General features: G+C 41.9%; 105 protein-coding genes, 17 tRNA genes, 1 pseudogene and 1 other annotated feature (1 of these 124 running past the window's edge). Of the genes and pseudogenes, 102 read left to right on the forward strand and 21 right to left on the reverse strand.

Annotated features, from left to right (window positions below; all coding sequences use genetic code 11):
* The first annotated feature begins 52 nt into the window (after positions 1-52).
* The 21 genes from NGI26_RS06405 to NGI26_RS06505 all read left to right on the forward strand — a co-directional run bounded on the left by NGI26_RS06405 (position 53) and on the right by NGI26_RS06505 (position 6,072).
* Positions 53-125 (forward strand) — tRNA-Val (locus NGI26_RS06405).
* Between the two features lie 2 nt (positions 126-127).
* Positions 128-200 (forward strand) — tRNA-Asp (locus NGI26_RS06410).
* A gap of 18 nt (positions 201-218) precedes the next feature.
* Positions 219-291, forward strand: a tRNA-Lys gene (locus NGI26_RS06415).
* Between the two features lie 5 nt (positions 292-296).
* Positions 297-378: transfer RNA gene (locus NGI26_RS06420), tRNA-Leu, on the forward strand.
* A gap of 12 nt (positions 379-390) precedes the next feature.
* Positions 391-463: transfer RNA gene (locus tag NGI26_RS06425), tRNA-Thr, on the forward strand.
* 26 nt (positions 464-489) lie between these two features.
* Positions 490-561, forward strand: a tRNA-Gly gene (locus NGI26_RS06430).
* A 7-nt stretch (positions 562-568) separates the two neighbouring features.
* Positions 569-654: transfer RNA gene (locus NGI26_RS06435), tRNA-Leu, on the forward strand.
* A 7-nt stretch (positions 655-661) separates the two neighbouring features.
* Positions 662-735, forward strand: a tRNA-Arg gene (locus tag NGI26_RS06440).
* Positions 736-749: 14 nt separating this feature from the next.
* Positions 750-823, forward strand: a tRNA-Pro gene (locus NGI26_RS06445).
* Between the two features lie 5 nt (positions 824-828).
* A tRNA-Met gene (locus NGI26_RS06450) sits at positions 829-902 on the forward strand.
* A gap of 13 nt (positions 903-915) precedes the next feature.
* Positions 916-989: transfer RNA gene (locus NGI26_RS06455), tRNA-Ile, on the forward strand.
* A 10-nt stretch (positions 990-999) separates the two neighbouring features.
* Positions 1,000-1,089, forward strand: a tRNA-Ser gene (locus tag NGI26_RS06460).
* Positions 1,090-1,103: 14 nt separating this feature from the next.
* Positions 1,104-1,177, forward strand: a tRNA-Met gene (locus NGI26_RS06465).
* Between the two features lie 4 nt (positions 1,178-1,181).
* Positions 1,182-1,254 (forward strand) — tRNA-Phe (locus NGI26_RS06470).
* A 19-nt stretch (positions 1,255-1,273) separates the two neighbouring features.
* Positions 1,274-1,344: transfer RNA gene (locus tag NGI26_RS06475), tRNA-Gly, on the forward strand.
* A gap of 32 nt (positions 1,345-1,376) precedes the next feature.
* Positions 1,377-1,450: transfer RNA gene (locus NGI26_RS06480), tRNA-Ile, on the forward strand.
* A 6-nt stretch (positions 1,451-1,456) separates the two neighbouring features.
* A tRNA-Ser gene (locus tag NGI26_RS06485) sits at positions 1,457-1,544 on the forward strand.
* Between the two features lie 972 nt (positions 1,545-2,516).
* On the forward strand, positions 2,517-2,966 hold the full coding sequence (locus NGI26_RS06490; protein WP_251937833.1) for a MarR family winged helix-turn-helix transcriptional regulator: 450 nt from the start codon (positions 2,517-2,519) through the stop codon (positions 2,964-2,966).
* Positions 2,967-2,983: 17 nt separating this feature from the next.
* Positions 2,984-3,838, forward strand: a complete 855-nt coding sequence (locus NGI26_RS06495) for an SDR family oxidoreductase (protein ID WP_251938338.1) — start codon at positions 2,984-2,986, stop codon at positions 3,836-3,838.
* Positions 3,831-4,559: an ATP-binding cassette domain-containing protein gene (locus NGI26_RS06500; RefSeq protein WP_251937836.1), complete on the forward strand. Its 729-nt coding sequence runs from the start codon at positions 3,831-3,833 to the stop codon at positions 4,557-4,559. The genes NGI26_RS06495 and NGI26_RS06500 overlap by 8 nt, the downstream gene beginning before the upstream one ends.
* Complete coding sequence (locus NGI26_RS06505; protein ID WP_251937839.1) at positions 4,552-6,072, forward strand: ABC transporter permease/substrate-binding protein; 1,521 nt, start codon at positions 4,552-4,554, stop codon at positions 6,070-6,072. The genes NGI26_RS06500 and NGI26_RS06505 overlap by 8 nt, the downstream gene beginning before the upstream one ends.
* A gap of 64 nt (positions 6,073-6,136) precedes the next feature.
* Here the strand turns inward: NGI26_RS06505 and NGI26_RS06510 are convergent, their stop codons facing one another.
* Together NGI26_RS06510 and NGI26_RS06515 are read right to left on the reverse strand one after the other, a co-directional pair.
* Positions 6,137-6,469: a glucuronide permease gene (locus NGI26_RS06510; protein ID WP_251937843.1), complete on the reverse strand. Its 333-nt coding sequence runs from the start codon at positions 6,467-6,469 to the stop codon at positions 6,137-6,139.
* A 32-nt stretch (positions 6,470-6,501) separates the two neighbouring features.
* A complete protein-coding gene (locus NGI26_RS06515; RefSeq protein WP_251937846.1) occupies positions 6,502-7,047 on the reverse strand; it encodes a TetR/AcrR family transcriptional regulator in 546 nt (181 codons plus the stop codon).
* A gap of 55 nt (positions 7,048-7,102) precedes the next feature.
* Here NGI26_RS06515 and NGI26_RS06520 point away from each other — a divergent pair, with 55 nt between their 5' ends.
* Positions 7,103-8,005, forward strand: a complete 903-nt coding sequence (locus tag NGI26_RS06520; protein WP_251937849.1) for a cation diffusion facilitator family transporter — start codon at positions 7,103-7,105, stop codon at positions 8,003-8,005.
* Positions 8,006-8,081: 76 nt separating this feature from the next.
* Complete coding sequence (locus NGI26_RS06525; RefSeq protein WP_251937851.1) at positions 8,082-9,119, forward strand: zinc-binding dehydrogenase; 1,038 nt, start codon at positions 8,082-8,084, stop codon at positions 9,117-9,119.
* A gap of 216 nt (positions 9,120-9,335) precedes the next feature.
* Here the strand turns inward: NGI26_RS06525 and NGI26_RS06530 are convergent, their stop codons facing one another.
* Complete coding sequence (locus tag NGI26_RS06530; protein ID WP_251937855.1) at positions 9,336-10,337, reverse strand: LacI family DNA-binding transcriptional regulator; 1,002 nt, start codon at positions 10,335-10,337, stop codon at positions 9,336-9,338.
* 168 nt (positions 10,338-10,505) lie between these two features.
* Between NGI26_RS06530 and NGI26_RS06535 the strand changes: the two genes are divergently transcribed.
* The 3 genes from NGI26_RS06535 to NGI26_RS06545 all read left to right on the forward strand — a co-directional run bounded on the left by NGI26_RS06535 (position 10,506) and on the right by NGI26_RS06545 (position 13,658).
* Positions 10,506-11,684 (forward strand): galactokinase, encoded by a 1,179-nt coding sequence (locus tag NGI26_RS06535; RefSeq protein ID WP_251937857.1) that lies wholly within the window; start codon positions 10,506-10,508, stop codon positions 11,682-11,684.
* Positions 11,685-11,702: 18 nt separating this feature from the next.
* Positions 11,703-13,184 carry a UDP-glucose--hexose-1-phosphate uridylyltransferase gene (locus NGI26_RS06540; protein ID WP_251937860.1) on the forward strand — a complete coding sequence of 494 codons (1,482 nt, stop codon included), beginning with the start codon at positions 11,703-11,705 and terminating at the stop codon, positions 13,182-13,184.
* Between the two features lie 69 nt (positions 13,185-13,253).
* Complete coding sequence (locus NGI26_RS06545; protein WP_251937863.1) at positions 13,254-13,658, forward strand: PaaI family thioesterase; 405 nt, start codon at positions 13,254-13,256, stop codon at positions 13,656-13,658.
* Between the two features lie 63 nt (positions 13,659-13,721).
* Here the strand turns inward: NGI26_RS06545 and NGI26_RS06550 are convergent, their stop codons facing one another.
* Both NGI26_RS06550 and NGI26_RS06555 read right to left on the reverse strand, forming a co-directional pair.
* On the reverse strand, positions 13,722-14,108 hold the full coding sequence (locus NGI26_RS06550) for a bleomycin resistance protein (protein ID WP_251937866.1): 387 nt from the start codon (positions 14,106-14,108) through the stop codon (positions 13,722-13,724).
* Positions 14,109-14,119: 11 nt separating this feature from the next.
* Positions 14,120-14,947, reverse strand: a complete 828-nt coding sequence (locus tag NGI26_RS06555; protein WP_251937869.1) for an exodeoxyribonuclease III — start codon at positions 14,945-14,947, stop codon at positions 14,120-14,122.
* Between the two features lie 262 nt (positions 14,948-15,209).
* On the opposite strand from NGI26_RS06555, the gene NGI26_RS06560 reads away from it, so the two are divergent.
* The 6 genes from NGI26_RS06560 to NGI26_RS06585 all read left to right on the forward strand — a co-directional run bounded on the left by NGI26_RS06560 (position 15,210) and on the right by NGI26_RS06585 (position 22,976).
* Positions 15,210-16,955, forward strand: a complete 1,746-nt coding sequence (locus NGI26_RS06560; protein ID WP_251937872.1) for an ABC transporter ATP-binding protein — start codon at positions 15,210-15,212, stop codon at positions 16,953-16,955.
* On the forward strand, positions 16,945-18,687 hold the full coding sequence (locus NGI26_RS06565; RefSeq protein WP_251937876.1) for an ABC transporter ATP-binding protein: 1,743 nt from the start codon (positions 16,945-16,947) through the stop codon (positions 18,685-18,687). The genes NGI26_RS06560 and NGI26_RS06565 overlap by 11 nt, the downstream gene beginning before the upstream one ends.
* Positions 18,688-18,792: 105 nt before the next feature.
* Complete coding sequence (locus NGI26_RS06570; RefSeq protein WP_251937879.1) at positions 18,793-19,485, forward strand: sugar transferase; 693 nt, start codon at positions 18,793-18,795, stop codon at positions 19,483-19,485.
* 39 nt (positions 19,486-19,524) lie between these two features.
* Entirely contained in the window at positions 19,525-20,751 is a 1,227-nt protein-coding gene (locus NGI26_RS06575; RefSeq protein ID WP_251937882.1) for a DegT/DnrJ/EryC1/StrS family aminotransferase, read from the forward strand.
* A 59-nt stretch (positions 20,752-20,810) separates the two neighbouring features.
* Positions 20,811-21,042 (forward strand) — a binding site (T-box leader).
* A gap of 161 nt (positions 21,043-21,203) precedes the next feature.
* Complete coding sequence (gene trpB, locus NGI26_RS06580) at positions 21,204-22,385, forward strand: tryptophan synthase subunit beta (protein ID WP_251937885.1); 1,182 nt, start codon at positions 21,204-21,206, stop codon at positions 22,383-22,385.
* Positions 22,386-22,412: 27 nt separating this feature from the next.
* A complete protein-coding gene (locus NGI26_RS06585; RefSeq protein WP_251937888.1) occupies positions 22,413-22,976 on the forward strand; it encodes an aminodeoxychorismate/anthranilate synthase component II in 564 nt (187 codons plus the stop codon).
* A 41-nt stretch (positions 22,977-23,017) separates the two neighbouring features.
* Here NGI26_RS06585 and NGI26_RS06590 read toward each other — a convergent pair whose 3' ends face one another.
* The gene (locus tag NGI26_RS06590; RefSeq protein ID WP_251937892.1) at positions 23,018-23,680 is read right to left on the reverse strand and encodes a prepilin peptidase; all 663 of its coding nucleotides are present in this window, start codon (positions 23,678-23,680) and stop codon (positions 23,018-23,020) included.
* A 69-nt stretch (positions 23,681-23,749) separates the two neighbouring features.
* On the opposite strand from NGI26_RS06590, the gene NGI26_RS06595 reads away from it, so the two are divergent.
* The 7 genes from NGI26_RS06595 to NGI26_RS06625 all read left to right on the forward strand — a co-directional run bounded on the left by NGI26_RS06595 (position 23,750) and on the right by NGI26_RS06625 (position 27,229).
* On the forward strand, positions 23,750-24,205 hold the full coding sequence (locus NGI26_RS06595) for a GNAT family N-acetyltransferase (protein WP_251937912.1): 456 nt from the start codon (positions 23,750-23,752) through the stop codon (positions 24,203-24,205).
* An 85-nt stretch (positions 24,206-24,290) separates the two neighbouring features.
* The gene (gene truA / locus NGI26_RS06600; protein ID WP_251937915.1) at positions 24,291-25,040 is read left to right on the forward strand and encodes a tRNA pseudouridine(38-40) synthase TruA; all 750 of its coding nucleotides are present in this window, start codon (positions 24,291-24,293) and stop codon (positions 25,038-25,040) included.
* A complete protein-coding gene (locus NGI26_RS06605; RefSeq protein ID WP_251937918.1) occupies positions 25,030-25,803 on the forward strand; it encodes a bifunctional hydroxymethylpyrimidine kinase/phosphomethylpyrimidine kinase in 774 nt (257 codons plus the stop codon). Before truA ends, NGI26_RS06605 begins: the two co-directional genes overlap by 11 nt.
* Positions 25,781-26,248: an ECF transporter S component gene (locus NGI26_RS06610; protein WP_251937921.1), complete on the forward strand. Its 468-nt coding sequence runs from the start codon at positions 25,781-25,783 to the stop codon at positions 26,246-26,248. Before NGI26_RS06605 ends, NGI26_RS06610 begins: the two co-directional genes overlap by 23 nt.
* Positions 26,249-26,298: 50 nt before the next feature.
* Complete coding sequence (locus NGI26_RS06615; protein ID WP_251937926.1) at positions 26,299-26,523, forward strand: YqgQ family protein; 225 nt, start codon at positions 26,299-26,301, stop codon at positions 26,521-26,523.
* Positions 26,524-26,528: 5 nt separating this feature from the next.
* Positions 26,529-26,909 (forward strand): rhodanese-like domain-containing protein, encoded by a 381-nt coding sequence (locus tag NGI26_RS06620; RefSeq protein WP_251937930.1) that lies wholly within the window; start codon positions 26,529-26,531, stop codon positions 26,907-26,909.
* Between the two features lie 92 nt (positions 26,910-27,001).
* Positions 27,002-27,229: a DUF4190 domain-containing protein gene (locus tag NGI26_RS06625; RefSeq protein WP_251937933.1), complete on the forward strand. Its 228-nt coding sequence runs from the start codon at positions 27,002-27,004 to the stop codon at positions 27,227-27,229.
* A gap of 40 nt (positions 27,230-27,269) precedes the next feature.
* On the opposite strand, the gene NGI26_RS06630 is transcribed toward NGI26_RS06625, so the two are convergent.
* Complete coding sequence (locus NGI26_RS06630; RefSeq protein WP_251937936.1) at positions 27,270-27,995, reverse strand: pseudouridine synthase; 726 nt, start codon at positions 27,993-27,995, stop codon at positions 27,270-27,272.
* 161 nt (positions 27,996-28,156) lie between these two features.
* Here NGI26_RS06630 and typA point away from each other — a divergent pair, with 161 nt between their 5' ends.
* Together typA and NGI26_RS06640 are read left to right on the forward strand one after the other, a co-directional pair.
* Positions 28,157-29,998, forward strand: a complete 1,842-nt coding sequence (gene typA / locus NGI26_RS06635; RefSeq protein WP_251937939.1) for a translational GTPase TypA — start codon at positions 28,157-28,159, stop codon at positions 29,996-29,998.
* 19 nt (positions 29,999-30,017) lie between these two features.
* Entirely contained in the window at positions 30,018-30,272 is a 255-nt protein-coding gene (locus NGI26_RS06640) for a DUF3165 family protein (RefSeq protein WP_251937943.1), read from the forward strand.
* 65 nt (positions 30,273-30,337) lie between these two features.
* Here the strand turns inward: NGI26_RS06640 and NGI26_RS06645 are convergent, their stop codons facing one another.
* On the reverse strand, positions 30,338-31,309 hold the full coding sequence (locus tag NGI26_RS06645; RefSeq protein ID WP_251937947.1) for an aromatic acid exporter family protein: 972 nt from the start codon (positions 31,307-31,309) through the stop codon (positions 30,338-30,340).
* A 228-nt stretch (positions 31,310-31,537) separates the two neighbouring features.
* Here NGI26_RS06645 and NGI26_RS06650 point away from each other — a divergent pair, with 228 nt between their 5' ends.
* The 22 genes from NGI26_RS06650 to NGI26_RS06755 all read left to right on the forward strand — a co-directional run bounded on the left by NGI26_RS06650 (position 31,538) and on the right by NGI26_RS06755 (position 53,094).
* Entirely contained in the window at positions 31,538-32,104 is a 567-nt protein-coding gene (locus tag NGI26_RS06650; protein ID WP_251937950.1) for a mechanosensitive ion channel family protein, read from the forward strand.
* 51 nt (positions 32,105-32,155) lie between these two features.
* Positions 32,156-33,064 (forward strand): magnesium transporter CorA family protein, encoded by a 909-nt coding sequence (locus NGI26_RS06655; RefSeq protein WP_251937954.1) that lies wholly within the window; start codon positions 32,156-32,158, stop codon positions 33,062-33,064.
* 14 nt (positions 33,065-33,078) lie between these two features.
* Positions 33,079-33,606: a YqeG family HAD IIIA-type phosphatase gene (locus NGI26_RS06660; protein WP_251937958.1), complete on the forward strand. Its 528-nt coding sequence runs from the start codon at positions 33,079-33,081 to the stop codon at positions 33,604-33,606.
* A 2-nt stretch (positions 33,607-33,608) separates the two neighbouring features.
* Positions 33,609-34,715, forward strand: a complete 1,107-nt coding sequence (gene yqeH / locus NGI26_RS06665; RefSeq protein WP_251937962.1) for a ribosome biogenesis GTPase YqeH — start codon at positions 33,609-33,611, stop codon at positions 34,713-34,715.
* Between the two features lie 216 nt (positions 34,716-34,931).
* Entirely contained in the window at positions 34,932-35,243 is a 312-nt protein-coding gene (yhbY, locus tag NGI26_RS06670; protein WP_251937965.1) for a ribosome assembly RNA-binding protein YhbY, read from the forward strand.
* A 48-nt stretch (positions 35,244-35,291) separates the two neighbouring features.
* Positions 35,292-35,921 carry a nicotinate-nucleotide adenylyltransferase gene (locus NGI26_RS06675; protein WP_251937968.1) on the forward strand — a complete coding sequence of 210 codons (630 nt, stop codon included), beginning with the start codon at positions 35,292-35,294 and terminating at the stop codon, positions 35,919-35,921.
* Positions 35,921-36,514 carry a bis(5'-nucleosyl)-tetraphosphatase (symmetrical) YqeK gene (gene yqeK / locus NGI26_RS06680; RefSeq protein ID WP_251937971.1) on the forward strand — a complete coding sequence of 198 codons (594 nt, stop codon included), beginning with the start codon at positions 35,921-35,923 and terminating at the stop codon, positions 36,512-36,514. Before NGI26_RS06675 ends, yqeK begins: the two co-directional genes overlap by 1 nt.
* Positions 36,515-36,868 carry a ribosome silencing factor gene (rsfS, locus tag NGI26_RS06685; RefSeq protein WP_251937976.1) on the forward strand — a complete coding sequence of 118 codons (354 nt, stop codon included), beginning with the start codon at positions 36,515-36,517 and terminating at the stop codon, positions 36,866-36,868.
* A 206-nt stretch (positions 36,869-37,074) separates the two neighbouring features.
* Positions 37,075-37,815 carry a class I SAM-dependent DNA methyltransferase gene (locus NGI26_RS06690; RefSeq protein WP_251937979.1) on the forward strand — a complete coding sequence of 247 codons (741 nt, stop codon included), beginning with the start codon at positions 37,075-37,077 and terminating at the stop codon, positions 37,813-37,815.
* 9 nt (positions 37,816-37,824) lie between these two features.
* A complete protein-coding gene (locus NGI26_RS06695) occupies positions 37,825-38,922 on the forward strand; it encodes a nucleotidyltransferase (RefSeq protein ID WP_251937981.1) in 1,098 nt (365 codons plus the stop codon).
* Between the two features lie 203 nt (positions 38,923-39,125).
* Positions 39,126-40,739: a ribonuclease Y gene (locus NGI26_RS06700; protein WP_251937984.1), complete on the forward strand. Its 1,614-nt coding sequence runs from the start codon at positions 39,126-39,128 to the stop codon at positions 40,737-40,739.
* Positions 40,740-40,874: 135 nt separating this feature from the next.
* Positions 40,875-41,501: a guanylate kinase gene (gmk, locus tag NGI26_RS06705; RefSeq protein WP_251937987.1), complete on the forward strand. Its 627-nt coding sequence runs from the start codon at positions 40,875-40,877 to the stop codon at positions 41,499-41,501.
* 24 nt (positions 41,502-41,525) lie between these two features.
* Positions 41,526-41,840 (forward strand): DNA-directed RNA polymerase subunit omega, encoded by a 315-nt coding sequence (gene rpoZ / locus NGI26_RS06710; protein ID WP_006152731.1) that lies wholly within the window; start codon positions 41,526-41,528, stop codon positions 41,838-41,840.
* A gap of 84 nt (positions 41,841-41,924) precedes the next feature.
* Entirely contained in the window at positions 41,925-44,321 is a 2,397-nt protein-coding gene (locus tag NGI26_RS06715) for a primosomal protein N' (protein ID WP_251937990.1), read from the forward strand.
* Between the two features lie 11 nt (positions 44,322-44,332).
* Positions 44,333-45,268, forward strand: a complete 936-nt coding sequence (gene fmt, locus NGI26_RS06720) for a methionyl-tRNA formyltransferase (protein ID WP_251937992.1) — start codon at positions 44,333-44,335, stop codon at positions 45,266-45,268.
* Positions 45,261-46,574 carry a 16S rRNA (cytosine(967)-C(5))-methyltransferase RsmB gene (gene rsmB / locus NGI26_RS06725; RefSeq protein ID WP_251937995.1) on the forward strand — a complete coding sequence of 438 codons (1,314 nt, stop codon included), beginning with the start codon at positions 45,261-45,263 and terminating at the stop codon, positions 46,572-46,574. Before fmt ends, rsmB begins: the two co-directional genes overlap by 8 nt.
* Before the next feature lie 15 nt (positions 46,575-46,589).
* Positions 46,590-47,327 (forward strand): Stp1/IreP family PP2C-type Ser/Thr phosphatase, encoded by a 738-nt coding sequence (locus tag NGI26_RS06730; RefSeq protein WP_251937998.1) that lies wholly within the window; start codon positions 46,590-46,592, stop codon positions 47,325-47,327.
* Positions 47,324-49,189, forward strand: coding sequence for a Stk1 family PASTA domain-containing Ser/Thr kinase (pknB, locus tag NGI26_RS06735; RefSeq protein WP_251938002.1), 1,866 nt, complete (start codon positions 47,324-47,326; stop codon positions 49,187-49,189). Before NGI26_RS06730 ends, pknB begins: the two co-directional genes overlap by 4 nt.
* Before the next feature lie 86 nt (positions 49,190-49,275).
* Positions 49,276-50,034 carry a threonine/serine exporter family protein gene (locus NGI26_RS06740; RefSeq protein ID WP_251938005.1) on the forward strand — a complete coding sequence of 253 codons (759 nt, stop codon included), beginning with the start codon at positions 49,276-49,278 and terminating at the stop codon, positions 50,032-50,034.
* Position 50,035: 1 nt separating this feature from the next.
* Positions 50,036-50,485, forward strand: coding sequence for a threonine/serine exporter family protein (locus tag NGI26_RS06745; protein WP_006152777.1), 450 nt, complete (start codon positions 50,036-50,038; stop codon positions 50,483-50,485).
* Between the two features lie 162 nt (positions 50,486-50,647).
* Positions 50,648-51,820, forward strand: coding sequence for a hydroxymethylglutaryl-CoA synthase (locus NGI26_RS06750; protein WP_251938008.1), 1,173 nt, complete (start codon positions 50,648-50,650; stop codon positions 51,818-51,820).
* On the forward strand, positions 51,820-53,094 hold the full coding sequence (locus NGI26_RS06755) for a hydroxymethylglutaryl-CoA reductase, degradative (RefSeq protein ID WP_251938011.1): 1,275 nt from the start codon (positions 51,820-51,822) through the stop codon (positions 53,092-53,094). The genes NGI26_RS06750 and NGI26_RS06755 overlap by 1 nt, the downstream gene beginning before the upstream one ends.
* 62 nt (positions 53,095-53,156) lie before the next feature.
* Here the strand turns inward: NGI26_RS06755 and NGI26_RS06760 are convergent, their stop codons facing one another.
* Both NGI26_RS06760 and NGI26_RS06765 read right to left on the reverse strand, forming a co-directional pair.
* On the reverse strand, positions 53,157-54,122 hold the full coding sequence (locus NGI26_RS06760) for a LacI family DNA-binding transcriptional regulator (RefSeq protein WP_251938015.1): 966 nt from the start codon (positions 54,120-54,122) through the stop codon (positions 53,157-53,159).
* On the reverse strand, positions 54,103-55,557 hold the full coding sequence (locus tag NGI26_RS06765) for a sucrose-6-phosphate hydrolase (protein WP_251938018.1): 1,455 nt from the start codon (positions 55,555-55,557) through the stop codon (positions 54,103-54,105). Before NGI26_RS06765 ends, NGI26_RS06760 begins: the two co-directional genes overlap by 20 nt.
* A 363-nt stretch (positions 55,558-55,920) precedes the next feature.
* Here NGI26_RS06765 and NGI26_RS06770 point away from each other — a divergent pair, with 363 nt between their 5' ends.
* Positions 55,921-57,810: a sucrose-specific PTS transporter subunit IIBC gene (locus tag NGI26_RS06770; RefSeq protein ID WP_251938023.1), complete on the forward strand. Its 1,890-nt coding sequence runs from the start codon at positions 55,921-55,923 to the stop codon at positions 57,808-57,810.
* A gap of 259 nt (positions 57,811-58,069) precedes the next feature.
* Positions 58,070-58,957, forward strand: a complete 888-nt coding sequence (gene scrK, locus NGI26_RS06775; RefSeq protein WP_251938026.1) for a fructokinase ScrK — start codon at positions 58,070-58,072, stop codon at positions 58,955-58,957.
* A 121-nt stretch (positions 58,958-59,078) separates the two neighbouring features.
* On the opposite strand, the gene NGI26_RS06780 is transcribed toward scrK, so the two are convergent.
* The gene (locus tag NGI26_RS06780) at positions 59,079-60,329 is read right to left on the reverse strand and encodes a cation diffusion facilitator family transporter (protein WP_251938029.1); all 1,251 of its coding nucleotides are present in this window, start codon (positions 60,327-60,329) and stop codon (positions 59,079-59,081) included.
* A gap of 270 nt (positions 60,330-60,599) precedes the next feature.
* On the opposite strand from NGI26_RS06780, the gene NGI26_RS06785 reads away from it, so the two are divergent.
* The 14 genes from NGI26_RS06785 (at position 60,600) to NGI26_RS06850 (ending at position 79,152) form a co-directional block, all read left to right on the forward strand.
* Entirely contained in the window at positions 60,600-63,284 is a 2,685-nt protein-coding gene (locus NGI26_RS06785) for a cation-translocating P-type ATPase (RefSeq protein WP_251938032.1), read from the forward strand.
* Between the two features lie 259 nt (positions 63,285-63,543).
* Positions 63,544-63,954, forward strand: coding sequence for a peptide deformylase (locus NGI26_RS06790; protein WP_251938035.1), 411 nt, complete (start codon positions 63,544-63,546; stop codon positions 63,952-63,954).
* An 11-nt stretch (positions 63,955-63,965) separates the two neighbouring features.
* Positions 63,966-65,561 carry a hypothetical protein gene (locus tag NGI26_RS06795; protein WP_251938038.1) on the forward strand — a complete coding sequence of 532 codons (1,596 nt, stop codon included), beginning with the start codon at positions 63,966-63,968 and terminating at the stop codon, positions 65,559-65,561.
* Between the two features lie 75 nt (positions 65,562-65,636).
* Positions 65,637-66,359, forward strand: a complete 723-nt coding sequence (gene yaaA, locus NGI26_RS06800; RefSeq protein WP_251938041.1) for a peroxide stress protein YaaA — start codon at positions 65,637-65,639, stop codon at positions 66,357-66,359.
* A gap of 286 nt (positions 66,360-66,645) precedes the next feature.
* A complete protein-coding gene (locus NGI26_RS06805; protein ID WP_251938044.1) occupies positions 66,646-67,932 on the forward strand; it encodes a homoserine dehydrogenase in 1,287 nt (428 codons plus the stop codon).
* Position 67,933: 1 nt separating this feature from the next.
* The gene (thrB, locus tag NGI26_RS06810; protein ID WP_251938047.1) at positions 67,934-68,803 is read left to right on the forward strand and encodes a homoserine kinase; all 870 of its coding nucleotides are present in this window, start codon (positions 67,934-67,936) and stop codon (positions 68,801-68,803) included.
* A gap of 123 nt (positions 68,804-68,926) precedes the next feature.
* Positions 68,927-69,865, forward strand: a complete 939-nt coding sequence (msrB, locus tag NGI26_RS06815) for a peptide-methionine (R)-S-oxide reductase MsrB (RefSeq protein ID WP_251938049.1) — start codon at positions 68,927-68,929, stop codon at positions 69,863-69,865.
* A 202-nt stretch (positions 69,866-70,067) separates the two neighbouring features.
* On the forward strand, positions 70,068-71,792 hold the full coding sequence (locus NGI26_RS06820; protein WP_251938053.1) for an ABC transporter ATP-binding protein: 1,725 nt from the start codon (positions 70,068-70,070) through the stop codon (positions 71,790-71,792).
* Between the two features lies 1 nt (position 71,793).
* Positions 71,794-73,542: an ABC transporter ATP-binding protein gene (locus tag NGI26_RS06825; protein ID WP_251938057.1), complete on the forward strand. Its 1,749-nt coding sequence runs from the start codon at positions 71,794-71,796 to the stop codon at positions 73,540-73,542.
* A 119-nt stretch (positions 73,543-73,661) separates the two neighbouring features.
* Positions 73,662-74,921 carry a TRZ/ATZ family protein gene (locus tag NGI26_RS06830; protein ID WP_251938061.1) on the forward strand — a complete coding sequence of 420 codons (1,260 nt, stop codon included), beginning with the start codon at positions 73,662-73,664 and terminating at the stop codon, positions 74,919-74,921.
* Positions 74,922-75,101: 180 nt separating this feature from the next.
* A protein-coding gene (gene prfB, locus NGI26_RS06835; protein ID WP_251938064.1) for a peptide chain release factor 2 occupies positions 75,102-76,197 on the forward strand; the annotation gives its coding sequence in 2 pieces (ribosomal slippage) (positions 75,102-75,173 and positions 75,175-76,197; 1,095 coding nt in all).
* 15 nt (positions 76,198-76,212) lie between these two features.
* On the forward strand, positions 76,213-76,905 hold the full coding sequence (gene ftsE / locus NGI26_RS06840) for a cell division ATP-binding protein FtsE (RefSeq protein WP_251938067.1): 693 nt from the start codon (positions 76,213-76,215) through the stop codon (positions 76,903-76,905).
* Complete coding sequence (ftsX, locus tag NGI26_RS06845; RefSeq protein WP_251938070.1) at positions 76,898-77,824, forward strand: permease-like cell division protein FtsX; 927 nt, start codon at positions 76,898-76,900, stop codon at positions 77,822-77,824. The genes ftsE and ftsX overlap by 8 nt, the downstream gene beginning before the upstream one ends.
* A 173-nt stretch (positions 77,825-77,997) precedes the next feature.
* Positions 77,998-79,152: an MFS transporter gene (locus NGI26_RS06850; RefSeq protein WP_251938073.1), complete on the forward strand. Its 1,155-nt coding sequence runs from the start codon at positions 77,998-78,000 to the stop codon at positions 79,150-79,152.
* A gap of 35 nt (positions 79,153-79,187) precedes the next feature.
* Here the strand turns inward: NGI26_RS06850 and NGI26_RS06855 are convergent, their stop codons facing one another.
* Positions 79,188-79,814: a TVP38/TMEM64 family protein gene (locus NGI26_RS06855; protein ID WP_251938076.1), complete on the reverse strand. Its 627-nt coding sequence runs from the start codon at positions 79,812-79,814 to the stop codon at positions 79,188-79,190.
* A gap of 211 nt (positions 79,815-80,025) precedes the next feature.
* Here NGI26_RS06855 and NGI26_RS06860 point away from each other — a divergent pair, with 211 nt between their 5' ends.
* The 18 genes and pseudogenes from NGI26_RS06860 to dtd all read left to right on the forward strand — a co-directional run bounded on the left by NGI26_RS06860 (position 80,026) and on the right by dtd (position 101,760).
* Positions 80,026-83,088 (forward strand): type I restriction endonuclease, encoded by a 3,063-nt coding sequence (locus NGI26_RS06860; RefSeq protein ID WP_251938081.1) that lies wholly within the window; start codon positions 80,026-80,028, stop codon positions 83,086-83,088.
* Positions 83,088-84,692, forward strand: coding sequence for an HsdM family class I SAM-dependent methyltransferase (locus NGI26_RS06865; protein ID WP_251938084.1), 1,605 nt, complete (start codon positions 83,088-83,090; stop codon positions 84,690-84,692). The genes NGI26_RS06860 and NGI26_RS06865 overlap by 1 nt, the downstream gene beginning before the upstream one ends.
* Positions 84,685-85,929, forward strand: coding sequence for a restriction endonuclease subunit S (locus NGI26_RS06870; protein WP_251938086.1), 1,245 nt, complete (start codon positions 84,685-84,687; stop codon positions 85,927-85,929). Before NGI26_RS06865 ends, NGI26_RS06870 begins: the two co-directional genes overlap by 8 nt.
* A 49-nt stretch (positions 85,930-85,978) precedes the next feature.
* Positions 85,979-86,593, forward strand: coding sequence for an Ntn hydrolase family protein (locus NGI26_RS06875; protein WP_251938089.1), 615 nt, complete (start codon positions 85,979-85,981; stop codon positions 86,591-86,593).
* A gap of 2 nt (positions 86,594-86,595) precedes the next feature.
* Positions 86,596-86,865: pseudogene (locus NGI26_RS06880) on the forward strand (HigA family addiction module antitoxin); the annotation flags it as partial.
* A gap of 22 nt (positions 86,866-86,887) precedes the next feature.
* Positions 86,888-87,292, forward strand: coding sequence for a YbgA family protein (locus NGI26_RS06885; protein ID WP_251938097.1), 405 nt, complete (start codon positions 86,888-86,890; stop codon positions 87,290-87,292).
* Positions 87,276-87,638: a TIGR02328 family protein gene (locus NGI26_RS06890; protein WP_251938101.1), complete on the forward strand. Its 363-nt coding sequence runs from the start codon at positions 87,276-87,278 to the stop codon at positions 87,636-87,638. Before NGI26_RS06885 ends, NGI26_RS06890 begins: the two co-directional genes overlap by 17 nt.
* Before the next feature lie 243 nt (positions 87,639-87,881).
* A complete protein-coding gene (gene metE, locus NGI26_RS06895; protein WP_251938104.1) occupies positions 87,882-90,131 on the forward strand; it encodes a 5-methyltetrahydropteroyltriglutamate--homocysteine S-methyltransferase in 2,250 nt (749 codons plus the stop codon).
* Between the two features lie 61 nt (positions 90,132-90,192).
* Entirely contained in the window at positions 90,193-91,053 is an 861-nt protein-coding gene (gene metF / locus NGI26_RS06900) for a methylenetetrahydrofolate reductase [NAD(P)H] (RefSeq protein ID WP_251938107.1), read from the forward strand.
* Positions 91,054-91,392: 339 nt separating this feature from the next.
* On the forward strand, positions 91,393-93,615 hold the full coding sequence (gene pnp, locus NGI26_RS06905; protein WP_251938110.1) for a polyribonucleotide nucleotidyltransferase: 2,223 nt from the start codon (positions 91,393-91,395) through the stop codon (positions 93,613-93,615).
* Between the two features lie 14 nt (positions 93,616-93,629).
* A complete protein-coding gene (gene cysE, locus NGI26_RS06910; RefSeq protein ID WP_251938112.1) occupies positions 93,630-94,247 on the forward strand; it encodes a serine O-acetyltransferase in 618 nt (205 codons plus the stop codon).
* 34 nt (positions 94,248-94,281) lie between these two features.
* Positions 94,282-95,043, forward strand: a complete 762-nt coding sequence (locus NGI26_RS06915) for a nucleoside phosphorylase (protein WP_251938114.1) — start codon at positions 94,282-94,284, stop codon at positions 95,041-95,043.
* A gap of 43 nt (positions 95,044-95,086) precedes the next feature.
* Complete coding sequence (cysS, locus tag NGI26_RS06920; RefSeq protein WP_251938116.1) at positions 95,087-96,430, forward strand: cysteine--tRNA ligase; 1,344 nt, start codon at positions 95,087-95,089, stop codon at positions 96,428-96,430.
* A complete protein-coding gene (locus NGI26_RS06925) occupies positions 96,423-96,809 on the forward strand; it encodes a Mini-ribonuclease 3 (protein ID WP_251938118.1) in 387 nt (128 codons plus the stop codon). The genes cysS and NGI26_RS06925 overlap by 8 nt, the downstream gene beginning before the upstream one ends.
* A gap of 2 nt (positions 96,810-96,811) precedes the next feature.
* On the forward strand, positions 96,812-97,681 hold the full coding sequence (locus NGI26_RS06930; protein WP_251938120.1) for a PucR family transcriptional regulator: 870 nt from the start codon (positions 96,812-96,814) through the stop codon (positions 97,679-97,681).
* Between the two features lie 114 nt (positions 97,682-97,795).
* The gene (locus NGI26_RS06935) at positions 97,796-98,926 is read left to right on the forward strand and encodes an ABC transporter ATP-binding protein (protein WP_004263420.1); all 1,131 of its coding nucleotides are present in this window, start codon (positions 97,796-97,798) and stop codon (positions 98,924-98,926) included.
* Between the two features lie 143 nt (positions 98,927-99,069).
* Complete coding sequence (locus NGI26_RS06940) at positions 99,070-101,286, forward strand: RelA/SpoT family protein (protein ID WP_251938122.1); 2,217 nt, start codon at positions 99,070-99,072, stop codon at positions 101,284-101,286.
* Positions 101,287-101,316: 30 nt separating this feature from the next.
* A complete protein-coding gene (dtd, locus tag NGI26_RS06945; RefSeq protein ID WP_251938124.1) occupies positions 101,317-101,760 on the forward strand; it encodes a D-aminoacyl-tRNA deacylase in 444 nt (147 codons plus the stop codon).
* 77 nt (positions 101,761-101,837) lie between these two features.
* On the opposite strand, the gene NGI26_RS06950 is transcribed toward dtd, so the two are convergent.
* The 5 genes from NGI26_RS06950 to NGI26_RS06970 form a co-directional block, all read right to left on the reverse strand.
* Complete coding sequence (locus NGI26_RS06950) at positions 101,838-102,488, reverse strand: metal-dependent transcriptional regulator (RefSeq protein WP_251938126.1); 651 nt, start codon at positions 102,486-102,488, stop codon at positions 101,838-101,840.
* A gap of 81 nt (positions 102,489-102,569) precedes the next feature.
* A complete protein-coding gene (gene tpx, locus NGI26_RS06955) occupies positions 102,570-103,064 on the reverse strand; it encodes a thiol peroxidase (protein WP_251938128.1) in 495 nt (164 codons plus the stop codon).
* Between the two features lie 114 nt (positions 103,065-103,178).
* Positions 103,179-104,111: a metal ABC transporter substrate-binding protein gene (locus NGI26_RS06960; RefSeq protein ID WP_251938130.1), complete on the reverse strand. Its 933-nt coding sequence runs from the start codon at positions 104,109-104,111 to the stop codon at positions 103,179-103,181.
* Positions 104,112-104,136: 25 nt separating this feature from the next.
* Positions 104,137-104,985 carry a metal ABC transporter permease gene (locus NGI26_RS06965; RefSeq protein WP_000559795.1) on the reverse strand — a complete coding sequence of 283 codons (849 nt, stop codon included), beginning with the start codon at positions 104,983-104,985 and terminating at the stop codon, positions 104,137-104,139.
* Complete coding sequence (locus tag NGI26_RS06970; protein WP_251938132.1) at positions 104,982-105,704, reverse strand: metal ABC transporter ATP-binding protein; 723 nt, start codon at positions 105,702-105,704, stop codon at positions 104,982-104,984. Before NGI26_RS06970 ends, NGI26_RS06965 begins: the two co-directional genes overlap by 4 nt.
* Positions 105,705-105,882: 178 nt before the next feature.
* Here NGI26_RS06970 and NGI26_RS06975 point away from each other — a divergent pair, with 178 nt between their 5' ends.
* Positions 105,883-107,775 (forward strand): M13 family metallopeptidase, encoded by a 1,893-nt coding sequence (locus tag NGI26_RS06975; RefSeq protein ID WP_251938133.1) that lies wholly within the window; start codon positions 105,883-105,885, stop codon positions 107,773-107,775.
* 192 nt (positions 107,776-107,967) lie between these two features.
* Here the strand turns inward: NGI26_RS06975 and NGI26_RS06980 are convergent, their stop codons facing one another.
* From NGI26_RS06980 to NGI26_RS06995, 4 genes are all read right to left on the reverse strand, one after another.
* Positions 107,968-108,597 (reverse strand): MBL fold metallo-hydrolase, encoded by a 630-nt coding sequence (locus NGI26_RS06980; RefSeq protein WP_251938136.1) that lies wholly within the window; start codon positions 108,595-108,597, stop codon positions 107,968-107,970.
* A gap of 106 nt (positions 108,598-108,703) precedes the next feature.
* Positions 108,704-109,780, reverse strand: a complete 1,077-nt coding sequence (locus tag NGI26_RS06985) for a DUF2974 domain-containing protein (protein ID WP_251938138.1) — start codon at positions 109,778-109,780, stop codon at positions 108,704-108,706.
* Positions 109,781-109,891: 111 nt separating this feature from the next.
* On the reverse strand, positions 109,892-110,668 hold the full coding sequence (locus NGI26_RS06990; protein ID WP_251938141.1) for a ferredoxin reductase domain-containing protein: 777 nt from the start codon (positions 110,666-110,668) through the stop codon (positions 109,892-109,894).
* Between the two features lie 86 nt (positions 110,669-110,754).
* On the reverse strand, positions 110,755-111,324 hold the full coding sequence (locus tag NGI26_RS06995; RefSeq protein WP_251938340.1) for a TetR/AcrR family transcriptional regulator: 570 nt from the start codon (positions 111,322-111,324) through the stop codon (positions 110,755-110,757).
* A gap of 320 nt (positions 111,325-111,644) precedes the next feature.
* On the opposite strand from NGI26_RS06995, the gene NGI26_RS07000 reads away from it, so the two are divergent.
* The 4 genes from NGI26_RS07000 to NGI26_RS07015 all read left to right on the forward strand — a co-directional run.
* A complete protein-coding gene (locus tag NGI26_RS07000) occupies positions 111,645-112,322 on the forward strand; it encodes a response regulator transcription factor (protein ID WP_251938143.1) in 678 nt (225 codons plus the stop codon).
* A complete protein-coding gene (locus NGI26_RS07005; RefSeq protein ID WP_251938145.1) occupies positions 112,315-113,289 on the forward strand; it encodes a sensor histidine kinase in 975 nt (324 codons plus the stop codon). Before NGI26_RS07000 ends, NGI26_RS07005 begins: the two co-directional genes overlap by 8 nt.
* Before the next feature lie 583 nt (positions 113,290-113,872).
* A complete protein-coding gene (locus tag NGI26_RS07010) occupies positions 113,873-114,631 on the forward strand; it encodes an ABC transporter ATP-binding protein (protein ID WP_006152604.1) in 759 nt (252 codons plus the stop codon).
* 1 nt (position 114,632) lies between these two features.
* Positions 114,633-115,343, forward strand: the start of a protein-coding gene (locus NGI26_RS07015) for an ABC transporter permease (RefSeq protein WP_251938148.1). 1,278 nt of this gene lie beyond the right edge of the window; the window shows 711 of its 1,989 coding nt (coding positions 1-711); the start codon lies at positions 114,633-114,635; its stop codon lies beyond the right edge, outside the window.

The raw sequence follows: 115,343 nt of genomic DNA on the forward strand, positions 1-115,343 counted from the left end.
CGGAAGTAGTTGGGGGTTGCCCCCTGTGAGATATGGAAGTCGCTTAGCTCTAGGGAGTTTAGCTCAGCTGGGAGAGCATCTGCCTTACAAGCAGAGGGTCAGCGGTTCGATCCCGTTAACTCCCATAGGTCCCGTAGTGTAGCGGTTATCACGTCGCCCTGTCACGGCGAAGATCGCGGGTTCGATTCCCGTCGGGACCGTAATAACGAAAGTTATTTGACTCGTTAGCTCAGTTGGTAGAGCAATTGACTTTTAATCAATGGGTCACTGGTTCGAGCCCAGTACGGGTCATATTTGCGGGTTTGGCGGAATTGGCAGACGCACCAGATTTAGGATCTGGCGCTTAACGGCGTGGGGGTTCAAGTCCCTTAACCCGCATAATAGAAATTAGCCGGCTTAGCTCAGTTGGTAGAGCATCTGATTTGTAATCAGAGGGTCGCGTGTTCAAGTCATGTAGCCGGCATTTTTTTAATATAAACCAGAGTCGATGCGAACGTAGTTCAGTGGTAGAACACCACCTTGCCAAGGTGGGGGTCGCGGGTTCGAATCCCGTCGTTCGCTTAGAGAGGCCGGGGTGGCGGAACTGGCAGACGCACAGGACTTAAAATCCTGCGATTGGTAACGATCGTACCGGTTCGATTCCGGTCCTCGGCATAAATGAGCACCCTTAGCTCAACTGGATAGAGTACCTGACTACGAATCAGGCGGTTAGAGGTTCGACTCCTCTAGGGTGCATTAACAATTTAATTCGGGAAGTAGCTCAGCTTGGTAGAGTACTTGGTTTGGGACCAAGGTGTCGCAGGTTCGAATCCTGTCTTCCCGATTGATGGCGGTGTAGCTCAGCTGGCTAGAGCGTCCGGTTCATACCCGGGAGGTCGGGGGTTCGATCCCCTTCGCCGCTATAATGATCTTGTTGGACCTTTAGCTCAGCTGGTTAGAGCTCTCGGCTCATAACCGAGTGGTCGTAGGTTCAAGTCCTACAAGGTCCATTGGAATGATGGAGGATTACCCAAGTCCGGCTGAAGGGAACGGTCTTGAAAACCGTCAGGCGTGTAAAAGCGTGCGTGGGTTCGAATCCCACATCCTCCTTTATTTATTATTAACGCGGGATGGAGCAGCTCGGTAGCTCGTCGGGCTCATAACCCGAAGGTCGTAGGTTCAAATCCTGCTCCCGCAATATTGGCTCGGTAGCTCAGTTGGTAGAGCAATGGATTGAAGCTCCATGTGTCGGCGGTTCGATTCCGTCTCGCGCCATATTTTTATTTAGTTTCATGCGGGTGTAGTTTAGTGGTAAAACTACAGCCTTCCAAGCTGTTGTCGCGAGTTCGATTCTCGTCACCCGCTTTGAACTTTGTTCAAGTACCAAGTTTTTACTTGGGCGCGTAGCTCAGGTGGTTAGAGCGCACGCCTGATAAGCGTGAGGTCGGTGGTTCGAGTCCACTCGTGCCCATTAATAGGAGAATTACTCAAGAGGCTGAAGAGGACGGTTTGCTAAATCGTTAGGTCGGGTAACCGGCGCAAGGGTTCGAATCCCTTATTCTCCGTAATTAAAGAGCTTTTTAGCTCTTTTTTTATTTTGCTTTTACAATTTTATATTCTTTGGAATTTTAATGTTATACTAGTTTTATATAAGATAGTAAAGTATTTTTGATGTTGGTTGTATAATTTACTAGAACATAATTTATGACAAAAGGTGTAAAGTCTCGTAGTATTTTTTATAGATTCATTTTATTTATAATAGTTTTGTTTTTTCTAGGTTTTAATCAAATTCTTGGCTGAGGATTTCAAACTATTACATTTTTTGATTACGCTTTTAGTTTTGATCAAACACGGTTGGTGTATTGCCTTCTTTTTTTAATTTTAGTTGGCATAAATTTTCTTTTTCCTTGGAAATTTTATATTTTACAGGATGGGATTTACCTTAGAAGATTAAATTTATTTGTTCCTTGGAGTGATATTAGTGGAGTCTCCAATGTTTGGATTAACAAAGCAAGTAATTTTAGCAGAGGACTTATTTTTTATAATCATAAATGTTTAGTTTTCTATCGTCATGACTACAAGCCGATTTGAATCTATAATACTTCCTTATTAGTTTTATTTCTTGTCAAATTCTTTAATCCTCAGATTAAAACGAATACCATGTCAGCTAGTTTTGCTACGGGTTTAAATATTCTATTAAATGCTACAATTTTCTTTTATTTTTAGTTTCTTGAGTTAAAGGATCTTAGTTTTAGTTCTTTTTTACTTTTTTTCTTCCTCTACCTTATAAAAGTATTTATCATTCCTTTATGGTTGGTTTATAGTCAAAATCGTAAGTACGGTCCTTATTTAGCTCATTGTACTATCTATAAGAAGAATGATTCTGATGTGATTCATTTTTAATTTAATAAAATGATGGCTTTCTACTTTTTAGTAGGAAGTTTTTTGTTATTTCTATATCGAAATAGTTGACAGATGTAATCGAAAATATTACAATTAGCGGTATAAAGTTCCATATAGAAGAAAAAGGAGGCGGAATGGATAAGATGATAGGGGGCTACCAAGCTCTACAGATACGTTTGTTAAATGGGCGTATCTTTCAAAAACTCTTGAGCAAGGAACCAGATGTTCAATACCGGAGTGAACAAGGAAAAATTTTAACAGTCCTTTGGCAAAAAGAAGATGGTCGGGCAACTGCTACGGATATCGCTCTTGCTTCAGGGTTAGCTAACAATACTCTAACCAGCATGATTAAGAAGTTAGAAGATCAGGGATTGGTTACTGTAAAACCTTGCACTCAAGATAAACGAAGAAAATTTGTTGGTTTGACCGAATTGGGTTGGGCGCAAAAAGAAAATGGAGACCGTGTTAGTAAAGAGTTAGGTGAAATTTTCTACCAAGGCTTTTCGGATCAAGAAATCCAAGAATTTGAGGCCTATCAAGAGCGTATTATCTCAAACCTAAAAGCTAAAGAAAATGAACTATAGTAGAAGGGAAAATGATGATGATTGGAATAACAGGTGTAACAGGGAAATTAGGTTCTTATGTAGCTGTTCTTGTCGATAAGAAAGGAATTGCTTCTATCCATCTGGCAAGAAGCCCAGAGCGTGCAAAAGTCTATGCGTCTGCGGAAATTCGTCAGATGGTGTATGCCAATACTCCAGATGTGGTTGAGGCCTTAAAGGGGATTGATGTCTTGTTGATGGTATCTGCACGCGAAAATCCAGAGCGTGTGAAGGAACATAAGAGTTTTTTAGATGCCGCAAAGCTAGCAGGGGTCCAGCATATCGTCTATACCTCCTTTTATGGGGCAGATGAGAAGGCAACGTTTACCTTGTCTCGCGATCATGCCCAGACGGAAGCCTATATCAAGGACTTAGGGTTCACCTACACGTTTCTAAGAGATAATTTTTACTTGGATTTCTTGATTGATATGGCGCTTGAGAATGGAGAAATTCGTGGTCCGGCTGGCAGTGGCCTTGTATCAGCTGTCGCCCGAAAGGATACTTCTAGGGTTGCAGCAGAAATTCTATTAAATCCTAAGGAATGGGAAAATCAAACCTTGAATCTAACAGGACCAGAGGATCTTTCCATGAAAGAGATTACGACACTCCTTTCAAAAGCAACCAAACAACTAATCACGTATGTAGATGAATCACTAGAAGAAGCCTATGAGTCACGGAAAAAATGGCCAGCACAAACTTGGGAGTACGATGCCTGGGTCACTACCTATACCGCTATCAAGCTTGGGGAACAAGCTGGGGTTTCAACAGATGTCGAAAAAGTCCTAGGGCATCCAGCAAGTAGCCTATTGGATATTCTTAGAGACAGAAAACTTATTGAGGAAGAACATGATTGAATACAAAAATGTGGTCCTGCGCTACACTGAAAAAGAGGTTCTTAGAGACGTCAATCTCCGAATTGAGCAGGGAGAATTTATGGTCTTGGTGGGACCTTCAGGATCTGGGAAAACCACCATGCTCAAGATGATCAATCGTCTTTTGGAGCCTATGGATGGTGATATTTATATGGATGGCAAGCGGATTAAAGACTATGATGAACGAGAGTTGCGTCTTTCTACTGGTTATGTTTTGCAGGCCATTGCCCTCTTTCCAAATCTAACAGTTGCTGAAAATATTGCTTTAATTCCTGAGATGAAGAGCTGGAGCAAGGAACAAATTGCCTCTAAAACAGAAGAGCTTCTGGATAAGGTGGGTCTTCCTGCTGTAGATTATGCTCATCGCTTACCAAGCGAGTTATCGGGTGGGGAGCAACAACGGATTGGCATTGTGCGAGCCATCATTGCAGAACCAAAGATTCTATTGATGGACGAGCCCTTCTCAGCTTTGGATGCTATTTCTCGCAAGCAATTACAGGCTCTTACCAAAGACTTGCACAAAGAATTTGGTATGACGACTATTTTCGTTACTCATGATACGGACGAGGCTTTGAAATTAGGCGATCGGATTGCGGTGCTACAAGAAGGAGAGATTGTACAGGTAGCGAATGCTGAGACCATTCTAGCCCAGCCAGCCAACTACTTTGTTGCGGATTTATTTGGAGGTGCTCACCATGTCTAAACTACTCGCAACTTTTCAAGAACGCTTTGGAGACTGGGTCACTGCACTGGGGCAACATTTGCAACTGTCATTACTGACCTTGCTCCTTGCTATTTTTCTGGCTGTTCCACTGGCTATTTATTTAAGTACTCGCATGAGAGCGAGCAACTGGGTCCTACAGTTAGCTGGGATCTTCCAGACCATACCTTCCATGGCCCTTTTGGGACTCTTCATTCCCATCATGGGGATTGGGACCCTTCCGGCCTTGACAGCTCTAGTGATTTATGCGATTTTCCCGATTTTACAAAATACTATCACTGGGCTGAAGGGAATTGATCCGAGTCTGCAGGAGGCTGGGATTGCCTTTGGGATGACCAGATGGGAGCGTCTTAAGAAATTTGAAATTCCACTTGCCATGCCTGTTATCATGTCTGGGATTCGGACGGCAGCGGTCTTGATTATCGGTACGGCAACCTTGGCAGCCTTGATTGGTGCTGGGGGACTGGGTTCCTTTATCCTTTTGGGAATTGACCGTAATAATGCCAGTCTGATTTTGATTGGAGCCCTTTCTTCTGCAGTGCTTGCCATTGCCTTTAACTTCCTACTAAAAGTGATGGAAAAAGCGAAATTGCGGACGATTTTTGCTGGTTTTGCCTTGGTGACGGTATTACTGGGTCTGTCTTATAGTCCAGCCCTCTTAGCTCAAAAAGAGAAGGAAAACTTGGTTATTGCTGGGAAATTGGGTCCAGAGCCAGAAATTTTGGCCAATATGTATAAGTTGCTGATTGAAGAAAATACCAGTATGACTGCGACTGTTAAACCGAATTTTGGGAAAACAAGTTTCCTCTATGAAGCTTTGAAAAAAGGCGATATTGACATCTATCCTGAATTTACCGGTACGGTGACTGAAAGTTTGCTTCAACCATCACCCAAGGTGAGTCATGAGCCAGAACAGGTTTATCAGGTGGCGCGTGATGGCATTGCCAAGCAGGATCATCTAGCCTATCTCAAACCTATGTCTTATCAAAATACCTACGCTGTGGCTGTTCCGAAAAAGATTGCTCAAGAATATGGCTTGAAAACTATTTCGGATTTGAAAAAAGTGGAAGGGCAACTGAAGGCAGGCTTTACACTCGAGTTTAACGACCGTGAAGATGGAAATAAGGGCTTGCAATCAATGTATGGTCTCAATCTCAATGTAGTAACCATGGAGCCAGCCCTTCGCTATCAGGCTATTCAGTCAGGGGATATTCAAATCACGGACGCCTATTCGACCGATGCAGAGTTGGCACGTTATGATTTACAGGTCTTGGAAGATGACAAGCAACTCTTCCCACCTTATCAAGGGGCTCCACTGATGAAAGAAGCTCTTCTTAAGAAACATCCAGAGTTGGAAACGGTGCTTAATAAACTAGCTGGCAAGATTACAGAAAGCCAGATGAGCCAGCTTAACTATCAAGTCGGTGTCGAAGGCAAGCCAGCAGAACAAGTAGCTCGTGAGTTTCTGGTTCAAGAAGGAATTCTTCAAAAATAAAAGCAGAATAGACTTTATACTAACATAAAACCCATCTTTCTTTTTAGATAAGATGGGTTTTGTATTAAATCAAAATGAGCATGAGTGTTAACAAGATGGCTAGTGAAATTCTGATGATATGGTGAAACTTTTTAAAGTTGCCTTTCTGTTTGTCATTCCAATAGGCTCCGTAACAAATCTGCCCACAGCCAATCAGCCAAAGAAATAACGCTACAATCGGCAAAAAGAAGTAGAGGATGAGAGATAAGGTCGCAAGGCTACTTCCGATAAGGAGAAGCCGATTTCCTAGAGTGTCCATGCCCTTTCTTAATTCTGAAAGACTAGCCAATAAATGAAGAAGAGGAAAAGCAAGAAGTAAGAAGGCTATCAAAATAGCAAGAATAATAACGAAGTTCATAAGATTTCCTTTCTAGCTAGAACAATGATGATTTATTTTTGTTTACTTGTCATCTCCATTACCTCAAGGTAAAATCTTACCACTTGGTCTTCTGTATAGGTTTGCCCTTTTTTAAGCCACCAGGTTAGAGTCTCGATAAAGTTCGTCACAACAAAATGCTGGAGGTAGGAGGCTGGAATAGTTGGATAGGCTTCTTGCAAGTCATCCGCTACCATGGGGTAAACCTGGCGTTCGAGCTCCTTGTGTAGTTGGCGGAGAAAGTAGTCGTTTTTGGAAAAAAGAAGACTGGTGACATGGTCCTGGTTTTTTTGAAAATGTAAAAAGATATGTGCGAGGTAGTCTTCTGTAGTCAAGTGTTCTTCCCTTTCAAAGAGATGGTGAAAGAGCTGTTGGCAGAGCTCATCCAGTAGTAACTCCTTGCTTTCATAATGACTGTAAAAGGTGGAACGCCCTACATCATCAAGGTCAATAATCTCCTGAACCGTGATAGACTCATAATCTTTTTGATTTAGTAATTGTAAAAAAGCGGCATAGATAGCTTTTCGAGTCTTGGTAATACGACGATCTTGAGTAGTCATATGGACAATTTGAACAAGATGTTCATGAATCTATTATATCAAAGGATTAAGTATTATGAAGACAAAACGTGCTGTTTGGTTAGCTTTTTTCTTAAACTTGTGTTATGCCATTGTCGAGTTTATCGCTGGTGGAGTATTTGGCTCTAGTGCGGTTCTTGCTGACTCAGTCCATGACTTAGGAGATGCGGTTGCAATTCGGGTATCAGCTGTTCTAGAAACAATCTCCAATCGTAAAGAGGATAGTCAGTACACCTTGGGATACAAACGATTTAGCCTTCTAGGAGCTTTGATTACGGCTGTGATTTTGATGACAGGATCTGTTTTTGTCATTTTGGAAAATCTAACGAAACTATTTCATCCCCAACCTGTCAATGATGAGGGAATTCTCTGGCTAGGAATCATTGCGGTTACGATCAATGTGCTAGCAAGTTTAGTGGTTCGTAATGGAAAAACAAAGAACGAGTCGATTCTTAGCCTACATTTTCTGGAAGATACCCTTGGTTGGATCGCCGTCATCCTGATGGCCATTATTCTCCGATTTACGGATTGGTATATCTTAGATCCTCTCTTGTCGCTTGTCATTTCCTTCTTTATCTTGTCAAAAGCCATTCCACGTTTTTGGTCTACGCTAAAGATTTTCTTGGATGCTGTACCAGAAGGAGTGGATATCAAGAAGATCAAGAGTGATTTGGAGCAATTGGAGTATGTAGCCAGTGTGAATCAGCTGAACCTTTGGACCATGGATGGTTTGGAGAAAAATGCCATTATTCACGTTTGTCTGGAGCATGTCAAGCATATGGAAGTTTGCAAAGAATCCATTCGAGACTTGCTCAAAGAGACGGGCTTTCAAAATGTTACCATTGAAGTAGATGAAGACTTAGCAACCCACCGAGCCCATAAGTGTAACATCGAAGAGCTGGAAGCTAGTCAAAGTCATGGACATGATCATCGTCATTGATGAGGCGTAGTATAAGTGAGCGAAAGCTTCATAAAAAGTGTATACTTGAAGTAGTTATATACAGAGAGGAAATTTTATGAAATCAGCAGTCTATAAAAAAGCAGGTCAGGTCGGTATCGAAGAGGTTAAGCGTCCAAGTATTCAAGAAGCAGATGATGTGATTATCCGTGTGGTTCGTGCTTGCGTTTGTGGTTCAGATCTTTGGAGTTACCGCAATCCAGATATTAAAGAGGGTCACAAAAATAGTGGACACGAAGCGATTGGAATCGTTGAAGAAATTGGAGAAGCCATTACAACGGTCAAGCCCGGTGATTTTGTCATTGCCCCTTTCACACATGGTTGTGGCCAGTGTGATGCCTGTCGTTCGGGCTTTGATGGTTCTTGTGACCGACACATTGATAACAACTTTTCTGGTGGTGTACAAGCTGAGTATATCCGTTTCCACTTTGCCAACTGGGCACTTGTCAAAATACCTGGACAACCGTCTGACTACACAGAAGGAATGCTTAAGTCTCTCTTGACTCTGGCTGATGTCATGCCGACAGGCTATCATGCAGCGCGTGTGGCTCATGTGAAACCAGGAGATAAAGTTGTCGTTATTGGCGATGGAGCTGTTGGCCAATGTGCTGTTATCGCAGCTAAGATGCGAGGAGCATCACAAATTGTCCTTATGAGTCGTCATGAAGACCGTCAACAAATGGCCTTGGAGTCAGGTGCGACAGCTGTGGTAGCTGAGCGAGGAGAAGAAGGGATTGCCAAGGTGCGTGAAATCCTCGGAGGAGGAGCAGATGCAGCACTTGAGTGTGTTGGTACTGAGGCGGCTGTTGAGCAGGCTCTGGGTGTCCTTCATAATGGCGGTCGTATGGGTATTGTTGGTGTGCCTCACTACAATAATCGTGCCCTTGGATCGACCTTTGCCCAAAACCTTTCCGTGGCAGGTGGAGCAGCCTCTGCGACAACATACGATAAGCAATTCTTGCTGAAAGTAGTTCTTGATGGTGATATCAATCCAGGCCGTGTCTTTACCACAAGTTATAAATTGAAAGATATCGACCAAGCTTATAAGGATATGGATGAACGTAAGACCATTAAATCTATGATTGTGATGGATTAATACTCTTCAAAAATCTCTTCAAACCACGTTAGCTTCGTCTTGGATTATATATGTGACTGACTTCGTCAGTCTTATCTACAACCTCAAAGCAGTGCTTTGAGCAGCCTGCAGCTCGCTTCCTTGTTTGCTCTTTGATTTTCATTGAGTATAAAAAAGAAAATCCTAATAGAGAACTGAGAAGCTCTTATTAGGATTTTTTGTATTCAACTCTTGTACTTAATGTAAGGTACTTTCTCTTAAAGTTAGTTTGGTTCCAAGCATAGTGAGGCTTGGAATTTTTCGTCCATGAAGGACTTCTCTATTCAGAATATCCATTCCTGTGCGTCCCATTTCTTCGGTGTAGACTGTGATACTGGAAAGTGGTGGGAAAACTTGCTTGGTTAGAATGGTATCATTAAAGGAAATAACGCTCACGCGCTCTGGTATGCTGATGCTGACTTCTTGAAGGGCGCGAAGAGCACCGATTGCCAAACTATCACTAGCTGCAAAAAAGGCTTGTGGAAGTTTATCTCCTAATTTTTCAATAGCCTCTTTCATCAAGTCGTATCCAGATTGGGCAGTAAATAGTCCTTGGAAAATGAATTTCTCGTTATAAATTCCTTTTTCTTGTGTATAGGATTTAAAGTACTCTAAGCGTTTATCTGCGATGACTTCTTCTTGGTCAGTAGTAGTTTCAAGACCGGATAAGATACCAATCTTCTTAATCCCGTGGTCGGTAAAGTAATCGACTACCTGTCTAACAGCATTATTAAAATCTGTAATGACACAGGTGTGTCCCAAGGCTATGGTGTCACTATCTAGAAAAACTAGAGGTTTTTGATATTCTTCAAATGATGCAATCTGTGCTTGGCTAAATTTTCCAATACAAAGAATTCCAATGACTTCTTCGCTAAGCGTAAAAGGTTGATCATTGAAATAGCGCAAGATTTCGTAATCTAATTCTTGTGCCCTATTTTCAATTCCTAGTCGAATCTGGTAGTAGTAGAGGTCTTCCAACTCACCTTGTTCGCTGACCCACTGGATAATGGCAATCTTTTGTTTGAGTTTGTGACTTTCGCCTGTTTTGAGATGTTTGGTATAACCAAGTTCTTCTGCGACGGTTAAAATACGATGTCGGGTTTCTTCTGTGACAGATAGACTCTGATCGCGATTGAGAACACGGGATACAGTTGCGATTGAGACAGAGGCTAACTGAGCAATATCTTTGAGTGTAGCCATAATTCCCCTCCTTTTTAGGTTATTATAGCATATTTTTCTATCTTTTTACTCATAGTTTAGTAAAATATCGGTAAAAATGTTGACCAAAGCAAAACCCTTGGGTACAATAGAAGAAAACGATTACAAGGTAAACTTTTTTACCTGACAAATTGTCAAAGGAGAATTCATATGACACAACATCTTACTGCTGATGCGCTTCGCAAGGACTTTCTTGCTGTTTTTGGTCAAGAAGCAGATCAAACCTTTTTCTCACCAGGCCGTATCAACCTGATTGGGGAACATACTGACTATAATGGAGGGCATGTTTTTCCGGCAGCTATTTCACTAGGAACTTACGGAGCTGCACGCAAGCGCGATGACCAAGTGTTGCGTTTCTACTCAGCAAACTTCGAGGACAAAGGCATTATCGAAGTTCCTCTGGCTGACCTTAAGTTTGAGAAAGAGCACAACTGGACCAACTATCCAAAAGGTGTCCTTCATTTCTTGCAAGAAGCTGGACATGTGATTGATAAAGGTTTTGATTTCTATGTCTATGGGAATATCCCAAATGGTGCTGGTTTGTCATCTTCAGCTTCTTTGGAGCTATTGACAGGTGTCGTGGCAGAATACCTCTTTGATCTAAAATTGGACCGTCTAGATTTGGTTAAAATCGGAAAATTGACAGAGAACAACTTTATTGGGGTTAATTCTGGTATCATGGACCAATTTGCTATCGGTATGGGGGCAGACCAACGTGCCATTTATCTAGATACAAATAGTTTAGAATATGAATTGGTTCCCCTTGATTTGAAGGACAATGTTGTTGTTATCATGAATACCAACAAACGCCGTGAACTTGCGGATTCTAAGTACAATGAACGTCGTGCTGAATGTGAAAAAGCAGTAGAAGAACTCCAAGTGGCCTTAAATATTCAAACCTTGGGTGAATTGGATGAATGGGTTTTTGATGAATATAGCTACCTGATCAAAGACGAAAATCGTTTGAAACGTGCGCGTCATGCAGTTCTTGAAAACCAACGTACCCTTAAAGCGCAAGCGGCTCTTCAAGCAGGAGATTTAGACAAGTTTGGTCGTTTGATGAATGCTTCTCATGTTTCACTTGAGCACGATTACGAAGTAACTGGCTTGGAATTAGATACTCTTGTGCATACGGCTTGGGCTCAAGATGGTGTTCTTGGTGCTCGTATGACAGGAGCAGGTTTTGGTGGTTGTGCGATCGCCTTAGTTCAAAAAGATGCTGTTGAGTCCTTTAAAGAAGCTGTAGGCAAGCACTACGAGGAAGTAGTTGGCTACGCTCCAAGCTTCTATATCGCTGAAGTTGCCGGTGGAACTCGCGTTCTTGATTAGTCAAAAGGAGGTTTTCTAGTGACCTTAGTAGAAACATTTGTTACCAAAGTCATTGCAGAAAGTACCTTTGAAGAGTTAGATCGGATTTATCTGACCAATCGTGTTTTGGCCTTGGTTGGTGAAGGAGTTTTTGACGTTGAGGCTGACCAAGACAGTTTGATTGATCTCAAAGACCAACTTGTCGAAGAAGCCGTTCGATTAGAAACGATTGAAGATAGTCAGGCTGCGCGTGAGATTCTCGGTGCTGACCTCATGGACTTGGTAACCCCTTGTCCAAGTCAGGTCAATCGTGACTTTTGGGATACCTATGCCCAGTCACCAGAACAGGCGATTGCGGACTTCTACCAACTCAGTCAGAAGAATGATTACATCAAACTAAAGGCTATCGCAAAAAATATTGCTTATCGTATACCGTCTGACTATGGTGAACTTGAAATTACCATCAATCTCTCCAAGCCTGAAAAGGATCCAAAGGAGATTGCGGCGGCCAAGTTGGTCAAGTCGAGCAACTATCCTCAATGTCAACTCTGTATGGAAAACGAAGGTTATCATGGTCGTGTCAATCATCCAGCTAGAAGCAACCATCGCATCATTCGTTTTGATATTTCTGGTCAGGAATGGGGCTTCCAGTATTCGCCTTATGCTTACTTTAATGAGCACTGTATTTTTCTAGATAGCCAACACCGTCCTATGGCCATCAGTCGCCAAAGTTTCGAACGTTTGTTAGTGATTGTGGAGCAATTTCCAGGCTACTTTGCTGGTTCGAATGCTGATCTGCCAATCGTGGGTGGTTCTATCCTGACCCATGATCATTATCAAGGAGGGCGGCATGTCTTTCCAATGGAAGTAGCGCCTTTACAGAAGAGCTTTACCTTTGAAGGTTTTGAATCTGTTAAAGCAGGGATTGTCCAGTGGCCTATGTCGGTCATTCGATTGACTTCAGATTCGAAAGAAGAGTTGACGGACCTTGCTGAGAAAATCTTACTGGCTTGGCATCAATACTCCGATCCAAGTGTTCAGGTTTTGGCAGAAAGCGATGGGACACCGCACCATACCATCACACCGATAGCCCGTAAACGAGATAGGCAGTTTGAGTTGGATTTGGTTTTGCGTGATAACCAAACTTCAGCAAAGCATCCAGATGGTATCTATCATCCCCATAAGGATGTCCAACATATCAAGAAGGAAAATATCGGCTTGATTGAGGTCATGGGCTTGGCAATCTTGCCACCACGCTTGAAGGAAGAAGCGGAGCAAGTAGCAGCTTACCTAGTTGGAGAGGATGTTTCAGTTGCAGATTATCACCAAGAATGGGCTGATGAGTTGAAGGAAAATCACCCAGACTTAAGAGATAAAGTCCAAGCTCTTGAAATCGTCCAAGAGTCTGTTGGTAACATCTTTGCTCGTGTTTTGGAAGATGCAGGTGTATACAAGCAAACGGAAGAAGGACAGGCGGCCTTCATGCGCTTTGTCGAGCAGGTTGGGATTTTACCCGAATAAGTGCTTCTCCCTTGCACAGAGTCTTGAAAAGTAGTATCATAGTGTCGTTTGAAACATCAGGAGGAAAGTATGAAAGATTTTCACTTTGACGCTATAGCTGCCTTTGAAAACTACGAAATTGAAAAAATGAGAGATGGTCACGTTGTGGTAACGACAAAAGTAGTGGACTCTTCACTCAACTACTATGGGAATGCCCATGGAGGCTATCTATTTACCCTTTGTGACCAAATCAGTGGACTTGTGGTGATTTCACTTGGATTGGATGGTGTGACGCTCCAGTCTTCTATCAACTATTTGAAAGCCGGAAGTCTAGGAGATGTTCTCACCATCAAGGGGGAATGTGTCCATCAAGGACGTACCACTTGTGTCGTTGATGTTGATATCACCAACCAAGATGGCCGCAATGTCTGCAAGGCAACCTTCACCATGTTTGTCACAGGACAACGGTCTGAAGATAGACAGGTGAGGATATAGGTAACATAAAAAAGAGGTACATGCCTCTTTTCTTATTTTTTTCCACTGTAGTGCTCGATTATCCTATTCACTAAATCTTAAAAAATAGCCATCTGGGTCTAGAACTGCAAATTCATGAGGGTAGATATATTGTTCACCAACTCGAAATTCTCTTTTAGTCAAAGGACGATAAATAGGATAGTTGGATTCTAACAATTTCTGATAGAGTCGAGGAACATCCTTTATGCCAAAGGAGATGTTGACTCCACGACCAAAGGGATAGTTTAGTTGGGCTAATTCTTCTGTGCTGCCTTCTTCTAGCATAAGTTGGCAGTCTTCAAGCGAGAGGAAGAGAAATTTATCCTCTGGACGCTCGTATTCGACAGAAAATCCCAGCAAGTCGCAGTAGAAGTGACGCGATTTCTCGATATCCGATACGACAAATTCAGGGATGACAGCTTGATAGTCCATTCGTTTTCTCCTTAGAGATCAATCTCCAAGACAATCGGTGTGTGGTCTTGGCGCGCACCAGAGTCAATCATGTCTGACTTGGTAACCTTGTCTGCTACACGGTTACTTGTGATCCAGTAGTCGATTCTCCAGCCTGTGTTGTTGATTTTTGAAGTCTTGCTACGTTGTGCCCACCAAGTATAGCGTTCTGGAACATCGCCATGGATATGGCGGAAGGTATCTGTAAATCCTTTGGCTAAAAGGTTTGTAAATCCTTCACGTTCTTCGTCTGTGAAACCTGGTGAACGGCGGTTGCTGGCTGGGTTTGCAAGGTCAATTTCCTTGTGGGCAACGTTGTAGTCTCCGGTTGCTAGGACAGGTTTTTGCTTGTCTAGTTGAGCTAAGTACTCTGCATATTTGATATCCCAGACTTGACGTTCTTCCAAGCGTTTGAGGCCATCACCAGCGTTTGGTGTGTAAACTTGAGTTACGAAAAATGTATCAAATTCTAGGGTAATGATGCGTCCTTCCGAGTCCATAGTAGAAGGGGCACCGATTTCTGGAAAGCTGATGCTTGGAGTTAGTTCTTTCTTGTAGAGGAACATGGTTCCAGCATAGCCTTTACGAGCAGGTTCTTGAGAGGAACGCCAAGTATTTTCATATCCAGGGAAGAGTTCTTCTAACACCTCGAGATGTTTTTTAGTAGGTCCTGTAGCTGAAAGCTTGGTTTCTTGGATGGCGATGAAATCAGCGTCTTCGGCTACCAAGGTTTGGAGGACGTCTTGTGATAATTTCGCACGCGCAGAATCACTCGTCAACGCTGCATTGAGGGAATCAATGTTCCATGAGATCAATTTCATAATGTTTACCTTTTCATTCAGATTATAGACAATATTATACCAGAAAAAGAAGTATTTCCCCAGCGTATAGTTTGAAAAAACCAGGTCATTCCTATATAATAAAGAATGATTTATGTAAAAGATTGAAAATAAATGAAATGTTACTCCTTTGAGTATCTTTATCGTTGAATATGACAAAGTTTAAGTTAGTGTCATCACCTATGAATAGGAAAAACCTGAGGCAGTCGCCTCAGGTTTCCATTTGTCATTAGAAAGGAATTTTATGTCCATCATCCAAAAACTCTGGTGGTTTTTTAAATTAGAAAAACGCCGTTACCTAGTTGGAATCGTAGCTTTGGTTTTAGTCTCTGTGCTAAACCTCATCCCACCTATGGTCATGGGGCGAGTGATTGATGCCATCACCTCGGGACGATTAACACAAGATGAGCTCCTGCTTCATCTCTTTTATCTCCTGCTTGCAGCTTTCGGGATGTACTACCTGCGTTATGTTTGGCGCATGTATATCCTAGGAACCTCCTACCGACTTGGACAAATCATGCGTTCAAGACTATTTGAACATTTTACAAGGATGTCTCCCGCTTTTTATCAGAGTTATCGGACTGGGGATTTGATGGCTCACGCAACCAATGATATCAATGCTCTGACTCGTCTAGCAGGTGGTGGTGTCATGTCGGCGGTGGATGCCTCTATCACGGCCTTGGTGACTCTGATAACTATGCTCTTTAGCATTTCTTGGCAGATGACCTTGGTTGCTATTCTACCTTTGCCGTTTATGGCTTATGGGACTAGTCGTCTGGGGAGAAAGACCCATAAGGCTTTCGGAGAATCACAAGCAGCCTTTTCTGAACTTAATAATAAGGTTCAAGAATCTGTATCAGGTATCAAGGTAACCAAGTCCTTTGGCTATCAGTCTGATGAATTGGCATCTTTCCAGGAAGTCAATGATTTGACCTTCCAAAAGAATCTGCAAACCATGAAATATGATAGTCTCTTTGACCCCATGGTTCTACTCTTTGTTGGTTCTTCCTATGCCTTAACTCTCTTAGTCGGTGCCTTTATGGTGCAAGCGGGACAAGTAACCGTTGGTAATCTTGTCACCTTTATCTCTTACTTGGATATGTTGGTCTGGCCCTTGATGGCGATTGGTTTTCTCTTTAATATTACTCAAAGAGGGAAGGTTTCTTATCAACGAATTGAGAGTCTTTTGTCCCAAGAATCACCTGTCAAAGAACCAGAATCTCCACTTGACGGGATTGAAAATGGGCGCTTGGAATATGCTATTGATCGTTTTGCCTTTGAAGGCGAAGAGACGCTGAGAGATATACATTTTAGTCTCGAAAAAGGACAAACCTTGGGCTTGGTTGGACAGACTGGTTCAGGGAAAACAGCTTTGATTAAATTGCTCCTACGTGAGTATGACGTTGACCAAGGAGCTATTTATCTAAATGGTCATGACATTCGTGACTATCGACTAGCTGACTTACGAAGTTTGATGGGATACGTCCCACAGGACCAATTTCTCTTTGCTAGCTCTATCTTAGAGAATATTTGTTTTGGAAATCCTGACCTACCTTTCTCAGCAGTAGAAGAAGCGACAAAGTTGGCTCAAGTCTATCAAGACATTCAAGCCATGCCTGAGGGATTTGATACAGTTATCGGGGAAAAAGGTGTCAGTCTATCCGGTGGACAAAAGCAACGTCTGGCTATGAGTCGGGCTATGATCTTAAATCCTGATATCTTGATTTTAGATGATTCCTTGTCAGCTGTGGATGCTAAGACAGAGTTCGCAATCATCGATAATCTCAAGGAAACTCGCAAAGATAAAACGACTATTATCACTGCCCATCGTCTCAGTGCAGTTGTTCACGCAGATTTGATTTTGGTCATGCAGGATGGTCGCATCATTGAACGAGGTAGGCATGAAGACTTACTAGCCTTGGATGGTTGGTATGCCCAAACCTACCAGTCTCAACAGTTAGAAATGAAAGGAGAAGAAGATGCGGAATAAACAAGAACAATGGGTTGTATTGAAGCGTTTGTTGTCTTATCTCAAGCCCTATAGTCTCCTCACCTTTTTAGCCTTAGCTTTTCTCCTCGCGACGACTGTTGTTAAGAGTGTTATCCCCCTGGTAGCTTCGCACTTTATCGACCAGTATCTAAACAACCTTAATCAGCTTGCTGTTACAGTTTTGCTAGTTTACTATGGTCTCTACATTCTTCAAACTATTGTCCAATATGTGGGGAATCTCCTCTTTGCGCGCGTGTCCTACAGCATCGTTAGAGATATCCGACGTGATGCCTTTGCCAATATGGAGAAGCTAGGCATGTCTTACTTTGATAAAACGCCTGCAGGCTCTATTGTCTCTCGTTTGACCAATGACACCGAGACTATCAGTGATATGTTTTCAGGGCTGTTGTCTAGCTTTATTTCAGCTATTTTTGTTTTTGTGACAACTCTTTATACAATGATGGTCCTGGATTTTCGTTTGACAGGTTTAGTTCTTCTATTTCTACCTTTGATTTTTATCTTGGTTAATCTCTACCGAAAAAAATCGGTCAAGGTCATTGAAAAAACCAGAAGTCTACTGTCAGATATTAACAGTAAGCTGGCAGAAAATATCGAAGGAATTCGTATTATTCAAGCCTTTAACCAAGAAAAACGCCTGCAAGAAGAGTTTGATGAGATAAACCAGGAACACCTAGTCTATGCTAACCGTTCAGTAGCCTTGGATTCTCTCTTTTTACGCCCAGCTATGAGTTTGTTGAAGCTGTTGGGCTATGCGGTTTTGATGGCTTATTTTGGCTATCGCGGACTTTATCTAGGAATAACGGCAGGAACTATGTATGCCTTTATCCAGTACATCAACCGGCTCTTTGATCCTCTCATCGAGGTGACACAGAACTTTTCTACTCTTCAGACATCCATGGTGTCAGCAGGTCGTGTTTTTGCACTCATCGATGAGAGCAACTATGAACCGGCCCAAGAAAATGGCCAAGCCGAGATCCAAGAAGGAAATATTCGCTTTGAGCATGTGTCCTTCTCTTATGATGGGAAACACCAAATTTTAGATGATATTTCCTTTACCGTCAATAAAGGTGAAACCATTGCCTTTGTGGGGCATACAGGATCGGGTAAATCTTCTATCATCAATGTTCTGATGCGCTTTTATGAATTCCAGTCAGGTCGAGTTCTCCTAGATGGTGTGGATATTCGAGAGTATCGTCAAGAGGAGCTGAGAAAAAACATTGGGCTGGTCCTACAGGAACCCTTCCTCTATCATGGGACTATCAAGTCTAATATCGCCATGTACCAAGATATCAGTGACGACCAGGTTAAGGCTGCCGCAGAATTTGTCGATGCAGATTCCTTCATTCAGGACCTTCCTTTAGGTTATGATGCACCTGTATCCGAGCGTGGTTCGAGTTTTTCAACGGGTCAACGTCAACTGCTTGCCTTTGCCAGAACTGTTGCCAGTCAACCTAAAATTCTGATTTTGGACGAAGCGACAGCCAATATCGACTCTGAAACAGAAGCTCTGGTCCAAAATTCCCTAGCTAAGATGAGACAAGGTCGGACAACCATTGCCATCGCCCATCGTCTTTCTACCATTCAAGATGCTAATTGTATCTATGTCCTTGATAAGGGACGCATCATTGAAAGTGGAACCCACGAGGAACTCCTAGCATTGGGTGGAACCTATCACAAGATGTATAGTTTACAGGCAGGGGCTCTTTCCTAAGGAAGAATTCTTTTAAAACACAGATTTCTTGCGCTGCCTCTTTTATTTTGTGGTATAATGTAGAATGTTAATAAAGATTATCTATAAAAACAGAGGAGAATGTGCATGCTGAAATGGGAGGAGCTACCTCAGGAAATGCAATTGAGCGAGGTAAAACCATACTACCAGCTTGTGTCTAGAAGAAAAGGCTCACTGATTCTCAAGCGTTGTCTAGATTTGTTTCTAGCCGTAGTCTTGTTAATCTTGACCTCCCCCTTATTTCTGATTCTAAGCATCTGGATCAAGCTAGATAGCAAGGGTCCAGTTATTTACAAGCAAGTGCGGGTAACCCAGTACAACCGTCATTTCAAGATTTGGAAATTCCGGACTATGGTGACGGATGCTGATAAAAAAGGAAGTCTGGTAACTTCTGCAAATGATAGTCGCATCACCAAGGTTGGAAATTTCATTCGCCGTGTGCGTTTGGATGAATTGCCGCAATTGGTCAATGTCCTCAAAGGAGAGATGTCCTTTGTAGGAACACGCCCAGAAGTACCACGCTACACAGAGCAGTATAGCCCTGAAATGATGGCTACCTTGCTCTTACCTGCAGGGATTACTTCCCTTGCCAGCATTAACTATAAGGACGAGGATGCCATCATCAGTCAAATGACTGCAAAAGGTATGACGGTCGATCAGGCGTATGTCGAAAGAGTCCTTCCAGAAAAGATGCACTATAATCTAGCCTACCTACGTGATTTTAATTTCTTCGGAGATATCAAAATCATGTTCCAGACTGTATTTGAAGTTTTAAAATAAAGTAGTCACAAAAGTGAATACAGTAAAAGGAGTAAATCAATGACAAAGTATAATATTCCATTTTCACCACCTGATATCACCGAAGCTGAAATTGCTGAGGTAGCTGATACCCTTCGTTCTGGTTGGATCACAACAGGTCCAAAGACAAAAGAATTGGAACGTCGTCTTTCTCTCTACACTCAGACACCTAAGACGGTATGCCTCAACTCTGCAACAGCAGCTCTTGAATTGATCTTGCGCGTGCTGGAAGTAGGTCCTGGCGATGAAGTTATCGTTCCAGCTATGACTTATACAGCATCATGTAGTGTCATCACTCACGTAGGTGCTACACCAGTTATGGTTGATATCCAAGAAGATACTTTTGAGATGGATTATGACCAACTCGAGCAAGCTATTACTGAGAAGACTAAGGTTATCATCCCAGTTGAGCTAGCAGGTATTATCTGTGACTATGATCGTTTGTTCCAAGTAGTAGAAAAGAAACGTGACCTTTTTACAGCTGCTAGCAAGTGGCAAAAAGCCTTTAACCGTATTGTCATTGTCTCAGACAGTGCACATGCTTTGGGATCTACTTATAAAGGACAGCCAGCCGGTTCTATCGCAGACTTTACTTCCTTCTCATTCCATGCCGTTAAGAACTTTACAACGGCTGAGGGTGGAAGTGCGACTTGGAAAGCCAATCCAGCGATTGACGACGAAGAGATGTACAAGGAATTCCAAATCCTATCTCTTCATGGTCAAACCAAAGATGCGCTTGCTAAGATGCAACTAGGTTCATGGGAATACGATATCATAACTCCTGCCTACAAGTGCAATATGACAGATATCATGGCTTCACTTGGTTTGGTACAGTTGGATCGTTACCCTGGTTTGCTACAACGTCGTAAGGACATCGTGGACCGCTATGATCGTGGTTTTGCGGGTACTCGTATTCACCCATTGGCGCACAAGACTGATACTATCGAATCTTCACGTCACCTCTACATCACCCATGTAGAAGGTGCTAGTCTAGAAGAACGCAACCTCATTATCCAAGAATTGGCCAAAGCAGGAATTGCAAGTAATGTACACTACAAACCGCTTCCTCTCTTGACAGCCTATAAGAATCTTGGTTTTGATATGGCAGATTATCCGCGAGCTTATGCCTTCTTTGAAAATGAAATTACGCTTCCTCTTCACACTAAATTGACGGACGAAGAAGTAGACTATATCATTGAGACTTTTGTCAGAGTTTCCGAACAAATTCTTGCTTCTTCAAAAAGCTAATAAAAAAATTAGTAAAAAATGAACGAAAACGGTTGACAAAGGAAAAACAATAACATATAATTAACTCAACAAATCAGAAAAGTAATTATTTTTAATCTTCAGGGAGCCTGTGGTTACTGCGAAAAGGTGGTTGGAAGTAGTGAAAGTGGGCTGATTTGAAAAAATGAATTTGAAACAATGAAAATTCGGTAGGCACACCTTACAGTGCAACTTGTTGTTAGACAAGGCAGAGATGTAAAGGGGATAGTCTCTTTACAATTGAGGTGGTACCGCGTTACAGACGCCCTCACATGGAAGTGGATTCCGTGTGTGGGCTTTTTCTATCCGTCATTTTGTTTATCTTTTATTTGGGCGTTAAGTCGCTTTGATGAACTTGAGTTCTATCTACAGCTTCTTGCCTACTACTAAAAGCAAACAAAAAGCCGGATTCATGCAGAAGGAGGAAAAATTTTATGACAACTAAAGGTTATTTTGGACAATTTGGTGGAAGTTTTGTACCGGAGCCGATTCAGGCTTTGTTGGATGAGTTGGAAGTGACATTTGACAAGTACAAGGATGATCCAGAGTTTTTGGCAGAATTTCGTCATTATTTGAAGGACTATTCAGGTCGCGAAACACCGCTATATTATGCAGAGAGCTTGACAGAGCACCTAGGTGGCGCTAAGATTTATCTCAAACGTGAAGACCTGAACCACTTGGGTTCACATAAGCTTAACAATGTTTTAGGACAAATTCTTCTTGCTAAACGCATGGGTAAAAAGCGTGTCATTGCCGAAACAGGAGCTGGTCAGCACGGTGTTGCGACTGCGGCTGCTGCAGCCAAGTTTGGTATGGCCTGTGATGTCTACATGGGGGCAGAAGATGTGGAACGCCAACGTCTCAATGTCTTCCGTATGGAGATGATGGGTGCAACTGTTCACGCAGTTGAAACAGGAACGCGTACTCTGAAGGATGCGGTTGATGCAGCCTTTGGAGCATGGATGAATGACCTTGAAGCTTTCTATGTTTTAGGTTCAGCTGTGGGACCTCACCCTTATCCAACCATTGTCCATGAGTTCCAAAAAGTTATCAGTGAAGAATCACGTCGTCAAATCTTGGAAAAAGAAGGTCGTCTGCCAGATTACGTTATTGCCTGTGTAGGTGGTGGTTCCAATGCCATCGGTGCCTTTTCACAGTATGTAGCTGATGAAGAAGTGAAATTGATCGGGGTAGAAGCTGCTGGTCATGGTCTAGATACTGATAAACACGCAGCAACTATGACCAAGGGTAGTGTAGGTATCGTCGATGGAATGAAAACCTATGCAGTCTTTAAGGAAGATGGAGAACTTGCTCCAGTCTACTCTATCTCAGCTGGTTTGGACTATCCAGGGGTTGGTCCAGAACATGCCTACTTTAAAGACTCTGGTCGTGTAGAGTATGTTGCAGCGACAGACGAAGAAGCTGTCCAAGCTTTGCTTTTGTTAAGTAAAACAGAAGGAATCATCCCGGCGATTGAAAGCTCACATGCTATCGCAGAAGCAGTTAAACGTGCGCCGAAACTAAGTAAAGATGAGATTATCATCATCAATGTGTCAGGTCGTGGAGACAAGGACGTAGCTGCTATTGCTGACTACCTTGAAGCAAAGAATAACTAATCATTCCAAGATTAAAGGGAGAAAATTGTGATTTTATTGATTGATAATTATGATTCTTTTACCTACAATCTAGCTCAATATATCGGAACCTTTTCTCCTGTTGAGGTCTTGCGAAACGACGATCCTCGTCTCTATCAAGTAGCAGAAAAGGCAAGAGCTCTTGTCTTTTCTCCTGGACCCGGTTGGCCAGCTGATGCTGGAAAAATGGAGGAAATGATTCGAGATTTTGCTGGGAAAAAGCCGATTTTAGGGATTTGCTTGGGACATCAGGCTATTGCAGAGGCTTTTGGTGGAAAACTAGGTTTGGCTCCAAATGTCATGCACGGTAAACAAAGTCAGCTCCAATTTGAAGCTCCATCCATTCTCTATCATGGGATAGAGAATAACTGCTCAGTCATGCGTTACCATAGTCTTATGGTGGAGGAATTACCCGCAGACTTTGAAGTTACGGCTCGTGCGATAGACGATCAGGTGATCATGGCTTTTCAACACAAGAAGCTCCCTATCTATGGCTTTCAATATCATCCAGAAAGTATAGGGACACCAGATGGACTATCAACCATACGAAACTTCATTGATAAGGTTATCTAAGGAATAGGTCGACAATATAAAAGCCCTCATAGAGGGCTTGACTATCCTACAAGCAGTAGCTTACCAAAAATAATCATACAAGCAGCAAGTAAGAGGAAAGGCACAAACGGCAGTCTTTCCTTTTTCTTTTGCAGGAGAAAGGCTAGGATGCCAGTTGTGGAAGCAAATTGAATTACAATCAGAATTTCTGTAAGGGTAAAAACTAGCGAACAAGAAGCCAGAAAGAGAAAGTCACCTGCTCCTATGCGGATATCGATAAGATGAGCAATGATTCCAAGAATCAAGAAGAAAGCCATAGCTAGATTCCAGCCAGAACAAACCATGAGGATTACGTGAAAAGTTAGCCAGACTAACAAGGGATATTCTTGATGACGAAGGTCATAAATGCTCAAAGTCAAACCAGCAGTTACCAGAATGACTTGTCCCCAGGAAAGAAAGCCCCAAGACCAAGACAGAAAGAGAAGTCCTAAGCCTAGTTCAAAAAGGGCATACCAGAATGGATAGCGAATCTTACAGTAGCGACAGCGAAAGCGATTGAAGACCTGAGATACAATCGGAATCAAATCTAAGGGACGCAAGCGAGTCTGACAAGAATCGCAGTGACTAGCTGGTCTGATAATGGATTGCTCAGGGAAACGGTCAATGACCAAACCCAAGAAAGAAGCGAGAATGCTCCCGACAAGAAAAAAATAAAAATCAATCATACTTATCTATTCGTAAAAAATAGAAGAAGTAGTATAATAAAGAAACATAGATAAGATGGTGAGGAAAATATGACAATTCGTTTTGAAGAAAATGTGAGCGTAAAAAATGCTCAGCTCGTATGCCAATGGTCCAACTCCCTTGGCAAATCCTTTCAAGAACAATGGATGGGAACAATGATTCCTTTTCCCTTGACAATTCAAGTTTTGCAAGATTTGGAAGGAATCTTTTCAATCTTTGATGGACAAGAGTTTGTGGGAGTTATCCAGAAAATCAGGCTAGAAGACAGTAATCTTCATATCGGAAGATTTTTTATCAACCCCCAGAAACAGGGGCAAGGCTTAGGAAGCCAGGCTTTAAGGAAATTTGTTAGTTTGGCCTTTGAAAATGGAGACATAGATAGTGTCTCTCTAAATGTCTACGAGGCAAATCAAAGAGCCAAGCACGTCTATCAAAAAGAAGGATTTGAAATTGTTCAAATGGTTGAAGAACCTATACGAAAATATATAATGATAAAATCTAGATAAGAACTAGATTATACTAGAATCTGTACCCGTACAATTTTTGCTTTTCAAACTTGTTACAGAGAAATTTTCTTGATAAAATAGATACATGACTAGATATAAAGCTGTAATTTCCTATGATGGATACGCCTTTGCTGGATTTCAGCGACAGCCACGTGCGCGTAGTGTCCAAGAGGAAATTGAAAAAACTTTAACCAAACTAAATAAAGGACAGGCCGTTACCATTCATGGCGCTGGGCGAACGGACAGTGGGGTCCATGCACTAGGGCAGGTTATCCACTTTGACCTCCCCTATCAGATGGATGAGGAAAAGCTTCGTTTCGCTCTCGATACCCAAAGTCCTGAAGACATCGATGTGATTTCGATTGAGATAGTGGCGGATGATTTTCATTGCCGTTATACCAAGCATAGCAAGACCTACGAGTTTATCGTAGATAGAGGACGTCCTAAAAATCCAATGCGTCGCCATTATGCGACCCATTATCCCTATCCACTAAATGTGGAACGGATGCAGCTTGCTGTAAAAAAATTGGAGGGGACACATGACTTTACTGGTTTTACAGCATCAGGAACTAGTGTAGAGGATAAGATTAGGACAATCACAGAAGCTAGCCTTAGAGTTGACGAAACAGGTCAGTTTTTGACCTTTACTTTCTCTGGCAATGGTTTCCTCTATAAGCAGATTCGAAATATGGTCGGAACCCTGCTTAAAATTGGTAATAACCGTATGCCCATTGAACAGATTGACCTCATCTTGGAGAAAAAAGATAGACAGTTGGCAGGTCCAACTGCAGCACCAAATGGTTTGTATTTGAAGGAGATTTTTTATGAAGAATAATCGTATTTTAGCACTTTCAGGAAATGATATTTTTAGTGGTGGTGGACTAGCTGCTGACCTTGCGACCTATACTTTAAATGGTTTGCATGGTTTTGTAGCTATGACTTGTTTAACTGCTTTGACGGAAAATGGTTTTGAGGTCTTCCCGACAGACGAGACTATTTTCCAACAACAGTTGGATAGCCTTAAGAGCGTAGACTTTGGAGGGATTAAGATAGGTCTCTTACCGACTGTCGGTGTTGCTGAGAAAGCTCTCAACTTTATCAAGGAGCGTGCAGGAGTGCCTGTCGTATTAGACCCTGTTCTCGTTTGTAAGGAAACGCATGATGTTGCTGTCAGCGAGCTCTGTCAAGAGTTGATTCGCTTTTTCCCTTATGTGTCTGTCATTACTCCTAACCTTCCTGAGGCAGAATTGCTTGCAGATCAAAAGATTGAAAGTCTGGATGATATGAAAGCTGCAGCTCAGAAATTACATGACTTAGGAGCGCCAGCAGTCATTATTAAGGGAGGAAACCGTCTCAGTCAGGATAAGGCTGTGGATGTCTTTTATGATGGAGAGAATTTCACTATTCTTGAAAATCCAGTTATTCAAGGACAAAATGCTGGTGCAGGATGTACCTTTGCGTCAAGTATTGCTAGCCAGCTAGTCAAGGGAGAAGAACTCTTACCAGCAGTAGAAAGTTCTAAAGCCTTTGTTTACCGTGCCATTGCACAAGCAGATCAGTATGGAGTGAGACAGTATGAAGCAAACCAAAACAACTAAAATCGCCCTATTATCTATACTAACTGCTCTATCAGTAGTTTTAGGTTATATTGTAAAAATCCCAACTCAAACTGGAATCTTAACTCTTTTAGATGCTGGTATCTTCTTCACCGCTTTTTATTATGGTCGCCGGGAAGGAGCCGTTGTCGGAGGGTTAGGAGGTTTCATTATTGACTTGATTTCAGGTTATCCTCATTGGATGTTCTTTAGCTTGCTTTTCCATGGCTTGCAGGGTTACTTTGCAGGTTTTAAAAGGAAATGGCAATGGCTTGGATTAGTTTTGGCAACTTTTGTCATGGTAGCCGGTTATGCATGTGCGACTTCTTGGATGAAAGGTTGGGGTGTAGCTCTGACAGATATTCCTCACAATTTGTTGCAGAATTTTGTTGGAATGATTGTTGGGTATCTTCTATATCAAAGTATTAAGAAAATTAGTAAGCAGTAAAAAGGAATCTTCCCTGGGAACTCTTGAAAAAGCTCTGATTTTTTGCTAAAATGAAAACTATGAAAACACTCTACGATGTGCAACAATTTCTCAAACAGTTTGGCATTCTTGTCTATATGGGCAAACGTCTTTATGACATTGAGTTGATGAAGATCGAACTATCACGAATCTATGATGCTGGCTTGATGGATAAGCTGGATTATCTTGAAGCAGAGGCTGTTCTGCGTAGAGAGCACAAACTAGAATTAGATTATTTAGAAAAAAATGGAGATTAGGTATTATGGTAACTTGGGTATTATGGGGACTTATTGTAGCGATGTTGGCTTGGATGGGATACAACTATCTTCGTATTCGCCGTGCGGCCAAAATTGTTGACAATGCAGAGTTTGAGTCTTTGATTCGTACCGGTCAGTTGATTGACTTACGTGATCCGTCAGACTTCCACAGAAAACATATCCTCGGAGCTCGTAATATTCCTTCAAACCAATTGAAGACAAGTTTGGCAGCTCTTCGCAAGGATAAACCTGTCCTTCTATATGAAAACCAACGTGCACAACGTGTTACAAATGCAGCACTTTTCTTGAAAAAACAAGGTTTCTCAGAAATTTATATCCTCTCTTACGGGTTGGATTCTTGGACAGGCAAGGTTAAGACTAGCTAATAATGTGAAATAAAGTTGTCACATATGTTTAATATACAGTTCTAGCTTTTTGTGATATAATTAATTTGTATTAAATTTAAGGAGTTTTTATTATGCAAGAAAAGAAAAAAGCCTCACTTGTTTTAGGTATTCTATCTATCGTCCTTGGTTTGCTATCTCCAATCGTAGGTCTTATTTTGGGGATCATTGGCCTTGTTTTGGCTAATTCGCACGAAAAACAATCTGAACTAGTGTATAAAACAGAAAAAATTCTCAATATCGTAGGGATTGTCGTTTCTGTACTTAACTGGATTGCAGCCCTCGTAATGATTTTTGGCTAATCAAAAACAAAAAAGCTTTATGTTTAAAGCTTTTTTTGTTTTATCCACTTTTCGTTAAGTGGTTTTTAATGATTTTCAATTCCTCTTGATTCAAGGGACGGTATTGCCCCTCTGCTAGCCCTAAATCTAATGTAAAATCTCCGAACTGAACTCGTTTTAGAGCAGTAACCTTGACACCGACTGAGAGGAACATTTTTTTAACCTGATGAAACTTCCCTTCAGAGATGGTGATAGTGGCTCTGCTGAGACTAGGGCTTGAAGATAGAATCTCAAGTTGAGCAGGTTTACAGCTAGTTCCATCAAGAAAGACTATCCCATCTTTGAACTGTTGGATGTGGTCAGATGAGAGTGGTCCATTTACTTCAACTTGGTACGTTTTATCCACATGAAATTGAGGATGGAGAAGTTGAAAACCAAGGGGCCCATTATCGGTTAAGAGAAGAAGACCTGTTGTGTCTCGATCTAGGCGACCAATTGCATAGAGTTGATCCGACTGGAGGTGTTGAGGGAGTAGGTCCATGACTGTTGGCAGTTCCTTGTCCTTACTTGCTGTCACGACACCATTTGGCTTATGAAGCATGAGATAGGCGTGCTCATACCCTTGAATTTTTCTATCTTTAAAAATCAGCTCTTGCAATCCTGTATCGACATTCTGTGCAAGGGAAGTAGCAGGGCCTCCATCTACTAAGATTTCCTTTTTCAGGAGAGCTTGTTTCATGGCTTTTCGACTGATTTTTTCCTGGGCCAATAAATTATCTAAACGCATACCAGCTTATCTTATCACAAGTCGGGATTTTTGAAAAGAAAAGAGAAGTTATGAATTTGCTTTTGAAAACATTTACACTTGCTTGAGTTAAGTCATTTGCCTAAAATTGTGGTATAATCGTTCAGTTAGAAAATAAATTTTTGAAAACAATAGAGGAAATCATGACAAAATTAAGAGAAGATATCCGTAATATCGCGATTATCGCCCACGTCGACCACGGGAAAACAACCCTCGTTGACGAATTACTAAAACAATCTGAAACACTTGATGCACGTACTGAATTAGCTGAGCGTGCAATGGACTCAAACGATATCGAAAAAGAGCGTGGAATTACAATCCTTGCGAAAAATACAGCAGTTGCCTACAACGGAACTCGTATTAATATCATGGACACGCCAGGACACGCGGACTTCGGTGGAGAAGTTGAGCGTATCATGAAAATGGTTGACGGTGTTGTTTTGGTCGTAGATGCTTACGAAGGGACTATGCCACAGACTCGTTTCGTATTGAAAAAAGCCTTGGAACAAGATCTTGTGCCAATCGTTGTCGTTAACAAAATCGATAAGCCATCAGCTCGTCCAGCAGAAGTCGTAGATGAAGTCTTGGAACTTTTCATCGAGCTTGGTGCAGATGATGACCAACTTGACTTCCCAGTTGTCTATGCATCAGCCATCAACGGAACATCTTCATTGTCAGATGATCCAGCAGACCAAGAAAAGACGATGGCGCCAATCTTTGATACCATTATTGACCACATCCCAGCTCCAGTTGATAACTCAGATGAGCCACTTCAATTCCAAGTGTCACTCTTGGACTATAATGACTTCGTTGGTCGTATCGGTATCGGTCGTGTCTTCCGTGGTACAGTAAAAGTTGGTGACCAAGTTACCCTTTCTAAATTGGACGGTACAACCAAGAACTTCCGTGTGACCAAACTCTTTGGTTTCTTTGGTTTGGAACGTCGTGAAATCCAAGAAGCAAAAGCTGGTGACTTGATTGCTGTATCTGGTATGGAAGATATCTTCGTTGGTGAAACGATTACTCCAACAGACGCAGTTGAGGCATTGCCAGTTCTTCACATCGACGAACCGACTCTTCAAATGACTTTCTTGGTCAACAACTCACCATTTGCTGGTCGTGAAGGTAAATGGGTCACTTCTCGTAAGGTTGAAGAACGTTTGCAAGCAGAATTGCAAACAGACGTATCTCTTCGTGTAGATCCAACAGACTCACCAGATAAATGGACAGTTTCAGGACGTGGGGAATTGCACTTGTCAATCCTTATCGAAACAATGCGTCGTGAAGGTTATGAACTTCAAGTGTCTCGTCCAGAAGTTATCATCAAAGAAATTGATGGTGTCAAGTGTGAGCCGTTTGAACGCGTGCAAATCGATACACCAGAAGAATACCAAGGATCTGTTATCCAAAGCCTTTCTGAGCGTAAGGGTGAAATGTTGGACATGATTGCAACTGGAAACGGGCAAACTCGTTTGGTCTTCCTAGTTCCTGCGCGTGGTTTGATTGGATACTCAACTGAGTTCTTGTCAATGACTCGTGGTTACGGAATCATGAACCATACTTTTGATCAATACTTGCCATTGATTCCAGGTGAAATCGGTGGACGTCACCGTGGTGCCCTCGTTTCTATCGATGCTGGTAAAGCAACAACTTACTCGATCATGTCGATTGAGGAACGCGGTACGATCTTTGTCAACCCAGGTACTGAAGTTTACGAAGGAATGATCATTGGTGAAAACTCTCGTGAAAATGACTTGACCGTAAACATCACGAAAGCTAAACAAATGACTAACGTTCGTTCAGCTACTAAGGACCAAACAGCGGTTATCAAAACTCCTCGTATCTTAACTCTTGAAGAATCACTTGAGTTCTTGAATGACGATGAATACATGGAAGTAACGCCTGAATCGATTCGTTTACGTAAGCAAATTCTCAATAAGGCAGAGCGCGAAAAAGCAAATAAAAAGAAAAAATCAGCTGAATAAGAGCTAGAAAGAGATAAAGATGGTCTATTTAATCATAGGGATTTTATTACTCTTACTCTATATCTTTGCGACCCCTCAAAGTATCAAGGGAACAGTCAATGTGGTTATTCTGGTTTTTGGACTTGTTGCCCTCTTGATTTTGTTGATGCTATCTGCATTTCAGATTTTTCAACTTCCAGCTGAAATCTTTATCACATTGGGGATGCTTGCTCTTGCCTACTTTAGCTTAAGGGATATCAGTCTCATATCGATTCGAAAGAAGCACGAAAATTAAGCCTATCATAGAATAAGAAAAAACTTCTATTAGCAACTAATTTGCCCATAGAAGTTTTTTTGTGGTTAAGATAGATTGTTGTTTTTATCAGAATAACGGTTGTAGAAATCTACTTTTATCTGGATAAAATGTTCTAATTCACGAAAGAGTTGTAATAGGGTTGCCCGTGTCTCAAACTCTTCTCTAGTTTTGGGGAGAGATCGATTGCGAAATACCTGCAGGTAGTTCTCGATATCTTCCAATAAGCTATAGGCTGGATTGGTTTGACTTAGTTGGCTAGCTGTTTTTGAGAAGAGCTGAGCAACGATCAGGTTTTCGCTTGCTGCTAGCTGGCAGGTGTTTATCTGCTGGGCCATGTTTCTTAAAATGCGGGTTTGTCTTTGGCGCATCTCAAAGTAGTGGATATGGTAGTCTGTCTGATGAAAGAGATGGTCAGAGTGGTCCAGATAGACTAGTTTGAGGGCTTCCTCCAATAGTTGGTCAAGTTCATTGACTAGTTGAGCTTGATTGCGTCCATCTCCTTTTTTTAGATAATAGGCTAGGCGTAGAAAAACGTCTCTTAGTTTTTCTTCTACAAGACTATGATAAAGCTGAATCTCTTGTTGACGTGAAGGCATATAGAGATTGACTAGAAGTGCAAAGCCAGTACCTATCAGGAATAATAGTAGTTCATTCACTAAAAGAACTGGAGAAGTTGATTGTTGGATTAATAGATGGCTAACCAAGACGCTGCTTGGAGTAATCCCAATTTCCCAACCGAGTTTATAGGCTAGAGGAACATAGATTGCTAAGTAAAGTCCAAAGCTCCAGATATGATAACCAGTTAGTTGAAAGGCGATAACACCGATTGTCAGAGCCAGCAAGGTTGAAAAAAGTCTATTGCGAGCTAGTTTGATAGTGCTTCTTCGTGTATCAGAGAGACTTAAGATAGCAATGATACCAGCTGATACAGCTGAGGATAAATCAAAAAAGTAGGCTAGAAAGCAGGCAAAGCAGGTTGCCAGGACTAGTTTAAGAGTGCGTTGTGTGATAGACATAGAAAGCTTCCTTGAGATAAATGATTTAAAGTTATAATAGTAAGTAGGGTAGAAAGGTCTATTTCAATAGAATTATTGAGAAAAAAATGAGTTCTCCTTGTAGTGGTTTGATTATAGTATAAATATGTTTTGAAATCAAGTGAATCTAATAATAGTATAGGCAGAATGAATATTTATCAAACTGGTTCAGATATCGTTTTATGGTATAATGGATGAAAGGAGTTTTACATGCAAGAATTTTTTAAAAGCTATTTTAATAAGCTAGATTTAACAACGGTATTTGAGAATCTCTTAACGAAAGTGATTTCTCTTTTGATTTTATTTGTGTTATTCTACATAGCTAAAAAGCTTCTCCATGCGGCTGTCAAGAAAATTGTGAAGCCTTTACTGAAGTATTCAAATCGTGATGCAGGAAGACAAAAGACAATCTCGCGTTTATTAGAAAATATTTTTAATTACACCCTTTATTTCTTTTTAGTTTACTGCATTTTGTCGATCCTAGGACTACCTGTATCTAGTTTACTAGCTGGGGCTGGGATTGCCGGTGTTGCAATTGGTATGGGGGCCCAAGGATTTTTGTCGGATGTTATTAATGGTTTCTTTATTCTCTTTGAACGCCAGTTGGATGTAGGAGATGAGGTTGTGTTGACAAATGGTCCCATTACTGTATCGGGAAAAGTAGTTAGCGTCGGAATTCGAACAACTCAACTAAGAGGTGAAGACCAGGCTCTCCACTTTGTTCCCAACCGTAATATTACTGTGGTTAGCAATTTTTCAAGAGAAGAGCAGAACTGAAATTTTACTTGATTTGTGGTACAATAGAAAGAGTTTGGTAAAGGAGAAACGATGTTTTTAGATAAGCAATTAGGAAATGGTTGCACCTGGATTAACCTAGATGTGGAAATCATCAAAAATCTTGAAGATTTATCTGAAATCTATGGATTGGATAAGGAAACCATCGAATATGCGCTGGATAAAAATGAACGCGCCCACATGGATTACGACCGTGAAAATGGCACTGTAACCTTTATCTACAATGTTTTGGATTTAGAAAAGGACAAGGAATACTATGAAGCGATTCCTCTGACTTTTATCGTTGAAAAACAACGAATGATTACCATCAGCAATCACAAGAATGCTTATGTCATTGATCAGATGTTAACTTATCTGGATAGCCATGAGTCCCTGTCCATATATAAATTTCTTTTTGCCAGTCTAGAAATCATTAGTAACGCCTATTATCCAATTATTGAAAAGATGGATAAAAGTAAAGATGAAGTTAATGGTTTGCTTCGTCAGAGAACAACCAAGAAAAATCTCTTTGCTCTTTCCGACTTGGAGACAGGTATGGTTTATCTAACGGCGGCAGCCAAACAGAACCGTATCTTACTGGAACATATCCAAGGACATGCCCTCTATCGTCGTTTGGACGAAATTGAAAAAGAGCAGTTTGATGATGCCATGATTGAGGCTCATCAGTTGGTATCTATGACAGATTTGATTTCTCAAGTTCTTCAACAACTGTCAGGATCTTACAACAACATCCTAAACAATAACCTGAATGATAACTTGACAACCTTGACCATTATTTCAGTTTTATTGGCCGTGCTTGCGGTTATCACAGGATTTTTCGGGATGAATGTTCCTCTTCCATTTATGGAGGATAAGCATGCATGGATTTATATTACTTTGGCTAGCGCTGTCTTGTGGCTTGTTTTAGCCCAGTTTCTCAAAAGAATTGCAAAAATAAGTTAAGAAAAGGAGCCAGAATGGCGATTGAAAATTATATGCCAGATTTTGCTGTGGAAGCAGTCTATGATCTGACAGTCCAAAGCCTGCAGAAGCAGGGAATCAAGGCTGTTTTGGTTGATCTGGATAATACCTTGATTGCTTGGAATAACCCTGATGGGACTCCAGAGATGAAGCAATGGTTACATGACCTTCGTGATGCTGGTATTCGTATCATTGTAGTATCCAATAACACACCCAAACGTGTCAAACGAGCAGTCGAAAAATTTGGGATTGACTATGTTTATTGGGCTTTGAAGCCCTTTACTTTCGGGATTGACCGTGCCATGAAGGAATTCCACTATGAGAAAAATGAAGTCGTCATGGTTGGGGATCAACTCATGACGGATATTCGAGCGGCTCACCGAGCAGGGATTCGTTCGATTTTGGTCAAACCCTTGGTTCAGCACGACTCTATCAAAACACAGATTAACAGAGCTCGTGAGCGCCGTGTTATGAAACAAATCACTGAAAAGTACGGGCCTATCACATATAAAAAAGGAATCTAACTATGGAAGAAATTCTCTGTATTGGCTGTGGAGCAACCATTCAGACGACAGATAAGACTGGTCTTGGATTTACTCCCCAGTCGGCACTTGAAAAAGGTTTGGAGACAGGCGAAGTTTATTGCCAACGTTGTTTCCGTCTTCGTCATTACAATGAAATTACAGATGTGCAGTTGACGGATGATGATTTCCTAAAACTCTTGCACGAGGTGGGAGACAGTGATGCCTTGGTAGTTAATGTCATTGATATCTTTGACTTTAATGGTTCTGTCATCCCAGGATTGCCACGTTTCGTATCCGGTAATGATGTCCTCTTGGTTGGTAATAAAAAAGATATCCTCCCTAAGTCAGTTAAGCCTGGCAAGATTAGTCAATGGCTCATGGAACGTGCCCACGAGGAGGGCTTGCGTCCTGTCGATGTCGTCCTAACTTCAGCACAAAACAAGCATGCCATCAAGGAAGTCATTGACAAGATTGAATACTACCGTAAGGGTCGCGATGTCTACGTGGTCGGTGTGACCAACGTTGGAAAGTCAACCCTTATCAACGCTATTATCCAAGAAATCACGGGTGACCAAGATGTCATCACGACTTCACGCTTCCCAGGGACAACCTTGGACAAGATTGAGATACCACTTGACGACGGATCTTATATCTACGATACACCGGGGATTATCCACCGCCACCAGATGGCTCACTACTTGACGGCTAAAAACCTCAAGTATGTCAGCCCTAAAAAGGAAATCAAGCCTAAAACCTATCAACTTAACCCTGAGCAGACTCTATTTCTAGGTGGTTTGGGACGATTTGACTTCATTTCAGGAGAAAAACAAGGCTTCACAGCCTTCTTTGACAATGAACTCAAACTCCACCGTACCAAGCTAGAAGGAGCGAGTGCTTTCTACGACAAGCACCTAGGAACCCTCCTCACGCCTCCTAACAATAAGGAAAAAGAAGATTTTCCAAAACTAGTCCAGCATGTATTTACCATTAAGGACAAGACTGACCTAGTCATCTCAGGCCTAGGCTGGATCCGCGTAACAGGCACCGCCAAAGTCGCCGTCTGGGCACCAGAAGGCGTCGCAGTCGTCACACGAAAAGCAATAATTTAAACACAGAAAGGAAAGGGTTGTCTTTATTAAGGCTAGCATTGCGAGCCCCCATGGAGAATACTTTTCGCCGTGGTGTCAGTTGGTATAAGTGATTGTACCAACTGCGGAAAATTTGAGACCTTAGGCTCAAATTTTAGTCATGAAAGTCCAAAGAACTTTGCTGACGTCCGTCATCACCTAAGAAAAGTATGAAAAGAAACTCTTTTATTTAAGATAATGTCATTAACATCAAAACAACGTGCCTTCCTCAACAGCCAGGCACATACCCTAAAGCCTATCATCCAAATCGGGAAAAATGGACTCAACGACCAAATCAAAACCAGCGTTCGTCAGGCACTGGATGCCCGCGAGTTGATCAAGGTTACACTCTTGCAAAATACGGATGAAAACATCCACGAAGTAGCTGAAGTCTTGGAAGAAGAAATCGGTGTGGATACAGTCCAAAAAATCGGACGTATCTTGATCTTGTATAAACAATCCAGCAAGAAAGAAAATCGTAAGATTTCTAAAAAAGTCAAAGAAATCTAAAACTCTACTCCAAAACTGTTTTTACAGAAGACTAAAGGAGATTAGCCTATGGCAATCGAATTATTGACTCCCTTTACCAAGGTAGAGTTGGAGCCAGAAATCAAGGAGAAAAAACGCAAGCAAGTTGGAATCTTAGGGGGGAATTTTAACCCTGTTCACAATGCCCACCTGATCGTGGCAGACCAAGTGCGCCAGCAGTTGGGATTGGATCAAGTGCTGCTTATGCCTGAATATCAACCACCTCACGTAGATAAAAAAGAAACTATTCCTGAACACCACCGTCTGAAAATGCTTGAATTGGCTATTGAAGGGACTGAAGGAATAGCTATTGAGACAATTGAGCTAGAGCGCAAGGGTATTTCCTACACCTACGATACCATGAAACTCTTGACAGAGAAGAATCCAGATACAGATTATTACTTTATCATAGGTGCCGATATGGTAGACTATTTGCCTAAGTGGTATAGAATTGATGAACTGGTTGACCTCGTTCAGTTTGTAGGAGTTCAACGACCACGCTACAAGGCTGGGACTTCTTACCCAGTCATTTGGGTGGATGTACCCCTGATGGACATTTCATCTAGTATGGTGCGTGATTTCATTGCCCAAGGACGTAAGCCTAACTTTCTCCTACCAAAACCTGTGCTAGACTATATCGAGAAAGAAGGGCTCTACTAATGGCATATCAAGACTACATCAACTGTTCCCGTGAGGAATTGTTGGAAAAAATGGCAGAGCTTCTACCCGAGAAACGTTTAACCCATTGTCTAGGTGTAGAGCGTGCAGCCATGGAATTGGCTCAGCGCTTCGGTGTAGATGTTGAGAAAGCAGGCTTAGCAGGTCTCCTTCATGATTATGCTAAAAAGTTATCAGATCAGGAATTTCTAAACTTGATTGACCGCTATCAGCTAGACCCTGACCTCAAAAATTGGGGTAATAATGTCTGGCATGGCATGGTAGGCATTTACAAGATTCAGGAAGATTTGGATTTGCAAAATGCTGAAATCCTACGAGCTATTGAAATCCATACAGTTGGAGCTGGCCAGATGACCGACTTAGACAAGGTCATCTACGTCGCAGACTATATCGAGCACAATCGTGCCTTTCCAGGTGTGGATCAGGCGCGTGAGATAGCAAGATTGTCACTTAATAAGGTAGTAGCCTATGAAACAGCTCGTACTATAGAGCATTTGGCTCACCAGGGATTTCCTATCTATCCCCAAACCCTTGAAACCTATAACGCCTATGTGCACTATTTGAAAGAGGATTAAATGAACGAAAAAGAATTATTAGAACTAGTCGTGAAAGCGGCTGATGAGAAACGTGCGGAGGATATCCTTGCACTTGATGTACAAGAATTGACCAGTGTGACAGACTACTTTGTGATTACTAGCTCTATGAATAGTCGTCAATTGGATGCTATCGCTGAAAATATTCGTGAAAAAGTTGCTGAAGCTGGCTTTAAAGGCAGTCATGTTGAAGGTGATGCAGCTGGAGGCTGGGTCTTGCTAGACCTTGGTGGTGTCGTTGTGCATATCTTTTCAGAAGAAATGCGTGCCCACTATAACCTAGAAAAACTATGGCACGAGGCGGACTCAGTAGATCTCTCACAAGCCTTAGCATAGGAGATGAACTCAGTTGCAGTCAACTGAGTTTCTTTGCTTAATTTAGAAGAAAATTGATAGAAAGGTAAGGGCATCGTGTTTGGTTGATCTTGAAACTGAACACGAGCTAAAAGCTGTTAGAAAAAGAGTAACTTTCTTTGTATCTGATGATACGGCAGAAAGTTTCCTATTTTCTCTTTGCTTTTAACGCTCTTTGTATCTTAATTATGGCTACATACGAAACCTTTGCGGCTGTTTACGATGCTGTGATGGACGATAGTTTATACGATAAATGGACGGATTTTTCCCTCCGTCATTTGCCAAAGACTAAGGAGAGAAAGAAACTCTTGGAGTTGGCTTGTGGGACAGGTATCCAGTCTGTGCGCTTTTCTCAGGCTGGCTTTGATGTAACTGGACTGGACCTGAGCGCGGATATGCTGAAGATTTCGGAGAAGAGAGCTGCTTCAGCCAAGCAAAAGATTGATTTTATTGAAGGCAATATGCTGGATTTATCCAAGGAGGGGAAATACGATTTTGTCACTTGTTATTCGGACTCTATCTGCTATATGCAGGATGAAGTAGAAGTAGGCGACGTTTTCAAAGAAGTCTATAATGCCCTCAATGAAGATGGTGTTTTTATCTTTGATGTGCATTCAACCTATCAGACTGACGAAGTTTTTCCAGGCTATTCTTACCATGAAAATGCAGAAGACTTTGCCATGCTTTGGGATACCTATGAGGACGAAGCACCTCACTCTATCGTGCATGAACTGACCTTCTTTATCAAGGAAGCAGACGGGTCCTTTAGCCGTCACGATGAAGTGCATGAAGAACGGACATACGAAGTCTTGACCTATGATATTTTGCTGGAACAGGCTGGTTTCAAATCCTTCAAACTTTATGCTGATTTTGAGGATAAGGAGCCTACAGAGACCAGTAGACGTTGGTTTTTTGTGGCACAGAAGTAGGAGAATATCATGACCATTACAGGTATTATCGCGGAGTTCAATCCTTTTCATAATGGGCACAAATACCTGCTAGCTCAGGCAGAGGGGCTGAAAATTGTTGCCATATCTGGGAATTTCATGCAGAGAGGCGAGCCTGCTATTGTAGATAAGTGGACACGGGCCCAGATGGCACTGGAAAATGGCGCAGACTTGGTAGTGGAATTGCCCTTTTTAGTCAGTGTTCAGGCGGCAGATTTCTTTGGCCAAGGAGCTGTGGATATCTTGGCTCGGTTGGGAATTGATAGCCTCGCTTTTGGGACAGAGGAAGTTCTGGATTACCAAAAAATCGCTGACTTATACACAGAGCATGGTGCTGAGATGGAGCGTTATATTGCAGAATTACCTGATTCTCTCTCCTACCCTCAGAAAACCCAAGCCATGTGGAAGGAGTTTGCTGGTCTTGATTTTTCTGGCAATACGCCTAATCATGTCCTTGCTCTGGCCTATGCCAAGGCAGTTGCAGGACGAAACATCAAACTCCAGCCGATTCAGCGTCAGGGAGCGGGTTACCATTCTGTGGATAAGAATGTGGACTTTGCCTCGGCGACAGCCCTCCGTCAGCACCAGAGGGATACAGATTTCTTAGAACGCTTTATGCCTTCTGTTACACTGTTTGAAAATGCTAGCAAGGTGAGCTGGGATGACTATTTTCCCTTACTCCGCTATCAAATCTTGTCAAACCCTGACCTAACCACCATCTATCAGGTCAATCAAGAAATGGCAGTGCGCATCAAGGAAGCGTCCAAAACAGCCCAGTCTGTGGACGAATTGGTGGAAGCTGTTGCGACCAAACGATACACTAAAGCGCGTGTCAGACGCCTCTTGACCTATATATTGGTGCAGGCTAGAGAAAGTAATTTGCCAGAAGGTATTCATGTCCTCGGATTCACCGAAAAAGGCAGGCAACACCTCAAGTCTTTGAAAGACCAAGTCCATCTAGTCAGCCGAATTGGCAAAGAACCTTGGGATGCCATGACTCAAAAGGCAGATCAGATTTACCGACTAGGAAATCCAAGTATAGCAGAGCAGAATTTTGGTAGAACTCCCATAAGAAAAGAAACAAACTAAGTCTACTGAAAGGTAGGCTTTTTTGCTTCGTTTTTCTTGGAAATTTAAATTTTTAAAGAATCTTAATTTTACTTGAAAATCTAAAAATTTTCTTTAAAAATTCACACAAAACTCTTCAATTTGGGTTTGTGAAAATCGGTTTTTTATGATAGAATATTAAGGAATGTATGTCATTCGATAAACAAATTTAATGAGGTAAAAACATGGAAATCATGACCATTGCGATTGTTGTTTTTGCCGTCATCATTGGTTTAGTCATTGGATATGTCAGCATCTCAGCTAAGATGAAATCATCACAAGAGGCTGCAGAGTTGATGCTTCTAAATGCTGAACAAGAAGCAACTAATTTACGAGGACAAGCTGAGCGCGAAGCGGATTTATTGCTAAATGAAGCCAAGAGCGAAAGCAAGTCTCTTAAAAAAGAAGCACTATTGGAGGCCAAAGAGGAAGCCAGAAAATACCGTGAAGAAGTGGACGCTGAATTTAAGTCAGAACGTCAGGAGCTCAAGCAAATTGAAAGTCGTTTGACGGAGAGAGCTGCGAGCCTTGACCGCAAAGACGACAATTTGACGAACAAAGAAAAAACACTTGAACAAAAAGAACAAAGTATTTCTGATAGAGCAAAAAACCTTGATGCACGTGAAGAGCAATTAGAGGAAGTCGAAAGACAAAAAGAAGCTGAACTTGAACGTATCGGTTCCCTTTCCCAAGCTGAGGCTCGAGATATTATCTTGGCTCAGACAGAGGAAAACTTGACCAAGGAAATTGCTAGCCGCATTCGTGAGGCTGAGCAGGAAGTCAAGGAACGTTCAGACAAGATTGCGAAAGATATCTTGGTTCAGGCTATGCAGCGTATCGCTGGTGATTATGTAGCAGAGTCAACAAACTCTACAGTTCACCTACCAGACGATACCATGAAGGGACGCATTATCGGTCGTGAAGGTCGAAATATTCGTACCTTTGAAAGTTTGACAGGGGTTGATGTGATTATCGACGATACACCGGAAGTGGTGACCTTGTCAGGATTTGATCCGATTCGTCGTGAAATTGCTCGTATGACCATGGAAATGTTGCTCAAGGATGGCCGTATCCACCCAGCTCGTATCGAGGAGTTGGTGGAGAAAAACCGTCAGGAGATTGACAATAAAATCCGTGAATATGGGGAGGCTGCTGCCTATGAGATTGGTGCGCCTAACCTCCATCCAGACCTGATGAAGATTATGGGACGTTTGCAGTTCCGTACTTCTTATGGACAAAATGTCTTGCGTCATTCGATTGAGGTTGCCAAGTTATCTGGTATCATCGCCAGTGAACTTGGTGAAAATGCAGCTCTTGCCCGTCGTGCTGGATTCCTTCATGACATCGGGAAAGCTATTGACCGCGAGGTTGAAGGTAGCCACGTTGAGATTGGTACTGAGTTGGCTCGTAAGTACAAGGAACACCCAGTCGTGGTGAATACTATTGCTAGCCACCACGGCGATGTCGAACCCGAAAGCGTCATTGCAGTGATTGTTGCTGCAGCAGATGCCTTGAGTGCAGCGCGTCCAGGTGCTCGTAGTGAATCTCTTGAAAGCTATATCAAGCGTCTCCATGATTTGGAAGAAATCGCCAATGGCTTTGAAGGCGTGCAAAATAGCTTTGCCCTTCAAGCAGGACGTGAGATCCGTATCATGGTTAATCCAGGACAAATCAAAGACGACAAAGTCACAATCTTGGCTCACAAAGTTCGTGAGAAAATTGAAAACAATCTCGATTACCCAGGAAATATCAAGGTAACCGTTATCCGCGAACTTCGCGCAGTTGATTATGCAAAATAAATAAGAAAGAGCAGTTGAAAAATTACTGCTTTTTTGTTACACTAGATAGAAAGATTGTAGTAAGCAGAAATGGCTTTACACTGTGAATTCTGAAGAATTTTCGAGTCATTTCACAAACTATCCAAAGGAGACATCATGGCAGACCGTGGCTTACTAGTCGTTTTTTCAGGTCCTTCTGGAGTTGGAAAAGGGACGGTTAGACGAGAAATTTTTGAGAGTTCTGAAAATCAATTCCAATATTCTGTATCGATGACAACACGGGCTCAACGTCCAGGTGAAGTAGACGGAGTTGACTATTTCTTCCGTACGCGTGAAGAATTTGAAGAACTGATCCGTCAAGGACAAATGTTAGAGTATGCAGAGTATGTAGGAAACTACTATGGAACTCCTCTGACTTATGTCAATGAAACCCTTGATAAGGGTATTGACGTCTTCCTTGAAATTGAAGTACAGGGAGCTCTTCAGGTTAAGAAAAAGGTTCCAGACGCTGTTTTTATCTTTCTAACACCGCCAGATTTGGAAGAATTGCAAGATCGTCTCGTTGGCCGTGGTACGGATAGCGCAGAAGTGATTGCCCAACGTATCGAAAAAGCCAAAGAAGAAATTGCCCTCATGCGTGAGTATGATTATGCCATTGTCAACGATCAGGTGCCCCTCGCTGCTGAACGTGTTAAACGTGTGATTGAAGCTGAACATTTCCGTGTGGATCGTGTCATCGGTCACTATCAGGATATGCTACCAAAGTCTCCGACTATTCGATAAACTATAGAAAACAGGTACAAACAAATGATGCTTAAACCCTCTATTGATACCTTGCTTGATAAGGTGCCATCAAAATATTCACTCGTAATTTTGGAAGCAAAACGTGCTCATGAATTAGAAGCAGGAGCACCTCCAACACAAGAATTCAAATCTGAAAAATCAACTCTTCGTGCTTTGGAAGAAATTGAATCTGGGAATGTAACCATCCATCCAGATCCAGAAGGAAAACGCGAAGCTGTTCGTCGTCGAATCGAAGAAGAAAGACGATTGAGAGAAGAAGAAGAAAAGAAAATCAAAGAGCAAATCGCGAAAGAAAAAGAAGAAGGTGAAAAAATTTAAGGTTGGGGGGACTCAATCTTATTTTTTCTATTGCAAGAATACTCAATCAATTGAAACGATTTAAGTAGAGAAGGAGGTGAGGACATGGTTATTGCAAAAATCATTGTGGATGTTCCCTTGATGCAGACGGACCAACCATACAGTTACAAGGTTCCTGAAGAATTTGTAGATATGCTGGAACTTGGCATGCGGGTTCATGTCCCTTTTGGAAAGGCCAATCGTTTGATTCAGGGGATTGTTCTAGGAATTGAAGAAGAAGCTTATGCGGAAGTGGCAAACGAGGAATTAAAAGAGATTGTCGAAGTACTTGATTTTTCTCCAGTTTTAACGGAGGAACAACTCTGGTTGGCCGAAGAACTACGTAAGTCAGTCTTTTCATACAAAATTTCTATTCTTAAAGCCATGCTTCCTGGATTTTTGAACTCTAGTTATGATAAAATCCTCTATCCTCTGGAAGGCTTGAGTCAGGAAGATAAAGAGCGTTTATTCGGTTCGCAAGAATCTCTAGCCTTTTCATCACTTGACTTGAAACAGCAGGCAGAGATGATGCGATTGACTCGAAAAGGGCTCTTGAAACTCGAGTATCAGGCTGTGGATCAGAAGAAGGTCAAGACCCAGTCTTGGTATGAGGTTCATGTTGAGCAGTTAGAAGAAATTGAGATTTCTGCGCGTGCTAAGAAAAAGGCAGAGCTAAGAGACTATTTGCTTGCTCATGCGGAAAGTGCTCCTCTGGCTAGTTTATTAGAGTCCTATTCGCGAGAGCAAGTCAACTTTTTTGTGGATCAAGGAGCTCTAACCTTAGTTCAAAAGGAAGTGCAACGTTCAGCTGCTTATTTCGAAGGCATTGAAGCAAGTAGACCTTTGGAGCTGAATCCAGAGCAAAGACAAGCTCGCGATGCGGTTGTCAGTGCTATTGGCAGTCAGCAACCTCCCTTCCTCCTTCAAGGGATTACAGGAAGTGGGAAGACAGAAGTTTACTTGCAGATTATCCAAGGAGCCTTGGACAAGGGAAAGACGGCCATTTTGCTGGTACCTGAGATTTCCCTGACGCCACAAATGACGGAGCGTTTTATTGCTCGTTTCGGCGAGAAAGTAGCCATCCTTCACTCAGGCTTGTCTAATGGTGAGAAGTACGATGAATGGCGCAAGGTTGAGCGTGGAGATGCTCAAGTTGTGGTTGGCGCCAGATCAGCCATCTTTGCCCCGCTGAAAAATCTAGGTGTCATTATTATCGATGAAGAGCATGAAGCCAGCTACAAACAAGACAGCAATCCGCGTTATCATGCTAGAGAGGTCGCTATTCTACGAGCCCAGTACAATCAAGCGGCCCTGGTCCTTGGTTCAGCGACACCGAGCATAGAGAGCCAAGCTCGGGCTGGAAAAGGTGTCTATCAACACTTACGTCTGACCCAACGGGCCAATCCTTTAGCAAGTATTCCTGAAGTTCAACTGATTGACTTCCGGGACTATATCGGGCAGAATGAGACATCAAACTTCACACCACCTCTGATTGAGGCAATTCAAAATCGTTTAGACAAAAAAGAGCAGGTGGTTCTCATGCTCAATCGTCGTGGTTATTCAAGTTTTGTCATGTGTCGGGAATGTGGGACTGTTGATACCTGTCCTAACTGCGATATTTCCTTGACCTTGCACATGGATACCAAGACTATGAACTGCCACTATTGTGGTTTTTCTAAGGAAATTCCTCATGTCTGTCCCAACTGTCAGAGTCACAGTATTCGCTACTATGGAACGGGGACTCAGAAGGCCTATGATGAGCTAGCAGAGCTCTTCCCGCAGGCACGTATTCTGCGCATGGATGTGGATACCACTCGTAAGAAGGGCAGTCACCAAGCTCTTCTTGACCAGTTTGGTCAAGGGGAAGCGGATATCTTGCTGGGAACTCAGATGATTGCCAAGGGCTTGGATTTTCCAAATGTGACCTTGGTCGGAGTGCTCAATGCAGATACGGCCTTGAATCTGCCTGATTTTCGTTCTTCAGAGAGAACCTTCCAACTCTTGACCCAAGTGGCAGGACGTGCAGGACGTGCTGAAAAGGCAGGTCAGGTCTTGATTCAGTCCTATAATCCTAATCATTATGCCATTCGCTTTGCCAAAGACCAAGACTACGAAGGTTTTTATGCTTATGAAATGAGTATCAGGCGCCAACTCGGCTATCCGCCTTATTATTTCACCATTGGGATTACCCTCTCTCACAAGAAAGAAGAAGAGGTTGTCAAACGTGCCTATGAAGTTATGGGAATTTTGCGATCAGGTTTATCGGATGCTTGTATCATACTTGGACCAACGCCAAAACCTATCGCTCGTACTCATAACCTCTATCATTATCAGATTTTAATCAAATATCGTTTAGAAGATGAGTTAACTTCAACCCTGAATCAGGTCTTGTCTCTAACTCAAGAACGGGAAAATAGCGAGCTTCGTCTCAGTATTGACCACGAACCGCAACAATTTTTATAAAAGGAGAAAAGATGACAAAACTAATCTTTATGGGAACTCCCGAGTTTTCAGCGACCGTTTTAAAGGGTCTTTTGACAGATGATCGCTATGAGATTGTGGCGGTTGTAACTCAGCCAGATCGAGCTGTCGGCCGTAAGAAAGTTATCCAAGAAACCCCAGTCAAACAAGCTGCCAAAGAAGCAGGACTTCCTATCTACCAACCAGAAAAATTATCGGGTAGTCCAGAGATGGAAGCCATTATGAAGCTAGGAGCTGATGGGATTATCACTGCTGCTTTTGGGCAGTTTCTCCCAAGTAAACTCCTTGATAGCATGGATTTTGCGGTCAACGTTCACGCTTCCCTCCTTCCCAAACATCGTGGTGGAGCTCCGATTCATTATGCCTTGATTCAAGGTGATGAGGAGGCAGGAGTAACCATTATGGAAATGGTCAAGGAAATGGATGCAGGGGATATGATTTCCCGTCGCAGTATTCCCATTACTGATGAGGACAATGTAGGAACTTTGTTTGAAAAATTGGCCATTGTTGGTCGTGATTTGCTTTTAGAGACTCTTCCTGCTTATATAGCCGGAGATATTCAGCCTCAACCGCAAGATCCAAGCCAGGTAACTTTCTCACCAAATATCAAACCTGAGGAAGAAAAATTAGACTGGAACAAGACTAACCGCCAACTCTTTAACCAAATCCGTGGGATGAATCCATGGCCAGTTGCCCATACCTTCCTCAAGGGAGAACGCTTCAAAATCTATGAAGCACTGCCTGTAGAAGGTCAGGGAAATCCGGGTGAGATACTCTCCATCGGTAAGAAAGAATTGATTGTCGCAACAGCAGAAGGAGCACTGTCACTTAAACAGGTTCAACCAGCAGGAAAACCTAAGATGGACATTGCTTCCTTCCTTAACGGTGTGGGACGGACTTTGGCAGTAGGAGAACGATTTGGTGACTAAAGTAGAAACGGCTAGAAATTTAGCCTTGGAGGTGCTAGAGGATGTCCTTATCAATCAAGCCTACTCAAATATCGCCTTAAATAAACACCTCAAGGGAAGTCAACTGTCAGCGGCTGACAAAGGTTTGGTGACAGAGTTGGTGTATGGAACCGTAGCTCGAAAACTAACCTTAGAATGGTACATATCCCACTTTATCGAAGATAGAGACAAGCTAGATGGCTGGCTTTATGTTCTGCTTCTGATGAGCGTTTATCAACTCCAATACCTAGATAAGCTACCTGACCATGCAGTCGTTCATGAAGCGGTTGAAATTGCAAAATCTCGTAAAAAAGGTAGCGAAAAACTAGTCAATGCAATCCTTCGCCGTATCTTGCGAGAAGGTTTGCCAGATATTGCCAGTATCAAACGTAAAAATAAGCGTGATTCTATCGCCTACTCTCTGCCAGTTTGGTTGGTTTCTAAGCTCAAGGAAGAGTACGGAGAAGAGCGAGCGCAAGCGATTTTTGAAAGTCTTTTGCATCGCAATAAAGCCAGTATCCGGGTGACAGATTTGAGTCTAAAAGAGGAAATCAAAAAATTGCTTGGTGCAAGTGATTCTATTTTGTCGGCTGCAGGTTTGGTCAAGGAGCAGGGGCATTTTGCTGGTCATGACTTGTTTGTAGAAGGTGCTATTACTATTCAAGACGAGTCTAGTCAGTTGGTGGCTCCGACACTAGATTTGCAAGGAGACGAGCAGGTTTTGGATGCCTGTGCCGCTCCTGGTGGGAAGACAGCCCATATGGCCTCTTATCTGACGACAGGTCAGGTAACTGCATTGGATCTCTACGACCATAAACTCAATTTGATTCAAGAGAATGCAGAGCGATTAGGCCTAGCAGACCGTGTACAAACACAAAAACTGGACGCTAGAAAAGTGCATGAGTTTTTTGACAAGGATCAATTTGATAAAATTCTAGTTGATGCCCCTTGCTCAGGGATTGGACTTTTGCGTCGGAAACCAGATATCAAATACAACAAAGACACTGCTGATTTCGCGTCATTACAGGAAATTCAGCTGGAAATATTAGGTAGTGTTTGTCAAACGCTACGTAAAGGTGGTATAATAACTTATAGTACCTGCACTATTGTCTCTGAGGAGAACTTTCAAGTGGTTCAAGCATTTTTAGAAAGTCATACAGAGTTCGAGCAGGTTAAACTAGAACACGAATGCAAGGATATCCTGAAAGATGGTTGCATCCTCATTACTCCTGAATTGTATGGAAGTGATGGATTCTTTATCAGCCAATTTCGGAAGGTATCCAATTAGGAAGGAACTGACACAATGGAAATTTCATTATTAACAGATGTGGGTCAGAAACGTACAAATAATCAAGACTATGTCAATCTTTTTATCAACCGTGCCGGTCGCACAATGATCATCTTGGCTGACGGGATGGGAGGACACCGAGCGGGCAATATTGCCAGTGAGATGGCAGTAACGGATTTAGGTGCTGCCTGGGTAGATACTCAGATTGATACTGTGAATGAAGTTCGAGAATGGTTTGCAGAACACCTAGAAATTGAAAATCAAAAGATTTATCAATTGGGGCGTGATGAAGCATATAAAGGAATGGGGACAACTCTAGAAGCCCTTGCAATCATTGATAATCAAGCTATCTATGCTCATATTGGTGATTCTCGTATTGGCTTGATTCGTGGTGAAGAGTACCACCAATTAACGAATGATCATTCATTAGTTAATGAGTTGCTCAAGGCAGGCCAATTAACCCCTGAAGAAGCTGAAGCGCATCCACAAAAAAATATCATTACTCAGTCTATTGGACAAAAAGATGAGATTCAACCTGATTTAGGGATCGTGAGCTTGGAACCAGGTGACTATATCGTTATAAATAGTGATGGTCTAACCAACATGATTTCTGGTAGCGAAATCTATGATATCGTGACAAGTGATATTTCGCTTGATGACAAGGCGGCAACCTTAGTACGTTTTGCAAACAATGCTGGAGGGCTTGACAACATCACGGTTGCCTTGATTGCGATTGAGGAGGAATCAAAATGATCCAGATCGGCAAGATATTTGCCGGACGATATCGGATTATCAAACAAATTGGCCGCGGAGGGATGGCGGATGTCTACCTAGCCAAAGATTTGATTCTTGATGGGGAAGAGGTTGCTGTGAAGGTCCTGAGGACCAACTACCAGACAGACCCTATCGCTGTTGCACGTTTTCAGCGTGAAGCACGTGCGATGGCAGACCTAGATCATCCTCATATCGTTCGAATTACGGATATCGGTGAAGAAGACGGTCAACAGTACCTAGCTATGGAATATGTGGCTGGACTTGACCTTAAACGCTATATCAAAGAACACTACCCTCTATCAAACGAGGAAGCTGTTCGTATCATGGGTCAAATTCTCTTGGCTATGCGTTTAGCGCATGCAAAGGGGATTATTCACCGTGATTTAAAACCTCAAAATATACTCTTGACTCCTGATGGAACCGCAAAAGTTACTGACTTTGGGATTGCAGTGGCCTTTGCAGAAACTAGTTTGACACAGACCAACTCCATGTTGGGTTCTGTTCATTATCTATCACCTGAGCAGGCGCGTGGTTCTAAGGCGACCATACAGAGTGATATTTATGCGATGGGAATTATCTTTTTCGAAATGTTGACAGGTCATATTCCTTATGATGGAGATAGTGCCGTGACCATTGCACTTCAGCATTTCCAAAAACCACTTCCTTCTGTCATTGCTGAAAATCCATCAGTACCACAATCCTTGGAAAACGTAGTTATAAAAGCGACAGCTAAAAAGTTAACAGACCGTTATCAAACTGTCTCAGAAATGTATGTTGACTTGTTAAGCAGCCTTTCTTATAACCGTCGAAATGAACCAAAGTTAGTATTTGAAGATACGAGTAAAGTTGATACAAAAACTTTACCGAAAATGTCACAGTCTACCTTAACAGCGATTCCTAAAGTGCAACCGAAGGAAGAAAATTCTCAGAGCCAAAATCCGGCTAAAAAGGCACCGAGTAAAGAAGCTGTTGCAAAACCAGTCAAGAAGCGTCGTTTTAAAGCGAGATATTTGGTGCTTTTAGCCAGCTTTGTACTTTTTTTAGCTTCTCTCTTTTGGATTGTATCGAAAACGCCAGCTACCGTTGAAATTCCAAAAGTAGCAGGTCAGACTGTAGCTGAAGCTAAGGAAAATCTTAAAAAAGCTAATTTTGAAATTGGTGAGGAGAAGTCCGAAGCTAGTGATACAGTAGAAGAAGGTCGAGTCATTCGAACAGATCCAGATGCTGGCTCAGCACGAAAAGAAGGAACAAAAGTTAATCTTATTATCTCTTCAGGTCAACAATCCTTCAAGCTTGGAAACTATGTTGGTCGTAAATCAACAGATGTTATAGCAGAATTGAAAGGGAAAAAGGTTCCTGAAAATCTCATTAAGGTTGTTGAAGAAGAATCAAGTGAAACAGAGGCAGGTCTCGTTATGAAACAAAGCTTGCCAGAGGGAACTACATATGATCTTAGTAAGGCAACGAAAATAGTCTTGACTGTAGCTAAAAAGGTAACCAGTGTTTCAATGCCAAGTTATATTGGTTCTAGTCTTGAATTTACCAAGAATAACTTGATTCAGATAGTCGGTGTTAAAGAAGCCAATATAGAAGTAATAGAGGTTTCTACAGCTCCTGAAGGAACTGCTGAAGAGACTGTAGTGAGTCAAAGTCCAAAACCAGGTGAAAGTGTAGATTTAAATAGAACTCGTATCAAGATTTCTATCTATAAACCGAAAACAACTACAACAACAAATCCTACAACAAGCAATCCTAGTCGTGCAGAAACATCTCCACAAATTAGAGAACCACAGACTAATCAAAACACTACAACGTCAGATTTACATCGTGGGAACAACTAATCAATCTTTGTCACAGTTTTTGTGGCAAAGATTTTTTTTCCTTAAAATTTATGATAAAATAAAAGAAGTTTAAAAAGGAGGGGAAGATGGACGAATCAAAAAAACTGAACGCAGTTATTGATGTCATTATGTTAGCAGGAACGATTTTGCTTCGCAATGGCTCTGAAATTTATCGTGTCGAAGATACTATGATTCGGATTGCGCATTCACAAGGCATTATGGATTGTAATGTTTTGGCCATGCCTGCAGCCATTTTTTTCTCCATTGAGAACACAAATATCTCTCGAATGAAACGAGTGACTTCCTCTTCCTATAATATTGAGAAGGTTTGTGATGTCAATCAGATTTCACGGGAGCTTGTATCAGGGCAACTTGATTTGGAGACAGCCTTTATCCGACTCAAAGAATTGAATACCAAGCCTTCACCTTATACCAATGTTCAATTGACGGTTGCGGCGACCTTTAGTGCTCCTTTCTTTTCAATCATGTTCGGTGGCAATACCTACGATGCAATCGGAGCAGGAGTGGCGACCATATTTGCCTTTACCTTTTCCCTCTATGTAGAAAAGTTTATTCGTATTCCCTTTATGACAGCTTTCGCAGGTGCCCTTGTCTTTGGATTGATTGCACAATTTTGGGCGCGCTATTCTGGGTTGCCGTCTACAGCTGATTTGGTCATTGCAGGTGCGGTTATGCCGTTTGTTCCGGGAATTGCTCTGACTAATGCAGTTCGAGACATCATGACCAATCACATTAACTCTGGTATGAGCAAGATGTTTGAATCCTTGCTGGTTACCCTTGCCTTAGGGGCAGGCACCTCTGTCGCCCTTGTACTCATGAACTAATATGACTCTAACAACATTTTTATTGCAGGCGCTGGCGAGTCTGCTGGCTATTATCACTTTTTTAATCGTTTTAAATGTCCAACGTTCCATGCTCATCCCCGGTGGAATCTTGGGAATGTCTATCTGGTTGCTCTATCTGATACTCAAGGAGCCAACAAATGTTATTTTGGCGACCTTTATTGCTGCTGTGATTGGTTCTTGTGTCAGTCAGATTATGAGTATTATCTACAAAACACCAGCAGTTGTTTTTGCATTGGCTATCTTGGCTCCACTAGTACCAGGTTATCTGTCTTATCGAACGACTTCCTTCGTTGTCACAGGTGACTATAGAAACGCCATTACCAGTGCAATGTTGGTGATGATGCTGGCCCTTGTTATCTCAATAGGAATGGCCAGTGGTACAGTTGTGCTGAAATTGTATTACTATCTCAAAAAGAATCGGGTTAGCTAGGGCTCGATTTTTTCATGGCTAGAATGGCTGAAAGAGCGAAGATACAAGGATGGAAATGAACTTGATTTGGGGAATCAAGTCTTTTTTAGCTCATTTGACCTCAATTATGATAAAATAGAGGTGAACGAATTTTTACAATGAATGATAAAAATAGAGGTAAATATGAAAATCGGTATTGATAAGATTGGTTTTGCGACCAGTCAATACGTTTTGAAATTACAAGATTTGGCAGAAACCCGAGGAATTGATCCTGAAAAATTGAGTAAAGGACTCCTTTTAAAAGAGTTGAGTATCGCTCCGTTAACAGAAGATATTGTGACCTTGGCTGCCAGTGCAGGAAATTCTATCCTGACTGAAGAAGAGAAGCAAGAGATTGATATGGTGATCGTAGCGACAGAATCTGGAGTCGATCAAAGTAAGGCGGCTGCGGTTTTTGTACACGGTCTACTTGGAATTCAACCTTTTGCTCGTAGTTTTGAAATCAAGGAAGCTTGCTACGGTGCAACTGCGGCCCTTCACTATGCTAAGTTACACGTAGAAAATTCTCCTAAATCAAAAGTCTTGGTGTTGGCTAGCGATATTGCAAAATATGGTGTCGAAACTCCTGGCGAACCAACTCAGGGGGCAGGTTGTGTTGCCATGTTGATTAGCCAAGATCCACGTGTTATGATTTTCAACAATGATAACGTTGCGCAAACTCGTGATATTATGGACTTTTGGCGTCCAAATTATTCAACGACACCATTTGTCAATGGAGTCTACTCAACGCAACAGTATCTGGATAGTTTAAAAACAACTTGGGAAGAGTATCAAAAACGTTATAACTGTAGCTTGAAAGATTTTGAGGCTATTTGTTTCCATTTGCCATATCCTAAGCTAGCTCTTAAGGGATTGAAAAAAATTCTCGATAAATCTCTATCTCAAGAGAAAAAGGATTTATTCCAAAAACACTTTGATGAATCCATTGTTTATAGCCAAAAGGTTGGAAATATCTATACGGGTTCACTCTTTTTAGGGCTTTTGTCTCTTCTTGAAAACTCTGATAGTCTCAAAGCAGGAGACAAGATTGCTCTCTACAGCTACGGAAGTGGTGCTGTATCTGAATTCTTCAGTGTGGAGTTGGTTGAAGGATACGAGAAGCAGTTACAGGAAAATCGTTTAGAACTGCTAGATCGACGTCAAGCTTTGACTGTTGCGGACTATGAACAAATCTTTTTTGAGGAAGCGAACTTGGATGAGTCAGGTTCTGCAACGATGTCAGGTTATGAAGGACAAGACTATGCTCTGGTTGAGATTGTAGAACACCAACGTCGCTATAGCAAGGTTGAAAAATAATGAAAAAAAATTGGAATGGATTTGCTAAAAAATCAGCCCAAGAGCGCCTAGAGCTAGTGAAGTCTCAGGCGCTTACTTCTATAGAGGCGAAGGACAGTTTAGACCGGAATGAAAATCTCAGTCTAGCAATTGCGGATCAACTGAGTGAAAATGTAGTCGGAACCTTTTCACTCCCCTACTCAGTAGTTCCAGAAGTGTTGGTAAATGGCCAAGAGTACACGGTTCCTTATGTAACAGAAGAACCATCCGTCGTTGCTGCGGCTAGCTTTGCAAGCAAAATCATTAAACGCGCGGGCGGTTTTACTGCTCAGGTTCATCAGCGTCAAATGATCGGTCAGGTTGCTCTCTATCAAGTCCCAGATAGTGATCGAGCTCGTCAGGTCATTCTGAGTCAAAAAGCGGAACTACTTGAACTGGCCAATCAAGCCTACCCATCAATCGTTAAGCGGGGTGGGGGTGCTCGTGATTTAAGAGTTGAGATAGTTTCTGGTGAGACAGATTTTCTGGTTGTTTATCTTCATGTGGATACTCAGGAAGCCATGGGAGCTAATATGCTTAATACCATGCTTGAAGCTTTAAAACCTAGTCTAGAGACTCTAAGTCAGGGGCAAAGTTTAATGGGAATTCTATCCAACTACGCAACAGATTCATTAGTAACCGCAACCTGTCGCATCGCCTTTCGGTATTTGAGTCGCCAAAAAGATGAAGCGCGTGAACTGGCAGAAAAAATAGTTTTAGCCAGCCAGTTTGCTCAAGCAGATCCTTATCGAGCAGCCACTCATAATAAAGGAATTTTTAATGGGATTGATGCTCTCTTGATTGCGACAGGAAATGATTGGCGTGCCATTGAAGCAGGAGCGCATGCCTATGCCGGTCATGATGGTGCTTATCGAGGTCTCAGTCGTTGGACGATGGATTTGGAAACAGAAGAGCTAATAGGAGAGATGACTATGCCGATGCCAGTTGCTACCAAGGGTGGATCAATTGGTCTTAATCCTCGTGTAGTTCTCAGCCATGAGTTGCTAGGTCATCCATCAGCTAAGGAATTAGCTCAAATTATCGTGTCAATTGGTCTTGCACAAAACTTTGCAGCTCTTAAAGCTCTTGTCAGCACAGGAATTCAGCATGGACACATGAAACTTCAAGCGAAGTCACTGGCCCTCCTTGCAGGAGCTACAGAGGCGGAAGTGCCTAAGCTTGTAGAAAGCTTGATTGCTGAAAAAACCTTTAATTTAGAAAAAGCCCAAACACTTTTGAAACATTTAAGATCATAAAAAAAACTCAGACTGATTCAGTCCGAGTTTTTTTGTTTATACTCAATGAAAATCAAAGAGCATTAGATACTTTTACCTGGTAAGAGACTAACTGGTAAGAAATAATCTGTTGTGGCTACCTCTTTACCCTCAATTTTTTGCAGTAGTAAATCAACTGTCAGGCGAGCAATTTCTTCCAAGGGTTGTTTAATGGTCGTGAGGTGAGGATAGAAATTTTCAATGAAATAAGTTCCATCGTAGCCAATTACCTTAAGCTGGTCAGGAACAGAGATACCAAGTTCCTGAGCAATTTTAATAACCAAAATAGCTGTCAAATCATCCGATGCAAAGATGGCGTCGGGTTTTTGTTTGATTAGGATATTTTTGATTTCCATTTCCTTACGAAGGGGTGAAAAGTCACTGGAAACATTGATAATAGGAGCCTTTGGTAAAATAGAAGCGAAACCTGCATGACGAAGACCAGTTGGAGAGTTGGAATTGTCATTTCCTGTAATCATGATGATCGATTTGGCACCGGTTTTAGCCAAGGTCTGAGCAGCTAGGACTCCGCCAGCGTAGTTATCAGAAGAAACGACAGGAATATCTGGAGATAGGTTACGGTCAAAGGAGATGATAGGAGCCGTCACGCGATTGTAATCTTCGATACCTAAGTTATGACTTCCTGAAATGATACCGTCCACCTGATTGGCTTCCAACATTTCGATGTATTCTCGCTCTTTTTCTGAATCGTGCTCACTATTACAAATAATCGTCTTATAGCCTTTTTTGAAGAGTTCGTGTTCCAATTTGTCAATCAATTCAGCATAGAACACATGGCTAATTTTAGGGAAAATCAAACCGATTAACTTGGCAGACTTTCCTTGAAGACTGCGAGCTAAATTATTGGGTTTATAGCCTAGCTCACGCATAGCATCCTTAACTTTTTGGATGGTTTTTTCTGACAGATATCCTTTTTTGTTGATAACGCGTGAGACGGTTGTTGGACTAACACCGGCTAGCTCAGCGACATCAGTTAGTTTTGCGACCATATTCTAATTCGTAGTAAGTTCCAGTTGGGTTTCCAGATTTGATAAGGATTCCCTTTTGATCTTCATGTGGGAAGACACGACCAGAAAATACTTTTTCTCCTTTATTGATGAAAATTTCAAAGACTGAGTTGTCAATGAAGATATTGACAGTAGTAGCTTGGTTGTCAATAGGACATGAGCGAGTAGTTCCAAATTCTTGTGCGTATTGTTCCCCTGCTTGACTACGGTCAACGGTAACTTGACCATTGACAAGATCAAAGCTGATAGAGAGACCCTTGCCATCTTTATCAGCAAAAAGAACGATTTCGCTTTGGCTGTTGGCTTCTAGATTAAGCTCAAGTTCGTAGCTATTCTTGGTTTCAGAGCGATTAGAAAATTTTTCTTCTGATTTTCGAAGTTCCTTGATAGCGGCTACAGGGTACTGATATAGTTTGCCGTCTTTGATGGTAAGCTCCTTGACTAGTGAGAAGGTTCCTTGGTGATCAAAACGGTCAGATGGGTAGGCTACATCTGGTAGCCCAAGCCAGCTAACTGCTAGAGCGCGTCCGTCTGGATCATTGAAGGCCTGAGTAGCGTATGCTTCAAAACCATAGTCGAGGTTGTGTAGTTCAGACACATCTACCATACGAGCATTTTCTGGATTAAAGGAAGCACCGATTTTGTACATATTAGGGTAAATGTTGTCATAATCAAGAACTTTTTTGTCCAAACCTTGTGGGCAGTAGAGAAGTACAGGCTGTTCTCCGACAAAGACAAGGTTCGGGCATTCCATCATATAAGCAGTACTGTCATTGTTGAAGTCAAGGTCTCCGACTTCTTGCCAGTTAGTGTAATCATTATCGACAGCCTTGTAGAGACGGACAAATCCTTTTTTCTCCAAATCCTGACCACCGACGATAGCGTAGTATTGTCCTTTAAAGTTAAAAATCTGTGGATCGCGGAAGTGGTCAGTAGCATCAGCAGGTTGATCAATCAAGATTTTTTCAATCTTTTCAATCTTTCCATCCTTGTCCACTAAGGCACCAATCTGGTAAGGATGGCGAATCCAATTTTCATCACGAACATTTCCTGTATAGAATAGGAACAATTGGTCTCCAAACTGCATAGCAGATCCTGAGTAAGCACCGTGGCTATCTAAAGGAGTATCAGGTAGAACCTTAACTCCAGTTTCTGAAAAATGAACTAAATCATCACTTTCAAGTTGTACCCAAGACTTTAACCCATGAGCTGCTCCGAAGGGGAAGTTTTGGTAAAAGACAACCCACTTGCCATCGAAATATGAAAAACCATTTGGATCATTTAAAAGACCTTGCTTGGGTTCGATGTGATAGCTTGTATGCCATGGAGACTGAGCCATATTTTCTTGAATTTGTTTGATTTCTTCTTGAGTCCAATCTTCATAACGTCTGTAGCGACGTTCAGTTGTCCATTTCATGTTATCATCCTTCCAAAATTTCTACTATCTCAATAGTAAACGTTTCCTCATAAAAAAGCAAGTCTTTTATATCGGATTTAAGAAAAAAATGTCAAACGATTGACAGATAATTAGGAGCTTGCTTTTATGAAAATCAATGAAAATATGAAAGTTTTTGAAAAATACACATAAAAACACGTAGAAACGGGCGTTTTTGAGAGAGTTTTATTAAGAAAGTAGCAAAAACCATCAAAAATTTTAGCAATCAAAAAACTTTTTCTGCAAAACGCTTGACATATTTTTAAATCGTGATAGAATAATAATTGTAGGGCGAATAAATCGCTTTCAAACAAGAACAAATTTTTTATAAGGAGATTTTTGCAAATGACCAATACAGAAATTGCAAAAAAAGTCATCGAAGCCTTGGGAGGACGTGAGAACATCAACAGTGTAGCTCACTGTGCGACTCGCCTCCGTGTGATGGTAAAAGATGAAGCAAAAATTAATAAGGATGCTATCGAGAACTTGGAAAAAGTTCAAGGTGCTTTCTTTAACTCTGGTCAGTACCAAATCATCTTTGGTACAGGTACAGTAAACAAGATGTACGATGAGGTCGTAGCTCTTGGTTTGCCAACTTCTACAAAATCTGAAATGAAAGCAGAAGCTGCAAAACAAGGAAATTGGTTCCAACGTGCTATCCGTACATTCGGTGACGTTTTTGTTCCAATCATTCCAGTTATCGTAGCAACTGGTCTCTTCATGGGTGTTCGTGGTCTCCTTACTGCTCTTGGGATGACACTTCCAGAAGATGTGACAACTTACACTCAAATCTTGACTGACACAGCCTTTATTATCTTGCCAGGTTTGGTCGTTTGGTCAACCTTCCGTGTATTCGGTGGTAATCCAGCCGTTGGTATCGTTCTTGGTATGATGCTCGTATCTGGCTCACTTCCAAATGCCTGGGCTGTTGCTTCTGGTGGTGAAGTAACTGCAATGCAGTTCTTCGGATTTATCCCAGTTGTAGGTTTGCAAGGTTCAGTTCTTCCAGCCTTCATTATCGGGGTTGTCGGAGCTAAATTTGAAAAAGCTGTTCGTAAGGTTGTTCCAGACGTTCTTGACCTCTTGGTAACACCATTCGTAACACTTTTGGTAATGTCAATTCTTGGTTTGTTTATTATCGGACCAGTCTTCCACGTTGTTGAAAACTACATCCTTCTTGGAACAAAAGCACTCCTTAACTTGCCGTTCGGTCTTGGTGGTTTCTTAATCGGTGGAGTTCACCAATTGATTGTCGTATCAGGTGTTCATCACATCTTCAACTTGCTTGAAGTTCAATTGCTTGCTGCTGACCATGCTAACCCATTCAACGCTATCATTACTGCAGCTATGACTGCTCAAGGTGCTGCAACTGTTGCCGTTGGTGTGAAAACTAAAAATCCAAAACTTAAAACTCTTGCTTTCCCAGCTGCTCTATCTGCCTTCCTTGGTATTACTGAGCCAGCTATCTTCGGGGTTAACTTGCGTTACCGTAAACCATTCTTCCTTTCATTGATTGCTGGTGCAGTCGGTGGTGGACTTGCTTCAATCCTAGGACTTGCTGGTACAGGTAATGGTATCACAATCATCCCAGGTACAATGCTTTACATTGGTAATGGACAACTTCCACAATACCTATTGATGGTAGCTGTATCATTCGCTCTTGGTTTTGCTCTTACTTACATGTTTGGTTACGAAGATGAAGTAGAAGAGGTTGCAGGAGCAATTTCTGAAACTGACCGTTTAACAGAAGAAGCAGTAACTGGTAATCTTGTTTCACTTAGCGAAGGTGTCATCCAAACTCCAATCGTTGGTGATGTTGTTGCTCTTTCAAATGTCAATGACCCAGTCTTCTCAAGCGGAGCTATGGGACAAGGGATCGCTGTGAAACCTAGCCAAGATGTTGTTTATGCACCAGCTGATGCTGAAGTAACAATCGTCTTCCCAACTGGTCATGCGTATGGTTTGAGAACAACTAACGGTGCTGAAATCTTAATTCACGTTGGTATCGATACTGTTTCAATGAATGGTGAAGGTTTCAACCAAAAAGTTAATCAAGGTGATAAGGTTAAAGCTGGAGATGTTCTTGGAACATTTGACTCAGCTAAGATTGCTGCTGCAGGTCTTGATAACACAACTATGGTTATCGTAACAAACACTGCAGACTTTGCTTCAGTAAATCCAGTTGCTTCTGGATCAGTTGCTAAGGGTGATGCAATCATCGAAGTTAAAGCTTAATACTCTTCGAAAATCTCTTCAAACTGCGTCATACTCGCTTTGCCGTACTCAAGTACTGTCCGCAGCTCGATTCCTAGTTTGTTCTTTGATTTTCATTGAGTACACTACTTTCGATTTAATAGATCAAAAAACGAACAAATGTCATGTTTGTTCGTTTTTGTTTAAATGGTAAAATTTACAGAGGAAAATCTAAAATATTGAGCAATTTTCAGTCTGGAAATATGCTATAATAAAGAAAAATAAATACAAGAGGTTTATCATGACAAAACTATACGGAAGTTTGGAAGCGGGCGGTACAAAATTTGTCTGTGCTGTCGGTGATGAAAACTTTAACATTGTAGAAAAAACACAATTCCCAACAACAACTCCTATCGAGACAATCGATAAAACCATCGAGTTCTTCTCAAAATTTGAGAATCTTGCAGGTCTTGCCGTCGGATCATTTGGTCCTATCGATATCGACAAAAACTCAAAAACTTACGGGTTTATCACAACAACTCCAAAACCTAACTGGGCAAATGTAGACTTACTTGGTGCCCTTCGTCGCGCTCTAAACGTGCCAATGTATTTCACAACAGACGTAAATAGTTCTGCATATGGTGAAGTCGTTGCTCGTAATAATGCCGGCGGTCGTATTGAGAACTTGGTCTACTACACTATCGGTACAGGTATCGGTGCTGGTGTCATCCAACGTGGTGAGTTTATCGGTGGTGTTGGTCACCCTGAAATGGGACACTACTATGTTGCTAAACACCCAATGGACGAGGAAAAAGAATTCAACGGTGTATGTCCTTTCCACAAAGGCTGTTTGGAAGGCTTTGCGGCTGGACCAAGTTTGGAAGCTCGTACAGGTGTTCGTGGTGAAAATATCGAACTGAACAACTCTGTATGGGATGTTCAAGCCTACTATATCGCTCAAGCTGCAGTAAATGCTACCGTAACTTTCCGACCAGATGTTATCGTCTTTGGTGGTGGAGTTATGGCTCAACAACACATGCTTGACCGTGTACGTGAGAAATTCACAGCTCTTCTCAATGGTTACCTACCAGTGCCAGATGTACGTGACTATATTGTAACTCCAGCAGTTGCGGGGAATGGTTCAGCTACACTAGGGAACTTCGTTCTCGCTAAGAGCGTTGCAAAATAAGTATAAAAAATTAGAGGCTGGGACAAAAGTCCTAGCCTCTTTTTGATGTTGGATTGTCGAGCAAGACGCAGTGGTTGAGTGGGCTCTACTACGCTGATTTCATCAGCATTTACAACCCTACTCAACTGTGCGGAGGTGGGACGACGAAATCGAATTCTAACGAATTACCGATTTCTGTCCCACTCTCTTTTTCTATTTTCGTTTCCTGATGGAAAATATTTTGCCAAGTTTCGTGACGGCGCCAGATACTGGTATGAATGGTATCACCGACTTGGTAGCGGATAAGTTTTGTTTTCTGACTGATAGAAGTTAAATGAAGCTCTTTAATGGCAGCTGTCAGTTCTTTTTCAGCCTTATAGGCATTCTTGTCCAGTTCTTGTCCGTCCTGGCGGATATAAATGAAATCTTCTGCAAGTAACTCTTCCAGTTGATTTCCTTGGTCGATTAGTTGCTCTCTCATGAGCAATTTTTTATAGACATTATCTAGAATTTCATCCTCAGGGATTGGTGCTGGTTCGATATGAATGTCTGTATCAAAGACACCAAAGCGATCTGATAACATGGATTCAACCTGGTCCGCAATTTCGTGACTTTCAAAAACAGACAGATCTGGATTCATTTCCAGAGTAATGTCTAGGTAAATGTTACTTCCGTAAGTACGACCGCGTTGAGATTTGACCTTGCTAATCTTAGGGATTTCCATGATAGCCTTTTGGTAATCTTCGAGCAAGCGTTCATCAAAACCATCCGAAAGACTAAAAGATGATTCGATAAAAATGTCATAGGCAGTCTTGAGGATAAAGAAGGTAATGATAATGGCGACCAGCTTATCCACGATTGGGTAGTTAAAACTGCTGGCTAGGATAGCGATAGAAGTTCCAAGAGATGTTACGGCATCTGACAAATTATCCTTGGCTGCGGCCTTAAGTGCTTTGGACTTAGATTGCTTGCTCAGATGGGTATTGTATAGATAAACTGCAAACATGATGGTAGCAGAGATGACTCCCAGAGTCGCCCCAAGTGGATCAATGACCGTTTGCTCACGGCTGAGTATCTTTTGAATGGTATCCCGTAGAACATCAAAACCAACGTAAAACATAATGATGGAAGTGATGAGACTGGCCAAGTCCTCTATTTTCCAATGACCGAAGCGATGGTCTCTATCTGCTGGTTGGCGAGCCAAACGAATCCCGATGAGGAGGGCTACGTTTCCGACGATATCTGAAACGTTGTTAAAACCATCTGCCACCAAACTGGATGAATGGAGCAGGTGTCCGGTTGCTAGCTTAGCTGCAGACAAGAATAGATAGGTTAAAATGCTGATAATGGCACCACGCTCAGCCAATTTTAAGTTTGAAACCGATTGATTCATCTAACTCTCTTTCTAGCATTTCAGTATGTTTTCATTATACTGGTTTTCCAAGGAAAATTCAAATGGAGGAAGTAAGTTAAATAGACCCCACCCCTTGAAAACTTTTGAAATTCTGATATAATAGAACTACTCAAGGGAGTAGCTGGCGGGAAACCGCGATAGTGTCGTCATTACGAATTATTTCCGGCACTATATTAAACAGCGAGACTTGTTTTTTTAAAAAACAGGTCTCTTTTTTTGTAAAAAGAGGCCAAAAAGGAGGAGACTGTTTTGTCAAAAGAACAAAATAAAGACTTGTTTTACACACAAACCGCAGAAGAAGTCCTAAAGAACCTGGACTCATCTATCGAAGGTTTGTCAACTGCTCAAGCTCAAGAACGCCTAGCGGATTATGGTCGTAATGAGTTGGAAGAGGGAGAGAAACGCAGCCTACTAGCTAAATTCCTTGATCAATTTAAGGATTTGATGATTATCATCTTGCTTGCGGCAGCGGCTCTTTCGGTCATTACAGAAGGAATGGACGGTTTAACAGATGCCATCATCATCTTGGCTGTTGTTGTTTTGAATGCTGCTTTTGGGGTCTACCAAGAAGGGCAAGCAGAAGCAGCCATTGAAGCACTGAAAAATATGTCTAGCCCCATGGCCCGTGTTCGTCGTGATGGCCATGTCATTGAGATTGACTCAAAAGAATTGGTACCTGGGGATATCGTCTTGCTTGAAGCAGGAGATGTCGTGCCTGCAGATATGCGCTTGTTTGAAGCAGCTTCCCTAAAAATTGAAGAAGCAGCTCTTACAGGGGAATCTGTCCCAGTTGAAAAAGATGTGACAGGACTTGTTGAGGCAGATGCTGGTATCGGTGATCGTGTCAATATGGGTTACCAAAACTCAAACGTAACTTACGGTCGTGGTATTGGTGTCGTAACCAACACTGGTATGTATACAGAAGTTGGTAAGATTGCGGACATGTTGGCCAATGCTGATGAGACAGAAACGCCATTGAAGCAAAGTTTGGAACAATTATCTAAAGCTTTGACATACTTGATTGTTGTGATTGCGATTATCACTTTCTTGGTTGGTGTCTTCGTTCGTGGGGAACATCCATTAGAAGGTTTGATGGTGGCGGTAGCCCTTGCGGTTGCCGCGATTCCAGAAGGACTTCCTGCTATTGTAACCATCGTTCTATCTTTAGGAACAACAACCCTTGCCAAACGGAATTCAATTGTCCGTAAATTGCCAGCAGTTGAAACGCTTGGTTCAACAGAAATCATCGCATCTGATAAAACAGGTACCTTGACCATGAACCAAATGACGGTTGAAAAGGTTTATACCAACGGCCAATTGCAAAGCTCGGCAACTGAAATCGCTGCAAGCAACAATACGCTTCGCATCATGAACTTTGCCAATGATACCAAAGTGGACCCATCTGGTAAGCTGATTGGTGATCCAACGGAGACAGCTCTTGTACAGTTTGGTTTGGACAACAACTTTGATGTTCGTGAAGTCTTGAAGGATGAGCCACGTGTGGCTGAATTGCCATTTGACTCAGACCGTAAACTCATGTCTACCATTCATAAGGAAGCAGATGGCTCTTACTTTATCGCTGTCAAGGGTGCGCCTGACCAATTGCTCAAGCGTGTGACTCGTATCGAAGTCAATGGGGAAGTTCGTCCAATCACAGAAGAAGATAAAAATGCTATCCTTGCTATCAATAAAGACTTGGCCAAACAAGCCCTTCGTGTCTTGATGATGGCTTATAAGACAAGTCATGAAATTCCAACCTTGGAATCTGAAATTGTTGAATCTGACCTCATCTTCTCTGGTTTGGTCGGCATGATTGACCCTGAGCGTCCAGAAGCTGCAGAAGCTGTCCGTGTCGCTAAGGAAGCGGGTATCCGTCCAATCATGATCACTGGTGACCACCAAGATACGGCTGAAGCTATTGCTAAACGTCTCGGTATCATCGATCCAAATGATACGGAAGATCATGTCTTCACTGGTGCTGAGTTGAATGAACTCTCTGATGATGAATTCCAAAAAGTCTTTAAGCAATACTCTGTTTACGCTCGTGTATCGCCTGAGCACAAGGTTCGTATCGTTAAAGCTTGGCAAAATGAAGGTAAGGTTGTCGCTATGACGGGTGATGGGGTCAACGATGCGCCTTCACTTAAGATAGCTGACATCGGTATCGGTATGGGGATTACAGGTACAGAAGTTTCTAAAGGAGCTTCTGATATGGTCCTTGCTGATGATAACTTTGCAACCATTATCGTAGCGGTAGAAGAAGGACGTAAGGTCTTCTCAAATATCCAAAAATCAATCCAATACCTCTTGTCTGCCAATATGGCTGAAGTTTTCACCATCTTCTTTGCAACCTTGTTAGGTTGGGATGTGCTTCAACCAGTGCATTTGCTATGGATTAACCTGGTAACAGATACGCTACCAGCTATCGCTCTTGGTGTTGAACCAGCTGAACCAGGTGTCATGACTCACAAACCTCGTGGACGTAAATCCAACTTCTTTGATGGTGGTGTCTTCGGTGCCATCATGTATCAAGGTGTTTTCCAAACCATGCTTGTTCTTGGTGTCTATGGTTGGGCTCTTCTCTTCCCAGAGCACCAAAGTCATACTGAAATCCATGCGGATGCCCTTACCATGGCTTTTGCAACTCTCGGTTTGATCCAATTGCTCCATGCCTTTAACGTTAAGTCGGTTTACCAATCAATCTTTAAAGTGGGACTCTTTACCAACAAGACCTTTAACTGGTCTATTCCAGTTGCCTTCGTCCTCTTTGTAGTGACAATTTTGGTTCCTGGATTTAATAATCTCTTCCACGTGTCACACTTGAGCTTGACGCAATGGATGGTGGTCGCTGTAGGAGCGCTTATGATCGTGGTCCTTGTTGAGATTGTTAAAGCAGTTCAACGAGCGCTTGGAAAAGATAAAAACGCTATTTAAGCATTATGAAAGTCATCTTCGGATGGCTTTTTGTTTTTATGTAAATATAAACTGAAATAATACTCAATGAAAATCAAAGAGTAAACTAGGAAGAGAGCCGCAGGTTGCTCAAAACACCGTTTTGAGGTTGTGGATAGAACTGACGAAGTCAGTAACACATATACGGCAAGGTGAAGCTGACGTGGTTTAAATTTGATTTTCGAAGAGTATAATTTTGTGCTATAATCAAGTAGACTGATATGGTATGGAGGAAAGAATCTTGGAAAAGAAAATTCTAAAAGATATATTGTTTTTGTCGCAGGTATCCCAGCCTGCTAGTCAGGAAGATTTACCCCTAGCAAAGGATTTGCAGGATACCCTATTGGCTAACCGAGAAACTTGTGTTGGACTAGCAGCCAATATGATTGGGGTACAAAAGCGCGTCATTATTTTTAATATCGGAATGATTCCCATAGTCATGTTTAATCCCGTTCTCCAATCCTTTGAAGGTCCATACAAGACAGAGGAAGGATGTTTGTCTCTGACAGGAGTCAGATCGACAACTCGATATGAAAAGATTACCGTGGCTTATCGGGATATCCATTGGCAAGAGCAGACCATTACCCTGACAGGATTTCCTGCTCAGATTTGCCAGCATGAACTGGATCATTTGGAAGGACGAATTATTTAGGAGGAAATCAGATGAAACGTATAATCTTTGAACTCGTTTTTATCGCAACGACTTGGTATATCTTTTTGCCACCCTTCAATCTTACCAGCTGGGAATTCATTTTCTTTCTTTGTGGGCATCTGGTGGTGATGGGAATTTTGTATAGTTTCCGAAAGGATACAAATCTCCTCAAAACTGTTCATGTACGTCATGGAAAGGTTGCAAACGAACTCAATCTAGAAGGACTCCATTTTACCAAACTCAGTAGAGGATTGTTACTAGCTACAGGCCTTATCTTTGCCCTTGCTGGTTTGGTTAGCTTAGTGACATCAAGCTTTTTCCAAGCAAAAAACTATGCTAATGTGGTTTCTATCACAGAAAAAGACTTTAAAGATTTTCCTAAGAGTGATACCAGTAAGGTTCCGATCTTGGATCGGAGCACTGCAGAAAAAATTGGGGACCGTTATCTGGGCTCTCTGACGGATAAGGTATCCCAGTACGTAGCAGCAGATACCTATACTCAACTGACGGTTGATGGTAAACCTTATCGGGTGACACCTTTGGAGTATGCCGACCCAATCAAATGGTTTAATAATCAGTCCAAGGGAATTGGCGAGTATATCAAGGTTGATATGGTGACGGGGAATGCGGAATTGGTAGATTTAAAAACACCGATGAAGTATTCGGACTCCGAGTATTTTAACCGTGATGTCAAACGTCACCTTCGGATTAAGTACCCAACCAAGATTTTTAAAAATCCATCCTTTGAGGTGGATGATGAAGGCAATCCCTTCTATGTAGCAACCGTTTATCAAAAACAGTTTGGTCTAGGAGTGCCTCGCCCTTCATCTGTTATTATCTTGGATGCTACCAATGGCGAAACCAAGGAATACAGCTTGGATGAAGTGCCAGAATGGGTGGACCGTGTCTATCCTGCCGAAGAAACCATCGAGCAAATCAACTACAACGGCAAGTATAAAGACGGCTTCTGGAATGCCTTGATTTCTAAGAAAAATGTTACCCAAACGACAGAGGGCTATAACTATCTTTCCATCGGAAATGACATTTATCTCTACACGGGTGTGACTTCAGCAAATGCTGACGAAAGTAATCTAGGATTTATCCTTGAAAATATGCGTACAGGTGAAATCACCAAGTACAATCTAGCTTCAGCAACCGAAGAATCTGCCCGTGCTTCAGCTGAAGGAGCCGTTCAGGAGAAGGCCTACAAGGCTACCTTCCCTATCCTTGTCAATCTCAATGATAAACCGCTCTACATCATGGGCTTGAAGGACAATGCAGGCTTGGTCAAGGAGTATGCATTGGTTGATGCAGTGGAGTATCAAAACGTCATCGTAGCAGCTACGGTAGATGAACTCCTCAGCAAATATGCCAATAAAAACGACCTCGAGCTGGATAATGAAATGGTAGAAAACATCAAGGGTGTAGTTGCGGATTTGAAATCAGCTGTCATCAAAGGTGATACCGTCTACTTCTTTAAAGTTGATGGCAAGATTTATAAGGTCAAGGCCTCAGTATCAGACGACCTTCCTTACCTTGAAAATGGCCAATCCTTCGAAGGTCAGGTTGGAAAAGATAATTTCCTCAAAACCTTTAAAATCAAGTAAAAGAAACCTCGGTATAAACCGAGGTTTTCAGATGAAATTCTTGGTCACGATTGAAAAATATGCTACACTAACAATATGAAAATTTTAATCCCAACAGCCAAAGAAATGAACACAAACCTTCCTTTTATCGAAGCGCTCCCCTTGAGTGAAGAAAGTCAGGCAGTCCTTGACTCACTGACTCGCTACTCAACCAGTGAATTAGAGAGCTTTTACAAGGTATCAGCTGAGAAAGCAGAGGAAGAGTACGCTCATATTCAAGCTCTAAAAGATCAGAGGGCTAAACATTATCCAGCCTTGAAACTATTTGATGGTCTCATGTACCGCCACATCAAACGAGACAAGCTGAGCAGGGCAGAACAAGCCTATCTTGAGAATCATGTCCTAATTACCTCGGCTTTATACGGTGTTGTCCCAGCCCTGTCAGCCATGGCTCCTCACCGTTTGGACTTTTTGATGAAATTAAAAGTAGCTGGTAAAACCCTAAAGACTCATTGGAAGTCAGCCTACGATGAGGCACTGCAGGATGAGGACTTGATATTCTCACTCCTATCATCAGAGTTTGAAACTGTATTTTCTAAGGAAATCAGAGAAAAGATGGTGACCTTCAAATTTATGGAAGATAGAGATGGAAAACTTAAAATCCACTCAACCATTTCTAAAAAAGCTAGAGGATCCTTCTTAACAGCCTTGATGGAAAATCAAGTAACCTCGGTTGAAGAGATTAAAAAGCTCAGCTTTGCGGGTTTCAATTATCGAGAAGACTTGTCTAGTGATAAGGAATTGGCTTTTGTAAAATAGATTGAACATAGAGAGAGTGGGACAGAAATCGGTCATTCCTTAGAATTCGATTTCGTAGTCCCACCTCCTCACAGTTGAGTAGGGCTGTAAAAGTTGATAAAATCAGCCTAGTAGAGCCCACTCAACTACTGCGTCTTGCTCGACAAACCATAGACAAATGAGAGGCTAGGACTTTTGTCCCAGCCTCTTTTTGTGATTTGGTGGTCCTATTTTTAGTTTAGAATGGTAGGAATTTTCACACAATTTTGGTATAATAGGACTATTAGAAAATTTCGAGGAGACAAACATGTCAGTTAAGATTGCTTTACTTGGATTTGGTACAGTAGCCAGTGGTGTACCATTCTTGCTAAAGGAAAATAGAGAAAAAATTGTTCAAGCAGCCCAGTCAGAAATTGAAGTCGCTAAAGTTTTGGTCAAAGACGATCAAGAGAAAGCCCGCTTGCTTGAAGCAGGAAATGATTTTAATTTTGTAACAAATATCGACGAAATCTTGTCAGATAAAGACATCACAATCGTTGTTGAGTTGATGGGGCGTATCGAACCTGCTAAAACATTTATCACTCGTGCTTTAGAAGCAGGGAAACATGTCGTAACAGCCAACAAGGATCTTTTGGCAGTCCATGGTGCAGAATTGCTTGAGGTAGCCAAAGCGCACAATGTTGCTCTTTACTACGAAGCAGCTGTTGCAGGAGGAATTCCAATCCTTCGTACCTTGGTTAACTCACTAGCATCAGACAAAATCACACGTGTTCTTGGTGTTGTGAACGGAACATCTAACTTTATGATGACGAAAATGGTAACAGAAGGTTGGTCTTATGAAGATGCTTTGGCAGAAGCCCAACGACTTGGCTTTGCTGAAAGCGACCCTACCAATGACGTTGACGGGATTGATGCAGCTTACAAGATGGTCATCCTCAGCCAGTTTGCATTTGGAATGAATGTTAAGTTTGAAGATGTAGGCCACCAAGGAATTCGCAACATTACTCCAGAAGATGTAGCAGTAGCTCAAGAGCTTGGTTATGTGGTTAAATTAGTTGGGTCTATTGAAGAAACAGCTTCTGGGATTGCTGCTGAGGTTACGCCAACCTTCCTTCCTAAAGCTCACCCACTTGCAAGTGTTAACGGTGTTATGAATGCTGTCTTTGTGGAATCTATCGGTATCGGTGAGTCTATGTACTATGGACCAGGTGCAGGTCAAAAACCAACTGCAACAAGTGTTGTGGCTGATATTGCCCGTATCGTTCGTCGCATGAATGATGGTACAATTGGAAAAGCCTTTAATGAATACAACCGTCCAGTAGTCTTGGCTAAGCCAGAAGATGTTAAAGCTAACTACTATTTCTCAATCTTGGCTCCAGATTCAAAAGGTCAAGTTTTGAAATTGGCTGAACTCTTTAATGCGGAAGATATTTCCTTCAAGCAAATCCTTCAAGATGGTAAGCAAGAAGGCAAGGCTCGCGTTGTCATCATCACTCATAAAATCAACAAGGCACAGCTTGAAAATATTACAGCAGCTTTGAAGGGAGTAGATGAGTTTGAACTCCTCAACACCTTCAAGGTTTTAGGAGACTAAGATGAAGATTATTGTACCTGCTACAAGTGCCAATGTGGGTCCTGGTTTTGACTCGGTTGGTGTAGCTGTAACTAAGTATCTAGAAATTCAGGTTTGTGAGGAACGTGAAGAATGGATGATTGAGCATCAATTAGGCAAATGGATTCCACGTGATGAACGTAATCTTTTGCTCAAGATTGCTCTACAAATTGCTCCAGACCTACAACCTAGACGTTTGAAGATGGTTAGTGATATTCCTCTTGCGCGTGGACTAGGTTCATCGAGCTCGGTCATCGTTGCTGGGATTGAACTGGCAAATCAATTAGGAAATCTCAAATTAACTGCTCACGAGAAGTTGCAATTGGCGACTAAGATTGAAGGACATCCTGATAATGTTGCACCTGCTATCTATGGAAATCTCGTGATTGCGAGCTCAGTCGAAGGTCAAGTTTCAGCAGTTGTGGCGCCTTTCCCAGAGTGTGCTTTCCTAGCTTATATTCCAAACTATGAATTGCGAACTCGAGATAGTCGTGGTGTCTTGCCTAAGAAACTATCTTATAAGGAAGCTGTTGCGGCAAGTTCTATCGCCAATGTGGCTATAGCAACCCTACTGACTGGAGATATGATCAAAGCAGGCCAAGCTATCGAGAACGATCTCTTCCATGAGCGTTACCGTCAAGAACTGGTGCGAGAATTTGCGACGATCAAGAAAGTTGCCAAGATAAATGGTGCTTATGCGACCTACTTATCTGGTGCTGGTCCGACTGTTATGGTCTTGGCTGATCCTGACAAGATGCCTAAGATTAAGGCAGAGCTTGAAAAGCAACCTTTCAAAGGCAAGCTTCATGATTTGGAAGTAGATACACAAGGCGTTCGCGTCGAAGTAAATTAAACAGAACAATAGGATGGGGAAACTCTCTATGAGAGGGCTTCCTGTCCTTTTTTTGAAAATCAAATATGGGAAATGAAATGTTTCCGTGTTTAGTGATCAACAGATGGTCAAGGAGGATTTGAAATGGCAGAAATATATCTAGCAGGTGGTTGTTTTTGGGGCTTGGAAGAGTACTTTTCACGTATTTCAGGAGTGCAGCAAACAAGTGTTGGTTATGCCAATGGTCAGGTTGAAACCACCAATTATCAATTAATCAAAGAAACCGATCATGCCGAGACTGTGCAAGTCATTTATGATGAAAAGGCAGTCTCGCTCCGTGAGATTTTGCTCTATTATTTCCGAGTTATTGATCCTTTATCTGTCAACCAACAAGGAAATGACCGTGGTCGTCAGTACCGCACAGGGATTTATTACCTAGATGAAGAGGATTTACCGACTATCTATGGTCTTGTCCAAGAGCAGGAGCGCATGCTAGGTCGCAAGATCGCAGTTGAAGTGGAGAAACTTCGTCACTACATCTTGGCTGAAGACTATCACCAAGACTACCTCAAGAAAAATCCTGGAGGCTATTGCCATATCGATGTGAGGGATGCTGAGAAACCACTGATAGATGCCGCCAACTATGAAAAGCCGAGTCAGGAAGATTTACGAGAACAACTGTCTGAAGAGTCTTATAGAGTAACGCAAGAGGCTGCGACGGAAGCTCCCTTTAGCAATGCCTATGACCAAACTTTTGAGGAAGGGATTTATGTCGATATCACGACTGGTGAGCCCCTCTTCTTTGCCAAGGATAAGTTTGCCTCAGGCTGTGGTTGGCCAAGTTTTAGCCGACCAATTTCTAAAGAGCTTATCCATTACTACCAGGACTTGAGTCACGGGATGGAGCGTATCGAAGTCCGTTCACGTTCAGGGAATGCTCACTTGGGTCATGTCTTCACAGATGGCCCTCGTGAACTAGGTGGACTCCGTTACTGTATCAATTCTGCATCCTTACGTTTTGTCGCTAAGGATGAAATGGAAGAAGCTGGCTATGGCTACCTGCTTCCATATTTGAACAAGTAAAAAGAGAGAGTGGGACAGAAATCGGTAATTCGTTAGAATTCGATTTCTGTCCCACCTCCGCGCAGTTGAGTAGGGCTGTAAAAGCTGATGAAATCAGCGTAGTAGAGCCCACTCAACCACTGCGTCTTTCTCGACAATCCAAAGACAATTGAGAGGCTAGGACTTTTGTCCCACTCTCTTCATTTTGGAATAGAAGGGACTTATGAAACACTTACTTTCTTACTTTAAACCTTATATCAAGGAATCTTTCCTAGCGCCCTTGTTTAAGCTGCTAGAAGCCGTTTTTGAACTCTTGGTTCCTATGGTGATAGCTGGGATTGTCGACCAATCTATCCCCAAAAAAGATCAGGGTCACCTCTGGATGCAAATGGGGCTCCTCTTTGTTTTCGCAGTAATTGGTGTTTTGGTAGCTTTAGTAGCCCAGTTTTACTCAGCCAAGGCTGCTGTCGGCTTTACCAAAGAGTTGACCAATGACCTCTATCGCCATATTCTCTCCTTGCCCAAGGATAGTAGAGACCGCTTGACGACTTCGAGTTTGGTGACGCGTTTGACTTCAGATACCTATCAGATTCAAACGGGAATCAATCAATTTTTACGCCTGTTTTTAAGAGCGCCTATTATTGTTTTTGGGGCCATTTTCATGGCTTATCGACTCTCGCCTGAATTGACCTTCTGGTTTTTGGTCATGGTTGTCATTTTGACCGTTGTCATTGTCGTTTTATCACGTTTGGTCAATCCTCTATATAGTAGCTTGAGAAAGAAGACAGACCAGCTGGTTCAGGAAACGCGCCAACAGATACAAGGGATGCGTGTGATTCGTGCCTTTGGTCAAGAAAAAAGAGAAATAGAGCATTTCCAACGACTCAATCAAGTCTATACTGCTATCCAAATGAAAACAGGATACTGGTCTAGTCTTTTGACACCCTTGACCTATTTGATCGTCAACGGAACCTTGTTAGTGATTATCTGGAATGGCTATATTTCTATCCAAGGAGGTTGGCTCAGTCAAGGTGCCTTGATTGCGCTGATTAACTATCTCCTGCAAATCTTGGTAGAGTTAATCAAACTGGCCATGCTCATCAATTCACTCAACCAGTCTTATATTTCTGCCAAGCGGGTTGAGGAAGTTTTTGCTGAAGAACCTGAGGATATACTGGCAGAAATTGCTCAAAAAGAAACTTCCTCGAACCAGTCCTTACGAGTTGAACACTTGAGCTTTACCTACCTAGATGCAGCTCAACCTTCTCTAAGAGATATTTCTTTTGGAACGAAAGAAGGGCAAATTCTTGGGATCATCGGTGGGACGGGTTCTGGTAAGTCAACCTTGGTTCAGGTTTTGCTTGGTCTCTACCAACTAGATAGTGGCACTGTAACCCTTTATCATGATGGGCGTAGCCCTCGAAACCTTTCTGAATGGCGATCTTGGATGGCCTATGTCCCTCAAAAGGTTGAACTCTTTAAGGGAACTATCCGTTCCAACTTGACTTTGGGTATGGAAGAGACAGTCTCTGATCAAGAACTCTGGCAGGCTTTGGAAATTGCCCAGGCCAAGGATTTTGTCAGTGAAAAAGAAGGACTCTTGGACGCAGAGGTCCAAGCAGGAGGTCGTGATTTCTCAGGTGGTCAAAAGCAACGCTTGTCCATTGCCCGAGCAGTTTTGCGCCAAGCGCCTTTTCTCATCTTAGACGATGCGACTTCGGCCCTTGATACGATAACTGAGTCTAATCTTCTAAAGGCCATTCAGGAAAACTTGCCAAATACTAGTTTGATCCTGATTTCCCAACGAACTTCGACCTTGAAGATTGCAGACCAGATTCTTCTTTTAGAGAAGGGGCAACAATTAGCACTTGGAAATCATGAAGAATTGATGAAGACGAGTCAAGTCTATCGGGAGATCAATGCTTCCCAACATGGAAAGGAGGACTAGAATGAAAGGCAAATATGCAAGTCAAACCCTTAAACGCTTAGCAAAAGATTTAGCTAGCCATCCCATCCTTCTTTTCCTGGCTTTCTTGGGAACCATAGCCCAGGTGGCCCTATCCATCTATCTGCCAATCTTAATTGGACAGGTGATTGACCAAGTCTTAGTGACAGGCTCATCTCAGGTATTCTGGCAAATTTTTCTCCAGATGATTTTGGTGGTTATTGGAAATACGCTGGTACAATGGGCCAATCCCCTCCTCTATAATCGTCTCATCTTTTCCTATACCAGAGATTTGCGGGAGAAAATCATTGAGAAACTCCATCGTCTCCCAATCGCCCTTGTAGATAGACAAGGTAGTGGGGAAATGGTCAGCCGTGTGACGACAGATATTGAACAGTTGGCAGCGGGTCTAAATATGATTTTCAACCAATTTTTCATCGGAGTATTGATGATCTTGGTCAGCATCCTTGCCATGCTCCAAATCCATCTATTGATGACGCTATTAGTTCTGCTCTTAACACCCCTGTCTATGGTCATTTCTCGCTTTATCGCTAAGAGGTCCTACCATCTCTTTCAGAAGCAGACGGAGACTAGGGGGATTCAAACCCAGCTGATTGAAGAGTCACTTAGTCAGCAAAACATTATCCAGTCTTTTAATGCTCAGGAAGAATTTATCGAAAGACTTCATGAGGCTAATGACAACTACTCAGGTTATTCTCAATCGGCTATCTTTTATTCGTCAGCAGTCAATCCTTCGACACGATTTGTCAATTCCCTCATTTATGCTCTTCTTGCTGGGGTAGGAGCCTTGCGCATCATAGCGGGTTCCACTTTGACCATTGGTCGTTTGGTGACTTTTTTAAACTATGTGCAACAGTATACCAAACCCTTCAATGATATTTCATCAGTTTTGGCTGAGTTGCAGAGTGCCTTAGCCTGTGCAGAACGTGTTTATGCGGTTCTAGAGAGTCCGGAAGTTACAGAAACTGGTCTGGAAGAATTGAACAGTGACCAAGTCAAGGGTACCATTTCCTTTAAACATGTTTCTTTTGGCTACAATCCTGAAAAGATCTTGATTAAGGACTTGTCTATTGATATTCCAGCTGGTAGTAAGGTCGCCATCGTTGGTCCAACGGGTGCTGGTAAGTCTACCCTCATCAATCTCCTCATGCGATTTTATCCGATTAACTCAGGAGATATTTTGCTAGACGGTCATTCTATTTACGACTATTCTAGAGCATCTCTTCGACAGCAGTTTGGCATGGTGCTCCAAGAAACTTGGCTTAAGCAAGGGACCATTCATGACAATATTGCCTTTGGGAAGCCTGATGCTAGCCGAGAACAGGTCATTGCGGCAGCCAAGGCAGCAAATGCAGATTTCTTTATCCAACAGTTGCCACAGGGCTATGATACCAAGCTTGAAAATGCGGGTGAATCACTATCAGTCGGTCAGGCGCAGCTCTTGACCATCGCGCGTGTCTTTCTAGCCATTCCTAAGATTCTGATCTTAGACGAGGCGACTTCATCCATCGATACTCGGACGGAGGTGCTGGTTCAGGATGCCTTTGCCAAACTCATGAAGGGGCGGACAAGCTTTATCATCGCCCATCGTTTGTCGACCATTCAAGATGCTGATTTGATTCTTGTCTTGGTAGATGGAGATATTGTCGAATATGGCAATCATGAGGAACTCATGACGAGAAAAGGCAAATACTATCAAATGCAGCAAGCAGCAGCTTTTAGCCAAGAATAAATGGGAAAGCCATTATAATGTCAATGAACAAATAAGAAAAATTGCCTTCGGGTGACTTTTTTGTTACAATAGCTAGAAAAATTGTGATATGTAAATTGTCTTTAGAAAAGGAGAAGCTCATGAAAGTCTATCAGCATGTCAATATCGTGTCTTGTGACCAAGATTTCCATGTCTATCTAGATGGGATTTTGGCTGTCAAAGATTCCCAAATCGTCTATGTCGGTCAGGAAAATCAAGAGATTCTTAAACAAGCAGATCAAGTCATAGACTATCAGGGAGCCTGGATCATGCCGGGCTTGGTCAACTGCCATACCCATTCAGCCATGACAGGCTTGAGAGGGATTCGTGATGATAGCAATCTCCATGAATGGCTGGAGGATTATATCTGGCCAGCAGAAGCTCAGTTTACACCAGAGATGACTACAAAGGCTGTCAAAGAAGCTCTGACAGAAATGCTCCAATCAGGGACAACAACCTTCAACGATATGTATAATCCCAATGGAGTGGATATTACTGAGATTTATGATTTGGTCAAGGCTTCCAAGATGCGTTGCTATTTCTCTCCAACCCTTTTTTCTTCAGGAAATGAGACGACGGATGAGACCATAGCTAGAACTCGAGCTGTCATCAAGACAATCAAAGGTTATCAGGATCCAAATTTCAAGGCCATGGTGGCTCCTCATTCGCCCTACAGCTGTAGTCGAGAATTGCTTGGAGCAAGTCTTGATCTAGCGAAGGAAGAAAACATTCCCCTTCATATCCATGTGGCAGAAACTCAGGAAGAGTCAGGGATTATCCTGAAACGTTATGGCAAACGCCCACTAGCCTTTCTAGATGAGCTTGGATATTTAGACCATCAAGCTGTCTTTGCCCATGGTGTGGAGTTAAATGAAAAAGAGATTGCGCGTTTGGCAGATTCGCAAGTCGCTATCGCCCACAATCCTATCAGCAACCTCAAACTAGCCTCAGGGATTGCACCAGTCGTCCAACTTCAAAAAGCAGGAGTAGCAGTTGGTATTGCGACGGACTCAGTTGCTTCTAACAATAACCTGGATATGTTTGAGGAAGGGCGGACTGCTGCCCTTCTACAGAAAATGAAGAGTGGCGATGCTAGTCAATTTTCAATCGAAACCGCCCTCAAGGCACTGACAATCGAGGGTGCCAAGGTGTTAGGAATGGAAGATGAAATTGGTAGTCTAGAAGCAGGCAAGCAAGCTGATTTTCTCGTTATTCAGCCCCAAGGTAAAGTCCATCTCCAACCTCAAGAAAACATGCTGTCTCACCTAGTTTATGCCGTCAAATCCAGTGATGTTTCGGATGTCTATATTGCTGGTGAGACGGTCGTAAAAGACGGTCAAGTGTTGACGGTTAACTTGTAAAAAAGTAGTATAAATTCTTTAAATCTCACGGGAAACTTCTTGTGAGGTTTTTAAAATTTTGCTAGAAATAAGGCGAGCAGACATCTTGCAGAAATATATGGATCATAAATTAGAAAAACACCGATTAGATAAATAAAAAAAATTATGGTATAATAAAACGATACAATTAAAGGAGTATGTATGGACATTTCAGAAATTCGTCAAAAAATTGACGCAAATCGTGAAAAATTAGCTTCTTTCAGGGGGTCTCTTTGACCTCGAAGGTTTAGAGGAAGAGATTGCCATTTTGGAAAACAAAATGACAGAACCTGATTTTTGGAACGATAATATTGCGGCCCAAAAAACATCGCAAGAATTAAACGAACTCAAAAATACCTATAATACCTTCCACAAGATGGATGAGCTACAGGATGAAGTTGAGATTTTACTGGACTTTTTAGTAGAGGATGAGTCTGTTAAGGATGAGTTGGTTGAGAAACTCTCTGAGTTAGACCAGATGATGACTAGCTACGAAATGACCCTTCTCTTGTCAGAGCCCTATGATCACAACAACGCCATCCTTGAAATCCATCCAGGTTCAGGGGGGACAGAGGCTCAAGACTGGGGCGATATGCTCCTTCGTATGTATACTCGCTATGGAAATGCCAAAGGCTTCAAGGTTGAGGTCTTAGACTACCAAGCAGGTGATGAGGCAGGAATCAAGTCAGTAACCTTGTCTTTTGAAGGACCAAATGCTTATGGTCTTCTCAAGTCAGAGATGGGAGTTCACCGTTTGGTCCGTATCTCACCATTTGACTCTGCTAAACGTCGCCACACCTCATTTACTTCTGTAGAAGTGATGCCAGAGTTGGATGATACCATCGAAGTTGATGTCCGTGAGGATGATATCAAGATGGATACCTTCCGTTCAGGTGGAGCAGGTGGACAAAACGTCAACAAGGTTTCAACAGGTGTCCGTTTGACCCACATTCCGACAGGTATCGTCGTAGCATCAACTGTTGACCGTACCCAGTACGGAAACCGTGATCGTGCGATGAAGATGCTTCAGGCAAAACTCTATCAGATGGAGCAGGAAAAGAAAGCTGCTGAGGTAGACTCGCTCAAGGGTGAGAAAAAGGAAATTACATGGGGAAGCCAAATCCGTTCCTATGTATTTACTCCTTATACTATGGTCAAAGACCATCGTACTAGCTTCGAAGTTGCGCAAGTAGATAAGGTAATGGATGGAGACCTTGACGGTTTCATCGATGCCTATCTAAAATGGCGTATTAGTTAATAGAAAGGAAGTCACATGTCAATCATTGAAATGAGAGATGTTGTCAAAAAATATGACAACGGGACAACTGCCCTACGTGGCATCACTGTAAATATTGATGCAGGAGAATTCGCCTACATCGTAGGACCTTCCGGTGCCGGGAAATCAACCTTTATCCGTTCCTTGTACCGTGAAGTAAAAATCGACAAAGGGAGCTTGCAAGTTGCTGGCTATAACCTTGTTAAAATTAAAAAGAAAGATATTCCGCTCTTGCGTAGAAACGTTGGAGTAGTCTTTCAGGATTACAAACTTTTGCCAAAGAAAACCGTTTATGAGAACATTGCTTACGCAATGGAGGTTGTCGGTGAAAGTCGTCGTAACATCAAAAAACGTGTTATGGAAGTCTTGGACCTTGTCGGTTTGAAACACAAGGTTCGTTCATTCCCGAATGAACTTTCAGGTGGTGAGCAACAACGTATCGCCATTGCGCGTGCTATCGTAAACAATCCTAAGGTTTTGATTGCCGACGAACCAACAGGGAACTTGGATCCAGATAACTCATGGGAAATCATGAACCTCTTGGAACGTATCAATCTACAAGGGACAACTGTTTTGATGGCGACCCACAACAGCCAAATCGTAAATACCTTGCGCCACCGCGTTATTGCCATCGAAAATGGTCGCGTGGTACGTGATGAAGCGAAAGGAGAGTACGGATACGATGATTAGTAGATTTTTCCGCCATCTGTTCGAAGCTTTAAAGAGTTTAAAGCGTAATGGATGGATGACCATTGCTGCTATCAGTTCAGTAATGATTACCTTGACCTTGGTTGCTATTTTTGCCTCAGTTATTTTTAATACTGCGAAACTAGCGACTGATATCGAAAACAACGTCCGCGTCATGGTTTATGTCCGTAAAGACGTTGAAGACAACAGTGAAACCATTGTAAAAGAAGGCCAAACAGTCACTAACAATGACTACCACAAGGTCTATGATGCCCTCAAAGCTTTGCCAGCTGTTAAAAATGTAACCTTCTCAAGTAAAGAAGAGCAGTACCAAAAGCTGACTGAAACGATGGGTGACGAGTGGAAGGTTTTTGAAGGAGATGCAAACCCTCTTCATGATGCCTACATCGTAGATACCAATTCACCAAGTGATGTAAAACCAGTAGCTGAAGCAGCTAAGAAAATCGAAGGTGTCTCTGAAGTTCAAGACGGTGGTGCCAATACCGAACGTCTCTTCAAGTTGGCTTCATTTATCCGTGTTTGGGGATTGGTCATTGCAGGACTCTTGATCTTTATCGCAGTCTTCTTGATTTCTAATACCATCCGTATTACCATCATTTCACGTAGTCGTGAAATCCAAATCATGCGTTTGGTTGGTGCCAAGAACGGTTACATCCGTGGCCCATTCTTGCTAGAAGGTGCCTTTATCGGATTGTTGGGAGCAGCTCTCCCATCAGCTTTGGTTTATTTTGTCTATAACCGAGTGTTTCAATCTGTCAACCCATCCTTGGTTGGTCAAAATCTATCTTTGCTGACACCGGATACCTTTATTCCATTGATGATTGGTCTCTTGTTCCTGATCGGAATCTGTATCGGTTCACTTGGTTCAGGAATCTCAATGCGTCGATTCTTGAAAATCTAAGTTAGCTAACGTGATAAAACACATAAAAAAGTGGGATGTCATCAAGACTTCACAGATCTTGATGCCCCGCTTTTTCTTTTGGTCTTGGTGCTTAGTCGCTTGCCAATTTTGGCTAAAGAGTGTATGATAGGAAAGGACCTTTTTTACTAAAATGAATCATGAATGAGGATAAAATGAAACAATTTTTGGAAAAAGTGAGTATACTCTCCTTATCGTTAGTACTAATCACATCGTTTTCAATCTCGAGCGCCCTGCCAGCCATGTTTGACTATTATCAGGGCTATTCGACCAGTCAGGTCGAGCTCTTGGTTAGTCTCCCATCCTTTGGGATTATGGCTATGCTCTTATTAAACGGAGTTTTAGAGCGTATATTTCCTGAACGTCTCCAGCTAACTCTGGGGCTCTTGATTTTATCCATCAGTGGAACAGCTCCTTTCTGGTATCAGGGTTATTACTTTGTCTTTGCGACACGCTTGCTATTTGGAATCGGAGTTGGGATGCTGAACGCCAAGGCTATCTCCATTATCAGTGAACGTTACCACGGGAAGACTCGTATACAGATGCTTGGTTTTCGTGGGTCTGCTGAAGTAGTAGGAGCCTCTATCTTGACTTTGGCAGTCGGTCAGCTCTTGGCCTTTGGCTGGACCGCGACCTTTTTAGCTTATGCAGCTGGTCTAGTGGTTCTGGTGCTCTTCCTTCTCTTTGTCCCTTATGGAAAAGCAGAAGTACATGAGTCCAATCATCAGACAGAAGAAGCAGTAAGATTGACTCGCTCTATGAAACAGTTGATTTTCTTTCTCGCTACTGTAGCTGCAGTGATTGTATGCACCAATACTGCCATTACCTTCCGTATCCCTAGTCTCATGATTGAGGCAGGTTTTGGAGATGCACAGTTGTCGAGTTTGGTACTCAGTGCCATGCAGTTGATCGGTATTCTAGCTGGAATCAGCTTTTCTTTCCTGATCTCGACCTTCAAGGAAAGACTTCTATTAGTCGCTGGTGTAACCTTTGGAATTGGTCAAATCATCATTGCTCTTGCTCCATCACTCTGGGTAGTTGTTGCAGGTTCTATCCTGGGAGGCTTTGCCTACAGTATCGCCTTGACGACAGTCTTTCAGTTGATATCTGAGAAAATCCCTGCAAAACTCCTCAATAAAGCAACTTCCTATGCGGTTTTAGGATGTAGTTTTGGTGCATCATTAACGCCATTCGTTCTCTCAGGGATTAGCTTGGTGACATTGGATGGTCGCATGACCTTTATCATTCTAGGGGTATGGATGATTGCCACATCGGTCCTAGTTTCCCTTTTATTGAAAAAAGAAGTTTAACAAAAAACTCAAGGAACTTACATCCTTGAGTTTTTTTATTTATTAGAAAGCATCTGCCAAAAAATATCGATGATATAAGTCAAGCCATAGGTATAAACCACTAAGGTAAAAGGCTTTGTCAAGATGATGATAGTCATATAGCGTTTGAAGCTCATCTTGGTCAGGGCAGCCAACATACAGAGAAAGTCTGCAGGACTGACAGGCCAGATCATCATAAAGATAAAGAATCGATCAAAACGATTGCCCTTATCTAACCAACCAATATACTTGTCATAGGTTCGTTTGCTGACGACTGATTGGACAAAGGGCGCACCATAGAGCCTTACTAGGTAAAAGATAATAGCACAACCAATGACGATACCAATGTAGTTATAGATAGTACCTACGACATGTCCATAGATGAAAATACCAGCGACGGAGGTCAGAGCACCGGGAATGATAGGCACGACCGTCTGCAAAATCTGTAAAAAAATAAAGAGAGGTGGACCCCAGACATCAGCCTGTTGGATAAATTCAGATAGAGTCTCTTTTGATTGCAAGATCCCCGCTTGATAGGCCCAGATACAGAAAATCAAGGTACCGATTCCGCCTGCGATAGATGAGATATTGATAGCTTGCTGTAGAAGGGGAGAAACAGCTTTCATTTCTTTTTCGTGTGACATGTAAACTCCTCTTGTCTAGTATGATTCTACTATACCATATTTTAGGGAGAAAGACTACATGGTTTTTAGGAGGGAAGTAGGATCTAGAAGGCGTTTTCTGTCTGGGATATGATATAATAATAGATAATTAAGAATTCGATAAATTGGAGAGATAGTCTGAAAGATATTGTTAGTAAAAATAGACAGTTCTGACTAGCAAAAGGAAGGTTTTATGGCAAAGAGAAAAGATTTTTCTGAACTAACCAGGGTTCAAATTCCAGCAGCCTTGCACCTCATGCGTATGGGCTATACCTATCTTCCTCGCAATGGGAAGGAGATTGCAGAAAGAGATCCAGATACTAACATCCTTGTATCTGTTTTTAAGGAGCAATTTTTAAAATTTAACAACTACTTGACAGAGGATGACTTTGAGAGAGAACTAGCCAATATCAAGTTGGAACTAGATCAAAACGATTTGGGACGTTCTTTCTTTAAACGTCTGCAAGGTCAGGAAGATGCCATTTACATTGACTGGGAGCATCCTGAAGCCAATACCTTCCATCTGGCGCTTGAAGTTACATGTCAAAATGGTCAGGATGAATTTCGTCCGGATATCGTTATTTTTGTCAATGGTCTGCCTCTTTCTTATATCGAAGTGAAACAGCCCAATGCAATTCGTGATGGCAAGACTGGAATTCAGTCAGAGCAGGACAGAACCAGATACCGTTTTGAAAACCGTAAGTTCCGTCGTTTTAACAATATTACCCAGTTGATTTCCTTATCTGATAACTTAGCGTATATCAGTGGACAAGGTCAGCAAAAACAGGGTTCTTACTACGGTTCAAACGCCTATTCAAAAACTAAATTTAATGCTTTCAAGGAAGAAAGAGAAGAAGATTTCCTTCATTCCCCTGCTACGCTAACCGAGGACCAAATCGACTTTGTCCTAGAAGACATGAAGCGCTTTGCCCTCAAATCTCAGCCAGAGTTTACAACAAACCTAAATCCTGATACACCTTGCAATGCCTTCCTGACTTCTTTGTACCAGAAGGAACGCTTGCTCTTTATGCTTCGTTTTGGTCTTGTCTATGTAGAAGAAGAAAGCAAGGATGGGCAGATCCAACTGCAGAAGCACATCATGCGCTATCCCCAGTATTTTGCGACACGTGCTATTGAAGAAACGATCGCAAAAGGTATCAAGAAAGGCGTGATTTGGCATACCCAAGGTTCTGGTAAGACTGCCTTGGCGTATTTCAATATCCGCTATTTAACTCATTATTTTTCAAAACAAGGGATTGTACCTCAGTTTTACTTTGTCGTGGACCGTTTGGACTTGGCAGACCAAGCATTTAAGGAATTCACCAAACGAGGACTTAAGGTTAAGCGCATCAATAACCCACAAGAGCTCAATCAAAAACAAGACGGCTATGATGTCGCTGTGGTCAATATCCAGAAGTTCAAAGATGATTCGGATCTGACAGACCACTCTGGCTATAATCTCAATCGTCAAAATGTCTACTTTATCGATGAAGCCCACCGTTCTTACAATGAACGAGGTTCCTACTTGCCAAATCTCTATCAAGCAGATACCAAGGCTATTAAGATTGCCCTGACAGGAACGCCCCTCATCACCTATAAGAAAGATGGAAAGACCAAGGAAAGTCATGCGACCACGCGAGATATCTTTGGTGATTACATCCATAAATACTACTACAACCAGTCTATCGATGACGGCTTTACCCTACGCCTGATGCGAGAGGATATTGAGACCTCCTATAAGGACAATCTCAGATCCATCAACGAAGAAATCCAACGAGGTGACCTGTCCAAGGAAGATATCTTTGCCCATCCTCACTATGTGGAGCCTATGCTAGACTTTATCATCGAGGATTTTAATCGTGCCCGTGATCTAGTCTTTGATGACCAGACCATCGGTGGCATGATTGTCTGTGACTCGTCCAAGCAGGCGCGTGAGCTTGAAAAGCAATTAGAGGAACGACGACAAGCAGGCTCAACCAAGTTGACCTCCGCTCTCATTCTCCATGATGAGGGAGACAAGGAAGAGAAGAAAGATAAGGTAGATGCCTATAAGGAAGGCAAGATTGACCTCATCATCGTCTACTCTATGCTCCTGACAGGTTTTGATGCCCCTCGTCTCAAACGTCTCTATCTAGGGCGCAAGATCAAGGCTCACAATCTCTTACAAACCTTAACCCGTGTCAATCGTCCCTACAAGGACTACCTCTTTGGTTATGTCATCGACTTTGCGGATATTTCCAAGGAGTTTGACAAGACCAATCGTGCCTATCTGGAAGAGCTTAATCAAGAGTATGATTCGACCCTGACTGGGGAAAATGGAGAGGATGTTTTTGGCTCTCTCTTTGTGTCAGCAGATGAGATTTCTCAAGAGTTGAGCAAGACCGAGTATATCCTCATCAACTATCCAACGGACAATCTAGAGTACTTCTCCCAAGCCATCAACGATATCAAGGATAGGAAGCAGTTAATCGATCTTCGTAAGGCCTTGGAGTCTATCAAGCAGTACTACAATATCGCCCGTCTCCTTGGCTACGAACACCTGCTCCAGCAGATTGACATTGCTCAGATTGCTACCCTGCTTAATATCCTCTCTAGACGGATGCTGACACTGTCTCTGATAGATAAGCCAGATGATTTCTCCAGTCGGACGCTCTTAAATCTTGCCATGTCTGAAACTAGCTTTAGCTTTGTCAAGATTGCAGAAGAAGAACTTCGCCTAGCAGCTAATGACCTGGAAGATTGGAGACGTCGGGTAGCTGGTAGGATTAAAAAACAGCGTGATGAAAAGGATCCTGAGTGGGTTTCTCTCTACGAAGAATTTCAACGCATCATGCAAAAACATTTTATCTATGGTCAAGAAGGCTATACAATGGAAAATATCAAGGAAACACAAAAAGACTATGAAGAACTCTTTAAGTCAGTGGAGGATTATTATACTCGTATGAGACGTTTGACCATGAACTTTAACGGAGATGAAATGGCTGCACGTTCCTATAAGCATGTGACCAACTCGACAATGGTCAGTGAATTTCCAGCCATTTATCATGTTATCAAGGGTTCTAAGGTTAAATTAGACCATAGAATCGGTCAAAATCAAGGGGTTCTAGATAATGAGGAATATCTAAAGCGAATGATTCGCGAGCAAGCCCGAAAAGAAATGAAGAAAAATCAATCAGCTAGCAATATGGCCAAACAAGATTTTGATAGATTGGTTGAATCGCTATTTGAAGAATATGAACAGGAATACCAACACTAATGAATGAAACATACAAGGTCCAAGTCCAAGACTTGGTAGATGATTTAAAAGCCGTCTTTACCCATGCAGGACTAGGAGGAGAAGCGGGTGAGTACAAACTCCTCACCCAGTCTTTCCTCTACAAATTTTTAAATGATAAGTTTTTATATCAAGCACAGGTACTAGATGCAGGGAACACCTATGAAAACTTGTTGACCATGAGTGAGGAAGACTATGACTGGCTCTTGGAGGATATCGGTACCAGCACAGCTTGGCTCAAGCCAGACCAGTTGATCGAAACCCTTCACCGTCAGCAAAATGAGACGACTTTTTACGAAACTTTTGAAAATACCCTTAACCAAATCGCCATCGACAATAACGATATTTTTTCGGTTCATACGGACGGCGACACGACCATTCGTCTCTTTGACGAGCGTTTGATTACAGATACCATCTCAGATAGCAGTAAGCGCAACGAAGTGGCAAAGGCTATTATCAATCTCCTTGCACGCGTCAAGTTTGATGAGACCATTTTTTCACAAGGCTTCGACTTTTTCTCAACCCTCTTTGAGTACATGATCAAGGACTACAATAAAGATGGCGGTGGGAAGTATGCCGAGTACTACACGCCTCACTCTGTAGCTAAGATTATCGCTGATATCCTAGTGGGAAATGACCAACCATCAAACGTGCGTATCTATGATCCGTCAGCTGGTTCGGGGACCTTGCTTATGAACCTGGCTAGTCGTATCGGTGTGGATAAGACCACTGTTTATAGTCAGGATATCTCACAAAAGTCATCCAATCTCCTCCGTCTCAATCTGATCTTGAATGGACTCCAACATTCCATACATAATATCGTACAGGGAAATACCATCATCGCCAATCGTCATCCTGAAAAGATGGACTATATCGTGTCGAACCCTCCTTTCAAGCTGGACTTTTCAGAGTGGCGTGACCAAGTGGAGACCTTGCCAGAAGCCAGTAAGCGTTTCTTTGCAGGAGTGCCAAAGATTCCAGCCAAGTCTAAGGACAAGATGGCGATTTACGAGCTCTTTGTTCAGCATATCATCTACTCCTTGAAACCAGATGGTCAAGCAGCCGTTGTCTTACCGACAGGATTTATCACAGCCCAGTCAGGTATTGATAAGGCTATCCGTCAACACTTGGTGGACAATCAAATGCTGGCCGGTGTCGTTTCTATGCCGTCCAATATCTTTGCGACGACAGGTACCAACGTATCTATCCTCTTTATCGATAAGAAAAATAAGGGGGATGTCGTCCTCATTGATGCCTCAAACCTCGGAACCAAGGTCAAGGAAGGCAAGAACCAAAAGACCGTGCTCTCCCCAGAAGAAGAGCAGAAGATTGTCGAGACCTTTATCAAGAAGGAAGCCGTCGAAGACTTTTCGGTCACCGTCTCTTATGAGGATATCAAGGAGAAAAATTACTCACTCAGCGCAGGTCAGTACTTTGACATCAAAATCGACTATGTAGATATCACAGCAGAAGAGTTTGAAGACAAGATGACCGCCTTTCAAAATAAACTCACAGACCTCTTCCAGCAATCACATGCATTGGAGCAGGAGATTGAAGAGCAGATGAAAGGGTTGAAGTATGAGTGAGATTACTTGGGAAATAACAAGTTTGTCTGAACTTGGTACATTTAGTAGAGGTAAATCAAAACATAGACCTAGGAATGACGTAAAACTATTTGAAGGTGGCAAATACCCTTTAGTACAAACAGGTGATGTTAAAGCTGCAAATCTCTATATAACTAAAAATGATTCGTATTACAATGATTTTGGGTTAAAACAAAGTAAGTTATGGGCAGCTGGTACACTCTGTATCACTATAGCGGCTAATATTGCTGAAACAGCAATTTTATCATATCCAATGTGTTTCCCAGATAGTATTGTGGGATTTAATGCAAATCCTGAAAAAAGTAGTGAATTATTTGTTTACTATTTCTTTGAATATATAAAAAAAGAAATTCAAAAATCTGCCAGTGGAAGCATCCAGGATAATATAAATATTGATTATTTATCAAAAATGAGAATCAAAGTTCCTGAAAAGAAATATCAGGATAAGATAGTTGAACTATTATCTTCAATTGATAAAAAGATTCTTTTAAACAACCAAATCAACCAAGAGTTGGAAGCCATGGCTAAGACCCTCTATGACTACTGGTTTGTGCAGTTTGATTTCCCAGACCAGAATGGCAAACCCTACAAATCATCAGGCGGAAAGATGGTTTATCACCCAGAAATCAAACGCGAAATCCCAGAGGGGTGGGGAGTGGATTCTTTATGGAATATAGCGAATTTTTATAATGGACTAGCTATGCAAAAATATAGACCAGATACAAATGAGGATGATTACCTTCCTGTCATTAAAATTAGAGAAATGATGAATGGCTTCACAAAGGATACCGAAAAAGCGAGATTAGATATTCCGACAGAAGCAGTTGTAGAGAGTGGAGATATATTATTTTCTTGGTCTGCAACATTAGAGATTATAATCTGGGGGAAAGAAAGAGGAGCTTTAAATCAACATATTTTTAAAGTTACTTCGGACACTTATCCAAAATCTTTCATTTACTTTGAATTGAAAAGCTATTTGAAGGTGTTTAAATCTATTGCTGAGTTGAGAAAAACAACTATGGGACATATTACTCAGGACCATTTAAAGCAGGCTAAGATTGTAGTTCCACCGATTGAAATTATTTCAAAATTAGATGCTAAACTACAACCCATAATGTTAAAACAGCAGATTCTAGAAAACCAAAACCAAGAACTCATCCAACTTCGTGACTGGCTCTTACCAATGCTGATGAATGGACAGGTGAAGGTGGAGCGCTAGAGAATTTAAAAACTTTTTTATAAAATGCTATCAAGGAGGTGTGTGAATATTGTCTTGTGTAATTGGAACTGTATTTAAAAATTTCGCAATTATTTCAGGAGATACGCGTCTTATCAAAGATTCAGGTGAAATTGTAAGCGATACATACTCTAAAGTTTTCAAGAAAAATCAAAATGTATTGGTAGGTTTTACTGGTTCAGGTAGTGCTGTAGATGTTTTAAATAAAAATGGTATTTTTGACGAAGATGACTGTCCAAGTGCTGAAGATTATCTAGAATTTTTATGGCTTTTACTAGGTAACAGAGTGGTAAATGAACCGAACCATTGTAATATATTAGTTTTGGGAAAAAGTAAAACGAATTATGGTTTTGGTGGAAACTTTCATATGTCAGATGGTAATATTCAAAATCAGCTACATTTAACAGATTACAGAAACGTATGGGCTCCTATTCTGACACCTCCAAATGTTGATTATGAGTATTATCAAGATTTAGTTAGTTCAAATGTACAATATATTATTGCTGAACAAATAAATTCTCCTGTATTTAGTAGAGGGATGGCAATTAAGAAAATAAAAGAAATTCATAGAGAAATTATTCTTGAAATTTCTAAAAAAGATAAATCTGTTAATAGTAATATTGAACAACACGTGATTAAATGGTGAATATGACTAATAAAATTGTTGAATACAAAGACCTAATTGCTTTTCATCCAGGTCAGTATCTTGGAGAATTTATTGAAGACTTTGAGATGGCCAAGAAAGAATTTGCGGAGTGCTTAGGGATTTCTGAAATGAAACTCGTTAAATTATTGAATGGTGAGGAATCAATTAGTAATGATATTGCTGAGAATTTAGCTAGACTCACTAATGTTTCGATGCAAACTTGGCTCAATCTTCAAAATGTCTACGATGTAAAAATGGCGGAAATCTTAGAGTAAACATGGTATAATCTCAAATATGAATAACAACAACCAACGTGCCCTTTGTCAGCAACTCTGGGCGGAAAATAAATACCTTGTTTTGAGTCATTCCAGCAATATTTACAAAGACATTCGCCAGTATCTTAAGCAAGAAGTGGTGGAGGTGGGTCAGGTTCAAGAGATGATTGACCGTGCCTGCCAGATTCCAGAACACAGGGGTCAGGTTTGCAATGCTTTTCAGCATATTTGGGGCTATTTTAAAAAGCAAGCTAGCCTTGATGAGCGCAAAGACTATATGCTCTTGCTGGATCGCTATCGCTTTGGTCAAGCTTCTAAGCAAGACTTGATTGTTAGAACTAGAGATTTGCTTGAACGTTACCCAAATGCTTATCTGCAACATTCTACCTTGCTGAAAGGAGACTCCCATGAGACTTTGGCATGAGGCTTTGATTTCACAACTTCCCCATCCTCAACTCTTGGGGCAACATCGAGAGTGCTGTGCCCTTCGTGGCAATGGCTGGGGCAGAAAGCATGCGACGGTGGACTATGTCTTTACCCACTCGCCCTATCGTCTCTATGCCTATCATCGCTTGATTATGGAGGAGATGGCAGACCGTGGCTACAAGGTCAGTCCAGAGTGGCTGGACAAGAACTACCGCGGCAAGACCTGCCCTCCTTATCAAGACTTAGCAGAGGAAAAACTAAAAAGTCCTATCTATAGTGAGCATGACAATGCCTACTATGAGGAGTGTCTGGCAAATCTCCGTGACAAGGGAATCAACCTATAGTCTTTTCTAATAACAAGCCATAGGTAGCTGTCAGTTCACTATTATTTTGCGAAGAACATAGCAAACTTGAAAGGTTATCAATCTATATTTACCAAAGGATTTGGGGAATCTTCTCCAAATCTTTTTTTGTCTTTTAAATCGAGATATAGTTTCAAACTATATCAAAGCCTAATTTTTTACAATTATACAGACAGTTTCTTTTCTGTTAAGATAGTTTCAACAACAATTTTTGGAGGACAAAACATGTCAACTACAATTATCGGTTTCCCTCGTTTGGGTGAATTCCGCGAATTAAAATTTACAACTGAAAAATACTTTAGAAAAGAAATCTCAGAAGAAGAACTCCTTGCAGCAGCAAAAGACTTGCGTGCAAAACACTGGAACATCGTCAAAGAAAAAGGCATCACTGAAATTCCATCAAATGACTTTTCTCACTATGACAACTTCCTGGATGCTGCTTTCCTTTTCAACGTAGTTCCTGCATCAGTACAAAACTTAGAATTATCTGATCTTGAACGTTACTTTGCTTTGGGACGTGGTTACCAAGGAGAAAAAGGGGACGTTCGTGCCCTTCCGATGAAGAAATGGTTCAACACCAACTACCACTACATCGTTCCTAAATTTGAAAAAGACACTCAAGTAAAATTGGCTGGTCACAAGATTTTTGATGAATTCCAAGAAGCTAAAGAACTTGGATTGAACACTCGTCCTGTTCTTGTAGGTCCATTCACTTTCCTTCAATTATCAGACTTTGAAGAAGGCGTGAAAGCAGAAGATTTCGTAGATAGCTTAGTGGCTGCTTACCAAGATGTTTTTGCTAAATTGGCTGAACTTGGTGCGACTCGCATCCAATTAGACGAAGCTGCTCTTGTCAAAGATTTGACAGCTGAAGAAAAAACTCTCTTCTTGAACCTCTACAACAAGCTTTTGGCTGATAAGAAAGGTCTTGAAGTCTTGCTTCAAACTTACTTTGGTGACGTTCGTGACGTTTATGCTGACCTTGTCAAATTGCCAGTAGATGCGATCGGTCTTGACTTTGTTGAAGGGAAGAAAACTCTTGAACTCGTTAAAGGTGGCTTCCCAGCAGACAAGACTCTCTATGCAGGTATTGTCAATGGTAAGAACATCTGGCGTAACAACTACGAAAAGAGCTTGGCTGTTCTTGAGCAAATCCCAGCTGAAAACATCGTATTGACAAGCTCATGCTCACTTCTTCATGTGCCATTTACAACTGCGAATGAAGAATTTGACCCAGCTATCTTGAACCACTTTGCTTTTGCAGTTGAAAAATTGGATGAGATCCGTGACTTGGATGCTATCCGTAATGGTCAAGGTGCAGAAGCTCTTGCTGCTAACAAAGAACTCTTTGCGACTGAACGTGTTGGTGAAAATGCGGAACTTCGTGCTCGTATCGCTGGATTGACAGACGCAGACTACACTCGTTTGCCAGCCTTTGCTGAACGTGAAGCTATCCAAGAAGATGCCTTCAAACTTCCAGCCCTTCCAACAACAACCATCGGTTCATTCCCTCAAACTAAGGAAGTTCGTGCCAAACGTTTGGCCTTCCGTAAGGGTGAGTTGTCAGCAGAAGACTATGACAAGTTCTTGGCAGAGCAAATCGACGAATGGATTAAATGGCAAGAAGAAGTTGGATTTGACGTGCTTGTACACGGTGAATTCGAGCGTAATGACATGGTTGAGTACTTCGGTCAAAACTTGTCAGGTTACCTCTTCTCTAAGAATGGTTGGGTACAATCATACGGTATGCGTGGGGTTAAACCACCAATCATCTGGGGCGATGTTACTCGTCTCAACCCAATCACTGTTAAATGGTCTAGCTACGCACAAAGCCGTACTGACAAACCTGTTAAAGGTATGTTGACTGGACCTGTTACCATCCTTAACTGGTCATTCCCACGTGAAGACATCTCTATCAAGGATTCTACTCTTCAAATCGCTCTTGCAATCAAGGATGAAGTTCTTGACCTTGAAGCTGCAGGCGTGAAAATCATCCAAATCGACGAGGCTGCTCTTCGTGAAAAATTGCCACTCCGTCGTAGCGACTGGTACGAAGACTACCTTGACTGGGCTATTCCAGCCTTCCGCTTGGTACATTCAACAGTAGCGCCAGACACTCAAATCCACACTCACATGTGTTACTCAGAATTTACAGATATCATCAAAGCTATCGACAACATGGATGCAGACGTTATCTCATTTGAGGCTAGCCGTTCAAACCTTGAAATCTTGGACGAACTCAAAGCGAAAAACTTCCAAACAGAAGTTGGACCTGGGGTTTATGATATCCACTCACCTCGTGTGCCTAACGAAGGCGAAATCGACCACACCATCGAAGCCATCCTTGCAAAAGTACCAAGCAAGAAAGTATGGATCAACCCTGACTGTGGTTTGAAAACACGTGGTATTCCAGAAACGAAAGAAAGCTTGATCCGCCTTGTAGAAGCTGCAAAAGCTGCGCGTGAGAAATTGTAAAATTCACTTTCTCTCTACAACGGTTGTTCAAAAAGAAATCAACTAGAAAAGGTTCATACATATGTCACGTCAAACACCGTCCCTCTCATTTGAAGTTTTCCCTCCAAACCCAGAAGTAGGCAATGACAAAATTATCGCAGCCCTGAAAGACATGCAGGGCTTGGCACCACACTTCATCAGTGTGACTGCTAGTAATAATAAATTTAATATCAAAGAGACGACGGTTCGTTTGGCTGACTATATCCAAAATGACCTGAATATTAAGACCATTGCTCACTTGCCAGCCATTTACTTGACCAAGGACAAGGTTGCTGAAACCATTAGAGATTTGGACAAGGTTGGCGTACAGAAGATTTTGGCCCTTCGTGGAGATATCATTCCAGGTGTTGAACCACAGAAGGATTTCCGTTACGCCACAGACTTGATTGAGTTCATCAAGGAACAGGCCCCACACTTTGATATTATTGGAGCTTGTTATCCTGAAGGACATCCAGACTCGCCAAATCAAATCTCAGATATCCAAAATCTCAAGAAAAAAGTGGATGCAGGATGCTCTAGTCTAGTAACGCAACTTTTCTTTGACAATGAGCGTTTCTACGATTTCCAAGACAAGTGTACCTTGGCAGGGATTGATGTGCCAATTCATGCAGGGATTATGCCAATCCTTAACCGTAACCAAGCGCTTCGTCTCTTGAAGACTTGTGAGAATATCCATCTTCCACGTAAATTTAAGGCTATCTTGGACAAGTATGAGAATGACCCTGAGTCACTCAGAGCAGCAGGACTTGCCTATGCCGTAGACCAAATCGTGGACTTGGTAACGCAAGACGTAGCAGGCGTGCATCTCTACACCATGAACAACGCAGACACTGCTCAGTACATTCACCAAGCAACCCATGCCTTGTTCAATCACCAACCTTAAAATAATCAAAAGCAAACCATTCTTCTTTTCATAGCAGAATGGTTCCTTTTTTATAGAAAAGACCGTACTTTTTAAGAAAAATATGATAAAATAGACTCTGTACGTACTTGATACAAAGATGAGGGTATTAGGTTATTAAGGTTGCAAAAACTCAACTCTAAATGTCCAAAATATCATGAGTAATTGAACACGCCTACAACTCTGTGGAAAAAGATAAATCTACCTAGGAGCATTCGCTCCGTCGTTCGATTTCCTATTTTCCTTTGAGTTGCTTAACGGCTTAGTATCTTGATTTTTGTAGGCAAGGCGTATAATTTTATCAATCCAAAGGGGATTAACATGACAAAACAAGTGTTTCAAACGACTTTTGCAGGTCGTGAGTTGATTGTAGAGACTGGTCAGGTTGCTAAGCAAGCAAATGGCTCTGTTGTCGTACGTTACGGGGAGTCAACTGTCTTGACTGCTGCTGTTATGTCTAAGAAGATGGCAACTGGGGATTTCTTCCCACTCCAGGTCAACTACGAAGAAAAAATGTATGCGGCTGGGAAGTTTCCTGGTGGCTTTATGAAACGTGAAGGACGTCCTTCAACGGATGCGACTTTGACAGCGCGTTTGATTGACCGTCCAATCCGTCCTATGTTTGCGGAAGGTTTCCGTAACGAAGTGCAAGTGATCAACACTGTGCTTTCTTATGATGAAAATGCCTCTGCTCCAATGGCAGCTATGTTTGGTTCATCATTGGCATTGTCTATCTCAGATATTCCATTTGACGGACCAATCGCTGGGGTACAAGTAGGCTATGTTGACGGGGAAATCATCATCAACCCTACTCAAGAACAAGCAGAGCAATCTCTTCTTGAATTGACAGTAGCTGGTACCAAGCACGCTATCAACATGGTAGAGTCTGGTGCCAAAGAATTGTCAGAAGAAATCATGTTGGAAGCTCTTCTGAAAGGACACGAGGCCGTTAAAGAATTGATTGCCTTCCAAGAAGAAATCGTTGCTGCAGTCGGTAAAGAAAAAGCAGAAGTGGAATTGCTTCACGTAGATGCTGAATTACAGGCTGAAATCATCGCAGCCTACAATAGTGATCTCCAAGAAGCAGTTCAAGTTGAAGAAAAATTGGCTCGTGAAGCTGCAACTCAAGCAGTTAAGGATCGAGTAACCGCAGTTTACGAAGAAAAATATGCAGACCATGAAGAATTTGACCGCATCATGCGTGATGTGGCTGAAATCTTGGAACAAATGGAACACGCTGAAGTGCGCCGTTTGATCACAGAAGACAAGGTGCGTCCTGACGGGCGTAAGGTCGATGAAATTCGTCCTTTGGATGCGCAGGTTGACTATCTTCCTCGTGTACATGGTTCCGGTCTCTTTACTCGTGGACAAACTCAGGCACTTTCAGTTTTGACCTTGGCTCCGATGGGAGAAACGCAAATCATCGATGGTTTGGATCCAGAGTACAAGAAACGCTTTATGCACCACTATAACTTCCCACAATACTCTGTAGGGGAAACTGGACGTTACGGTGCTCCAGGTCGTCGTGAAATTGGTCACGGTGCTCTTGGGGAGCGTGCTCTAGCTCAAGTATTGCCAAGTTTGGAAGAATTCCCATATGCGATTCGTTTGGTAGCAGAAGTTTTGGAATCAAACGGTTCTTCATCTCAAGCCTCTATCTGTGCCGGCACTCTTGCCCTTATGGCTGGTGGTGTGCCAATCAAGGCGCCAGTAGCTGGTATTGCTATGGGACTTATCTCAGATGGTAACAACTATACAGTATTGACAGATATCCAAGGTTTGGAAGACCACTTTGGTGACATGGACTTCAAGGTTGCAGGTACACGTGACGGGATTACTGCCCTTCAAATGGATATCAAGATCCAAGGAATTACTGCAGAAATCTTAACAGAAGCTCTTGCTCAAGCCAAGAAAGCTCGTTTTGAAATCCTTGATGTGATTGAAGCTACTATTCCAGAAGTTCGTCCAGAATTGGCTCCAACAGCTCCGAAAATTGATACCATCAAGATTGATGTTGATAAGATCAAGATTGTCATCGGTAAAGGTGGAGAAACCATCGATAAGATCATCGCTGAAACAGGCGTTAAGATTGACATCGACGAAGAAGGTAACGTATCTATCTACTCTAGCGACCAAGATGCCATCAACCGTGCTAAAGAAATCATTGCTGGTTTGGTTCGTGAAGCCAAAGTGGACGAAGTCTACCATGCCAAAGTTGTTCGTATCGAGAAATTTGGTGCCTTTGTCAACCTCTTTGACAAGACGGATGCCCTCGTACACATCTCTGAAATGGCTTGGACTCGTACTAATAATGTAGAAGATTTAGTTCAAATTGGTGATTTTGTAGATGTGAAGGTTATTAAGATCGATGAAAAAGGTCGTGTAGATGCTTCTATGAAGGCACTCTTGCCACGTCCGCCAAAACCTGAACGTTCAGAAGAAAAAGGGGATAAAGGTCATCGTCATGGGGATCGTCCTCGTCACCACCACAAGGACCACAAACCTAAGAAAGAAACTACAGAAACACCAAAAGACTCAGAATAAGAAAGGAGAAATGTATGGGATGGTGGCGTGAAACCATTGATATCGTAAAAGAAAATGATCCAGCGGCTCGCACTACCTTAGAAGTCTTGCTGACTTATCCGGGTGTCAAAGCCTTGGCTGCTCACCGTCTCTCTCATTTTCTCTGGAAGCATGGCTTTAAACTCTTGGCTCGTATGCACAGTCAGTTTTGGCGCTTCTGGACTCAGATTGAGATCCATCCAGGTGCTCAGATAGAATCAGGTGTCTTTATCGACCATGGGGCAGGACTTGTGATTGGGGAAACAGCTGTCGTTGAAAAAGGAGTTCTTCTCTACCATGGGGTTACTCTTGGTGGGACAGGTAAGGATAGTGGGAAACGCCATCCAACTGTTCGCAAAGGAGCCCTCATTTCTGCTCATGCTCAAGTCATCGGACCTGTAGAAATCGGTGAAAATGCCAAGGTCGGTGCTGCAGCGGTCGTTGTAGCAGATGTTCCTAGTGATGTGACGGTTGTCGGCATTCCGGCCAAGATTGTGCGTGTTCATGGTCAGAAAGACGAACCGACCATTCACGAGGTAGAGGAGAAACGGGAATACTACGTCAATAAACTTGAGCAAGCGAGAGAAGCCAGTCACAGGTCGTCGGGGTTGTAGAGAGTAGTAATGCTTTAGGTAGGAGGTTAGGTAAATGCTATTAGAAGAATTCGAAAATGTACCTGCTGTTATCGAACCAACTGATCGAAGTATTCGTGGTGGTGGAGAAATTTGTGATACGATTATTTTATCTTTTAATGGAGAAATCGTTGAACGAGTAAAGCAGTTTGAAGATGTTTATGAAGCTGGCTATCTAACCAATCTAAATGGCAAATTCCCATGGTATATCTATGAAAAAGAAGGGAGAAAGGTAGCAGTTGCTATAGCTACTATTGGTGCCCCAATGATTGTAGGTCTCTTAGAAGAACTAAAAGCGAGAGGATTTAAAAACTTTATCGTTTTAGGTTCTTGCGGAGTTCTTGATCAGTCCATTCAGGCAGATAAAATAATCCTACCAAGTTCAGCTCTACGTGATGAAGGTACAAGTTACCATTATGCTCCTGCTAGTGATGAGATAGCTTATGACGAAACTCTGCTCTTAACCATGGAAGAGGCTTTGAATAAATCTGGTATTGAGCACATTCGAACAAAGTCTTGGACCACAGATGCTTTCTATCGTGAAACAGCCGATAAGGTCAAACGTAGACTGGAAGCGGGTGCGACTGTTGTGGATATGGAAGCCTCAGCAATCATGGCTTGGGCACAATTTCGACAAGCTAAGGTTTATCAGTTTTTCTACACGGCTGATTATGTTGACCATCATAATCATGAGTGGGATGCAAGATACGAAGAAAGAAAAGCAGATGCTATGACTTTCTTTGAGATAGCATTAGTAATTGCTAGAGAGTTGGATTGAAACGATTTTTTACGATAAACAAGACACAGAAAGGAGTCAGTGAGTGATTAAAATTTACGACACCATGTCTCGTGATTTGCGAGATTTTGTCCCAATCGAGGACGGCAAGGTCAAGATGTATGTCTGTGGGCCAACAGTATATAACTATATCCACGTGGGGAATGCCCGTTCGACGGTGGCTTTTGATACCATTCGTCGTTATTTTGAGTACCGTGGGTACGAGGTTTCCTATATTTCTAACTTTACGGATGTGGATGATAAGATTATCAACCGTGCTAAGGAAGAAGGCATCACACCTCAAGAAGTAGCGGATAAGTACATCGCTGCCTTTCGTGAAGACGTGACGGCTCTTGGTGTTAAGCCTGCGACTCGTCATCCACGTGTCGTCGAGTTTATGGCTGACATCATCCGCTTTGTGGGAGACTTGATTGAAAAAGGCTATGCCTACGAAAGTCAAGGGGATGTTTACTTCCGTGTGGAAAAATCTCACAACTATGCCAAATTGGCTAATAAAACTTTGGAAGACTTGGAGCTGGGGGCTTCTGGTCGGACAGATGAAGAAACAGCTCGTAAGGAAAATCCTGTAGACTTTGCTCTATGGAAAGCTGCAAAACCAGGAGAGATTTCATGGGACAGTCCTTGGGGACCTGGTCGTCCTGGTTGGCACATCGAGTGTTCGGTCATGTCAACTGAAATTTTGGGAGATACCATTGATATCCACGGTGGTGGGGCCGACCTTGAGTTCCCTCACCATACCAACGAAATTGCCCAGTCAGAAGCTAAAACAGGTAAGACCTTTGCCAACTACTGGATGCACAATGGTTTTGTCAATATCGACAATGTTAAGATGTCCAAGTCTTTGGGTAACTTTATCACCGTGCATGATGCCCTCAAGACCATCGACGGCCAAGTGCTTCGTTTCTTCTTTGCGACTCAGCATTACCGCAAGCCTATCAACTTTACGGGAAAAGCAGTTCGGGATGCCGAGACCAACCTTAAGTATCTGAAGAATACTTATGAGCAACCATTTACAGGAAATGTAGATGCTCAAGAGTTACAAGCATTTAAAGATAAGTTTGTAGCGGCTATGGATGAGGACTTTAACTCTGCCAACGGTATCACAGTAGTCTTTGAAATGGCCAAATGGATCAATTCAGGCAACTATGATGTAGCGGTTAAGGAAGCTCTTGCGGCTATGTTAGAGGTCTTTGGGATTGTCTTTGTCGAGGAAGTTTTGGATGCAGAGATCGAAGCCTTGATTCAAAAACGCCAAGAAGCGCGTGCCAATCGTGACTTTGCGACAGCAGACCAAATCCGTGACCAACTAGCTGCTCAAGGGATTAAACTACTGGATACAAAAGATGGAGTGAGGTGGACACGTGATTGATGTCAATCTCATTAATGGGATTGCGCTAGCTTTTGAAGGGGATGCGGTTTATTCCATGTATATTCGCCGCCATCTCATTCTGCAAGGTATGACCAAGCCCAATAAACTCCATCAAGAGGCGACTAAGTATGTATCAGCAAAGGCTCAGGCTCGTCTGATTTCCCTGATGTTGGAGGAGCAAGTCCTTACGGAAAAAGAAGAAGAAATCTATAAACGTGGCCGCAATACCAATAGTCACACAAAGGCTAAAAATGCAGATGTCGTGACTTATCGTATGTCTACGGGATTTGAAGCGGTCATGGGCTATCTCCATCTGACTGAAAATGTGGAGCGTCTAGAGACCTTGATTTCATGGTGCATCCAAAAAGTGGAGGAGTAGAAATGCTTGCAAAAGAATTACTAGACTGGTTTCCTGAGGCTCAAATTTCAGATCAGCCGATAGAGAAGCCAGGATATCTTACTCTTCCTCTGTCTTCGCAGCAGTGGATTTTACTGGAAGAGACCAATCTCACTGAGCGTGAAAAGCAGTTAATTTCCCTTTTGACCCAGCAGGAGCAGGCTCGTTCGCTCAATCCTTGGTATTCCTATCTGATTGAGGGGAAAGGGCAGGCACCTCAAACTTTTAAAAAGATTCAGCTGGTTTATTGTCATCTATCCTATTCTCAACAGGAGAATCTAGCTTCTTGGCTGGATATGATGCAGACTCTCTTTCCTAACTGCCAGACAGTGTTGCAGGTCGGAGTTCAGGACTATGTTTTTGTTCTCCAGCAAGATAAATACAGCTCTGTACGAGTTATTTTAAGTGATACGATTGAGGCAGTGGAGTATGACTTTGGCCTTCGTCTGTCTATCATGTTGGGGCAGGTATGGTTTCAGACAGGCCCTCAGGCCCTATCAGACTTAATCAAAGCGGAGCGAGATTTGTTTAAGACATGGTGGCGTCAGGGTCACCAAGGTGTTCATACCTTTTCACAACTCTATCTTTGGAGTATAGGAGAAAGGATTGTGGACCTGAGAGTCATTAAAGAATGCCTGCACCAGATGATCTTGGATCAGGATCAGATACAGGAAATTATTCTCTCATTGTGGGAAAATAGTGCAGTCCTAACTAAAACAGCACAACAACTATATCTGCATCGCAATTCTCTCCAATACAAGATTGACAAATGGGAAGAATTAACAGGGCTTCAGTTGAAGGAGTTGACCGATCTCACCTTGTGTTACCAATTGATTTTACCAGATATTATTTAAAGTTTTGTGCAAGTTGCACAGAACTTTTTTATTTTTTTGGTCACCTTGCCATAGAAATGTAAAGCGTTTTCATATATAATAAAACTATCAAAAAATAAAAGGAGTTCACCTTCCATGGTAGAATTAAATCTTAAAAATATTTACAAAAAATATCCAAACAGCGAACACTACTCAGTTGAAGATTTCAACTTGGACATCAAAGATAAAGAATTTATCGTTTTCGTAGGTCCTTCAGGATGTGGTAAATCAACAACTCTTCGTATGATCGCTGGTCTTGAAGACATTACAGAAGGTACTGCATCTATTGATGGCGTGGTTGTCAACGACGTAGCTCCAAAAGACCGTGACATCGCCATGGTATTCCAAAACTACGCTCTTTACCCACACATGACTGTATATGACAACATGGCTTTCGGTTTGAAATTGCGTAAGTACAGCAAAGAAGACATTGACAAACGTGTACAAGAAGCTGCAGCAATCCTTGGCTTGAAAGAATTCTTGGATCGTAAACCTGCTGACCTTTCTGGTGGTCAACGTCAACGTGTTGCCATGGGTCGTGCCATCGTCCGTGATGCAAAAGTATTCTTGATGGACGAGCCTTTGTCAAACTTGGATGCCAAACTTCGTGTATCAATGCGTGCTGAAATTGCGAAGATCCACCGTCGTATTGGTGCTACAACTATCTACGTAACTCACGACCAAACAGAAGCGATGACACTTGCAGACCGTATCGTTATCATGTCAGCAACTAAAAACCCTGCTGGTACTGGTACTATCGGACGTGTTGAACAAATCGGTACTCCTCAAGAAGTTTACAAAAACCCAGTTAACAAATTCGTAGCAGGATTTATCGGAAGCCCAGCTATGAACTTCATCAACGTTAAATTGATCGGTGACCACATCGTTGGTGACGCCTTTAACTTGAAAGTTCCAGAAGGTGCTTTGAAAGTTCTTCGCGATAAAGGTTACGAAGGTAAAGAATTGATCTTCGGTATCCGTCCAGAAGATGTGAACGCAGAACCTGCTTTCCTTGAAACATTCCCAGAATCAGTTGTGAAAGCAACTATCTCTGTATCAGAATTGCTTGGTTCAGAATCTCACCTATACTGCCAAGTTGGTAAAGATGAATTCGTTGCTAAGGTTGACGCACGCGACTACTTGCAAGCTGGTGCAACTGTAGAACTTGGATTTGACTTGAACAAAGCTCACTTCTTCGATGTAGAAACTGAAAAAACAGTTTACTAGGATAGATTTGAATGAATCAACACTACTAGAATTTTTCTAGTAGTGTTTTTTGTAAAGTTCAGAAACTCGTATAGAAGGAGACTTTACTAGTTTTCTTATTCACTAAAAAGTGTTAAAATGGTAGGAAGAACTGGAGAGTATGCATGCCCAAAGAAGTAATTTATTCTGGCGATGAAGTCGTCGCTTTAACGCAAAAATATTTATCGAAAGAAGATGTGGCTTTTGTCCATAAGGCCTTGGTTTATGCTGTAGAGTGCCATAGTGGCCAGTATCGCAAATCAGGCGAACCTTACATTATCCACCCTATTCAGGTAGCAGGTATCTTGGCTAAGCTCAAGCTGGACGCTGTCACTGTTGCCTGTGGTTTTTTGCATGACGTGGTAGAAGACACAGATGCTACTTTGGATGACTTAGAGCGCGAGTTTGGCCATGATGTTCGAGTGATTGTAGACGGTGTTACCAAGCTTGGTAAAGTTGAATACAAGTCTATCGAAGAGCAACTAGCTGAGAATCACCGCAAGATGCTCATGGCCATGTCAGAGGATATCCGCGTTATCTTGGTCAAACTCTCTGACCGCCTTCACAATATGCGTACTCTTACGCATCTTCGAAAGGACAAGCAAGAGCGTATTTCTCGAGAAACCATGGAAATATACGCACCACTTGCTCACCGTCTGGGGATTTCAAGTGTTAAATGGGAACTAGAAGACCTTTCCTTCCGTTATCTAAATCCGACAGAGTTTTACAAGATAAGTCATATGATGAAGGAGAAACGTCAAGAACGTGAAGCCTTGGTCGATGAAGTTGTGACGAAACTCGAGGAGTATTCATCTGAGCGCAACCTGACAGGAAAAATCTATGGTCGTCCTAAGCATATCTACTCTATTTACCGTAAGATGCAGGACAAGAAAAAACGCTTTGAAGAAATCTATGATCTGATTGCCATTCGCTGTATCCTAGATACTCAGAGTGATGTTTATGCTATGTTGGGCTATGTCCATGAGCTATGGAAACCAATGCCAGGTCGTTTCAAGGACTACATTGCCAATCGTAAGGCCAATGGTTACCAGTCCATTCATACGACTGTTTATGGACCAAAAGGACCGATTGAATTCCAGATTCGTACCAAAGAGATGCACGAGGTTGCTGAGTACGGGGTTGCGGCTCATTGGGCCTACAAAAAAGGAATGAAAGGCCAAGTTAGTAGTAAAGAATCTGCTATTGGGATGAACTGGATCAAGGAGATGATGGAACTCCAAGACCAGGCAGATGATGCTAAGGAATTTGTAGATACTGTCAAAGAAAACTATCTGGCAGAAGAGATTTATGTCTTCACTCCAGATGGAGCGGTTCGTTCGCTTCCAAAGGATTCTGGACCGATTGACTTTGCCTATGAGATTCATACCAAGATTGGGGAAAAAGCAACTGGAGCCAAGGTAAATGGTCGTATGGTACCCTTGACTACCAAGCTTAAAACGGGTGACCAGGTTGAAATCATCACCAATCCAAATTCATTTGGACCAAGCCGTGACTGGCTCAACATGGTTAAAACCAGCAAGGCCCGCAACAAAATTCGTCAGTTCTTTAAAAATCAAGACAAAGAATTGTCCATCAATAAAGGTCGTGAAATGCTGATTAGTCAGCTTCAAGAAAACGGCTATGTGGCTAATAAATTTATGGACAAGCGCCACATGGATGAAGTCCTTCAAAAAACCAGCTACAAGACAGAAGAAGCTCTCTTTGCAGCCATTGGTTTTGGAGAGATTGGAGCCATTACCGTCTTTAATCGTTTGACGGAAAAAGAACGTCGTGAAGAAGAGCGCGCCAAGGCTAAGGCAGAAGCAGAAGAACTGGTCAAGGGTGGCGAAGTCAAGGTAGAGAACAAGGACACGCTCAAGGTCAAGCATGAGGGTGGGGTTGTCATCCAAGGCGCTTCTGGACTCTTGGTCCGGATTGCCAAATGTTGTAATCCTGTTCCAGGTGATGATATTGTTGGTTATATCACCAAAGGTCGCGGAGTTGCCATCCACCGTGTGGACTGTATGAACCTTCGTTCACAGGAAAATTACGAGCAGCGTTTGCTAGATGTCGAATGGGAAGACCAATTCTCAACCAAGGAATATATGGCTCATATCGATATCTATGGACTCAACCGTTCGGGTCTTTTGAATGATATCTTGCAAGTCCTATCAAACACAACTAAGAATATCTCATCGGTTAACGCCCAACCGACCAAGGATATGAAATTTGCAAATATTCACGTTTCCTTTGGAATTTCTAACCTTTCAACGCTGACAACGGTAGTTGATAAGATAAAGAGTGTACCAGAAGTCTACTCAGTCAAACGGACTAATGGTTAAGTTGGCTTGATATAGTTAGAAAGGATTTCTATGAAAATCATCGTTCAGCGAGTCAAAAAAGCTCAGGTTTCTATTGAGGGGCAGATTCATGGTCAAATCAAACAAGGACTCTTGCTCTTAGTGGGTGTTGGACCTGAGGATCAGCAGGAAGATTTGGATTATGCAGTCAGAAAACTTGTCAATATGCGGATTTTCTCAGATGACCAAGGCAAGATGAATCTGTCTGTTAAGGATGTCCAAGGAGAAATTCTCTCCATCTCCCAGTTTACTCTCTTTGCCGATACCAAAAAAGGCAATCGTCCAGCCTATACAGGCGCAGCTAAACCAGATATGGCTGAGGCCTTCTATCAAGATTTTAACCAGGAACTAGCCAAGGAAGTTCCTGTTGAGACAGGTGTTTTCGGAGCAGATATGCAGGTAGAACTGGTCAATGATGGGCCGGTAACTATCATCCTTGATACAAAAAATAGATAAGAAAAACCAAGCTAACAAGCTTGGTTTTTCTTATCTATAAAATCCCTAAAAGACAAAGCTTCTAGGGATAAGGGGGGTCAGTTCATTTTTTCAACATAGAGTTGCTTAGCGATTTCTAGACTTACCAAGAGTTCTTCATTGTTGTGAATTAAAGTAAAGGTATTAGAGAAATCATCAAACTGTTGAACTTGGAGTTTGTCTCCGATATTGATGGCATTTTTTTCCAGATATTTTAGGAGATCAAAACTATCGTGAACCCGAGTCAGGAGATAGGTTCCAGCTTCTTTGGTTTCTGATAGTGGTAGGTTGTTGATTTCAACCAAAAATTCTCCCTTAGCAGGAATGGTACCACCGTGAGGGCAGGTCTTTGGAAAGTCGAGCATACTTTCTAATCTCTCTACAAAAAAGTCTGAAACGGTATGTTCTAATACTTCAGCTTCCTCATGAATTTGGTCACTGGTATAGTCTAGATGGTGGACCAGAAAAACCTCAATCAGACGATGTTTACGATAAAGTTCTGATACAAGTGTTAGACCAATATTGGTTAGCAAGTATCCTTTTTTCTTATCTTTTAAGATGAGATTTTCAGACTGCATGCGCTTAATCATTTCAGTTACAGCTGGAGGAGATACCTGCATCCGAGCAGCAATTTCCTTATTTGTAATCTTAGGAATATCCATGCCAATCTCATAAATACATTTTAAGTAGTCTTCTTTATTTGGTGTCATTCGCATTTCCTTGTTTATTATCTCCATCTAGTATACCAAAAAAAGCTAGATTTCTCTAGCTTCTTACTACAAGAGCTGGACTTAGTTGAGTTCTTTTGCAGCTGCAATAGCGGCTTCAAAGTCTGGCTCGCTATTGATATTATCCACGTATTCGACGTAGCGGATGGTATTATCAGTATCGAGAACAAATACAGCTCGAGCAAGCAGATGCCATTCATTGATTAAGAGGGCATAATCACGACCGAAAGAATGGTCAAAGTAGTCTGAAAGCATGATGGCATTCTCAAGGCCTTCAGCCCCACACCAGCGTCCTTGGGCAAATGGTAGGTCCATAGAAACGGTAAGAACGACGGTATTATCAAGGTTAGCAAGTTCTTGGTTGAAGCGACGAGTTTGCGTTGAGCAGATACCAGTGTCGATAGAAGGGACAACACTCAAAACTTTTTTCTTTCCATCAAAGTCGGCAAGACTTTTTTTAGAGAGATCAGTTGTAGTGAGGGAAAAGTCGAGTGCCTTGTCTCCGACTTGTAGTTGTTTACCTGTAAAGGTTACAGGATTTCCGAGAAAAGTGGTCATGAAACTACTCCATTCTTTTTTCTTTTATTTTACCGAGAATTGTCAGATTTTTCCAATGATTTGACCGGAAATTGAAAAAACGCCAATTCCGTGAGAATGACGTTTTTTAATGGATTATTTTGACAAACCTTCAGCAATCTTGTCAAGGTTGTATTTCATCATGCTGTAGTAGCTGTCGCCTTCTTTGCCTTCTTCAGCGATTGAGTCAGTAAAGATTTGTGCGTAGATTGGGATATTTGTGTCTTGTGAAACAGTCTTCATTGGACGGTCATCGACACTTGATTCAACAAAGAGTGATGGAACTTTTGTTTGGCGAAGTTTTTCAACCAAGGTCTTGATTTGTTCAGGTGTTCCTTCTTCTTCTGTGTTGATTTCCCATATGTAGGCACTTGGGACTCCGTAAGCTTTGGAGAAGTATTTGAAGCATCCTTCGCTGGTTACGATAAGTTTCTTCTCAGCAGGGATATTGTTAAATTTCTCTTTGGCTTCCTTGTCTAGTTTATCTAGTTTTTCAGTGTATTCTTTGAGATTTTTTTCGTAGAATTCCTTGTTGTTCGGATCTTTTGCAATCAGCTGTTTAGCGATATTTTTAGCATAAATCATCCCATTTTCAAGGTTGAGCCAAGCGTGTGGATCCTCTTTACCTTTTTCGTTTTGACCTTCAAGGTAGATGATGTCTACACCGTCACTAACTGCAAAGTAGTCTTTGTTTTCAGTTTTCTTGGCATTTTCAACCAATTTTGTAAACCAAGCATTGCCACCTGTTTCAAGGTTGATACCGTTATAGAAAATCAAGTCAGCTTGAGAGGTTTTCTTAACGTCTTCAGGAAGTGGTTCGTATTCGTGTGGGTCTTGACCAACAGGAACGATACTATGAAGATCAATCTTGTCACCAGCGATATTTTTAGTAATATCAGCGATGATAGAGTTAGTTGCTACAACCTTTAGTTTTTGGTTTGTAGATGCGGCATCTTTTTTTCCGCTAGCACAGGCAGCTAACCCAATGATAGAAAGAAAAAGAACGAGCAATGTACCTAATTTTTTCATTAGATTCCTCCAGAAGGGTTTCCCCTTATTTATTGATTTTTTTATTTTTTAGTTTCAAGTATCGTTGCTTAGGAGAGATAAAGAAACTGATTAGAAAGAAGCTGGCGGATGTGAGCACGATGCTGGATCCTGCTGCGAGATTGAAGCTATAGCCGATAAAGAGTCCCAAGACAGAAGCGGTTGCCCCTAGGGTTGATGAAAGAAAAATCATGCTCTTTAGGCTATTAGCATAGAGGTAAGCCGTCGCAGCTGGGGTGATCAACATGGCCACGATAAGAATAGTTCCAACACTTTGCATGGCGGTAACGGACACAAGGGTCAAGAGCACCATGAGCAGATAGTGGTAGAAATTGACGGGCATTCCCATGGCTTTAGCCAAAAGCTCGTCAAAGGATGTAATCAGTAGCTGTTTAAAGAAAATCCCGATAATCAAGAGAATCAATGCCCCCACACCGATGGTGATCCACATGTCCGTATCTTGGACAGCGAGGATATTCCCAAAAAGGATATGAAAGAGGTCTGTCGAACTCTTGGCAACACTAATCAAGATGACACCTAAGGCTAAGAAAGATGAAAAGGTAATACCAATGGCTGTGTCACTCTTGATGATCGAGTTTCCCTTGATGTAGGTAATGATGATGGAGGCCATCAAGCCAAAGATGATTGCTCCAATAAAGAAATCAATTCCCAAGATAAAGGAAAGGGCTACGCCGGGCAAAACTGCGTGAGAGATGGCATCCCCCATGAGAGACATTCCGCGTAGGATGATAAAACATCCCACGGCTCCAGCAACGACTCCGATGACTATAGCTGTTATCAAGGCGTTTTGTAGGAAATGGAAATTTTGCAATCCATCGATAAATTCTGCTATCATAGGTCACCTCCATTAAAGAAGAGCCTACTACCATAAGCTTTTTTAAGATTGGCTTCGGTAAAGGTTTCTTCAGTTGGACCAATAGCTACCAATTCTCGATTGAGAAGTAAAACTTGGTCGAAATAATGGGAGACTTTACTGAGGTCATGATGGACGATGAGAACTGTTTTACCAGCTTTTTTAAGGTCTCTCAGCGTATTCATGATAATCTCTTCACTGATCGAGTCAATCCCGACAAAAGGCTCATCTAAAAAGATGTAGTCAGCTTCTTGTACTAAGCAGCGGGCAATCAAAACACGTTGGAATTGTCCTCCTGAGAGCTGACTGATTTGGCGTTCAGCATAGTCTGAGAGTCCAACGATTTCAAGTGCATCCGCCACTTTTTTCCAGTGGCTGGCCTTTAAAGTGTGAAAGAGCGGTATAGATGGATAGAGTCCCAGTGAGACACATTCCTTGACCTTGATAGGAAAATTGTAGTCGATATGGATTTTTTGCTCGACATAGGCAACTCGATGTAAAGATTTCTTGACTTCTTTGTCATCGAGAAAGGCCTGACCTTCATGTGGGATAATTCCCAACATACTTTTTAATAAAGTTGATTTTCCAGCACCGTTTGGACCAATAATTCCGGTAATAGTTGGTCCTTGGAGCACTAGTGAAATATCCTTTAGTGCCAACGTCTCTTTGTAGGAGACACTGAGGTTTTCGATACGTATCATACAGTTTTATTCCTCCTAGTTTTTAATATACCTTAATTTTATTTTTAAGTCAAGTTAATTTTGGTAAAAATTTAAAATATGAACATCTAAAGAATCAGGAAGACACGGCATTTTTAATTGCATTCCCCAGGGATTTTTGCTAAGCTAAGAATAAGTGAAAAATGAAAGCGAGAACAAGATGACACGTTATCAAGATGATTTTTATGATGCAATCAATGGTGAATGGGAAAAAACAGCTGTCATTCCAGCTGACAAATCTCGAACAGGTGGTTTTATTGACCTTGATGAGGAAATTGAAGAGTTAATGTTAGCAACTACAGACAAGTGGTTGGCAGGTGAGGATGTCCCAGAGGATGCTATCCTAGCAAACTTTGTCAAATACCACGCTATGGTCAGAGATTTCAACAAGCGAGAAGCTGATGGAATCGAGCCAGTCCTTCCTTTACTTAAGGAATACCAGGATTTGGAAAGTTTTGCGGATTTCGCAAGTAAACTAGCAACATTTGAATTAGCTGGTAAACCAAACTTCCTTCCATTTGGAGTATCACCAGACTTTATGGATGCTAGAACCAATGTTCTTTGGGCTAGTGCTCCAGGGACTATCTTGCCTGATACAACCTACTATGCGGAAGACCATCCTCAGCGTGAGGAATTATTGAACCTTTGGAAAGAAAGTACTTCTAATCTCCTCAAAGCCTATAACTTCTCAGATGAAGAAATCGAAGATCTTTTAGAGAAACGATTGGAATTGGACCGCCGCATCGCAGATGTGGTCCTCTCTAACGAAGAAAGTTCAGAATATGCCAAACTCTATCATCCATACGCTTATGAAGATTTCAAGAAATTTGCCCCTGCCCTACCTTTGGATGATTTCTTCCAAACAGTGATTGGACAAACTCCAGATAAGGTTATCGTAGATGAGGAACGTTTCTGGCAAGCAGCAGATCAATTCTATAGTGAAGAAGCTTGGCCTTTACTCAAGGCAAGCTTGATCTTGAGTGTGGTCAATCTTTCAACTAGTTATCTAACAGATGAGATTCGTATCTTGTCAGGTGCCTACGGACGAGCTCTTTCAGGAGTTCCAGAGGCTCAAGACAAACGCAAGGCTGCTTACCACCTAGCTCAAGGACCATTCAAACAAGCGCTCGGACTTTGGTATGCCCACGAAAAATTCTCTCCAGAAGCTAAGGCAGACGTAGAGAAAAAAGTAGCGACTATGATTGACGTTTATAAGGAACGCTTGGCTAAGAACGACTGGCTGACACCTGAAACTCGCGAAAAAGCCATCGTCAAACTCAATGTCATCAAGCCTTATATTGGTTATCCAGAAGAACTGCCAGCTCGCTATAAGGATAAGGTAGTGGATGAATCTGCTAGCCTCTTTGAGAATGCCCTAGCCTTTGCGCGTGTGGAAATCAAGCACAGTTGGAGTAAATGGAATCAGCCAGTTGACTACAAGGAGTGGGGAATGCCTGCTCATATGGTCAATGCCTACTACAATCCACAAAAGAACTTGATTGTCTTCCCAGCTGCTATCTTACAGGCTCCATTCTATGACTTGCATCAGTCATCTTCTGCCAACTATGGTGGTATTGGTGCGGTTATTGCCCATGAAATTTCTCACGCCTTTGATACAAATGGAGCTTCCTTTGATGAAAATGGTAGCCTCAAGGACTGGTGGACAGAGAGCGATTATGCTGCATTTAAAGAGAAAACACAGAAAGTTATCGATCAGTTTGATGGTCAAGAATCTTACGGTGCAAGGATCAACGGGAAACTAACTGTATCAGAAAACGTTGCCGACCTTGGAGGTATCGCTGCTGCCCTTGAAGCTGCTAAGAGAGAACCAGACTTCTCAGCTGAAGAATTCTTCAACAATTTTGCACGTATCTGGCGTATGAAAGGCCGTCCAGAGTTGATGAAACTCATGGCTAGTGTCGACGTACACGCGCCAGCTAAACTCCGTGTCAACGTCCAAGTGCCAAACTTTGATGACTTCTTTACAACCTATGATGTCAAAGAAGGTGACGGTATGTGGCGCTCACCAGAAGACCGTGTGATTATTTGGTAATAGAAAAGAGAGTGGGACAGCAATCGGTCATTCGTTAGAATTCGATTTTGTCGTCCCACCTCCGCACAGTTGAGTAGGGTTGTAAAAGCTGATGAAATCAGCGTAGTAGAGCCCACTCAACCACTGCGTCTTGCTCTACAATCCAAAGACAATTAAGAGACTAGGACTTTTGTCCCAGCCTCTTTTCGATTGCTAGAAAAATGGATTGAAGGTTTTTTCGTGGGCGATAGTCGTAGCAGGTCCATGTCCTGGATAGACGTCGTAGTTTGGGAGTGTAAAGAGCTGGGTTTGGATACTATGAAGGAGTTGTTCCATACTACCAGTTGGCAAATCTGTCCGACCAATGGTTTCTCGGAAAAGGGCATCTCCGGTCAAGACTAGATGACCATCAGGAAAGATGATAGAGACACCACCGATAGAGTGGCCCGGAGTTGGTAAGACTGTGAAGCGGAATTCTTCAATCTGGTATTCTTCATGAAAGACATAAGTGTGTTCAGCTGGTTTGCAGATGACATCTGCCATATCGTCATGTCGAGGGAGACCTGAAAGGTTGTCAACAGGAGTATAGAGCCAAGAAGCTTCACTTTCTGCCACATAGACTGGAGGATTTCCATAAGTATCTCTGACCAAGTCAAGACTCATAATATGGTCATAGTGGGTGTGGGTCAGAAGAATAGCACAGATGGGTTTATTGATGGTTTCTATGGTTTTGCGAATAGTCTCCCAATGACTACCAGGATCGACCACAATCAGGTGCTGATCTCCTTCTAGATAATAGGTATTTTCATAGGCAACAGGATTAACAGTTTTATGGATTTTCATAGGATTTCCTCTTTCAAAGAATTTACAGTTTCTAGTATAGCACAGAAGCACAAAATAAGAAATCAAGAAGAAAGTCCCTCCATAAAGGAAGGGACTTTTTGATACATTAAAAATGATTTTTCCAGGCTTGGAAACGAGCATCCAGTAGGAGTTGCGTCAGGTTTTTTAAGATTTCAACTTGTTCAGGATCCAGTGTTTTAGCTTGGGAAACTAGTTGATGAATGTGCTCGATAGCACTGATAGAAGATAAATCATTGATAGAGTTGATGCCGGACTCTAAAATAGTTCCAAAGAAGAGATCAAAGTAGAGCTCTAGTTCTTCATCGGGAACACTGTCCACCCATTCTTTGAGAGTGTCTTTGATTTGTAGACTTTCGCTACTAATTTCCTCTAGTTGGACAAAGTGGTGCCCTTCAGTTAGCCAGCTAAAAGTATTGTGTTGGGCGATACCTCCAAGAGCCGTAGATTTGACAACGATAGGAGTATCAGGCACTACCAGCATCATTCCAATGACAGATCCCTGGGGCACATAACGCTGAATTTTAGGGATAATGTCTTGGTAGCCAGTGGATTCAGTCAGTTGAGCCTGCAAACCAGGAGCATCGTAGGTGTAAATAGCCGAGATTTTTTCCTGCAAATCAGGCTGGATTTGACTTGCAGCATAGACGGCTAGATTCCCACCTTTAGAATGTCCAGCAATGATTACTTTTTGCTTTGGATATTGTTTAAAGAAATCTTCTAAGTAGGTTAGAGCATGTTTTTGGGCAGGGATTTCCTTCATGTAGGTCATATGGAAATCTTCCTTCCAACCAATAATACTATCGTCTGTACCACGAAAGACAATCAGATAGGTATCTAGATTAAGACGATAGGTCATAGCAGCGAACTGCTTTTGTTCCTCAGTATCAATCTCGTTTACAAAGTTAGAGAGTTTGCTATTTTTAAAACGTTTGTGGGAGGCTAGTTGGTCTAAGAGTTGCAGCCGTTCTTTATTGGTCAACATGGTGTTTTCTCGAGGAATACGTGTTGCGACATCGCTTAAACGATTGATGGATTGGTCCAATAAGTTATCAAAAGGAAGATAGGTTAGCTCTGTAAAAGCAAGTACATCCAGTTCGTTTAAGGGAACATCATAAAAAGAATCATATTGAACGTCAGTTAGGTAGTCAAAAATATTGGCCATAAAAGCTCCTTTCTCTATGTTTATCCTATCACATTTACCTAGAATTCGCTAGTAGGCTTGTTCGAATGACCTAGTAGGGTTTGATTGAAATACATAGAAGATAGATTGCTCCTATTTCAAACCTCTAAACGAGCTTACTTGTATGTTTTTGCTATCAATCCCATTTTCCTTTAAAAACTTCTTCATCTCATTTACATCATCAGGCTGACCTGTGATGAGATAGCTGGCTTGATTGCCGTATTCATCAATAGCATGTTTTAAAAATGCTTGACTTTGAGAAAGTTCATCGCTAGTTTTATAAGTAAAATTCGGTGTTTTTTGAGCCAGTTCCTTCATCTCATTATCGAAAATAGTAACTCCTTTATCAAAATGGTTGAGAATAATCGGACATTTACCAGCCCATTCTTTGATAAGGGGGCGTAGAGCAGAAATGCCGACATCAGATGCAAAGCAAACTAGTGGCTTATTCGTATCTTTAACAGTCAAAGAGGAATCCAGCCAACTCATCTCAATCTCACTGCCAGCTGGTAAATGTGTCAAGGTTTCCTTAAAGTGGCTACCACTATTATGAGTCAAAATGAGAATTTCATCTTCATCAGGTGTGGAGGCAATGGTTAGCCATCGACTGGTTTGCTCTCCCTTAGCTTCATATTTACTAGCAGTAGACGAGGTATCAGGGAGTGTAAACTTAGCGTAAGCCCCAGCTTTCCAGATTTGATGACTCGGTTTTGTGATATGAATTAAATATAGATTTCCGCTGGGGTTTTCGATGGATTTTATCGATAATGTCTGGCTTCGTCCAAGATAAGCGATGGCACCCCAAGTTATAATACATAGCGCTCCAAGTGTTGACAGAATGATAATAAACATTTTTTTACCTCTTTTCATTTTTTATGACTCCTAATCTTAATTATTGAATGAACAAAAAATAAATTCATTCACATATTTCCAAAAAATAAAGAAAACCACTTTCTTTATTTTAGTACTCCTTTTATGAAGTTGGTTGCAAGTATTTCGACAGTTTTGCCAATATCTGGAAAATCTTTTTCCGTAATATGCATATCCATGTAGTAAAATAGGTTGTAAACTTGTAAAATCTCTTGAATCTTTTCTGGCGAGTACCCTTCAGCCTGCATACGATTTGTAAAAGTTTTAACTAGAAACTGATGAAAAGGATTTGCGACTTTGCCTTCTTCCGAGGAATAGTAGCTGTGCAAGTCATCGGCTATGGCAGGATTGTACCATTCTGCAAGGATTTTATTGGAAGAAACGAGTGCTCTGGACTGAGCAAAGAGTTGACCAATGAGGTCAATCATGTCAATTTCCCAATCCAGTTCTTCGATCATAGCTTGGCGAACACGGTTGTTTTCATCTATATAGATGTCTAGAAAAATGGCTTCTTTACTCTCGTAATAGTTATAAAAAGAACCTACTGCCATACCAGCTTGCCTAGCTATTTCTGAAATTCCTGTCGCTTTGTAACCTTTTTTCGAAAAAACGTCATAGGCTGCTGTTTTTAGAGCTTGTTTTTTGTCCAATATGATTTAACCTCCTTTGCTTTATGAATGAATAAATTTGTTCGTTCATTCATATTCTAACAAATCATTGCCAGCTTGTCAATAAGAAGGCTAGATCTATTAAATAAGTTAAAGAAACGCTAACTAAATGAGCACAAAAAAGAAAATATAGGATAAGGCTGGAACTATAGTTAAAAATAAGGTATGATATCAATGGGATTATTCTCTATTTAGCTTTCGTTTCCGAATCTGGATTTGAAAGATAAATAGCCAAATAGTTGAGTTACTAATTCATAGATTTTTTATTAAGGTTTTTTATAGTTTGAACAAGAGCAAAGGAGGAGCGCATGCATAAGATTTTACTAGTAGAAGATGATCAAGTCATCCGTCAGCAAGTTGGGAAAATGCTCTCCGAATGGGGGTTTGAGGTAGTCATGGTGGAAGACTTCATGGAAGTTTTAACCTTATTTGCCCAGTCTCAACCTCATCTGGTTCTCATGGATATTGGATTGCCTCTCTTTAATGGCTATCATTGGTGCCAAGAAATCCGTAAGATTTCCAAGGTTCCTATTATATTTCTGTCTTCGAGAGACCAGGCTATGGACATCGTCATGGCTATTAACATGGGAGCAGATGATTTTGTGACCAAGCCTTTTGACCAGCAGGTCCTTTTAGCGAAGGTCCAAGGATTATTGCGCCGCTCCTATGAGTTTGGACGGGATGAAAGTCTGTTAGAATATGCAGGAGTTATCCTCAATACCAAGTCTATGGATGTGCATGTCAATGGAAAAGCTATCAGTTTAACTAAGAATGAATTTCAGATTTTGCGGGTTTTATTTGAGCATGCAGGAAATGTCGTAGCGCGTGATGATTTGATGCGGGAACTTTGGAACAGTGACTTCTTTATCGATGATAATACCTTATCCGTTAATGTCGCTCGTTTGCGCAAAAAACTGGAGGAAGAAGGTTTGATTGGTTTTATCGAAACTAAGAAAGGGATAGGGTACGGATTGAAACATGCTTGATCTCAAAAGTTTTTCTCTAGCTTATATCCGTTCCCGTAGCCGTTTTTTAGCTTTTACTCTGTTATTGACGGGTCTCCTTCTTCTTTTTGAGGTCTTATTTGCTAATCAAGGTCCTTACTTTAACTATTTTTTTCTTCTATCGTCCGTTTTTACCTTTATATTCTTGATATGGGATTTTGGAGTGGAATTGCAACGTTATCGTAAGGAATTGCTCTATGGGGAAAGAAAAGCTAAGTCACCAATGGAAGTCCTTCTAACTGAAAAATTAGAGAAACGTGAAGCGGAACTCTATCAAAAGAAATCAGATGCTGAAAACCGATACAATGATTTGGTGGACTACTATACTCTCTGGGTCCACCAGATAAAGACGCCGATTGCAGCCAGTAAACTCCTAGTGAGCGAGGTGGCGAATCGCCAACTGAAGCAACAGATGGAGCAAGAAATTTTTAAGATTGATTCCTATACCAACCTCGTTCTCCAATATCTACGCTTAGAAAGCTTCCATGATGATTTGGTGTTGAAGAAAGAAAATATAGAAGATCTGGTCAAGGAAGTCATTCGCAAATATGCTATTTTCTTTATCCAGAAAGATCTAAGTATTAATTTGCATGACTTGGACAGAAGGATTGTGACGGATAAAAAATGGCTGTTGGTAGTCATTGAACAAATCCTATCAAATAGCCTCAAGTACACAAATGAAGGTGGGGTTGAAATCTATATGGAAGGTTCAGACCTTTGCATCAAAGATACTGGGATTGGTATCAAAAACAGTGATCGGTTGCGAGTCTTTGAACGTGGATTTTCAGGCTATAATGGTCGTATGACCCAGCAGTCATCTGGACTTGGGCTCTATCTAACCCAGAAAATCAGCCAAGAATTAGGACATCAAATTCAAATAGAATCCGAGCTTGGGCAAGGAACAACGGTGAGGATTAAGTTCTCTGAAGTTAATTTACTGGTTGAATGAAAAGAATTGAGAAGAGGTTGGGACAAAAGTCCTAGCCTCTCAATTGTCTTTAGATTGTCGAGCAAGACGCAGTGGTTGAGTGGGCTCTATTACGCTGATTTCATCAGCTTTTACAGCCTTATACTCTTCGAAAATCAAATTCAAACCACGTCAGCGTCGCCTTACCGTACTCAAGTACAGCTTGTGGCTAGCTTCCTAGTTTGCTCTTTGATTTTCATTGTGTATTACTCAACTGTGCGGAGGTGGGACGACGAAATCGAATTCTAACGAATGACCGATTTCTGTCCCACTCTCTCTTCTTTAGACCTTGATATAGTGAGAAAAAAGGCTTCAATTAGAAAAAAATGTAATCTTACAAAAATGTAAGATTAAAGTCCTCTTTTGTAAGGTTATGTTATGGCAAGTCCTCTTTTTTTGGAGTAAACTTAGAGCATAAAGAAAAAGGAGAGAAACCATGAAAACAATTTTACAAAAGAAACAAACAAGTAAGCCGAGTCCAAAGGATATCGAGCGAGTTCAGCTCGGTATCGAAATGATGCAAGCTCAGTTTCAGTTAATGGGATATTAAAAAGGAGAAGTTAAAATGACACTATTAGATGTAAAACACGTTCAAAAGATTTATAAAACTCGCTTTCAAGGCAACCAAGTAGAAGCCCTGAAAGATATTCACTTTACCGTTGAAAAAGGCGACTACGTCGCTATCATGGGTGAGTCTGGTTCCGGGAAATCGACTCTACTCAATATTCTTGCTATGCTTGACAAGCCAACTCGTGGTCAGGTCTTTCTAAATGGAACAGATACAGCTACCATTAAAAATTCTGAAGCATCAAGTTTCCGTCGTGAAAAGCTAGGTTTTGTCTTCCAAGACTTTAATTTGCTAGATACGCTTTCTGTTAAAGACAATATCTTACTCCCTTTGGTATTGTCTAGAAAGCCTATTACAGAAATGATGAAAAAATTAGTCGTGACGGCCGAAAATCTTGGCATCAATCAATTGCAGGAGAAGTACCCTTATGAAATCTCTGGAGGGCAAAAACAAAGGGTTGCAGTTGCACGGGCTATCATCACAGAACCAGAAATTCTCCTTGCGGATGAGCCAACAGGAGCCCTAGATTCTAAATCATCTGCAGCCCTCCTTGATATCTTTGATCAGATCAACGAGCAAGGACAGACCATTCTCATGGTAACCCACTCAACAGCTGCGGCCAGCCGTGCAAAACGTGTCCTTTTCATCAAGGACGGCATCCTCTACAATCAAATCTACCGTGGTGAAAAGACGGATCGTCAGATGTTCCAAGAAATCTCTGACACCTTGACTGTTATGGCAAGTGAGGTGAACTAGTATGTTTCGATTAACCAATAAGTTGGCCATATCCAACTTAATCAAAAACCGTAAACTCTATTACCCTTTTGCTTTGGCTGTCATTTTGGCAGTCACTATCACCTATCTCTTTTACTCTCTAACCTTCAATCCCAAGATTTCGGAAATCCGTGGAGGTGAAACGATTCAAGCTACTCTAGGATTTGGTATGTTTGTCGTCACCCTTGCGTCAGCCATTATCGTCCTTTATGCCAATAGTTTTGTTATGAAAAACCGCTCCAAGGAGTTGGGGATTTATGGTATGTTGGGCTTGGAGAAGCGTCATCTGATCAGTATGACCTTTAAAGAGTTGGTGCTATTTGGAATTCTAACTGTTGGAGCAGGTATCGGTATTGGAGCCTTGTTTGACAAGTTGATTTTCGCCTTCTTGCTTAAACTGATGAAATTAAAGGTTGAGATGGTCGCTACCTTCCAGATGAAAGTTGTCATTACAGTACTTGTTGTCTTTGGTTTGATTTTCCTAGGCCTCATGTTTCTGAATGCCCTTCGAATCGCCCGTATGAATGCCCTCCAGCTCTCGCGTGAGAAAGCAAGCGGAGAGAAAAAAGGTCGCTTCCTTCTTCTCCAAACCATTCTTGGTTCCATTAGCTTAGGGATTGGCTATTATCTTGCCCTTACAGTAAAAGATCCTCTTACAGCCCTAACAACATTTTTCCTAGCTGTTTTGCTGGTT

The organism is Streptococcus sp. Marseille-Q0941 (assembly GCF_943736975.1).
In the GTDB taxonomy this organism is placed as follows: domain Bacteria; phylum Bacillota; class Bacilli; order Lactobacillales; family Streptococcaceae; genus Streptococcus.

What these genes read in the sequence shown, in the direction of transcription:
- NGI26_RS06490 (WP_251937833.1), top strand. Translation starts at nt 2,517, where the DNA reads ATGGATAAGATGATAGGGGGCTACCAAGCTCTACAGATACGTTTGTTA.
- NGI26_RS06495 (WP_251938338.1), top strand. Translation starts at nt 2,984, where the DNA reads ATGATTGGAATAACAGGTGTAACAGGGAAATTAGGTTCTTATGTAGCT.
- NGI26_RS06500 (WP_251937836.1), top strand. Translation starts at nt 3,831, where the DNA reads ATGATTGAATACAAAAATGTGGTCCTGCGCTACACTGAAAAAGAGGTT.
- NGI26_RS06505 (WP_251937839.1), top strand. Translation starts at nt 4,552, where the DNA reads ATGTCTAAACTACTCGCAACTTTTCAAGAACGCTTTGGAGACTGGGTC.
- NGI26_RS06510 (WP_251937843.1), bottom strand. Translation starts at nt 6,469, where the DNA reads ATGAACTTCGTTATTATTCTTGCTATTTTGATAGCCTTCTTACTTCTT.
- NGI26_RS06515 (WP_251937846.1), bottom strand. Translation starts at nt 7,047, where the DNA reads ATGACTACTCAAGATCGTCGTATTACCAAGACTCGAAAAGCTATCTAT.
- NGI26_RS06520 (WP_251937849.1), top strand. Translation starts at nt 7,103, where the DNA reads ATGAAGACAAAACGTGCTGTTTGGTTAGCTTTTTTCTTAAACTTGTGT.
- NGI26_RS06525 (WP_251937851.1), top strand. Translation starts at nt 8,082, where the DNA reads ATGAAATCAGCAGTCTATAAAAAAGCAGGTCAGGTCGGTATCGAAGAG.
- NGI26_RS06530 (WP_251937855.1), bottom strand. Translation starts at nt 10,337, where the DNA reads ATGGCTACACTCAAAGATATTGCTCAGTTAGCCTCTGTCTCAATCGCA.
- NGI26_RS06535 (WP_251937857.1), top strand. Translation starts at nt 10,506, where the DNA reads ATGACACAACATCTTACTGCTGATGCGCTTCGCAAGGACTTTCTTGCT.
- NGI26_RS06545 (WP_251937863.1), top strand. Translation starts at nt 13,254, where the DNA reads ATGAAAGATTTTCACTTTGACGCTATAGCTGCCTTTGAAAACTACGAA.
- NGI26_RS06550 (WP_251937866.1), bottom strand. Translation starts at nt 14,108, where the DNA reads ATGGACTATCAAGCTGTCATCCCTGAATTTGTCGTATCGGATATCGAG.
- NGI26_RS06555 (WP_251937869.1), bottom strand. Translation starts at nt 14,947, where the DNA reads ATGAAATTGATCTCATGGAACATTGATTCCCTCAATGCAGCGTTGACG.
- NGI26_RS06560 (WP_251937872.1), top strand. Translation starts at nt 15,210, where the DNA reads ATGTCCATCATCCAAAAACTCTGGTGGTTTTTTAAATTAGAAAAACGC.
- NGI26_RS06565 (WP_251937876.1), top strand. Translation starts at nt 16,945, where the DNA reads ATGCGGAATAAACAAGAACAATGGGTTGTATTGAAGCGTTTGTTGTCT.
- NGI26_RS06570 (WP_251937879.1), top strand. Translation starts at nt 18,793, where the DNA reads ATGCTGAAATGGGAGGAGCTACCTCAGGAAATGCAATTGAGCGAGGTA.
- NGI26_RS06575 (WP_251937882.1), top strand. Translation starts at nt 19,525, where the DNA reads ATGACAAAGTATAATATTCCATTTTCACCACCTGATATCACCGAAGCT.
- trpB (WP_251937885.1), top strand. Translation starts at nt 21,204, where the DNA reads ATGACAACTAAAGGTTATTTTGGACAATTTGGTGGAAGTTTTGTACCG.
- NGI26_RS06590 (WP_251937892.1), bottom strand. Translation starts at nt 23,680, where the DNA reads ATGATTGATTTTTATTTTTTTCTTGTCGGGAGCATTCTCGCTTCTTTC.
- NGI26_RS06595 (WP_251937912.1), top strand. Translation starts at nt 23,750, where the DNA reads ATGACAATTCGTTTTGAAGAAAATGTGAGCGTAAAAAATGCTCAGCTC.
- truA (WP_251937915.1), top strand. Translation starts at nt 24,291, where the DNA reads ATGACTAGATATAAAGCTGTAATTTCCTATGATGGATACGCCTTTGCT.
- NGI26_RS06605 (WP_251937918.1), top strand. Translation starts at nt 25,030, where the DNA reads ATGAAGAATAATCGTATTTTAGCACTTTCAGGAAATGATATTTTTAGT.
- NGI26_RS06610 (WP_251937921.1), top strand. Translation starts at nt 25,781, where the DNA reads ATGAAGCAAACCAAAACAACTAAAATCGCCCTATTATCTATACTAACT.
- NGI26_RS06615 (WP_251937926.1), top strand. Translation starts at nt 26,299, where the DNA reads ATGAAAACTATGAAAACACTCTACGATGTGCAACAATTTCTCAAACAG.
- NGI26_RS06620 (WP_251937930.1), top strand. Translation starts at nt 26,529, where the DNA reads ATGGTAACTTGGGTATTATGGGGACTTATTGTAGCGATGTTGGCTTGG.
- NGI26_RS06625 (WP_251937933.1), top strand. Translation starts at nt 27,002, where the DNA reads ATGCAAGAAAAGAAAAAAGCCTCACTTGTTTTAGGTATTCTATCTATC.
- NGI26_RS06630 (WP_251937936.1), bottom strand. Translation starts at nt 27,995, where the DNA reads ATGCGTTTAGATAATTTATTGGCCCAGGAAAAAATCAGTCGAAAAGCC.
- typA (WP_251937939.1), top strand. Translation starts at nt 28,157, where the DNA reads ATGACAAAATTAAGAGAAGATATCCGTAATATCGCGATTATCGCCCAC.
- NGI26_RS06640 (WP_251937943.1), top strand. Translation starts at nt 30,018, where the DNA reads ATGGTCTATTTAATCATAGGGATTTTATTACTCTTACTCTATATCTTT.
- NGI26_RS06645 (WP_251937947.1), bottom strand. Translation starts at nt 31,309, where the DNA reads ATGTCTATCACACAACGCACTCTTAAACTAGTCCTGGCAACCTGCTTT.
- NGI26_RS06650 (WP_251937950.1), top strand. Translation starts at nt 31,538, where the DNA reads ATGCAAGAATTTTTTAAAAGCTATTTTAATAAGCTAGATTTAACAACG.
- NGI26_RS06655 (WP_251937954.1), top strand. Translation starts at nt 32,156, where the DNA reads ATGTTTTTAGATAAGCAATTAGGAAATGGTTGCACCTGGATTAACCTA.
- NGI26_RS06660 (WP_251937958.1), top strand. Translation starts at nt 33,079, where the DNA reads ATGGCGATTGAAAATTATATGCCAGATTTTGCTGTGGAAGCAGTCTAT.
- yqeH (WP_251937962.1), top strand. Translation starts at nt 33,609, where the DNA reads ATGGAAGAAATTCTCTGTATTGGCTGTGGAGCAACCATTCAGACGACA.
- yhbY (WP_251937965.1), top strand. Translation starts at nt 34,932, where the DNA reads ATGTCATTAACATCAAAACAACGTGCCTTCCTCAACAGCCAGGCACAT.
- NGI26_RS06675 (WP_251937968.1), top strand. Translation starts at nt 35,292, where the DNA reads ATGGCAATCGAATTATTGACTCCCTTTACCAAGGTAGAGTTGGAGCCA.
- yqeK (WP_251937971.1), top strand. Translation starts at nt 35,921, where the DNA reads ATGGCATATCAAGACTACATCAACTGTTCCCGTGAGGAATTGTTGGAA.
- rsfS (WP_251937976.1), top strand. Translation starts at nt 36,515, where the DNA reads ATGAACGAAAAAGAATTATTAGAACTAGTCGTGAAAGCGGCTGATGAG.
- NGI26_RS06690 (WP_251937979.1), top strand. Translation starts at nt 37,075, where the DNA reads ATGGCTACATACGAAACCTTTGCGGCTGTTTACGATGCTGTGATGGAC.
- NGI26_RS06695 (WP_251937981.1), top strand. Translation starts at nt 37,825, where the DNA reads ATGACCATTACAGGTATTATCGCGGAGTTCAATCCTTTTCATAATGGG.
- NGI26_RS06700 (WP_251937984.1), top strand. Translation starts at nt 39,126, where the DNA reads ATGGAAATCATGACCATTGCGATTGTTGTTTTTGCCGTCATCATTGGT.
- gmk (WP_251937987.1), top strand. Translation starts at nt 40,875, where the DNA reads ATGGCAGACCGTGGCTTACTAGTCGTTTTTTCAGGTCCTTCTGGAGTT.
- rpoZ (WP_006152731.1), top strand. Translation starts at nt 41,526, where the DNA reads ATGATGCTTAAACCCTCTATTGATACCTTGCTTGATAAGGTGCCATCA.
- NGI26_RS06715 (WP_251937990.1), top strand. Translation starts at nt 41,925, where the DNA reads ATGGTTATTGCAAAAATCATTGTGGATGTTCCCTTGATGCAGACGGAC.
- fmt (WP_251937992.1), top strand. Translation starts at nt 44,333, where the DNA reads ATGACAAAACTAATCTTTATGGGAACTCCCGAGTTTTCAGCGACCGTT.
- NGI26_RS06730 (WP_251937998.1), top strand. Translation starts at nt 46,590, where the DNA reads ATGGAAATTTCATTATTAACAGATGTGGGTCAGAAACGTACAAATAAT.
- pknB (WP_251938002.1), top strand. Translation starts at nt 47,324, where the DNA reads ATGATCCAGATCGGCAAGATATTTGCCGGACGATATCGGATTATCAAA.
- NGI26_RS06740 (WP_251938005.1), top strand. Translation starts at nt 49,276, where the DNA reads ATGGACGAATCAAAAAAACTGAACGCAGTTATTGATGTCATTATGTTA.
- NGI26_RS06745 (WP_006152777.1), top strand. Translation starts at nt 50,036, where the DNA reads ATGACTCTAACAACATTTTTATTGCAGGCGCTGGCGAGTCTGCTGGCT.
- NGI26_RS06750 (WP_251938008.1), top strand. Translation starts at nt 50,648, where the DNA reads ATGAAAATCGGTATTGATAAGATTGGTTTTGCGACCAGTCAATACGTT.
- NGI26_RS06755 (WP_251938011.1), top strand. Translation starts at nt 51,820, where the DNA reads ATGAAAAAAAATTGGAATGGATTTGCTAAAAAATCAGCCCAAGAGCGC.
- NGI26_RS06760 (WP_251938015.1), bottom strand. Translation starts at nt 54,122, where the DNA reads ATGGTCGCAAAACTAACTGATGTCGCTGAGCTAGCCGGTGTTAGTCCA.
- NGI26_RS06765 (WP_251938018.1), bottom strand. Translation starts at nt 55,557, where the DNA reads ATGAAATGGACAACTGAACGTCGCTACAGACGTTATGAAGATTGGACT.
- NGI26_RS06770 (WP_251938023.1), top strand. Translation starts at nt 55,921, where the DNA reads ATGACCAATACAGAAATTGCAAAAAAAGTCATCGAAGCCTTGGGAGGA.
- scrK (WP_251938026.1), top strand. Translation starts at nt 58,070, where the DNA reads ATGACAAAACTATACGGAAGTTTGGAAGCGGGCGGTACAAAATTTGTC.
- NGI26_RS06780 (WP_251938029.1), bottom strand. Translation starts at nt 60,329, where the DNA reads ATGAATCAATCGGTTTCAAACTTAAAATTGGCTGAGCGTGGTGCCATT.
- NGI26_RS06795 (WP_251938038.1), top strand. Translation starts at nt 63,966, where the DNA reads ATGAAACGTATAATCTTTGAACTCGTTTTTATCGCAACGACTTGGTAT.
- yaaA (WP_251938041.1), top strand. Translation starts at nt 65,637, where the DNA reads ATGAAAATTTTAATCCCAACAGCCAAAGAAATGAACACAAACCTTCCT.
- NGI26_RS06805 (WP_251938044.1), top strand. Translation starts at nt 66,646, where the DNA reads ATGTCAGTTAAGATTGCTTTACTTGGATTTGGTACAGTAGCCAGTGGT.
- thrB (WP_251938047.1), top strand. Translation starts at nt 67,934, where the DNA reads ATGAAGATTATTGTACCTGCTACAAGTGCCAATGTGGGTCCTGGTTTT.
- msrB (WP_251938049.1), top strand. Translation starts at nt 68,927, where the DNA reads ATGGCAGAAATATATCTAGCAGGTGGTTGTTTTTGGGGCTTGGAAGAG.
- NGI26_RS06820 (WP_251938053.1), top strand. Translation starts at nt 70,068, where the DNA reads ATGAAACACTTACTTTCTTACTTTAAACCTTATATCAAGGAATCTTTC.
- NGI26_RS06825 (WP_251938057.1), top strand. Translation starts at nt 71,794, where the DNA reads ATGAAAGGCAAATATGCAAGTCAAACCCTTAAACGCTTAGCAAAAGAT.
- NGI26_RS06830 (WP_251938061.1), top strand. Translation starts at nt 73,662, where the DNA reads ATGAAAGTCTATCAGCATGTCAATATCGTGTCTTGTGACCAAGATTTC.
- ftsE (WP_251938067.1), top strand. Translation starts at nt 76,213, where the DNA reads ATGTCAATCATTGAAATGAGAGATGTTGTCAAAAAATATGACAACGGG.
- ftsX (WP_251938070.1), top strand. Translation starts at nt 76,898, where the DNA reads ATGATTAGTAGATTTTTCCGCCATCTGTTCGAAGCTTTAAAGAGTTTA.
- NGI26_RS06850 (WP_251938073.1), top strand. Translation starts at nt 77,998, where the DNA reads ATGAAACAATTTTTGGAAAAAGTGAGTATACTCTCCTTATCGTTAGTA.
- NGI26_RS06855 (WP_251938076.1), bottom strand. Translation starts at nt 79,814, where the DNA reads ATGTCACACGAAAAAGAAATGAAAGCTGTTTCTCCCCTTCTACAGCAA.
- NGI26_RS06860 (WP_251938081.1), top strand. Translation starts at nt 80,026, where the DNA reads ATGGCAAAGAGAAAAGATTTTTCTGAACTAACCAGGGTTCAAATTCCA.
- NGI26_RS06865 (WP_251938084.1), top strand. Translation starts at nt 83,088, where the DNA reads ATGAATGAAACATACAAGGTCCAAGTCCAAGACTTGGTAGATGATTTA.
- NGI26_RS06870 (WP_251938086.1), top strand. Translation starts at nt 84,685, where the DNA reads ATGAGTGAGATTACTTGGGAAATAACAAGTTTGTCTGAACTTGGTACA.
- NGI26_RS06885 (WP_251938097.1), top strand. Translation starts at nt 86,888, where the DNA reads ATGAATAACAACAACCAACGTGCCCTTTGTCAGCAACTCTGGGCGGAA.
- NGI26_RS06890 (WP_251938101.1), top strand. Translation starts at nt 87,276, where the DNA reads ATGAGACTTTGGCATGAGGCTTTGATTTCACAACTTCCCCATCCTCAA.
- metE (WP_251938104.1), top strand. Translation starts at nt 87,882, where the DNA reads ATGTCAACTACAATTATCGGTTTCCCTCGTTTGGGTGAATTCCGCGAA.
- metF (WP_251938107.1), top strand. Translation starts at nt 90,193, where the DNA reads ATGTCACGTCAAACACCGTCCCTCTCATTTGAAGTTTTCCCTCCAAAC.
- pnp (WP_251938110.1), top strand. Translation starts at nt 91,393, where the DNA reads ATGACAAAACAAGTGTTTCAAACGACTTTTGCAGGTCGTGAGTTGATT.
- cysE (WP_251938112.1), top strand. Translation starts at nt 93,630, where the DNA reads ATGGGATGGTGGCGTGAAACCATTGATATCGTAAAAGAAAATGATCCA.
- NGI26_RS06915 (WP_251938114.1), top strand. Translation starts at nt 94,282, where the DNA reads ATGCTATTAGAAGAATTCGAAAATGTACCTGCTGTTATCGAACCAACT.
- NGI26_RS06930 (WP_251938120.1), top strand. Translation starts at nt 96,812, where the DNA reads ATGCTTGCAAAAGAATTACTAGACTGGTTTCCTGAGGCTCAAATTTCA.
- NGI26_RS06935 (WP_004263420.1), top strand. Translation starts at nt 97,796, where the DNA reads ATGGTAGAATTAAATCTTAAAAATATTTACAAAAAATATCCAAACAGC.
- NGI26_RS06940 (WP_251938122.1), top strand. Translation starts at nt 99,070, where the DNA reads ATGCCCAAAGAAGTAATTTATTCTGGCGATGAAGTCGTCGCTTTAACG.
- dtd (WP_251938124.1), top strand. Translation starts at nt 101,317, where the DNA reads ATGAAAATCATCGTTCAGCGAGTCAAAAAAGCTCAGGTTTCTATTGAG.
- NGI26_RS06950 (WP_251938126.1), bottom strand. Translation starts at nt 102,488, where the DNA reads ATGACACCAAATAAAGAAGACTACTTAAAATGTATTTATGAGATTGGC.
- tpx (WP_251938128.1), bottom strand. Translation starts at nt 103,064, where the DNA reads ATGACCACTTTTCTCGGAAATCCTGTAACCTTTACAGGTAAACAACTA.
- NGI26_RS06960 (WP_251938130.1), bottom strand. Translation starts at nt 104,111, where the DNA reads ATGAAAAAATTAGGTACATTGCTCGTTCTTTTTCTTTCTATCATTGGG.
- NGI26_RS06965 (WP_000559795.1), bottom strand. Translation starts at nt 104,985, where the DNA reads ATGATAGCAGAATTTATCGATGGATTGCAAAATTTCCATTTCCTACAA.
- NGI26_RS06970 (WP_251938132.1), bottom strand. Translation starts at nt 105,704, where the DNA reads ATGATACGTATCGAAAACCTCAGTGTCTCCTACAAAGAGACGTTGGCA.
- NGI26_RS06975 (WP_251938133.1), top strand. Translation starts at nt 105,883, where the DNA reads ATGACACGTTATCAAGATGATTTTTATGATGCAATCAATGGTGAATGG.
- NGI26_RS06980 (WP_251938136.1), bottom strand. Translation starts at nt 108,597, where the DNA reads ATGAAAATCCATAAAACTGTTAATCCTGTTGCCTATGAAAATACCTAT.
- NGI26_RS06985 (WP_251938138.1), bottom strand. Translation starts at nt 109,780, where the DNA reads ATGGCCAATATTTTTGACTACCTAACTGACGTTCAATATGATTCTTTT.
- NGI26_RS06990 (WP_251938141.1), bottom strand. Translation starts at nt 110,668, where the DNA reads ATGAAAAGAGGTAAAAAAATGTTTATTATCATTCTGTCAACACTTGGA.
- NGI26_RS07000 (WP_251938143.1), top strand. Translation starts at nt 111,645, where the DNA reads ATGCATAAGATTTTACTAGTAGAAGATGATCAAGTCATCCGTCAGCAA.
- NGI26_RS07005 (WP_251938145.1), top strand. Translation starts at nt 112,315, where the DNA reads ATGCTTGATCTCAAAAGTTTTTCTCTAGCTTATATCCGTTCCCGTAGC.
- NGI26_RS07010 (WP_006152604.1), top strand. Translation starts at nt 113,873, where the DNA reads ATGACACTATTAGATGTAAAACACGTTCAAAAGATTTATAAAACTCGC.